The following is a 111,433-nucleotide window of genomic DNA, read 5'->3' as shown; positions in this document are numbered from 1 at the left end:
TGCCGTACGCGTTCTGTCGCCTCACGTGGCTGACGCCGTGGCCGCTGTTCGCGCCGCCGGCCGCCCTGACGCCCGATGTCCTGATGGTGGGCCTGCTGCTCGGCGGGGCGATGCTCGCGGCCGGGCTGCTCACGCTCGCCCTGTGCCTGCCGTGGGCGGACCGCTTCCCGCAGTGGCTGGGCGTCGTCGGCGGACGTCCGGTGCCCGCCGGACTCGCGGTGATCGCCGCATCGGTCGTGGCGGTGATGTTCACGGTCGGGGGCGTGGACCTGCTGCGCGTCGCCACGACGCGCGGATCCCTCGCCGTGGGCGTCGTCGAGCTGATGCTGGTGCTGCCGTTCTGGCTGTGGGGGCCGCTCCTCGGCGTCGCGACATGGGGTTACGCGATGCACCGCGGCCGGCCGGAGGAACGCCCCGTGGTGCCGCGGGCGATCGGCGACCGCGGGCTGTCGGACACGCTGCGGGCGCGCGCCACGGCCGAACTCGACGCGATCGAGGAGCGTGAAGTGCATCGCAGCCGGCGCTGACGACGACCGCGAGGCGCCGGGGATCCGCGCCGTTGCTGTGCGGATCCCGGGTGCTTCGTCGGATCCTGGCTCCTTTGGACGGGCGTTCCGTTCGTCAGACCTCGCTTCGTCAGACCTCGATCGAGAGCCAGCGTCCGGTGCGCACGCGCAGGCCGAGGGTCGCCAGCCTTGCGCACAGGTACATGCCGAAGAACGCGACGGCGAGCCAGATCAGTCCCGCGACGCCGGTCACCCCGGTCGCCGCGATGATCGCGAGCGCTGGCAGGAACGGCACGAGGTTCAGGCCGCCGGCGAGGGCGAGGTAGCGTGCGTCGCCGGCCCCCATGAGCACCCCGTCGAGCACGAACACGATGCCCGCGATCGGCTGGGCGACGGCGAGCACGATGAGTGCGGGCTGGATCAGCGCGGCGAGGGCCGGGTCGCCGGTGAAGGCGAGCCCGATGACGGTGGACAGCGCCGCGATGAGCACTCCGACGATCACGCCGAACCAGGCGCCCCATGCGACGGTGCGGGCGAGTACGTGCCTGGCGCCGTTCGGATCCGCCGCGCCCAGACTTTTGCCGATGAGCGCCTGCGCGGCGATCGCGAGGGCGTCGAGCGCGAAGGCCGCGGCGGAGAAGATGGTGAAGACGACCTGCCAGCCGGCGAGCTCGCGCGTGCCGATTGCGGTCGCGACTCCCACCGTCGCGAGCAGCGCCACCCGCAGGCTCACGGTGCGCAGGAACAGCCAGCCGCCGGAGCGCGCGGATCCGCGGATTCCGGCGAGCTCTGGTGCGACCGAGGCCTCGTGCCGGCGCGCCAGGCGCCCGATCACGAGCACGTACGCCCCGACCATGCCCCACTGGGCGACGACCGTGCCGAACGCGGATCCGGCGATGCCCCAGCCGAAGCCGTAGATGAAGAGCCAGTTCAGCAGTGCGTTCGCGGCGAAGCCGATGCCCGCGATCCACAGCGGGGTGACGGTGTCCTGCATGCCGCGCAGCAGGCCCGTCGCCGCGTAGACGACGAGCATCGCGGGCAGCCCCCACATGGACGGCGCGAGGTAGGCGGCCGCCTGCGCTGCGACTGCGGGAGTGGCGCCGAACAGCGGGATCACCGCGGGGGTGAGCAGGGACCCGATCACCGCGAGCACCGCACCGAGGCCGAGCGCCAGCCACATGCCGTCGATGCCGACCGACACGGCATCGCCATGCTCGCCGGCGCCGAACCGTCGTGCGACGGCCGGCGTGGTCGAGTAGGCCAGGAAGATCATCAGCCCGACGATGGTCTGCAGGACCGCCGACGCGATGCCGAGCCCCGCGAGAGGCGTCGTGCCGAGGTGCCCGACGAGCGCCGCGTCGACCATCAGGAACGCCGGCTCTGCCACGAGCGCGCCGAGGGCGGGTACGGCGAGGCGGATGATCTCGCGGTTCAGGGTCGGCGCCGCGTCCAGGTGCGGCACACCACGCGGGGTGTCGCCCGGCTGCGGGTTCGGCGTCGGGGAGGGCACTGTACGAGCCTAGGGGCGGGCGGGGACATGGGTCTGCGGCGGGCCGGCCGACATCGCCACGAAACGGCAATCGTCAGGATGGCGTGCTGTCTAGGCTCAGCGACTATGGGAAGCAATTGGATCGTAATCGCGGCTGCGGCAGTGACGGGCACCTTTGTTGTGATCTCTGGACTTCTTTCATTCATTTCCTCGCGAGGTGAACCACGCCAAGCCAAAGAACTACGTGCGCTATCGGAGATCCTCAAAGACATGCCACCCAGTCCGGGCCGCCAGGCGCTCGCCAAACGTCGAGAACTCATCGCCAAGAAATACGGCGAGTCGAGTACCGAGATCTTTTCGGATCTCGATCGGGCGATGCTGCTCGGGATGGGGCTCCTGGCACTAGGTGTGCTACTCGCTTCGATAGTGAGCGGAAATCTCACGCCGACTCTCGTTTCGCTTGCCGGCTTTGCCGCGATCATACTGTCAGTCATAGGCGTGGCTGTTCTCCTTGCCGCCTTGATCGCGGTTGTGTGGCGGACCCTTCGATTGGGGAGGGCGCGCTGGGCGGCCCGTCATTCGGCGGAGGCTGATCGACCGCTGGAGGAATAGCCCGCCGTCATGGGCGGCGTCGTATCGTCATCCGGGCGGGCCGACCGCGTCGGCGAGGACGCGGCGGACGTGCTGCGGGTCGCCGCCGCGGACGCGCGGTCGGTGCCAGATGCCGTGCGGGTTCCACCAGGCTGGTCCGCGGATTTCGGGGACACCCGCGTTCATGCGGATCTGCCATCCGGAGGTGTCGAGGGTGCGGTGGTGGTGCCAGCACAGGGCGACGCCGTTGCTGGTGTGGGTCGGGCCGCCGTGGGCGTGTTCTTGGACGTGGTGGATCTCGCACCAGGTCGCGGGGACGTGGCAGCCAGGGATGAGGCATTCCCGGTCCCGGAGCTGGATGGCGCGGCGCTGGATCGCGGTGAAGATACGGGCGGTCGTCCCGATCGACACGATCTGTCCGTGTTCGTCGAACAGGACCCGTTGGATCCCGCCGGTGCAGGCGGTGTGCCGGGCGACGGACAACGGCACGTCGGTGCCGGTGCCTTCGATGAACGCCCGCCCGCGCCCGGCGGCGTAATCCTGCGCGGTGACGGACACGACCAGGGTCGGTGCCGCCCCGCCCAGGTCGGGGGTGGCCCCGGAGGCGGCTGCGGCGCGCAGGATCGCGGCAAGGTTGTCGTGGTTGCGCTGTGCCGGGGTGCGCGTGTCGTTCGGGACGGGGAGACCGTCGAAGAGACCCGGATCCGGATCAACGGACAGCGGATCAGCGCCTGCCATCAGGTCCGCATCCGGATCCGACACAGGATCCGTCTCCGCGGCATCCGCAGGACCCGCCGGGTCCGTGTCGTCGGTCTCGAAGGTGACTGTCCCGGAGTCGAGGTTCGGGGAGCTGGGTGCGGCGGGGTTGTTGAAGGCGTCCATCAGCCGTTGCAGCAGCCCGGCGACCTCGGGCAGGGCGCGCCCGCCGAAGGGGTGCGTGCCGTCACGGAGCTTCCCGATCCAGAAACTGCGGGACCGGTCCGCTTTGGCGTCGTCGGGTTCGGCACCGTCCGGGTCCAGGGCGAGCATCAACGCCCGTGCGTAATCGGCGAGCTCATCCGTCGACGGTGCCGGCCCTGGCCGGCCGTGCTCGTCGGCCAGGTCCAACCCGCGCGTGGTGTTCGCGAGCAGGGCGTCCACCGCTTCCCGCTCGTCCGTGCTGATCCGGGTACCGGCACGTTCCACCGGGCTGATCGCGGCGAGCAGGCCCGTGACCGAGAGCTCACCGTCCCTGAGCGCCTGCCCGAGATGTTCGTAGCGGGCTGCGGTGTGCTCGCCCGAGGAGAGCAGGAAGTCTTTGCCCACGGCGTCGGCTGCTCGCACATACCCGCGCGCGGTGCCGGCGTCGACCCGCAGCACCCGCCGGATCAGCTCCGTGACATCCCGGCACCCAGCCAAGGTGGTGATCTTCTCCGAGGGCAACCCCGTGTCGCGGTGGCGCGCACGGGCCACCGCGCTGGTAATCGCCGCGTCCAGCAGGCGCTGCGCCTGCCCGCACTCGCGCAGGACCCGGATCGTCTCCGCATCCTCTGTTCCCTCGAACTGGGCGTCGAGCTCACCCTGCACCCTCGCCTGCTGGAGCAGGTGCTGAACCTGCTCCAGAGCCTCACGCAACGGGGATGTCATACCCTCATTCAACTCCGGGCCACCGACATTCGAATCCCAGATCAGGCGGCAGAACCAAACTTGTGGAGATCTCGTCAGGATCCGCACCTGTGGAGGACGAACCGGACGTGTTCGGTGGTCGCAGATTGCGGCTCTCCGACCCGAATAACCGCAATTCGCGACCACTGAGCGGAGGGATCGACGCGCGGAGCAGGCGGGCAAACGAGCAGAAGGGGGAACGAAGTATGAAGGAACGAGGGATGGAAGGAACGGGCGCAGAAGGAGGGGGCGAAACGAACCCGACGCCGCGTCACCCGCGTCCCGTAGCCTGGAAGGACCCGAGGTCCGACCAGAACCGGAGGAGCGTCATGACGGATGAAGCGCACCGGCGCCGCTCGCATGCCGAGCGCTTGCTAGGCCGCACACCCCCAGAGTCCAGCGCGGCCACCACGCCGCCCACCGCCCCGCCCGCGGTCCTGAACGCCGAGACGATGCCGGCGATCGTCGAGACCGCGATCCAGGTGGCCATCCGTCAGGGCCAGTTCGACGACCTCCCGGGAGCGGGCAAGCCCATCCCCGGGCTCGGCGACCATCACGATCCGGACTGGTGGATCCGGCGCAAGATCGAGCGGGAGAACCTCACCGGCCTCGGTCCGCCGGCGCTGATGCTGCGCGTCGAGGACCGTGAATTCGACTCGCAGCTCGACGGCCTGCGGAGCGAGAACGACGTGCGCGCCGTGGTGGAGGACTTCAATCGCCGCGTGATCGAGGCCAGGCGTCAGCTGCTCGGCGGGCCACCCGTCGTGACGAAGCCCCGCGACGTGGCGGCTGAGATCGAGGCCTGGCACGAGCGGCGCGACCGCCGGGAGGCAGCCAGGGTCGAGCCCGCCCCCGCCGCCGAGCGGAAGAAGCGCTGGTTCCGGAAAGCCTGACGGACCGGATCCGGATCCGTGTCACCGCACTCGGAACGCTGATTCCGGACCTCACTGGAACGAGGCGCTCACCTGACGCCAGAAGCCCTTTCGTCCCTCGCGAAAGGGCATCTGGCGACCAGCGAACGCCTCACCGCTCCGACTCGACCGTGTGCGGTTCCAGCCTCACCGCCCGGACCCAGCCGAACGCGGTTCCCAGCCCCACCTTCCCCTCAGCGGAATGCGGCTCCCCGCCTGGACGAAGCCGGCGTAGCCGAGCCCCGCCCGCGCCGCCGCTCCCACCACCACGCGACGCCGACGCGCCCCGACCACGGCAGCGCCAGCACGACGGCAGACAGCAGCACCATCGCCGGATACTGCGCGATGAGCTGGTCCGACGACCAGTACAGCATCAGCGTCGCGACGGATCCGAACGCCACGAGCGTCGTGAGCACCCGCCCGAGGCCGAGCACGAGCAGCACGCCCAGCCCCACCTCGAGTACGGGGATCGCGATCCCGAACAGCCCCGGCGCCGACTGCATGAGCGCCCCCAGCGGGCGGAAGAAGAACGGCACCCGCGTGTTGCCCGCGGTGCCCTGCGCCACGAGCAGGATGTCGGCGGATCCGAACCCGGCGCGGTACTTCAGGATCCCCTCGTTCAGCCACAGCACGCCCGCGGCGATCCGAGCCGCCGCACCGAGGAACGCCGAGGCGGTGAGCCAAGGCGCGGTGCGGGCCGGCGTCCCCGTGCCGGTCCGCACCGCCGTCGCGGTCATGACAGCGCAGCGGCCCCGAAGACCGCCTTGGCCTTGTCGCAGTGGATCACGACGTCGGTGTACATCGACGCGTCGACGCCGTTCAGCATGAACGTCTGCGAGTCCTTGTCGAAGGCGACCGGGTCGATCTGCTTGCCGGCGCTGACGGCGGCCTCGTCGGTGCCGTTGGTCAGGTAGACGTGCAGGTCGGGGCCCTCGTCGGAGGAGAAGCCGGAGAGGGTCAGCTCGGATCCGGAGATCGTCACGGTGCCCTTCACGTTCTTGCCGTTCAGGCCCATGAACGTGCCGGTCTTCGACATGTCATGCATGTCCGACGCCATCGGAGAGGAGGACGGCATCGGGGTGGACGACGACATGGTGTCGCCGGAGGTCGGGGAGGCCGCGGGGGTCGAGCTGCAGCCCGCGAGAGTCAGGCCCAGGGCGAGGACGGCGACGCCGAGCGCGGCGGGGACGAAAGCGGTCTTGCGCATGATTGCTCCATTCCGTGGCGGGATCCGCCACATGGTTTCGAGGACAGTGGCGACGCTAGAACGGCCGGAATCGCCGCGGGGGAGTTCTTTCGGGGCCGTAAGGACTCGGATCCGGCTCGGTCGCCGGGGCTAGCCTCTGAGCATGGAGATGCCCGGACCCGTTCTGCCTCGCGTGGTGGTCGTCGAGGACGACCCGACCGTGCGGTCCGCGGTCGAGCGCTATCTCGCAGCGAACGGCTACCGCGTCGACGGGTTCGGCGACGGCGTCTCGGCGCAGCGCGCGGTGCAGGCGGATCCGCCTGACGTGCTCATCGTCGACCGCATGCTGCCGGGCATCAGCGGAGACGAGCTGGCGCGCGATGCGAGGGCGCGCTCTGCGGTGCCGATCATCATGCTCACCGCGCTCGGCGAGGTGGAGCAGCGCATCGAGGGGCTGGAGACCGGCGCCGACGACTACCTCGTGAAGCCCTTCGCGCTGCGCGAGCTGCTGCTGCGGGTGGGCGCGCTGCTGCGCCGGTCCCTGGCGGCGTCCGCGCCGACGCGGGAGATCGTGCGCGGCGACTTCCGGCTGGATCCGGCCCGACGCCGGGTGCACGTGCGCGGCGAGGAGGTGCTGCTCGCCGCCCGCGAGTACGAACTGCTCGCGCACCTCGTGCAGCACGATGGCGAGGTGCTCTCGCGCGACGACATCCTGCGCGAGGTCTGGGGCTGGTCGTTCGGCGAGGCGAGCACGGTGACCGTGCACGTGCGCCGGCTGCGGGAGAAGATCGAGCACGATCCGCGCCACCCCCTGCACCTGCTCACGGAATGGGGCGCCGGCTACCGGTTCTCGGCGGACGGATCCGGCTCATGATGGCGCGCTTGCGCTCGGTTGCGGGGCGGACCCGGCGCGTGCCCGGGCGGGCTGTGCGCGTTCAGCAGCGGAGCGGATCCGGCTCATGATGCCCCTCGGCGTCGCGGATGTGTTGCTGATCCTGCTCACCGCACTCGTCTGCGCGGCGGTCGTGACGTGCGCGGCGGTGCTGGTGCTGCGCCGCGCGCGCCGGGCAGGGCTGACCCTGCGCCTCGTGGTCGTCGGCGTGGCATCGGTGCTCGCCCTCGCGACGGGTGTGCTCGCGATCTCGGCCGAGATGTACCTGTCGGCGCATGACTTCACGGTGCTGGTGTGGGTGCTCGGTGCGGCGCTGCTGTGCGCGCTCGCGACGGCGTGGATCACCGCCCGTGCGGCGCGGAGCTCGGTGCGGGGACTTTCGGCCGCGGTGCGCCGTGTCGGCGAGGGCGACGTCGTCGACCGCGGATCCAGCGGCTGGCGCGAGTTCGACGACCTGTCCGTCGAGCTCGCCGAGGTGTCGGCGAAGCTCAGCGACGCGCGGGCCGAGCTGGAACGGCTGGACTCCGACCGCCGGCGCTTCCTCGCCTGGATCTCGCACGATCTGCGCACCCCGCTGACCGCGATCCGCGCGCTCGCCGAGTCCGCGGAGGAGGGGCTCGCGGATCCGGAGGCGTTCCCCGGTCAGGTCCGCGCACAGGTCGAGACGATGGGCCGGATGGTCGACGACTTGTTCGAGCTGTCGCGGATCACCTCGGGCTCGCTGCGGCTGCGCACCGAGCAAGTCGAACTGCTCGACGTGGTCTCGGACGCGGTCGCCGACGTGCGCGCCGCCGCGGGGGAGCACCACGTGCGGATCGTGCAGCAGGGCATCGACGGCCAGGTGCTGTGGGCGGATCCGCATCAGCTCACGCGCGTGATCGTGAACCTGCTGACGAATGCGGTGCGGCATGCGCCCGAAGGATCCGAGATCCTCGTCTTCGCCGAGTCGCCGTCGCCGCACCGGCTCGTGCTGGCCGTGCTCGACCACGGCAGCGGCGTGGCGGTGGAGGACCTGGATCGCATGTTCGAGGTCGGATGGCGGTCGGATCCGTCCCGCACGAGCGGGACCGTCCCGGACGCGGTGGCATCGGGAGCCGGTCTCGGCCTCGCGATCGCGCGGGGGCTCGCCCGGGCGCACGGCGGCGACGTGTTCGCCGAGCACACCGACGCCGGCTTCTGCCTGAAGGTGCTGCTGCCGGTGGGCGAGCCCGGATCCTGAGGCCCGGGCAGGTCCGTCGTCACCGCGTCCCGCGAGGCAATGGCAGCGCGGTGATCCGCACCGAGGCATCCGCCGCGAGGCGGGTCTCGCAGCGCAGCGTCAGGACGTGCTCGCCCGGTTCGAGCCGCAGGGTGCCGATGCGACCGCGCCCGAATGCTTCGCCGTCGACCTCCCAGCTCAGCAGCTCGTCATCGATCGGATCCCCGGTCTGGTTCACGGCGCTGCCATGCACCTCCATCTCCACGCCGGCCGACACATCGCTGCCGTCGGGCGGGAACAGGATCGCCGGGTAGGGTGCGAGCTCGGGCACGTCGATCGACGCTGCGTCGGAGACGGCCGTGCTGAACCCATCGTGCGCGAGCAGGCGCACATGCGCCTCTCCGGCAGGCAGGCCGGTGAGGTCCAGATCCGCGAGCCCCTCACCGAACCCGCCTCCGAGCCCCACCGCCAGTCCGCGCCAGGTCTGCCCGCCGTCGGTGCTGACCTGTGCCCACACGTCCGTCGCGGGTTCACCCGCGATGTCCCAGCGCGGTCGCACGGCGCGCCCTTCGACGACCTCGGCCGTGACCCGGGTGAACCGCGCCGGATCCGCAGGAGCCTTCCTGACCCACACCTCCTCGCCACGTCCGTCGACGATGCGCAGCGCCGAGCCGAGCTCGGTGTCGGGCATGAGCGCGCGGAAACGGAGCGGAAGCCGGTCGGGGTCGTCGTCGCCATGCGAGGGAGCGCAGCCGCAGTCTTCGCCGTACTGCAGCTCCCGCGCCATGACCACGCGCGAAGCGATCTCTCCGGTTGCGCCGACGAGCTGGGCGGACCAGCTGATCGGCGGACCGATCAAGGCGGAGTTCGCCTCGACGCGGGCCACCGAGTCGACGGTCACGACACCGGCCTCGTCGATGACGCCGCTCATCACGATCATCCGGTGGGTGGCGTACTTCTCGATCTCGTCGCGGCTCCACGGCGGGTTGGGCCACCAGAGGTGCTTCGGATCGAACTCCACGGCGGTGCGGTCGAACGGGTTCGGTTCCGACATCCAACTGGGAGCGAGGCGGTCATGCTCGATGAGCTTCGCGTGGTGGTAGAGCGACATCCAGCGGTTGGCGCCGTAGCTCATGTAGTCGGTAGAGGTCGCCGGGCTGAAGACGGCGCCGGTCTGGATGTCGGTGCCGTACTCGCCGATGGATCCGGACATGTTCGGCTCGTAGACCGGGTAGTCGGGATCCGTGGTTCCCGCGTTGCCCGCAGGGGCGTGGGGGAAGCCGTAGCCGTGTCCGATCTCGTGCACGAACGTGGCGGTGTCACCCGCGGCTCCGGCTCCGAGCCCGTCGTTGCCGCAGCCGGGAACGTTGAGCGGGATCCCCGACGGCAGGATCCCGTAGTAGACGACATCGGCACGGTTGCCGTCGTTGGTGCGGATGTTGCCGAGCGCGGTGAGCAGGGCGCCCCAGTTCGTCGAGCAGGCTCCGGGGGAGCTGCGCACGTCGTCGAGCGGCTGCGTCCAGGCGAGGGTGCCGGCGGTCATGAACGATCCGGTCTGCTGCACGGGCATCATCCGGAACGCCAGCGCCGCGGTGGTCTGCACGTCGGCGAGCGTCGGGGCGGCGAGGGAGATGGTGGGCGCGATGGTTCCGGGCGCCGGGTTGGCCGTACTGGGGCCCTGGTAGCTGACGAGGATCGCTCGCACGCGCAGCGTCTGCACGAGACGTGCCGACACCGTGGTGCTGTACTGCTGTCCGTCGTCCAGCGTCGCCGTCAGTCGCATGTCGCCGAAGAACTGCTCCGCCGGGATCCGGAAGTTCAGCGTCCGATCGAAGCGGCTGCGCTCGTCGTCGTAGCCGTCGTCCATGGGCGTAACCGTGGACAGCAGCCAGGGCGAGATCGTCACGATCGAATGCCACGGTCCGAACAATCCCTGCCGGCGCTCGAGCAGCAGTGTGCCGCCGATCGGGTCGCCCGTCCTCACGAGGGCCGATGGCGCGACGTACACGCGTACCAGCGCGGGCTTGTAGGCGACCAGCAGCGCCGCATTGTCCTTCTTGCGATCGCCCGGATCCGTCAGATGCTCCGACGCGTGGTAGTACTGCACCGCCTGGGTCACCTCGAGGCCCGTGGGGCGCTGCGTGAGCAGGGGCGAGCGCATATCGATCACATCGCGCAGGCGCTCGAGGGTCTGGACGACATCGCTGAGATCCGGCATGACAGCCTCCATCGATCGGTGGTGTGACGGTGAGGAGGCAGGGATGGGCGTGGTGATACATGTGTCGGATCTGGCGCCGACGGCGGCCTCAGCCGGGAGTGCTCCGGCGTCAGCCCGGCGGCGCTCCGGCGTGTGCGTCGGCGAGGATCCGATGGATGTGCTGCGGGCCTCCGCTGCGGGTGCGGGGACGATGCCAGGTGCGCGTGGGGTCCCACCAGCGCGGTCCGCGAAGCTCCGGCGCTCCATGGCGCATGCGGATCTGCCATCCGGAGACCTCGAGGGTGCGGTGGTGGTGCCAGCAGAGGGCGACCCCGTTGCTGGTGTGCGTCGCGCCGCCCTCGGCCCATTCTTGGACGTGGTGGATCTCGCACCAGGTGGCGGGGACGTGGCAACCAGGGATGAGGCATTCCCGGTCCCGCAACTGGATGGCACGGCGTTGCAGGGCGGTGAAGATCCTCGCGGTCGTGCCGATGGACACGATCTGCCCGTGCTCGTCGAACAGGACCCGTTGAATCCCGCCGGCGCACGCGGTATGCCGTGCCGCGCTGAGGGGAACGTCGTCGCCGGTGCCTTCGATGAATGCCCGGCCCACCCCGGTCGCATACGCCTCGGCGGTGACCGACACCACGAGCGTCGGTGCGGCCCCGCCCAGGTCGGGGACGGAACCGGATCCGGCGGCGGCGTGCAGGATCGCGGCGAGATTGTCGTGATTGCGTTGCGACCGCGTGCGGGTGTCGACCGGGGCGGCCGGACCGCCGGGGAACACGGGCTCGGCTGCATCTTCGTCGTCTGCGGCGAAACGGACATTCCCGGCTGTCTCATCCTGACCGTCGCCTGCGGGCGACGTCTTCTTCGGATCGGTGTCGTCGAGACCGTCACGGGGATGCGCCTCGCTGGATCCCCGCTCTGGATCATGGTCGAGCCGCCCATCGAGGTCGGGTGCGTCCGTCGCAGCGGGATTGTTGAACGCGTCGAAGAGTCGCTGCAGCGCCCCGGCGACTTCGGGCAGCAACCCGCCGTGCACCGGATGGACGCCGTTCGCGTTGAGGCGTCCGATCGTGACGCCGCGGTTGCGTTCGGCCTTCCGATCCGCCGGTTCGGCACCATCGGGGTCGAGCGCAAGCATCAATGCCCTCGCGTAGTCGGCGAGCTCGTCCGTCGACGGGACGGGCCCCGGGTTGCCGTGCTCGTCGGGCAGATCCAGGCCCCGAGCGGTGGTCGCAAGGAGCGCGTCGACCGCCGCGCGGGCGTCGTCACCGATTCGGGCACGAGCCGCCTCCACGGGACCGATCGCGGCCAGCAGTCCGGTGACCGAGAGCACGCCTTCCCGCAGCGCCTGCCCGAGCTGCTCGTAGCGGGCTGGTCCGTGCGCGCCTGAGGAGAACAGGAACTCCCTGCCCACCCCTTCCGCAGCGCGCACATATCGGCGAGCCGTGCCGACGTCGACCCGCAGCGCCCGGCGCAGCAGTTCGGTCACATCCGCGCACCCCGCCGCCGTGCTGATCGTCTTCGACGCGGCACCCACGTCGCGCTGCCGGGCGTGCACGGTCATCGTGGTGATCTGGCCATCCAGCAGGCGCTGCACCCGGCCGAACGCCTGCAGCGTCTGGATGGTCTCGCCGTCCGTCACGCGGTCGAACTGAGCGCCCATCTCCTCGGACGCGGCGACCTCCTGGAGCAGGTACTCGACCTGCTCCAGGAGCTCTCGCGTCGTGGATGCCATACCCCTATTCAACTCAGGGGTACCGACATTTGAACCGCAGATCAGACAGGATTACTGAATCTGTGGAGAACTCGTCGGGATCGCTCCCTGTGGAGGACGGAATGCCCATCGAACGCCCTGGCGAGGACGGTCGCGGGCGCCCGGACGGCATCCGCGGATGCGAGCGCGCGGCCGAACCACTGCGCGCACGCCCGCAGGTCTGCAGGGGCTGCTACGGGCTGGCGAGACGGCGCGTGCTCATTGCCGCCACCACGCAAGTGATGAGGGATGTGCTCCTCCGTTGCCGCTTCGGCCGTGCTCACTCTCCTGTGCTCGGCGCGTACAACGTGGCCAACTTCTGTGCGGCGTCCGCCTGGTCCGGGCACAGATGACGCACGGCTGCACCGGCAACGAAACCCAGGTCCTTGGGATCCATGCGGGAGAACAAGAAAAGCCCGATGAAGTCCTCCCCGCCTGCGCCTGCCCTCAGTTTGTCGCAGACGGTCGAGCCCAGCGCGACGAGTTTCGCATCGCTGACGTCAGTCTGAACGGTCGGGCGAACCGTGGCCAGGAACTCGGCTTCGTTCCTCTGAATGAGAATGTTCGGGCTCACCAAACACGTGCCGGCAACGAGCACGCTCAGAACGAGTGCGACCACGGATGTCGCCTTCGGTTCACCCCAGCGAGTCAGCCCGATGATCGCGAGCACGAACGCGGCCAGCACGAACGCTCCCGCAAGGTAGAGGACGATCGACACCCCGTTGAGGTGTGCGACAGCGGGCAGGAAGAACGACGCCGCAACCGCGATCGCGCCGAGGATCACCAGCACGAGCGCGATGAATCCGACAAGATTCCCCCGCCGCGGCAGTCGATGCGACATCACAGACATGTTCTCTCCCCAGTGACATTTTCTAATCGTGCCTGCGAGCACGGTGGGCTCGCGAGGTTCTGTCGTGGTGGTGCCGGTCGTGTCGGGTGGCGGAAGCTCAGTGCCCGTCCGGGGCCCAATCGCGAGGACCCGGCTGCCGCGGTCCCGGATCCACGAAGCCAGTGCGATCCAGGCGGCCGACGTTGCCGACCCGACCGGAGAATGGCCGCGGTGTCTGCGGTGCCGGATGCGGCACGATGCCGTGGCGTGCGGCCGATCTCACGGCACGATCGAGGCGACGTTTCGCGCGCTCGGCGCGACGGATCCGACGCGCCGGGGAGTCGCGAACGATCGCGTTGACAATGACGAAGACGGCGAGCGTGACCAGCGCGCCGAGCACTGCCCCGGCGTACAGATACCCAGCTTCGGTCGTGCGGAGAACTCCCCAGAAGTCCATGGGGAGCACCTTAGCGGTAGTCCGGCGGGCGCACACCATGGAGGTCGGCTGTGCCTCGTGGGGCTCCGGAGCCCCGCTACGTCTCGGTATCCCGAAATAGCGGTTTCGACATTTTGCTTGCGCGAGGAGCGGGATGGGTCCATCCTGATCCCAGGATGTGAGCTATGGGACAGCTCTCGTCCGTATCTGGGGACCGGAACCATCCGGAGCTTGTTGGTTTGGCGCAGGGGACGCGCCGGTTCACAGAGTGCGTTTTACCTGAAAACGACTCTCTGAAATGGGGACATGCAATGCTCACTATTCGTCGCGCCATCGACGCGAAAATCGCGGCCCGCGAAAAGGGCGAAGAAGAGGCCGGATTCTCTCTCATCGAGTTGATCATCGTCGTGGTGATCATCGGAATCCTGGTCGCGATTGCAATTCCGCTGTTCGGCTTCATCCAGAAGACTTCGGTCGATGGTGCGACGCAGTCCAGCACAAAGAATGCGTCGACGACCGCGGTGGCTGACTTCGCATCTGCGGCGAGCGCTGCGGCGGGCGCTACGAAGGCGAACGCCGATCTGGGGACCATGCAGAGCGGCAACTTGACATTGAAGTTGGAGACGTCGGGAACCGCGGGTCTGGGCGACTCGAGTTCTGCGGCATCAATCTGTGTTTCGGGCTTTAACACCGATGGCCAGAAGTACATCCTGGCTAGTTCCGCCTTCTTCTCAGGTCCTGGAGCGAAATCCGACGGCACCGGTTGCCGGTGAAGCTCGGAACTTCACACGTCCGGGACCGGTGCCTGAATCGGTCCCGGGCGTGTGTTGCGCTCCGACCTAGATAGGGGAGGAAGGGCGATGCGTGATCAATCTGCTGCCCTTGACGACGGCTTCGGCCTCGTCGAACTCATCATCGCGATGTTCCTTCTCGCGATCATCACGATCGCGCTGGTTCCTGCCCTTTACAACGGGATCGTCTACTCCTCGCAACAGTCCACAACAGCGACCGCGACCAGGGCACTCAACGGTCTTGTCGAACAGGCGAGAAATTCGCCGAATTGTGCCGCCGTCACCACCACAGCGGCGACCCACAGCTACGCGGATGGCGTAGGCAAGACCATCTCGACTTCGGGTTCTTCGGCAGTTGCACCGCAGTCCCCCACCTTTAGCGATTCGACCGGTGCGAGCGTCGCGTGCGGGCCCGGGACTCTCGCCACGCTGATCCTGACGGCGAAAGACTCCAGTGGACGTCTTCTGGCCACGGTCACAGCAAAGGTCTACCTACCATGAACAGTCCGAACGGCCGCGATGACGACGGGTTCTCGCTGGTTGAGCTCATCTTCTTCGTGCTGATCCTCGGTTTGATCACCACCGGGATCGCGGTGCTGTTCTTCAACACGTGGAAGGCGCAGGCGAGCGTCAGTGACCAAGTCGATGCCACGGAACGTGGGCAACTCGTTGCCTCACAGATCGAGCGCGCGATGCGAGATGGCATTGCGTTTTCGGTCTCTTCTGGATCGACGCTCATGGTCGCGACGTCTTCAACCTCCAACGTGTGCGTGGGCTTCACTTTCGTCGACGGAAATGCGACGCCTCCGGGTGCCGCCAATCTCGCCATAACCTCTGGGGCATCGCTAAGCGCCGCTTCGTGGTCGACATGGCAATCCGGCATCGTTGCGCACCCTCTCGGCGGTGGCGGGTTTGATCCGTTCTTTTCACTGGTTGGTCCCAACAGGATCCGATACTCATTCGACGTCAAAAGCGTGAACGGGCCGACCGTGCATTTCGAGGGAACTGGTTACCTTCGCAGCGCCTCGGGCCCCACGGACCCGAACTGGGGGATCCGCCCGGGCGGGGGTGCGCAGACATGCTTCTGATTCATGACCTAGCCCAGCGCTGGAGGAGTCGTCGCGGAGATGACGAGGGCGTTGCACTCGTGCTCGTGGTGTTCGTGATGCTCGTGGGCGCCATCGCCACTGCAGTTATTGCGGCAGCCGTATTCTTCGTTATCAACGGAAACGCAGCGAACAAGAGCAGCACTCAGTCATACGTCGCCGCGGAGTCCGGGCGCGATGTGGCTCTGAGCACGATCGTCGCAGGTATCAAGGCCGGCAGTGGTACTTTGGCTTGCACCAGTGGTATTGCAGTCACGCCGGACAGCAGCACAGCGCACGGGTACACGGCGACGATCCGATGGGCCACGTCCACGAACCCGCCCCGCGCGTGGTCCTCCATCGCGAGTGGTGCCGATTCTTACTCGGTTTGCCCGAGCCCTTCGTCGACTGCCGTCGTGATTCATGCCGTCGGTACCGCGAACGGTCAGACGAGCACGATCGACTCCGCATATGCCTGGTCGATCTCACCAGACACCCGACCCGCGGGAACTTTGGCTTATTTCGACACCCAGTTCACAGCCACAAAATCTACCTATCAAGGCGACCTGGTGATTCGTGGTTCCGGCAACTACCAGTGCAACAACGGAGCAGGCAATGAGATCCAGGGAGATCTCTGGGTGACCAACGCAAGCGTCGATGTCACCGGTGACTGCTTTGTGACGGGTAGCATCTTCGCTGCCGGATACGTCAACGTCAGTAACAAGAATCTGCATGTCGGTGGAAGCATCATCACGCAGACAGGCGACATCAGCTTGACTGCCGGCAATGTCATTATCGGCGGGCAGATCTATGCGGGCCGTAATGTCGTTCTGACCAAGACGGGCAAGGTGGGACACGCCGGGACTGCCGCAGAATGCGGTGCGCTCTCGCCACCGTCACCAACAGGCTGTCTCATCGGCGGAACGATCAAAGCAGTTGGCAACGTGACTTCGCCCATACCGGCCGGATGGACCAAGTACGACGGCACGGCCGTGGCCGGCCAGGGTGGGCAGCCGACACCGACGATCACGCCGACGCTCCAAGCGGTGCATGACGCCACAGCCTGGCTTGAACTGGACGCGTCGAAGAACTTGGCGCAGAGCTCGGTGACCTATCCCAACGCAGCCGTGCCGAACGTCTGCAGCGGCTCGGCGTTGGCGGGCATCCTCGGCGCTGCGGGCACCCGGGCTTACATCGACATGAGCGGATGCGTTTCAGGCACGGCAGTCACCGTGCAGCCCAATACCGCGAGCGTCATGAGAGACGCGCTCATCTACGTGCCGCCGACGACCAAGATGAATCTCAACCTGAGCAACAACCTTTCCAATGGGAATCCCTCTCTTAACAGCGGCGCCGGACCCGAGTTGCTCATCATCCACGGCGACGCGAACATCGCTGACACTCAACCGACGTGCCGGGCCGACGGCAGCACCCCAGCCGACAGCATCAGCGTCGCAGGAACGATCTCGGTGCGGACCATGATGTACAGCGCCTGCGGCATCAACAACACCATCGCCCTGACGATGACGGGGCAGATCTACGCCGGCGTGAACGGTGTGCACCTCAATGGAGGAACGTTCACCTGTGCGCCGATGGGATGGGACCCCTCGTTCAAGAACCTGGCGTGTGGCGTCACTGGCAACGGCGGAATATTCGACCCCAGTAAGACGACTCAGGCGGTTGGCACTACTGTGTCCGCACAGAGCGAGCAGTGATCGTGATGACCGCCTTCCTGCTCACCACTGCCGGCGTGTTCGGTCTTCTCATCGGATCCTTCCTCAACGTCGTCGCCTACCGCGTGCCCGCGGGGATCTCGTTGATGAGGGAGAGCCGGTGTCCGGAATGCGATGCACCTATCCGGTGGTGGCAGAACGTGCCCGTGCTCTCGTGGGTGGTGCTGCGGGGCAAGTGCGCGAACTGCGCTGCTGCGATCAGCGGGCGGTATGCGATCGTCGAGGCGCTCACGGGTGTGGTGTTCGTTGCGGTGACATGGCGGGCCCTTCGTCTCGCTGCGCTCGCTCAGGGCTCGGGGGCGGGCGGGTCCAGGATGGGGGCTTTCACGGATCCGGTGTTCTGGATCGTGCTCGTCGCCTTTCTCTACTTCGCGGCCGTGTCGATCGCACTGACGCTGATCGATCTCGACACGAAGCGACTGCCGAATGCGATCGTGCTGCCGAGCATCGCCGTCGGGATCGCGTTGCTCGGCCTAGCTGCGGCGGTGGGCGCTTCGACAGGCTCAGCGACCAGCTGGGGGACGTTCCTCCGGGCGCTGGCCGGCGGGGCAATCCTCTACGCCTTCTACTTCATCGTGCGGGTGATCAGCCCGCGGGGAATGGGCGGCGGCGATGTGAAGCTCGCAGGCCTCGTCGGTCTCTATCTCGGGTGGGTCGGTTGGGTGACGCTCGCCGTCGGCGCCTTCGCGGCTTTCGTGTTCGGCGGACTCTTCGGCATCGGGTTGATCCTGCTCCGCCGAGCGAAACGCAAGACGGCGATCCCGTTCGGGCCGTGGATGATCGCGGGCGCCTGGGCTGGGATCGCAGTGGGTGAGCCGGTGGGGCGCTGGTATGTCGGAATGCTGGGACTGAGCTGAATCTGCCTTGGGGGCAGGCGCAGCACTGGGGACTTGGGGAGAGAACATGGCGAGATCGCATGTCGGTGTGGAGATCACCGAAGAGAGCGTGCGCGCGGTAGAGGTGTCGGTCGAGCGTCAACCGCAGGTGGTCGCATACGGCGAGGTCGCGTTGCCGCCCGACGCCGCACACGATTCCGAGGTGCTCGACCAGGGCGCCGTTGCCACCGCGATCCACGAGCTGTGGAGCATCGCGAGGATCCGAGCCAAGTCAGCGACGTTGGGCATAGCCAATCGACGTGTGCTCGTGCGTGAGCACACGACGACAGTGATGGCACCGGAACTGCTGCGGCAGGCGCTTCCGTTCCAGGTGCAGGATCTGCTGCCCGTGCCGGTGGCGCAGGCGGTACTCGACTACTACCCGATCTCGCAGCAGGGCGACCAGCTGCATGGCCTCCTCGTGGCTGCTGTCTCCTCGACGGTCGAAGACATGATCGCCGCGTTCTCCCGGGCCAAGATCCGCATCGACGGCGTCGACCTCGCTGCGTTCGGCCTGGCCCGCGCAGCCTCTCACGTTGCACCGGAAGGCACTGTTGCGGCGATTCATGTCGGCGACCACACCACGCAGATCGTGATCCTGCGAAACGGCATCCCTGACTTCGTGCGGATCACGCCCGTCGATCTGGATACGCTCGCGGTGCGCCGTCGCAACGCCCGGATCGCTCCCGAAGACGGCACATTCGTCGCAGCCCGAGTGGATCCCACCCGCATCGCCGCCGAGGAGCTGGTTGGCGCTGCGGGCATTGTCCCGATGGGGGCGCTGCGCTCCGACGCCGTCAACAGACCCGCCGCGGAGGTGATCGGACGCATCCGCAGCACGCTTGCCTTCTATCTGAACAGGGAAAGCGCCCCACAGATTGATCAGGTGCTGATGACCGGTGCCGGGATCGCCGTCGACGGTGTTGCTCAGGGGGTCGCCAGTGCGATCGACGCCCCAGTGCGCACCGTCGTATTGCACGATGTGCTGCCGCTTCAAGGGGCTGGCCCGACTGGCGATCTGGCACTGGACCTCGTTGGCACTGTCGGGATCGCCCTCGGAAAGGACCGCTGATGGCTCGTATCATCGCCGCGACCCCCGGGGGTCCGCCCCGGGTCGATCTCCTCCCGCGCTCGGAGGTCGAGCGCCGCGAACGCGACGCTCTCAGTCGCACGTGGGTGCGCGTGGGCGTACTCGCGATTCTGCTTGCCGTCGTACTCATCGCCGCGGCTTTCGCCGTGAATCTGCTCGCGCAACAGAGACTCGCCGCCGAGCAAGATCGATCGAATCAACTGGTCGGGCAGATTGCCGGCCTTTCCGACGTCAGCAATGCGCTGAAGACCGAGGCGGATCTCACCAAGTTCCGAGCTGATGCACTGGGCGCAGACCTGTCGTGGACCGCGATCTTGGACCGTATCCGGGGCACTTTGCCCGCGGATACGAACCTCGTCGGCTTCGAACTCACGGCCGGTGCCGCCCCGGCGGCAGGTGACGACGGGAAAGCCGATGAGAAGGCCGCGAAGACCGCGGTCGGACTTACCGGGACCCTCACGCTGGACAGCGGCACCGCGCTCGATCTCGGCGCCTATGTGCGGAGTCTGCGGAACGTCGAGGGCGTGCTCACCGCCGACGCCAACTCCACCACATCAGGTTCGACGGCGGCCGGCCGATTCACCTACAAGGTGGACATCACCTTCGATCAGACGGTCTACTCCGGCAGCTACACCAAGGCGGTGGAGAAGTGACCAAATCGCTCATCAACCTCATCGGTGCTCTCATCACTGCCGTGATCGTCGTGCTCGCGGTGGTCTTCGGGGTCCTACCGCTGCTCGGCCAGGCGTTCACCGCCTTTGGCGACGCTGCTCAGGCAGGCGCCACCAACACGGCCTACGAGGCACAGATCGCGGCCCTGCAGAAGCAGAAGGCGCGCAAGGGCGAGATCGACGCGGCGGTCCAAGATCTGCGCGCTCAGATTCCGGCGGTGCCCGATCTCGATCGCGCGTTCGACGTCATCGCCGGATCGGCGCAGACCTCCGGCGTCGTGATCACGACTATCGCTCGGGAGGACCTCGCGCCGTACACACCGCGCACCGCGCCGGTGCCCGCGGGGCCCGCCTCGGCTGCGGCGGCCAAGGCGCAGACGGCTCCGAAGCCAACGCCCCAGTCCACGAGCTCGTCGGATCCGGTGGCGCAAGCGAACAACACCGCCGCGCAAGCGGGGGGCGCCGCCGATCAGACGTCGCAAGCGGCAGGCGCGAACGGCGCCGGCTCCGCCGGTGCCAACGGCTCGGCGAGCGTCGCAGGTGATGTGCGGCAGCAGATACCGCTCACCGTCACGGCCACCGCTGCCGACATGACCGCCGTGCAGACGTTCCTGGACGGGCTGCGCGGATCCGGACGTCTTCTGGGCGTTGACAAGGTGACGGTTCAGGGCGGCAACGGCAATCTCACCGTCAATCTCGCCCTGCTCGCGTTCGTTGCGCCCGCCAGTGGTGGGACGGGAGTATCGAAGTGAGCGCCGCAGAGCTCACCGCCATCCTCGCGATCGGCGCCCGCGCCGGAGCCAGCGATGTGCACGTGACCGCCGGTCACCCACCGCTCATGCGCGTCGACGGCGACTTGATCGCCGTGCCGAGGCATGAAGGGGCCCTCGGCCACGACTGGGTCGAACAGGCCGCGTACGACCTGATGAACGACGCACAGCGCGAGGAGTTCGCCACCCGTCACGAAGTCGACCTTGCGCACGCCGCGGAATCCATCGGGCGCTTCCGCGTCAACGTGTTCCGCCAGTTGGGCGACATCGCGATGGCGCTGCGGTACATCCCCGACCGCGTATTCACCCTCGAGGAGCTGGGCGCCCCGGCGATCGCACGCGACCTTGCTCTGCGCCCTCGCGGCCTCGTGCTGCTCACCGGTCCGACAGGATCCGGAAAGTCCACGACCCTCACCGCGATGGTCGACATCGTCAACAACACCCGGCCTGTGCACGTCGTGACCATCGAGGACCCGATCGAGTTCCATCACACCAGCAACCGCGCGCTCATCCATCAGCGCGAAGTCGGATCCGACACGGCCTCGTTCGCCGAGGCGCTGCGCCGGGTGCTGCGGCAGGACCCCGATGTGATCCTGGTCGGCGAGCTGCGCGATCCGGAGTCGATCTCCACCGCCCTGTCCGCCGCCGAGACCGGCCACCTCGTGCTCTCCACCCTGCACACGCAGGGCGCGGCGAAGTCGGTGAACCGCATCGTCGACGTGTTCCCCGCCGATCAGCAGCATCAGATCCGCACCCAGCTCGGCGACACGCTGCAGGGCATCATCAGCCAGACGCTGCTGCCGCGTGCGCAGACCGCGGGCCGCACGATCGCGACCGAGGTGCTCATCAACACCCCGGCTGTCGCCAACCTGATCCGCGAGGGGCAGGTGTCGCAGCTGTATTCGACGATGCAGGCGGGGCAGGCGTTCGGCATGCACACCCTGGACCAGGATCTGCGTCGACTCGTCGCCGACGGACTCATCGCCCAGCACGTGGCGCGGTCCTTCGCGGTCGACCCACGTTCTCTCGACGGTGTCCACATCAAGCCCGCCGAGATCGATGCCGAATCGTGGTCCGCCTACGCAGGCGGTTCGCAGCTCGAGGAATGGGGATCCTGATGGCCGGCGCGCAGGAGTACGAGTATCAGGCAATCGATGTGGCAACCGCCCGCACCGTCAAGGGATCGATGGACGCGTCCAGCGACAGTGCGGTCGCCGCCAAGCTGCGGGCGCAGGGCCTCACCCCGCTGCATGTGGCACCGGTCGCGAAGACCGGGCTGCATCGCGAGATCGCGCTGCCATCACTGCGTAGAGGCGTCTCGGCGAAGACTCTCGCGATCTTCTCCCGGCAGATGGCGGCCCTGATCAACGCCGGCTTGCCGCTGTTGCGCACCCTCACCGTGCTCGCCGAACAGGCCGATGACAAGAAGCTGCAACAGGTGCTCACTGTTGTGCAGACCGACGTTGAGTCGGGATCCTCGCTCTCCGCGTCGATGGCCCGGCACCCGCAGGTGTTCCCGCCGCTCATGGTGTCGATCATCCGCGTGGGGGAGACGGGCGGTTTCTTGGGCAAGGCACTGACGTCGATCGCCGAGACGTACCAGAAGCAGGCCGACCTGCACTCGAAGATCCGGGCCGCCACGACGTATCCGCTCGTCGTGCTCATCATTGCGATTCTTGGTGTCACGGCGATGCTGATCTTCGTCGTGCCCGTGTTCAAGAACATGTTCGAGGGCCTCGGCAAGGGCCTGCCGCTGCCGACGCAGATCCTGGTCACCGTCTCCGAGAACATGAAGTGGATCGCGCCCGCAGTCGCGGTGCTCGCGATCATCGTGTGGATCTGGTGGGCCCGCAACCGCTACACGGACGCGTACCGCAAGGTCGTGGATCCGTTCCTGCTGAAGCTGCCGATCTTCGGCAAGCTGCTGACCAAGATGGCCGTGGCGCGCTTCACCCGCAATCTGTCGATGATGCTGGACGCCGGCGTACCGATCATCCAGGCGCTGTCGATCGTGGGCCAGGCGTCGAACAACTGGAAGATCGAGCAGACGGTGCGAGACATCCAGGAGTCGATCCGCGGCGGGCGCTCGTTCGCCGCGCCGCTGGCCGCGGCCGAGGTGTTCCCGCCCATGGTGTCCCAGATGGTCGCGGTCGGTGAGGAATCGGGCACGCTCGCCGAGATGCTCGCCAGCATCGCCGACTTCTACGAGGACGAGGTCGAGACCGCCACCGAGCAGCTGTCGTCGCTGATCGAACCCGTGCTGATCGTCGGCCTCGGCGTCGTCATCGGCGGCATGGTGATCTCGCTCTACCTGCCGATCTTCACGCTGTACGGTGACCTGGCCAAGCAGCACTGAACGGGCTCGGTGCGCGCCTCCGGCGTCACACCGAGACGCGCAGCACCTCTTCGATCGTGGTGATGCCCTGGGCGACCTTGGCCCAGCCATCGTCGCGCAGCGGGATCATGCCCTGCTCCAAGGCGATCTCGCGCAGCTCGCCGCCGGTCGCGCGGCCCACGAGCGCCTGCTCGATGCGGTCGGTGACCTCCATCGCCTCGTGCAGCGCGACCCGGCCGCGGTAGCCGGTGCTGGAGCACGCCGTGCACCCCACCGCGCGGAACACGGTGGCGTCGTCGATGAGCTCGACCGGCATGCCGACGGCCTCGAGCATCGCCCGGTCGTCGTCGATCGGCAGGCGGCACTTCGTGCACAGCCGCCGCGCGAGCCGCTGTGCGATCACCGCGCTCAGCGCCGTCGCCACGAGGAACGGCTCGGTGCCGATCTCCACCAGCCGGGTGAGCGCGCTCGGAGCGTCGTTGGTGTGCAGGGTCGACAGCACGAGGTGACCGGTCAGCGCCGCCTCGATCGAGATCGCCGCCGTCTCGCGGTCGCGGATCTCACCGACCAGCACCACATCCGGGTCGGCGCGCAGGATCGACCGCAGCGCGGTCGCGAACGTGAGGCCGGCCCGCGGGTTCACCTGGATCTGGTTGATGTCGGGGATCCGGTACTCGACGGGATCCTCGACCGTGATCACGTTCACGCGCGGGTTCGCGACCGCCCGCAGCGCCGTGTACAGCGTCGTGGACTTGCCGGATCCGGTCGGGCCCGTCACCAGCACCATGCCGTGCGGACGCGAGATCGCCTGCGTGAAGCGCTCGGCGTTGGTGTCGGAGAACAGCAGATCCGACATCAGCATCACCTGGCCGCTGTTGTCGAGGATGCGCATCACGATCTTCTCGCCCCACACCGTCGGCAGCGTCGCCACGCGCAGGTCGACGCTGCGGCCCTCGTGCAGCACCGAGATGCGCCCGTCCTGCGGCACCCGCTTCTCGGCGATGTCGATCGACGACATGATCTTCAGGCGCGAGATGACGCCGTCCTGGATGCTGCGGTCGGCGCGCTGCATCTCGTGCAGCACACCGTCGATGCGGAACCGCACCGTGAGCCGATGCTCGCCCGGCTCGATGTGGATGTCGCTCGCGCGGTCGTTGATCGCCTGCGTGATGAGCAGGTTCACGAACCGCACCACGGGCGCGTCCGCGTCCTGATCGTCGAGCTGCTCCGTGAAGACGATGTGCGAGGAGGATCCGGATGCCTCGCCGATCTGCTCGGACAGATCGGTGAGCTCCTCATCCGAGCGCAGGAACCGCTCGAACGCCTGGTTCAGCGCCTCGCCGGTGACCACGACCGGGCTCACCCGCAGATCCGTGATGCTGGCGACGTCGTCGAGGGCGATGATGTCGGTCGGATCCAGCATCGCCACCGTCAGCTGGTCGCGGTACTGCCGCAGCGGCAGCAGCCGGTAGCGCCGGCACATCACCCCGGGCACGAGCGAGATGACCTCCGGATCCAGCGGATACGAGCCGAGATCGACGTACGGCGTGCTCGTCGCCACCGAGACGGCCTCGGCCAGCTGCACCTCGTTCACCAGGCCGTGCCGCAGCAGATAGTCGGGCAGGGCGTCTCCGTCGCCCACCGCCGACATCGCGGAGTTCACGTCTTCGGCGCGCGCAGCGCCGGTCAGCACGAGCATCTGCCCCAGACCACGCATGGGATCCCCATCCCGCAGCGCCCCAAACGCCGCTCTTGTGCTCATCCTAGGGCCGCACGGGCTCGAGCGGGAGGGCGATATTCCGGTCGGCAGCCCGACGCGGCCTCCGCGTGCGATCGCGCGTCCGGAATCTCTCGCTCCGGTCCTGTACCGCCGGCCGACGGAGCACGATACTGGGCACATGCCTTCCGCATCGCGGACGATCGAGATCGCCGCTCCCATCGAGACCGTGTTCGGGTTCTTCGCCGATCCGAGCAACGACCCGACCTGGCGCCCAGCCGTCAAGGAGATGCGGGCCGAGGGCGCGCCCGGCGTGGGCGCGACCGTGCATCAGGTGATCGCGGGCCCGGGCGGACGATCGATCGACGCCGATCTCCGGATCACGGAGTACTCCGCGCCCAGCCGTTACGCGTTCGCCACGATCGCCGGCCCGGTGCGCCCCCTCGGCAGCTACACCTTCGCCGAGGTGCCGAGCGGCACCCTCGTCACGTTCGAGCTGTCGGTCGAGCTGAGCGGCCTCAAGAAGCTGCTCATGAGCGGGCCGGTGCAGAAGAGCATGGACGGCGAGATGGCCGCGTTCGACAAGGCGAAGGCGCTCCTGGAATCCTGACGGGGACACCGGATCCGGCAGCACTCCCCGCAGTCCGCGACCAGCGAACAGCCGGGGCACGGATCCGCTCTCCTCTTGTCGGGGCGTCCGCATAGGCTGGGCCTCATGACCGACGTTCTTCCCTCCGGGCTCGCCACCGGCGACTTCGACCCCGCGATCCGCCCTCAGGACGACCTCTACCGGCACGTGAACCACACGTTCCTCTCCACCACGGAGATCCCCGCCGACAAGGCGCGCTGGGGATCCTTCCACCTCCTCGCCGACCAGTCCGAGAAGGACGTGCGCGCGATCATCGAGGAGTCCCAGGGGGCCGAGCCCGGCACCGAGGCGCGCAAGATCGGCGACCTGTACGCGAGCTTCATGGACACCGAGCGCATCGCCGCGCTCGGCATCGCTCCGCTGACCGAGCCTCTCGCCGCCGTCGACGCGATCATCACGATCGACGAGTTCCTGGCGACGGTCGGATCCTTCGACCGCCAGGGCATCGCCGCACTGATCGGCGTGTTCGTGGAGCCGGATCCGGGCAACCCCGAGCGCTACGTGCCGTTCGTGGTGCAGGCCGGCATCTCGCTGCCCGACGAGAGCTACTACCGCCTGGACAGCTTCGAGGGCACCCGCGCCGCCTACCGCGCCCACCTGGAGCGGATCCTGGCCCTCGCCGGCGTCGCGGACGCCGCAGGGCAGGCCGACCGCGCCTTCGCGCTCGAGCACGACATCGCCGGGCACCACTGGGACAACGTGGAGAGCCGCGACGCGGTCAAGACGTACAACCTGAAGAGCTGGGACGAGTTCCAGACTCTCGTCGGCGTGGACCTCGCCTCGTGGCGCGACGCCGTCGCGGGCCCGGCCGGAGCCGACGCGTTCGCCGAGGCCGTCGTCTACCAGCCGAGCTTCTTCGAGGGACTCGGATCCCTGCTCACCGCAGAGCGCCTGGACGACTGGAAGGCCTGGCTGCGGGCCAAGGTCGTGCACGGTCTCGCCGCCTACCTCACCGACGACATCGTGCAGGAGAACTTCTCGTTCTACGGCACCGAGCTGACCGGCGTCCCCACGATCCGCGAGCGCTGGAAGCGCGGCGTCTCGCTCGTCGAGGGCGCGCTCGGCGACGCGGTCGGCAAGGTCTACGTCGAGCGGCACTATCCGCCGGCGGCCGAGGCGGCCATGAACGAGCTCATCGGCAACCTGCTCGAGGCGTACCGCCAGTCGATCACGACGCTCGAATGGATGAGCCCGGAGACCCGGGAGAAGGCGCTCGCGAAGCTCGACACGTTCACGCCCAAGATCGGGCACCCCAAGGTGTGGCGCGACTACTCGACCGTGACGGTCGATGCCGGCGACCTGATCGGCAACGCCGGTCGCGCCGCGCAGTTCGAGCACGATCGCACGATCGGCAAGGTGGGCAAGCCCATCGACCGCGACGAGTGGTTCATGCCGCCGCAGATGGTGAACGCGTACTACAACCCGCTGATGAACGAGATCGTGTTCCCGGCCGCGATCCTGCAGTACCCGTTCTTCGACGCCTCCCGCGATGCAGCGGCCAACTACGGCGGGATCGGATCCGTCATCGGCCACGAGATCGGGCACGGCTTCGACGACCAGGGCAGCCGCTACGACGGCGACGGCAAGCTGCAGGACTGGTGGACGGACGAGGACCGCGCCGCGTTCGAGGAGCGCACGAAGTCGCTCATCGCGCAGTACGACGCGCTCGTGCCGGAGGGGCTGAGCGCCGAGCACCACGTGAACGGCGCCCTCACGATCGGTGAGAACATCGGCGACCTGGGCGGGTTGGGCATCGCGCTGAAGGCGTACGAGATCGCGCTCGGCGGCGAGGAGGCGCCCGTCATCGACGGCCTGACCGGCGTGCAGCGCCTGCTGCTGTCGTGGGCCCAGGTGTGGCAGCAGAAGAGCCGCGAGGCCGAGACGATCCGCCTGCTGACCATCGACCCGCACTCGCCCAACGAGTTCCGCTGCAATCAGATCCTGCGGAACATCGACGCCTTCTACGAGGCGTTCGACGTGACCGAGTCGGACAAGCTCTGGCTCGCCCCCGAGGAGCGCGTCACGATCTGGTGACTCTCGGTCGTTGAGCGAGCCGAAGGCGAGACGAAACGCGGTGCCCTACGGGGTGCCGCGTTTCGTCTCGCTTCGCTCGCTCAACGACCCTGGTGGGAGCACCCGCCGGGTTAGGCTCGCCCAATGATCCCCGCAGACTGGACCCCGCATCGCCGCGAGGACGGCGAACTCCTGGGCTGGATCCGCCCCGAGGGCGCCGACTGGCTCGCCGTCGACGTGCTCGGGCGCGAGGTCACCGGCGAGATCGACTGGCTCGACGCCGAGGCGGCGCTCGAGGAGCACGGGATCCGCTGGCTCGCGGATCCGTGGATCCTGGAGGGCGAGGGACCGGAGCCGCTGCGGGTGCAGATCGTGGAGGTCGTGCCGGAGGGCGACGGCCGGATCACGGTCAAGGTCGACGACTTCGGCGACATGCAGCGTCCGCCCACGCAGCGTTACACGCTGGCGTGGCCGCTTCCGGCGCGCCTGCGCCCGCTCGGCCCCGACGATCCGGACGGGCGCACGATCACCCGCTGACCGGCACGCCATTCCGTACCGGAACGGATCCGACGCGCCGCGGACGGGAATACGCCCCTGCATGCGACGCGTTCGCGAAAGGCATGAAGGTTCTTCTCACCGGTGCGACCGGATACATCGGCACTTCCGTCCTCGACCGTCTGCTCGCGGAGGGGCACGCGGTCACCGCCCTGGTCCGCGATGCGGAGAAGGCACGCGCCGTAGAAGAGGCGGGCGCGACGGCCCTGGTCGGCGATGTCACCGACGCGACGCTCATCGCAGAGGCGGCAGATGAGGTCGACGGCGTCATCCACACGGCCTCCACGCCAGAGGGCGACGCGGCGTTCATCGACGCCGTGCTCGGTGCGTTCGAAGGCACCGGCAAGCCGGTCGTGCACACCGGCGGCATCTGGAGCTACGGCTCCTCGGACGACATCACCGAGGACACGGCCCTCGACCGGCCCGCCCTCACGGCCTGGCGTGGAGCGGGAGAGGCCCGCGTCCTGGGCGCGGCCGGCGTCCGCGGGACCGTCGTCGCGCCCGCGACGGTGTACGGCCGCGGTGGCGGACTGGTGCGGCTGCTCACCGACGAGACCGACGGCGGAGTGCTCCTGATCGGCGACGGCAGCCAGCACTGGACCACGGTCGACGTCGACGACCTGGCCGCGCTGTACGTGCTCGCGCTCGAGAAGGGCGGCCGGGGCGAGACGTACATCGGGGCGTCCGGGCAGAACCCGACCGTGCGCGAGCTCGGCGAGGCGATCGCCGCCGGTTACGGCGTGACGGAGGGCGTCCGCGCCGAGAGCGTCACGGAGACCCGTGAGCGTCTGGGCGAGGCCTTCGCCGATGCGCTCCTGCTCGACGAGCAGGCCACCGGAGCGAAGGCCCGGGCCGAGCTCGGATGGGCGCCGACCGCGCGCCCGCTCGTCGCGCAGCTCGCCGAGGGCGAGTATCTCGGCGAGAGCGTCTCCGCCCGCTGAGCACGAAGGCCGGGGCCGGGCGCGAAGCACGAAGGCGGGGCCGGGCGCTGATCGCCCGGCCCCGCCTTTCGTCTCCCTGCGCCCGCTCAGAGCCCATGCTTCCCGGTCAGCGCACGCCCTTCATGAGCGCGAGCACGGGCTTGACCGACACCAGCAGCCCGATCCCGACGATGATCGCGATCGCGCCGAGGATCGAGAAGTACGGCACCTCGTTGTGCGGGTCGTAGAACTGCACGAGCCAGCCCGAGATCGCGGTGCCCAGCGACACGGACAGGAAGAACAGCGCGACCATCTGCGTGTGGAACGCGGCCGGCGCCAGCTTCGTGGCCGCGGACAGGCCGATCGGCGACAGCAGCAGCTCGGCGACCGTGAAGACGAACAGGATCCCGATGATCGCCAGCAGCGGGGTCGAGTTCGCAGCGCCCCCGGCGAACGGCAGGAACAGCAGGAACGCGGCACCCATGACGATCGCACCCAGCGCGAACTTCACCGGCGTCGACGGCTGGCGGGCGCCGAGCTTCGTCCAGATCGCGGCGAACACGCCGGACAGCACGATGATGAAGACCGGGTTGATCGACTGCACCCACGACACCGGCATCTCCCAGCCGAACAGGTCGCGGTTCAGGCGCTCGTCCGAGTACACCGTCAGCACGGTGAACTGCTGCTGGTACAGCGACCAGAACGCCACGCTCGTGATGAACAGCGGCAGGAACCCCCACACGCGTGAGCGCTCGGTCGCATCGATGCGGCGGCTCGTGAGGATCACCGCGAAGTAGGCGATCGCGGCGACGGTGGCCGCGATGATCACCATGGTCGACAGGTTGTCCGCGCGGATCACGCCGACGAGCACGACCACGACGATGAGCAGGACCGCGGCGATCGCGACGATCACGGCCGTCAGATAGCGGTTGCGCGGCAGCGGGTTCGCGATGCGCCTGGCCTCGGCATGCAGCCCGCGGCGTCCGAACGAGTACTGCACCAGGCCGGCGGCCATGCCGATAGCGGCGAGGCCGAAGCCGAAGTGGAAGCCCAGCGTCGACTGCAGCAGACCGGTGAGGATCGGTCCGAAGAATCCGCCGAGGTTGATGCCCAGGTAGAAGAGCGAGAAGCCGGCGTCGCGCCGCGGGTCGTCGGCCGCGTAGAGGGTGCCGACCACGGAGGTGGCGTTGGCCTTGAGGCCTCCGGATCCGATCGCCACGAGCACCAGACCCATGCCCACGCCCACGACGCCCGGCAGCAGTGCCAGGGCGATGTGGCCTGCCATGATCACGATCGCGCTGAAGAACAGCGTGCGCTCGGATCCGAGGATGCGATCGGCGACCCAGGCGCCGAGGATCGTGGCCAGATAGACGGATCCACCGTAGGCGCCGACGATGCCGCCGGCGATGCCCTTGTCGAGGCCGAGCCCTCCGTCGGTGACGGAGTAGTACAGGTAGATGAGCAGGATCCCCTGCATGCCGTAGAAGCTGAACCGCTCCCACATCTCCACCCCGAACAGGTGGGCGAGGGCCCACGGCTGCCCGAAGAACCGGGTGTCGTGGTCGCCGTGCTTCTCGGTCTCCTGTGCGGTGCTCATCATTCCAGGGTAAGCCGCGACGACCGGGGGCCTCGAAAGACCAGGGTCAGCGCACCGCCCCGAGCATGAACCCCGCGTCGAGGAGAAGAGGTCCCGGATAGGATTGAGTCGCGCCTCTTCGTGCGCATTCCCCGCATCATCGCGACCATTGGAGCCACCGTGGCCGAACAGTCCCGTCTTGACAAGGTCATCGCCCTCGCCCGCCACCGCGGGTTCGTGTTCCAGGCGGGTGAGATCTACGGGGGCTCGCGCTCGGCCTGGGACTACGGCCCCCTCGGCACCGAGCTCAAGGAGAACATCCGCCGGCAGTGGTGGCAGACGTTCGTGCGCGGCCGCGGCGACATGGTGGGCCTGGACTCCTCGATCATCCTGCCCAAGCGGGTGTGGGAGGCCTCGGGCCACGTCGCGACGTTCACGGATCCGCTCGTCGAGTGCCTCCAGTGCCACAAGCGCTTCCGCGCCGACACCCTCATCGAGGACTTCGAGGCCCGCAAGGGGCGCACCGCCGAGAACGGCCTGGCCGACGTGCCCTGCCCCAACTGCGGTACCAAGGGCCAGTACACCGAGCCCAAGGCGTTCTCGGGTCTCGTGAAGACCTACCTCGGCGTGGTCGACGACGAGTCCGGCGTGTACTTCCTGCGCCCGGAGACCGCGCAGGGCATCTTCGTGAACTTCTCGAACGTGCTCACCGCCTCGCGCAAGAAGCCGCCGTTCGGCATCGGCCAGGTGGGCAAGGCGTTCCGCAACGAGATCACGCCCGGCAACTTCATCTTCCGCACGCGCGAGTTCGAGCAGATGGAGATCGAGTACTTCGTTCCGCCGGCCGAGGCGCAGGAGTGGTTCGAGCACTGGGTGAAGGAGTGCTGGGACTGGTTCATCGACCTCGGGATCAACCCCGAGAACATGCGCCAGTTCGACGTGCCGGAGGACGACCGCGCGCACTACTCCGCCGGCACCATCGACGTCGAGTACCGCTTCGGCTTCGCGGGCAAGGAGTGGGGCGAGCTCATGGGCGTCGCCAACCGCACCGACTTCGACCTGACCAACCACAGCGAGACCTCCGGATCCTCGCTCACCTACTTCGACCAGGCCTCGGGCGAGAAGTACACCCCCTACGTGATCGAGCCCTCGTTCGGCCTGACCCGCTCGATGATGGCGTTCCTCGTGGACGCCTATGTCGAGGAAGAGGTGCCGAACGCCAAGGGCGGAACCGACGTGCGCACCGTGCTGAAGCTCGACCCGCGCCTCGCGCCGGTCAAGGTCGCGGTGCTGCCGCTCAGCCGCAACGAGCGCCTCTCGCCGCTGGCCCGTGAGGTCGCCGACAAGCTCCGCGGGCACTGGGCGATCGACTTCGACGACGCCGGTGCGATCGGCCGCCGCTACCGCCGTCAGGACGAGATCGGCACCCCGTTCTGCGTCACGATCGACTTCGACTCCCTCGAGGACGACGCGGTGACCGTCCGCGACCGCGACACGATGGCGCAGGAGCGCGTGCCGCTCGCCGAGCTCGACACTTATCTGTCGGAGCGCCTCAAGGGCGCCTGACCGGGCATGACGAAGGGCCGCGATTCACCGGGTGAATCGCGGCCCTTTCGCCGTCTCAGCGTCGGGCGCTCAGAAGTCTTCGCCCTCGGCCTGTGAGGGGTGCTTCTCGAACCAGACGGGGCGGCCGATGTGCAGCAGCGCGTCGGAGTCGAACAGTTCGGGGTCGCGTTCCATGGAGGTGCTCCTTGTGGACAGGGGTGGCTTGGATCCAGTTTCCGGTGCATTCGGCCGCCCTTCTGGGCGATCTGCCGTGAAAGAACCACGGATCCTTCGCAATGTGCAAGGAACGAGGCGTGGCGGATGGCCGCAGGGCTCCGGCCTCGCGCTGTGGCAGGTCAGGGGGCTGCACCGGGATCAGCGGGCGAGCGGCGCCTCGGCGTCCAGCCCGGAGAGCTTGCCCGGGTTGGCGACCGAGAAGACCTGCGTGATGCGGCCCTCCTCGACCGTGAAGCTCACCGCCGCGAGTAGCTCGCCGCCGACCTGGATCCCCGCGGCGAGCATGCCGTTCACCCGCAGCGGGATCACCGTGAAGGCCGTGTCGAGCTTGGCGATGCTGCCCTGCAGGAACGCCACGACGCGGTCGGCGCCGTGCAGCGGTCGCCGTGCCGCGTGCCGCACGAGCCCGCCGCTGTCCGTGACCGACACCACGTCGGGCGCGAGCACATCCATGAGCCCCTGCACGTCGCCGGAGTTCATCACCGCGATGAAGCGCTGCACCGCGAGATCGTGCTCGGAGGCGTCGACCGCGACGCGCGGGCGCCGGGCGGCCACGTGGTCGCGGGCGCGGTGCGCGATCTGCCGCACCGCTGCCGGGGTCTTGCCCACTGCGTCGGCGATCTCGTCGAACGGCACGTCGAACACCTCGCGCAGCACGAACACCGCGCGCTCGGTCGGGCCCAGCGTCTCGAGCACCGTGAGCATCGCGACCGACACGCTCTCGGCGAGCACCACGTCCTCGGCCACGTCGGCGGTCGTCAGCAACGGCTCCGGCAGCCACGGGCCCACGTACTCCTCGCGCCGGCGGGACGCCGTCCGCAGCAGGTTCAGGGACTGCCGGGTCACGGTGCGCACCAGATAGGCGCGGGGATCGCGCACGTCGTCGCGATCGGCCGACGCCCAGCGCAGCCACGACTCCTGCAGGACGTCCTCGGCGTCAGCGGCGGATCCGAGGATCTCGTACGCGACCGTGAACAGCAGGCCGCGGTGCGTGACGAACGGATCCTCGGGCGCCGGCCGGCTCACGTCGCTCATGCGGGCGACGTTACGCGGGTCTCGGCCTGCGTCGCCAGCGGCGCGAGCCCGCAGGCGTCCGCGAAGCCGTCCGAGTGGATCCCGAGCGCGATGTTCGCGCGAGCGGTCGCGTTGAGGTAGCCGACCTTCGCGGCGAGCTCGAGCAGCGCCGGGGCGCCCAGCTCCGCGAGCAGCTCGTCGGAGAGCTCGTCGGTGACGGCGGGTGGCGTCAAGCTCATCGCCTCGGCGTACTCCATCACGAGCCGCTCCCTGTGCGTGAACCGGGTGGACTCGCGCCAGATCGGCACCTCGCGGGCCTTGTCCTCGTCGAGCCCGTGGTCGTGCGCCATGAAGTAGTGCAGGTCGAGGCAGAAGCTGCAGCCGACGGTCGCGGCCGCCGTCATGGTGGCCAGTGTCGACAGGCTCTTGTCGAGCTCGTGCCACTTCTCGGTCTTGCGTCCGAAGTTCATCATGTCGGTGAACACCGGGCGGTGATGCCAGAGCACCCCGATCGAGTCGGGCACCCGGCCGAACATCCTCTTCGTGGCGAACTTCACCACGGCGCCGTACAGTCCGGTCACCTCGGTCGCGGGGACGCGGGTCTGGGTCGTCATGATCTGCTCCTTCTGCGGCGCGCTTCTCGCGCCTTCGACATGGAGACACCGCCCGGGGCGGATGTGTGACATCCGGATCCGAATTGGTCCCATGGGACGATGGATCCGTGGACACGACGACCTTCGCAGCGACCGACGGCTTCTCGCATACCGCGCTGGTCGGCGTCACAGGCCCCGAGCGGACGCTCGCCGTTCAGGGGGATCCGCAGGCCGTCCTGCCGCTCGCCTCGGTGACCAAGCCGCTGACCGCTTGGGGCGTGTTCGTCGCGATCGAGCGCGGGCTGGTCGATCTGGACGAGCCGGCGGGGCCCGCAGGAGCGACGGTGCTGAACCTGCTCGACCACACCAGCGGACTGCCCATGGAGGGGGAGGCGCCGTTGAAGGCCCCCGGTGAGCGGCGCATCTACTCGAATGCCGGCTTCGACGCGCTCGCCGCGCACGTCGCCGACGCCGTCGGCATGGACTTCGCGGACTGGATGCTGCGGGAGGTCACGCTGCCGCTCGGCATGGGGCGCACGGATGTCACCGGACGGCCGTCGGCGGGGGCGTCGGCCTCGATCGAGGATCTGCTCATCTTCGGACGCGAGGTGCTCCGCCCGACGCTCATCCCGGCGGCGCTGCGCGACCTCGCCCTCACCGTCTCGCACCCCGGCCTGCGCGGGATCGTGCCCGGCTACGGGGCGTATCCCGACAACCAGTGGGGACTCGGCTTCGAGCTCAAGGACTCCAAGTCGCCGCATTGGATGAGCGACACCCTGCCGCCCGAGACGGCCGGCCACTTCGGCGCGCTCGGCAGCTTCCTGTTCATCGACCGCTCGCGGGACCTCGCTGCCGCGTTCCTCTCCGGCGTCCCGTTCGGCGAGGAGCACAAGCGGATCTGGCCCGCACTGACCGAGGAGATCGTCACGCGCTACGGACGCTGATCCGAGCTCGAGGTCGAGTCCTCAGGAACCCGCGACGGCGCGCGCATACCTCTCCGACAGCACCTGGAGTCGCGGGATCAGCTCCGGCGGGGACTCGACGGTGAAGTCCATCATCAGCATCCCGATGTACGCCGCCACGGTGTCGAGACTGTCGGCGCCGGTGACCAGCACGCAGTGGTCGGCGTCGATCGGCTCGACGACGCCGACCGTCGGATTGATCCGGTCGAGCACGGCCTGCGCCGGCGCATCGATCCGCAGCCGGGCGTGCACCGCCCATCCGCTCGCGGCGATCGTGCGCATCGCGAACGCCGTGTAGTCGCCGCCCGGCAACGGCTGCGGGTCGAACCTGCGGCGGGTCGGCATGCGGAGCGACATCCAGTCCACCCGGTAGGTGTGCCACTCATCGGTGACGGGATCACGCGCGACCAGGTGCCATCGCCGCTGCCAGCTGAGCAGGCGGTACGGCTCGACGAGCACGGGAGAGTCCTGGTAATCGAAGCGCAGCCACTCGACGTCGCGGATCGCGGCCGCGGCGGCGGCCAGCACGGAGGGATCCACTTCCGGATCGGGGGCGTCGGTGCCGACGTTCTCCTGGCCGCGGTCGATCGTCGAGCCGAGGGCGTCGACGAGCGGCCGCAGGCGGGACGGCAGCACCTGCTCGATCTTGGCGAGGGCCCTGGCGCCGGACTCCTCGACGCCGGTCACGCCCGCAGCCATCTGCAGGCCCACGGTCACTGCGACCGCCTCCTCGTCGTCCAGCAGCAGCGGCGGCAGTTGCCCGCCGGATCCGAGACGGTATCCGCCTACGGATCCGCGCACGGCGTCCACAGGGTAGCCGAGGTCTCGGAGGCGCTCGATGTCGGCGCGCACGGTCCGCGGACTCACGTCGAGCCGGGCGGCGAGCTCGGCCCCGGTGCGGCCGGAGCCCGTCTGCAGCAGCGAGAGCAGGGCGAGCAGGCGGGCAGACGGGCTTGTCATCGGATCCTCGAAGAAGTTCTTTCATTAGGAACGAATACAGCCTAATGGGCTTCTACCGTGGAACACATGAACACCACCGCATCCCTCGCCCTCCGCCCCTTCACCGTCTCCGTCACCGACGCCGAGGTCGCCGATCTGCAGGACCGGCTGGCCCGCACCCGCCTGCCGCAGCCGGCACCCTCCGACGACTGGACCACCGGCACCCCCAACGGCTACCTGCGCGAGGCGCTCGCCGCCTGGCGCGCCTTCGACTGGCGCGCCGCCGAGGCCCGCATCAACGCCTTTCCGCACTTCGTCGCCGAGATCGACGGCCAGGACATCCACTTCATCCACGTCCGCTCGTCCCACGAAGGTGCGACGCCGCTGCTGCTGGCGCACACCTATCCCGGATCCTCCGTCGATTACCTCGACGTGATCGACCGCCTCGTCGACCCCGTGGCATACGGCGGCCGCGCGGAGGACGCCTTCGACGTCGTCGTCCCCGATGCGCCGGGATACGGCTTCTCCCAGCCCGTGACCGACGCCGGATGGACGATGGCCCGCGTCGCCAGGGCCTACGACCAGCTCATGCGGGGACTCGGCTACGAGAACTACGGCGTGCACGGATCCGACAACGGCGCGATGGTCGCACGCGAGCTCGGACTGCTGAACCCGGAAGGCTTCCTCGGTCTGCACGTGCTGCAGCTGTTCTCGTTCCCCTCCGGCGACCCGAGCGAGTTCGAGCGCCTCGAGCCGGCCGACTACGCCGGGCTCGAGCACATGCAGTGGTTCCAGTCGGTCGGCGGCTACAACACGATGAACGCCTCACGCCCGCAGACGGTCGCGGTCGGCCTCAGCGACTCCCCGATCGGACTGCTGGCGTACAGCGAGCTGTTCAACAGCTTCGGCAACGGCACCTCGCTCGTACCGCTGGAGAAGATCCTGCTCGAGGTCAGCGTGAACTGGTTCGCGAACGCCGCGGCGGGCATGAGCCGCAGCTACTTCGAGAACGCGCAGGCCCAGGCCGAGCCGCAGGTCAACCACGCGCGCACCGGCGTCGCCGTCTTCAAGGACGACTTCCAGACGATCCGCGTCTTCGCCGAGCGCGACAACGACAACATCGTGCACTGGAGCCGCTTCGACGAGGGCGGCCACTTCGCCGCTCTGGAGCGCCCCGACCTGCTCGCCGGCGACGTCCGCGCCTTCTTCGCGGGGATCCGCGAGGCCTGAGCGGCTGGCTGAGTGCGGAGTCCGCGGTCCGGAATGCCGGGCGGCGGGCTCCGCTGCGGTCCGGGTCGGAGAAGGAAGACGCCGCTCGTCGCGTCCGGGCGGCGGCGTTTTCCTTCTTTGGGGGACGGCGCAGAGCGGCGCCACCCTGCCCGTCATCGTGTTGCGGGCGGCTGCCCCTCGTCCGAGGTGAGCGGAGTAGCCTCGGACCCGGGCCGGCTCCGACATCGGTATCCGTCCCTCATTCCACCCGCACTGCGAAGGAGATCCGCCATGGCCGAGGTCGAGAGCTTCACCCTGGACCACACCGCCGTCAAGGCGCCCTACATCCGCCTGATCGGGGTCGAGCAAGGCCCGCGCGGCGACGAGATCTCCAACTTCGACGTGCGCTTCGTGCAGCCGAACGAGGGCGAGATCCCGACCGCGGCGCTGCACACGATCGAGCACACCCTCGCCTCGCTGCTGCGCGACCGCGTGGACGGGGTCATCGACATCTCGCCGTTCGGCTGCCGCACCGGCTTCCACCTGATCACCTGGGGTCGCCCCGAGGTTCCGGCGCTCGTCGAGGCCATCACCGACAGCCTGCGCTTCATCGCGGAGAAGGCCGAGTGGAGCGACGTCCCCGGCGTCAGCGCGATCGAGTGCGGCAACTACCGCGACCACAGCCTGCACGGCGCGCGCGAATGGTCGGCCCGGATCCTGGAGCAGGGGATCAGCCGCGACGCGTTCACCCGCATCCTGGCCTGACAGGGGCCCCTTCGGGGTCGTTGAGCGAGGACGCCGAAGGCGACCGAGACGAAACGCGGCTCTTCCAGGTGCCGCGTTTCGTCTCGCTCCTCGCTGCGCTCGGTGCTCGCTCAACGACCCCGCGCGGGCTGCGCTCGCTCAGGAACCGGGGTTGCCGGTCGCTGAGCGAGCGCAGCGACGAGAAGAAGGGCGATGGCGCGTCAGGCCCGGGCGATGCGGAGCGTGCGCACCTCGAAGGGACGCAGTGACAGCGCCTCCCCGGTGCGCGGCGCATCCAGCTCGTCCTCGATGAGCGACACCTCGCGGATCCCGCCGTGGTCGAAGCCGACGGACAGCGTGCCGGTCGTGCGCCGGCCGAGCGACTCGTAGACGCGCACGATCACATCACCCGAGCGGTCGTCGGCAAGCTTCACGCTCGAGACGACGATGCCCTCGCCGGTCACGGCGACCAGCGGCTGGACCTCGTTCGCGCCGCGAACGATCGTCGACGGGGCGTTCAGCGCGATGCCCTCGGCCGTCGCGATCGCGGCGTCGGCGCCGATCACCAGGCCCACCTGGATCTCGTGCCGGCCGTGGTCGGTGTCGGGGTCGGGGAAGCGCGGGGCGCGCAGCAGCGACAGGCGCACGGTCGTGGTGACGTCGTCGCCGTCCACGTCGCGTGCGGTGTCGAAACCGTAGATCGAGTCGTTCACGAGCGCGGCGCCGAAGCCGCCGTCCTCCTGCACGAGCACGAAGCGGTGCATCGAGGTCTCGAACTTCGCCGCCTCCCAGCTCGTGTTCACGTGCGTGACCCGGCGCTGGAATCCGAACTGCGTCTCGGCCGCCGTCTCGCGGGCGAAGACATCGAGCGGGAAGGCCAGCTTGAGCAGCTTCTCGGTCTCATGCCAGTCGATCTCGTTGCGCAGCAGCACCGTGCGGGATCCGGGACGCAGCGTGATCGTCTGCCGCAGGGAGGACTCCGAGAACGGCCGCTCCACCACGATCGTCGCCGCGCCGTCCTCGACGGACGCGGAGATGGACGACACCGCGGTGAGGTCCTCCACGCGGTTGCGGTAGTACTTGTCGATGTCCCACGCGTCCCACATGTTCGGGAAGTCCTGGTGCAGCTGGAACAGGTTCGCGGGCTTGCCGGCCGGGATGGTCTCGCGGCCGGACGCCTTGTCCAGCGCGGAGACGATGAGGCCATCGGCCGAGATCACGACAGTGACGAGGTCGTTCTCGAGGCGGAAGCCCTCGACGGTCTCGGTGAGGGAGACGGATCCGGTCGCTGAGCTTGTCGAAGCGCCCGGATCCGTACGGGTCCCTTCGACGGGCTCAGGGACCGGGTGCAGCGCCGTTGCGCCGAGCGGGCGCCCGTCGGACCCGACGCCGACCGACGTCGGCGTGAAGACGAGCTCCACGTCGCCGGCACCCGCGAGCGCCGCGCGGGCAGCCTCGGACAGCGCGCGAGCCTCGTCGAGCACGCCGGAGAGCACGGACACCGCCTCGCGGTGCACCCATGCGATCGAGGTGCCCGGCAGGATGTCGTGGAACTCGTGCAGCAGCACCGTCTCCCACAGTCGGTCCAGCACGTCGTGCGGGTAGGCCGCACCGAGGCGGACGGCGGCGGTCGATGCCCACAGCTCAGCCTCGATCAGTGCCTGCTCCGCCCAGCGGTGCAGCGCCTTGGTGGCGTGCTGGCTGGTGAGCGTGCCGCGGTGCAGCTCGAGGTACAGCTCGCCGACCCACACGGCCGGATCCGGCAGCTCGGCCTTGGCGGCGTCGAAGAACTCGTCGGGGTGGATCCACTCCACTCGCGCGCTGCCCTCGAGGTCGGCCAGGCGGGACGCCTTGCCGGTCATCTCGCGGGTGGTGCCGCCGCCGCCGTCGCCCCAGCCCACCGGGGCGATCGAGCGCGTCGCGACGCGGTTCTCCTTGAACTGGCGCGAGGCCTTGGCGACCTCCATGCCCGAGAGCTGCGAGTTGTAGGTGTCCATCGGCGGGAAATGCGTGAAGATCCGCGACCCGTCGATGCCCTCCCAGTCGAAGCTGTGGTGCGGGAACACGTTGCGCTGGTTCCACGAGATCTTCTGCGTGAAGAACCATTCGAAACCGGCGCGGCGCATGAGCTGCGGCAGGGCGGGGGAGTAGCCGAAGCTGTCCGGCAGCCACACGCCCTTCGAGCGGATCCCGAACTCGCGCTCGAAGAAGCGCTGCCCGTGCGAGAACTGCCGCACGAGCGACTCGCCCGTCGGCATCACCGTGTCGGACTCGACCCACATGCCGCCGAGCGGCAGGAAGCGGCCCTCGGCGACGGCGGCCTTGATACGGGCGTAGACCTCGGGGCGGTGCTCTTTCATCCAGGCGTACTGCTGCGCGCTGGACATGCCGTAGCGGAACTGCGGCTGCTCCTCGAGCAGCGTCGTCATCGACGAGGTGGTGCGCGCGACCTTGCGCACGGTCTCGCGCAGCGGCCACAGCCAGGCGGAGTCGATGTGCGCGTGCCCGATCGCGGCGATGCGATGCGCGCTCGCGTCGGCGGGGGCGGCCAGCACGTCAGCCAGCTGCGCCCTGGCGGCGCCCGCGGTCTCTACGATGCGCTGCAGGTCGAGCACGTCGAGCGCGTCGTCGAGCGCCTGGAGGATCCGCATCCGGCGCGGGCTGGTCTCGGGCAGCTCGGCCTGCAGTTCGAGCAGCACTTCGAGGTCGAGGGACAGCTCGAACACCTCGGGCTCGAACACGGCGAGATCCATGTGGCGGACGCGGTAGAGCGGATCCGGGGACGAGGTGAGGATGTCGCCCTCCTGCGTCGGCAGGAAGGGGTGGTAGTCCAGCAGCACGGGGTTGGAGGCGCCCTCGAGGAACAGCTCGATCGCCTCCTCGCCCTCGGCCCGCTCCATGATGGGCAGCCACTGATTGCGGGGGTTCAGGCTCTTCACCGGGACCGGTTCGCCGTCGGCGCCGACGCGGTAGGCGAGCGCCTCGCACTGGAAGCCGGTCATGTTGATGTCGAAGCCGAGGTCGACGAGCGCCTCGACGCGCTTGCCGGCCCACTCGGCGGGCACGGTGCCGCGCACGCGGAACCACGTGGTTCCCCACGCGGGACCCCACTGCTGGCCGGCGGCGAACGGCGCGTACTCGAGCGCCAGACCGTCGGCGGCGGGGATCGGCTCGCCGGGCAGCGCGTGCGCGGCGATCTCCAGCGGGATGCGGGCGGAGTGGACGGCAGGGCGCACACGCTCGCCGAGCACGCGGGTGACGCGGCCGACGGTGAGCGAGGTCTCTTCGTGCACGGGGTGCTCCTTCGCGGTGCGAGAATGTGAGGACGCCTGGGGAATCCCGTTCCGCAGGGTCTACTAAAACGATCTAGTACGGTGAGTCTATGTCACAGGCGAAGCGCATCACCATCGCCGATATCGCCCGGCTCGCGGGAGTGTCCCCCGGCGCGGTCTCCTTTGCGCTGAACGGGCGCCCGGGCGTCAGCGAGCAGACCCGCCAGCGCATCCTCGCCGTCGCCGAGGAGCACCAGTGGCAGCCGAGTTCGGCCGCCCGAGCCCTGGTCGGATCCCGGGCGGGGGTGGTCGGCTTCGCCGTGAACCGTCCGGCGCGCACCCTGGGCACGGAGGCGTTCTTCACCGACCTCATCGCCGGGGTGCAGTCGGCACTGGCGCAGCACGGCGTCGCGCTGCAGCTGGTCGTGGTCTCCTCGATCGAGGAGGAGATGGCAACCTATCGGCGCTGGCGCAGCGCCAACCAGGTCGACGGCGTGATCGTGATCGATCCCCGCGACGACGACCCGCGTCTCACGCTGCTGCCCACCCTGCCGCTGCCGGCCGTGGTGATCGGCAGCAGTGACAGCGCCGGGGATCCGCCCGCCATCTGGCTGGACGACGAGGCCGCGGCGCACGCGCTGTTCGACTACCTCGCGGCACTCGGCCACCGCGAGATCGCCTACGTGTCGGGACCGGCCGAGTTCCAGCACACGCGTATTCGCGCCGACGTGCTCTCGGCGCTCGCTGCCCGGGGCGCGGCGGGCGAGACGCTCGTGACCGACTTCTCCCCGGCGGCCGCGACCGCGGCCACGCGCACGCTGCTCAGCCGCGCGGCCCGGCCTACGGCGATCGTCTATGACAACGACGTGATGGCGATCGCAGGGCTCCGCGTCGCGCAGGAGATGGGCGTGGCCGTCCCGCAAGCGCTGTCGGTGGCGTCGTTCGACGACTCCGTGGTGACCGGGCTCGTACATCCCTCGATCACCTGCCTCACCCGCGACACCTTCGCTCTCGGCGAGCAGGCCGCGGCCTTCCTGCTGGAGCGGATCGGATCCGCGGAGCCGCTGCCGTCCCGCCGCGGAACGCCCCCGGCGCTCACGATCCGGGAGAGCACGGCCGCGCCGTCGCGCTGAATGCGGTCGCAGAGGCCGTGTCCGGGTGCGTTCGATAGAGTGCTCTGGGCCGACGAGAGGATTCGCAGATGACGCCGGAGACCGTGAAGAAGCACCAAGACTACAACCCGGGGCCTCGCGTGGGGATCACCTTCTCCACCTTCGACCTGCTGCACGCGGGGCACATCATGATGCTCGCCGAGGCCAAGCGGCAGTGCGACTACCTCATCTGCGGCCTGCAGATGGATCCCACCCTGGACCGCCCGGAGAAGAACGCTCCCACCCAGACCGTGGTCGAGCGCTACATCCAGCTGCGCGGGTGCGAGTACGTCGACGAGATCGTGCCGTACTCGACCGAGCAGGACCTCGAGGACATCCTCCGCTCGTTCAAGCTCGACGTGCGCATCGTCGGCGACGAGTACGAGAACCGCGACTTCACCGGCCGCGCCTACTGCGAAGAGGCCGGGATCGAGCTGTACTTCAACAGCCGCGACCACCGCTTCTCGAGCTCCGGCCTGCGCAAGATCGTGGCGGCCAAGGAAGCCGAGCGCGAGGCGCGCGCCTGACGTGACCCGGTCGCGAGCGTGACCCGACCCGGTCGCGTGCGTGACCGCGGGGCTAGAGCCAGGGGGACGGATCCCAGTCGAACGTCCGCGCCCACGCCTCCAGCTCTGCGCGCAGCGCGGCCGCGATCTCGGGGTGCTGCGCGGACAGGTCGACGGCCTCGGCCGGATCCTCGTCCAGGTTCGCCAGCACACTGGTGCTGAGGATGAACGGTCCGCCCAGGTGCTCCCGCGGCGACGTCGTGAGCTTCCACGGGCCGCGGCGCGCGGCGAGCTGCGGCCCGTACTCCCAGAACAGGGTGCGCTCGACCGGCAGCGGCTCAAGCCCGCGCAGTGCCGCGAGTACGCTGGTGCCGTCCGCCTCGTGCGCGGCCGGAGCGCCGACCGCCTCGAGCACGGTCGGCAGGATGTCCATCATCGCGCCGGGCTCTGCCCACTCCGCCCCCTGCGGCAGGTTGCCGGGCCAGGAGATGATCGCCGGCACACGGATCCCGCCGTCGAACAGCGAGCCCTTGTTGCCGCGCAGGCCGCCCGTGGATCCGCCCTGGTAGTCGATCTCCTCGCCGTTCAGCCAGTTGCGGCTCTCGGTCGAGGGGCCGTTGTCGGAGGAGAAGAACACGATCGTGTGGTCCGCGATCCCGGCCTCGTCCAGCGCATCCAGGATCCGGCCCACGCCGTCATCCATGGCGGCGATCATGGCCGCCATGATGCGGCGATCGTCGGGAAGATCGGGGAAGCGGTCGACGTACTCCTTCGGCGCGTGCATCGGGTAGTGCGGAGCGTTGAACGGCACGTAGCAGAGGAACGGCTCCGCAGCGCTGTCCGCGATGAACGAGACGGCCTTCTCGGCGATCACCTCCGTGAGGTAGCGGCCGTTGTCGTAGACCTCGCGCTCGTCGTCCCACAGATCGTGCACGGGGTTCTGGTTCTGGCCCCAGTAGAAGATGTGCGAGTAATAGTCCACGCAGCCGGCGAGGAACCCGAAATGCTGCGCGAAGCCGCGGTCAAGCGGGCGATATCCGGATCCGGTCCCGAGGTGCCACTTGCCGAAGATCCCGGTGCGGTAGCCCTCATCCTGCAGACGGGAGGCGAGCGTCGGTTGTGCCGGCAGGCCCGCAGTGCCGCGCTTGCCGCCGAGGATCTCCTGAACCCCGGCGTGCACCGGGTGGCGCCCCGTCAGCAGCGCCGCGCGTGACGGCGAGCACACGAGCGAGTTCGAGTACCAGTTCGTCAGCCGAACGCCGCGCGCCGCCAGCCGGTCCAGATGCGGGGTGCGCACGTCGTCACCGCCGAAGCAGCCGACATCGCCGTAGCCGAGGTCGTCGGCATAGATCACGACGACGTTGAGGCGGGTCATACGGGCACCCCCGTGGCGTCTTCGGCGCCGTCGACGACGGTGTTGTTCGAGGAGTAGATCCCGGATCCGGTGCTGAGGTCGGGGTGGATCAGATCGGTGATGCCGCGGGCAGCGAGGGCGGCCGGATCCGCCGCGGTGAGCGAGGTGACGAACGTCACGTCGAGGCCGGCCACGCACGCGTCGACCCAGGCCTGGAAGATGGCGCCCCCCGGGCTCATCGCCGCGCGGCTGACCGGGATCTCGTGGTCGTCGACCTCGATCACGATCGCCGTCGTGCGGGCGGGTGCCGGCCGCCGTTCACGCAGTTCGGGGATGATCTCGGCGAACCGGCGCCCGATGGGCTTCGCCTCACCCGTCTGGTCGATCAAGCCCAGGGAGTACTCCAGCTCGGGGTAGTCGGCGAGCTCGCGCCCCACGTCGTGGGAGCACCACCAAGTGACGCCCCAGAGGTTCTCGGTGCGCACCGCGGCGCGCACCGTCGCCTCGAGGAAGTCAGGGGTCTGCTCGGGGGTCAGGCAGTTCGACGGGGCGCCGACCTCCTGCAGCCAGATCGGACGCTGCGGATCCGTCGCGAACGCACGGGACAGCTCGATCATGTACTCGGCGTGCCGGTCGCTCGCAGCGCTGCGTCCGCCGTAGCGCTGGGCGGTGCCGTTGAAGATCCAGGAATGCACGGTGGTCATCGCGCCGATCCTGCTGGCGTGCGTCGGTACGAAGCCGTGCCCGTCCATGTACCAGGCCGCGTCGTACTCGCTGTGCACGTGCGGCAGCCCCGGGGCGGAGCGCTCCGCCGCCTCCAGCAGCGTGCGCAGCCACCCCGCGGCCTCGTCGGGCGAGACCGGCCAGGGGTGCGGGTGCACGGTCGCGGAGAACTGGTTCACCTCATTGCCGAGCGTGAAGCCGAGGAAGTTCGGGGCGTCGCGCAGTGCGGCACCGAGGCGCTCCACGAGTGCGACCTGACCGCTCAGAGCCTGCGGGTGGGTGAACATGTTCTTGTCGTGCCAGGTGAACAGCCACGAGGGGATGAAGTCGAAGCTCGACAGGTGTCCCTGGATCACGTCGACGCTCGCGTCCATCCCGAACTCGGCGGCGACGTCGACCACGGCCCGCACATCGGCGATCGCCTTCTCCCGGATCAGGGTGCGGTTGGGCTGCAGCACCGTCCAGAGCGGGAAGATCCGCACGTGGTCGAGGCCGAGTGCGGCGAGTCCGGCGAAGTCGCGGCGCACGGCGTCGAGGTCGAGATCGAGCCAGGCGTGCATCCACTCCTTCGACGGGGTGTAGTTCGCGCCGAACCGCAGCGGGGCGGTCCCGTGCTGGGCCGGGGAGAGTGCGGCGTCGGTGCCGAGGGTCATCGAGTACGTCCTTCCGGGACGGGCTGGCGCGGGTGGGGCGAGTCGCCGAGGTCCTGCTGGAGATCCCACAGCTTCAGGGTCAGTTCGCGCCGGATGTCGGCGTACGCGGGATCGAGGTGCACGCTGGTGAGCTCATACGGATCCTTCTCCAGATCGAAGAGCTCCCACTCCGGAGGATAGGACGTGTCGCCCGCGTTGGGCAGGCCCATTCCGTCGGCGTAGAAGTAGATGAGCTTGTAGCGGTCGGTGCGCACGCCGTAGTGCGCCCACACGTGATGCATGTGATCGTCGTGCTCGTAGAACCGGTAGTAGTGCGCGTCGCGCACCGGAGCCGGGTCCTCCGCGGTCACCAGGTCGACCAGACTGCGCCCCTGCATGCCCTCGGGGGCGGCGACTCCCGCGAAGTCGAGCAGGGTCTGTGCGATGTCGACGTTCGAGACGAGGGCCGAGGCTGCCCCGCCCGCGGCGACCCGGGCGGGGTAGCTGAGCACGAGGGGCATCCGCAGCGACTCCTCGTACATGAACCGCTTGTCGAACCAACCGTGCTCGCCGAGGTAGAAGCCCTGATCCGAGGCATAGATCGTGACGGTGTCGTCGAACTGACCCTTCGTCCGCAGGAAGCCGGTGAGCGCCTGCACGCCCTCGTCGACCGCCGCCACGCAGCGCAGGTAGTCCTGCATGTAGCGCTGGTACTTCCACACCGCTCGCTCCGAATAGCCGAGCTCGGCGGGCGGATCCTCCTTGAGGTCGATGTCCGTGAGGTAGTCGGCGATCCGCATGGTGGCGTGGTGGGCGGGCGTGCCGCGGCCGTCGTAGTCGTCGTCGAAGGTGGGCGGCAGCGGGATCGGATCCGTGAACAGGTCCGCGTGCCGGGGGTGCGGCAGCCACGGGCGGTGCGGCGCCTTGTGCCAGACCAGCACGCAGTACGGCTCGTCGCCCTGCGCGTCCATCCACGCGAGGGCGTGCTCGGTGATGATGTCGGTCACGTAGCCCTCATAGCGCACCGGGCCTTCGGGGGTGTAGAACTCCGGGTCGAAGTACTCGCCCTGATCGGGCAGCACCTCCCAGTGGTCGAAACCCACCGGGTCGTGGTCGGGGCCGTGGCCGAGGTGCCATTTGCCGAACATCGCGGTGCGGTAGCCGGCCGCCCGGAGTGCGGTGATGAAGGTCTCGTGGTCGTTCGTGAGATGCGTGGCGAGCGTGGTGACCGTGCTCGTGTGGCTGTAGGTGCCGGTGAGGAACGCGGCTCGGCTCGGCGTGCACAACGCGTTCTCCACCAGGGCGCGGTCGAACCGCATTCCGGCCTCGGCGATCGCGTCGATGCCGGGGGTCGTGTTCACCACTGAGCCGTAGCAGCCGATCGCATTCGAGGCGTGGTCGTCGGTCAGCACGAACACGATGTTCGGGCGACGGGGGCTGCTCATCGCGTTCCTCCTTGTGGCGCTGAAGGGATTTGGTTCACCAGGTCGGCGATCTGCGGTGCTGTTGGACGGCGCCGCGTCCTTGTGGCATGCTAGGCACACTATATCGTTTTAGTGATGGGATGCCAGCGCCGGCCGGCGATGCATCCGGGACACTTCGAAGGAGAACACGTCCATGAAGATCCGATCGACTATCGCCGTCGGCATCGCCGCGGTCGCGGTGCTCGCTCTCACCTCGTGCACCGGGGGAGGGGCGGCCTCCGGCGGAGGATCCGCCGACGGCGAGATCAAGGGCACGGTCACGTTCCAGACCTGGTCGCTGAAGAACGACAAGTTCTCGCCGTACTTCCAGAACATCGCGAAGAGCTTCGAGAAGGAGCACCCCGGGGTCACGGTCAAGTGGATCGACCAGCCCGCCGACGGCTACGAGGACAAGATCCTGCAGCAGGCCGAGTCGAACGAGCTCCCCGACGTCGTGAACCTCCCGCCGGAGTTCGCGCAGGAGCTCGCCAAGGCCGGCCAGCTCGCCGACCTGAAGAAGGACTCGAAGGTCATCGGCGACTACGTCGACGGCGGCGTCGCGGCCTACACCTATGAGGGACTCGATGGCACCTATGCCTTCCCGTGGTACCTGGGCACCGAGCTGAACTACTGGAACAAGGACCTGCTCGCCAAAGCGGGCCTCAGCGCACCGCCGAAGACCTTCGACGAGACGCTCGATGCCGCGTCGAAGCTCGCCAAGGTCGGCGTGCAGTCGCTCTCCGACGTGCCGAGCCCCAAGTCGCTGCAGATCGACATCAGCGACGGAGGCGGCACGTACGACTTCGTGAAGAACGGGAAGTTCGTCTTCGACACCCCCGAGGCCGAGAAGATCATCGAGCGCTACGCGGAGCTGTACAAGGAGGGCGCGGTCAGCCCCGAGGCGCTGCAGAACGCCGGCACGGCGAACGCGAACGTGAACAACTTCAACAAGGGCACCGTCGCCTGGACGACCGCCGGTCCGAACTACATCGACAAGGACATCGCGGTCAACGCGCCGACGCTGCTTCCCTCCGTGGTCCCGACGGCCGGCTTCGGACAGCCGCCGCTGTTCGTGCAGGGCATCAGCGTCTCGAAGAACGCGAAGAGCCCTGCCGCGGCGATGGCGTTCGCGGAGTACGTCACGAACGACGCCAACCAGATCGAGTTCATGAAACTCGCCGCCGGATTCTTCCCCGGGACGAAGAAGGCCAACGAGGACCCGTCCAAGTTCTCCGGCACCGCGCAGAACCCCGCTCAGGCCGAGGCGACGACCTTCGCGGCCGCGCAGATGGACAAGGCGCGCGTGCCGGGGGCTCCTGGCAGCGGCTACGTCGACTCCATGGAGAACTACGCCAAGCAGCAGATCGCGCTCGCCGTCAAGGGCGACATCTCGGCGAAGGACGCGCTGGTCAAGGCGCAGGACTACGCCAACCAGAACGTGTCCAAGTGACCCGATGAGTGAGAGGAGGGGGTGAGCAGATGAGAAGACAGCGTTGGTACACGCCGTACCTGCTGGTGCTGCCAGGAGTGGTCTGGGTGCTCGTCTTCGCCCTGTGGCCGTTCCTGAACACGGTGGTGCTCGCCTTCACGGACGCCCGCCCCCTCCGCCCCGTCACGTTCGTCGGGCTGGAGAACTTCGCGCGGCTCGGGAGCGACGAGCGGTTCGGCTACGCACTCACCACCTCGCTCGTGTACGTGGTCGTGTGCGTGCCGCTGCTCACCTTCCTCCCGCTCCTGCTGGCACTGCTGGTGCGCGCGAAGATCCCCGCGATCGGGTTCTTCCGCACGACCTTCTACTTCCCGGTGATCGCCTCGGCGGTGGTCGTCGCGATCGTGTGGGAGTTCCTGTTCTCCAGCACCGGGACGATCAACTCGGCGCTGACCTTCTTCGGCCTCGCGGACCGGCCGATCGAGTTCCTCTCCGACCGCTGGCTGCTGATCTTCTGCGCGATCGGCCTGACGGTGTGGAAGGGCCTCGGCTACTACATGGTCGTCTACCTCGCGGCCCTCGGGAACGTCGGGCGCGAACTGCACGAGGCGGCCGCCATGGACGGCGCCGGAGCCTGGCGTCGGTTCTGGTCGGTGACCGTGCCGGGCGTGCGCGGTCCGATGATGCTCGTCTCGGTGCTGATCTGCGTCGCCGCGATGCGCGTGTTCACCGAGCTCTTCATCCTGTCCTCGGGATCCGGCGGACCCGGAGGACGTTCGATGAGCATGGTGATGCTGATCCAATCCATGGGCAAGGGCCTGAACGGGCAGATCGGCTACGCCTCCGCGATCTCTCTCGTGCTGTTCCTGCTGACCCTCATCCCGCTGACCGTCGTGGGCATCGCCAACAACGGCGAGATGATCCGCGACGCCCTGGCGAGCCGGCGCACGCGCCGCGACCTGCGCGCGCAGCAGCGCGCCGAGCGCCACGATGCCCGGAGCCGGGCGGAGGTGACGGCATGACCTCCTTCCAGAACCCCGGCGGAAGCGGCGTGATCGAGGAGCAGGCGACCGCACTTCGACAGGGTCAGGGACCGCTGCGCGATCGCGGATCCCGCCCGCCGCGGCAGCGCGAGCGCGCCTACCGCACCCGCGGATCCGCCGACATCATGAAGCCCTCCCTGGGCGGGCTGATCGGCAAGTACGTACTGCTCGTCGTCGTGCTCGGGATCATGGTGTTCCCGTTCCTGTGGCAGCTGTCCACCTCGTTCAAGGGGTCCGGCGAGGACATCTACGGGTTCCCGCCGAACCTCATCCCGAGCGCGCCGACCCTGGATCACTACGCCGAGGTGTTCCGTACGATCCCGGTGCTCGACTACGCCCGCAACTCCCTGCTGGTCGGCGTCGGCACGGTGATCACGAACGTGGTCTTCGCCACTCTCGGCGGCTACGCGCTGGGGTGCCTGAAGTTCCGCGGCAAGGGGATCGTCATGGCGATCTTCTTCTCCACGCTGCTGCTGCCCGGCGAGGTCACGCTGACGAGCCAGTACCTCACGGTCAAGTCGCTGGGACTCGCCAACAGCCTGTGGGGCGTGTTCCTGCCCGGGGCGATCGCCGCGATCAACGTGCTGCTGATGGCCGCGGCGTGCCGCATGATCCCGGCCGACACGCTCGACGCCGCCACGATCGACGGTGCAAACACGATGCAGCGGCTGCGCCACATCGTGTGGCCGAACATCCGCGGCATGGTCTCGGTGGTCGCGCTGTTCGCGTTCATCGGCGCCTGGGACGAGTTCCTCTGGCCGCTCGTGGTGCTGTCGGATCCGGCGAACTACACGCTCACCGTCGGCATGAACTACCTGAACTCGAACTTCGGATCCAACCCGCGCGTGATCGCGGCGGGAACGATGATCGCGCTCGTTCCGATCATCATCCTCTTCGCCGTCCTGCAGAAGCAGTTCTTCAAGGGCGTCGAGGAAGGGAGCGTCAAGGGATGACGGATCCGGCCGGCCCGCCGGGTCCGTTCGCCGAGGACGCGACCGGCTCGCCGGGTTCGCCGCCTGCCACCGTCGAGGCGAGGTGGATGGCGATCCCGCAGCCCACGGCCTTCGAGGCGGCGGGCGGGATGTGGAGGCCGGCCCAGGTGCGGGTGATCGCGGCGAGCCGGGGGCTGCGCCGGGAAGCGGAGCGGCTCGAGGCGGAGCTGCGGATCTTCGGGATCGCGACGGCCGTCGACGTCTCGGATCCGGTGATCCGGCTGAGGCTGAGCGCGCTGGCGCATCGGGACCCCGCCGAGCCCCTGGGGTCGTTGAGCGAGGACGCGCGCAGCGCGACCGAGACGAAACGCGGCACCCTCCCGGACGAGTCGTTCGCGGTCGACGTGGAGGACGACGTCGTGGTGACAGCGGCCTCCGCAGCGGGGGCCTTCCGCGCCACCCGGCAACTGCTGCACAACCTGCGTGCGCAGGGGGCTGTGCCGCGGGGGCGGGTGCGCTCCGCGCCGGCCGTCGCCGAGCGCGGGCTGCACCTGGACGCAGGGCGCAAGCACTATCCGGCCGCGTGGATCCTCGAACAGCTGCGCGCGGCGGCTGACATCGGCGTCAACGTCTTCCAGTGGCACTTCTCCGAGAATGAGGGATTCCGGCTGGAGTCGAGGGCCTTCCCCGAGATCGTCTCCGCCGAGCGGATCACCCGCGCCGAGGCCGCGGAGATCGTCGCGACGGCCCGCGACCTGCACATCGACATGGTCCCGTCGCTCGACATGCCGGGTCACCTGCGGCACGCGCTCTACGCGCACCCCGAGCTGCGGCTGCCGGATGCGCCGGGGCTCGCGACCGATCACGCCCTCGACATCACGCGTGAGGATCCGGTCCGCTTCGCACTCGCCCTCATCGACGACATGGCCCCGGTGTTCCCGCACAGCACGCGCTGGAACCTCGGCGGCGACGAGTTCGTCGACTTCGATCGCATCGCGGAGTACCCCGCGCTCGCCGCGGCGGCCGTCGAACGCTACGGCGCGGACGGCACCGGATTCGACCTGCTCACGGCGTTCGTCAACCGCGTCGCCGCGCATCTGCGGGAGTGCGGGTTCGTGGCGCGCGCGTGGAACGACGGCCTGCTGCGCAGCACCGCGGAATGGCTGGATGCCGAGGTCGTGCTGACGTGGTGGACGAACTGGAACGCGCACATGCGCCCGGTCGCCGATGCGGTCGCCGCCGAGCATCGGCTGGTCAATGTCAACGATGCGCTGCTCTACTACGTGCTCGGCGAGAACGCGGGCTACCGCTACCCGACGGCGGCGCGGATCTGGCAGGCGGACTGGCATCCCGGATTGTTCCCGGCCCTGTGGGGGCCCGAGGGGCAGAGCACCGTGCGGCAGGAGCTGACGCGTCCGTACCCCGCGCTGCTGCTCGGCACCCTGTTCGCCGTGTGGTCGGACCGGCCGGACGCGCAGACGCCTGCCGAGGTCGCCGAAGGGATCCGCGGCCCGCTGCGTGCGATGGCGGAGCGGGCGTGGAATGCCGGATCCGCCCTGTCGCTGGAAGAGTTCGCAGCGCTCGACGCCGCGATCGGCGAGCCCCCGGTCGTTGAGCGAGCATCGGCGCAGCCGAAGCGAGACGAAACGTGGTGATCTCGCGAGGTGGCGGCGTTTCGTCTCGGCCTCGCTCCGCTCATCCTCGCTCAACGACCTGGAGGGGTCGGATCCGGGTCAGCCCTTGGCGGCGGCCTTCATCGCGCGCTTGTGCTCGCGGACCTTCGTGAGCGACTCGGGCGAGACGATGTCGGCGACCGAGCGGAAGGATCCGTCCTCACCATACGGTGCGGAGGCCTCGCGCCAGCCGGCGCCGGTGAAACCGTACTGCTTGCCGAGCAGGGCGAGGAAGATCTTGGCCTTCTGCTCGCCGAACCCCGGCAGCGTCTTCAGACGGCGCAGCACCTCGGCCCCGTCGGGAGCGTTCCCTGCCGCGTCGGGCGCGGTCCACAGGTTCGCGGCTTCCCCGCCCCAGTCATCGACGAGCACCTGGCACAGCGTCTGCACGCGCGCGGCCATGGACCCCGGGAAACGGTGCACCGACGGCGTCTGCTTGAACGCGGCGAGGAACTCGTCAGGGTCGTAGCCGGCGATCGTCGCCGCGTCGGTCGCGCCGGTGCGCTGCTCGATCTTGAGCGGTCCGGCGAACGCGGTCTCCATGGCGACCTGCTGATCAAGCAGCATGCCCACGAGCAGCGCGAGAGGGTTGTCCGACAGCAGAGCGTCGGCGGCGGTGTCTCCGGTGATGTGAAGGGCCATGGATCCAGTCTCGCATCGCCCGAGGATTCTCCTGAGAAAGTGATTGACATATTCGTCTAGACGAATGCATTATGGATCCATGAACGAGATCATCGAACGCAGCGTCTCCGCCTCTCCGCAGCGTGTCTGGGAGCTCTGGACCACCCCCGAGGGGATCTCGCGCTGGTGGGCGCCGGACGGCTTCCGCACCGACGTGACCGCCCTCGACCTGCGCCCCGGCGGCGCGCTCGAGTACACGATGACGGCCGTCGCGCCGGAGCAGGTGGCCTTCATGGAGCAGAACGGGATGCCGTTGTCCACGCCGTCGCGCAAGCGCTTCACCGAGATCGCGGCGCCGACGCGTCTCGCGTACGCGTCGATCATCGACTTCGTGCCCGGCCACGACGAGTACGAGCAGCTCACCGAGGTCGAGCTGCACCCGACCGAAGACGGCGGAACCCGGGTCGTCATGCACGTGGAGCCGCTGCACGACGAGGTGTGGACGCAGCGCCTGCTGGCCGGCCGCGCGAACGAGCTGGACAACCTCGCCGCGCTCGTCGCCGAATGACCTCCCCGAGTGCGGGCGGCGCGGCCGGATCCTCGGCTGAGCCGGAGGCCTCCGCGGACGCCGGCCCTGGAGCGGGATCACCCGATCCGCAGCGCGCCTTCGCAGCGATGGGGGAGCCGACCCGGTACCGCATCCTGGAAGTCCTCGCCGCGAGCCCCGCCACGGTGGGGGGCGTGGCGGAGGCCATCGGCGCGCTGCAGCCGCAGACCACGAAGCACCTCCAGGCGCTCGAGGCAGCCGGGCTGATCACGATCCACCGGCTCGGTCGCCGACGTGTGGCCAGCCTGAACCGGAGTTCGTTCGCGATGCTCGCCGCACATCTCGGGGGATGGGCGCAGACCGGCCTCGACGATGACGCGCTGCAGACCTATGAGCAGGCGATCGTGCACGCGCAGGCGGATCCCGGACGGGACCGGAGCGTGTCGTTGCGCGCCGCGATCCCCGGGCCTGTCGACGAGGTGTGGCGCGCATGGACCGACCCGCAGATCGCCGGCCGGTGGTGGGCGCCGCCGCACTTCGAGGTGCGTGAGCTCGCGATCGCTCCGGAGCAGGGTACGCCGATCCGTTTCACGCTCGGCGAGCCGGGCGGCGCGACCTATCGTTCGGAAGGAAGCGTGATCGAATCCGATCCGGGGCGATCGCTCGTCTTCTCGCTCGCGCCGGTCGACGAGACGGGTGCGCCGATGTTCGACGCCATGCACACGGTCTCCTTCAGCGGCGACGACGCCACGACGACGGTCGAGCTGCGCATCGAGGCGACCGGGGTCAAGCCCAACGCGGTCGAGGCGATCGCGGGGCTCGAGCCCGGCTGGACCCAGCTGCTCGCAGCGCTCGCCGCGCTCTTCACCGACGGATCCGCGGACTGAGGCGCGATCGCGTTCACCAGGGCACCGGACCCGCATCGTCGAAGAAGCCGCCTCGCGGGCCATCGTCAGGCACGGTGGCGAGGTGCACGGCGATCGCCGCGCCCTGCTGCGCGGTCCGGACGCCGCTGAAGCCGTTGAGGTCCGTCGCGGTGAACCCGGGGCAGCCGGCATTGACCAGGACACTGGTGTCGCTCAGCTCCTTGGCGTACTGGATCGTGAGCGCATTGAGGAACGTCTTGGATGCCAGGTATGCCGCCGGGACCTGACCCATGTCGATGCCGGGCGAGGTCTGCAATGAGAGCGAGCCGACGCTGCTGGACATGTTCACGATCCGCGGCGATGACGAGGCGCGCAGCATCGGCAGCATCGCGTTGGTGACACGGATGACGCCGATCACGTTGGTCTCCACGACATCTCGCAGGGTCGAGGGATCGACGGAGGACGGGGTCTGCGGCATGCGGCCCACGATCGCGGCATTGTTGACCAGGACATCGAGACCTCCGGCGTGCTCCGCGATGAACTCGGCCGCCGCGGTCGCGCTCGCGTCTTCGGTCACGTCGAGGGGGACGCCGAACGCGTCAGCGCCGCTCGCGCGGAGCCTGTCCACGGCGGCGTGGCGACGTCGCGGATCGCGTGCGCCCACACCGATGCGCCACCCCAGGGCGCCCAGGCCCGCGGCGATCTCGTATCCGATTCCCTTGTTCGCTCCGGTCACGAGCGCGATCTTCTGTGCATTCACGTCGACGATCCTCTCGTCGGGCCGGGCGCCGCGTCCAAGATCGATCGGGTGCGCGGCGATACCTCACGGGTATCGATCCGCCCGACCGCTGAATACGATGATCGCGTGGAGACCCGCGAGCTGCGCTACTTCGTCGCCGTTGCCGAGGAGCTGCATTTCGGACGCGCCGCGCAAAGACTCTCGATGGCGCAGCCACCGCTTTCACGCGCCATCCAGCAGCTCGAACGCCGGCTCGGCGTCGTTCTCCTGCACCGCGGCGCCCGCGCGATCACACTGACCGAGGCCGGGACAGTGCTCCTGCGAGAAGCCCGGATCGTGCTCGACGCGGTCGACGCTGCCGAGCGTCGCACCCGTCGGGCCGCCGGCGGCAGGCCGGGTCTGGTCCTGGCCACGAAGTCGGGCGCATCCCCCGAACTGCTGTCGGATCTGCTCGACGCCTACGCCGCGCTGCCGGATGCCGTGCCGGTCGAGGTGGCTCTGTGCGGACCCGGTGAGGCGGAGCGCATGCTGCGCACCGGTCAGGCGGATGTCGCGCTGCTCCAGCGGCCCTACGACTCCACGTCGGGTCTCGATACGGACGAGCTGCGCGCCGAGCGGCAAGTCCTCGTACTCCCCGCAGATCATGCGTGGGCCGGCCGCGCTCAGGTGTCCATGGCCGAGATCGATGCCCGGGTGGATCCGCCCCTGCCGCGTTGGCCACAGAGAGACGGAACCCACGCGGATGGCCCCGGTCCGCGGGTCCGCGACCACACTCAGCTCACCCAGCTGATCGCGCTGGGACGTGCGTGCGCCCTCATGCCCGAGTCCGTCGGCACGCACCTGCCTGGCGATCTCGGGGTCGTGCCCGTGCCGGATGCGCCGGTGGTCACGACGGTCATCGCGTGGCCGCCTGACAGCAGGTCCCGCGCCCTCGCCGGCTTCGTTCGCGCGGCGCTGTCCGGCGCTAGTTGATGATCTCGCCGCGCTCGTCGGCGAGAAGCGATGCCAGGCGGTCGCGCCAGTCCTGCAGCGCCTCGGGCGTCAGGCGGGTCCAGTCGTCGACCTCGGCGACCACGCGGAGCGGATCCGTGCTGCGGTAGGAGCGCGTCGGGTTGCCTGGGAACTTCTTGTCGGTGACGTTCGGGTCGTCCTCGAACTCCCCGGTCGGCTCGACCTGGTACACCCGGGGTGCGCCGTCGCCGGCGGCGAGCTCTGCGGCGAGGCCTGCCCCGTCGCGCAGCGCGGTGAAGTAGATGTGGTTCATCACGATCTCGGGCCGGTAGTTCGACCGGAACCCCGCCGTGAGGAGCTCGCCGGGCTGCAGATCCGCCTTGGTGCCGTGGAAGAAGGGACCCTCGTCTGTCACGTTGCTCACCGTCTCAGGCTAGCCACGCCGGCCCGTTTCGTCGTGGGCCTACGTCGCGTCGAAGAAGGAACACGCCGCTCCGAAGGGGCCGGGAGCAACGGATTCCTTCTTTGACGACCGGGGCGATCGCCGCGGTCGGGTGTTCGCCCGGGCCCGGCGGTCACGAGAGACAACATCTCGGTCGGTTCAGGCAGTGGCGGCGTCGTCCTGCCGCGCCTCAACCTCGGCGCTCAGCCCGTACAGCGTCTCGACCGCGGCGATGAACTCGGATCCGCGTCCCTGCGCGGCGAGCTCGTGCGCGCGGCTGGTGGGGGTGTGCAGCAGCACCCCGGCGAGGTGGCGCATGGCCTGCTCGACCTGGCCGCCGTCGTCGCCGCGACGCCGGGCGCGCTCGATCTCCGCCTCGAGCAGCTCGAAGATGTGTCCGCGCAGGGCCACGACGGCCGGGGTGACGCTCTCGCGGGCGCCCACCTCGTGGAACGTCGCCGCGGCCGCGCGCACGATCGAGCGCGCGGCGTCGGTGGCCTGCAACTCCTCGAGCGGTGCGTGCAGGCGGATGGTCTCGAGGTCCAGCAGCGCGACGCCCTCGACGTCGGCGACGTCGGGAGCGACGTTGCGCGGCATGCCCAGATCGACGATCAGCTGCGTCGGTGCGGAACCGGCCGAGGGCCCGTGTCCCGGGATGGGGCAGTCGACCGTGGCGTCGTCGGGCGAGGGCAGCACCGTCAGCGCCGGACCCCGCCCCGCGCGCAGGATCGCGGCATCGAGCACCGGAAGCTCGGCGCTGGTGCAGGTGATCACGATCGTGGCGTGCGCGGCGGCGCGGGCGTACTCGGCCTTGGGCAGGGCGCGGATGCTGTGCTTCACGGCGAACGCGGCCCCGCGGCCGGACGGCGAGTGCACGCTGATGTCCTGAGCGCCGCGTTCGCGCAGCGTCGCCAGGGTCACGGCGGCGTACGCCCCGGTGCCCACGAGCAGCACGCGGGCGGCGCTCCAGTCGGCGATGCGGCTGTCGGCCAGCTCGAGGGCGAGGCGCACGAGCGAGCGGCCGGCGCGTCCCAGGGCGGTGTCGTTCTTGACCTTGCGCTGCGCCTCGCTGGCGCGCTGGAACAGCCGCTCCAGCTCGGGGGACGTGGTGCCGTGCTTGCGCGCCGAGGTCAGCGCACGACGCACCTGGCCGGCGATCTCGCCCTCGCCCGAGACCACGGACTCCAGCCCCGAGGCGACGGAGAAGAGGTGCTCCACGACGCGAGCGCCGGAATGCACCGACGATGACGCGGTGAGCGTGTCGGCGGGGATCCCGCTGCGCTCCGAGACGGTGCTCAGGATCCGCGCGACGTCGGTCTCGTCCGCCGTGCCGTCGACGTCGACATAGGCCTCGAAGCGGTTGCAGGTCGCGAGCACGACGGCGCCCTTGGATCCTTCGGAGAGGGATCCAGCCAGGTCATCCGGGGTGCGACTGAGTCGTTCGAGGAGGTCGAAGGGGGCCGTCTTGTGATTGGCCGTGACGCAGAGCAGCACCCTGAGAGTTTACGCTCCCGGTGCTTTGCAGATCCTGGAAGGCGCCGCAGGGCGACACAGACTCGGAGACGGACCTGTCGCCATGACCGCCGCCGCGTTCGCCGCGAGGCGGGGATCCGCGCGGGCGACGTCCGGATCCTCATGAGCCGCAAAGCAGCGGCGGGGGAGAATGGATCCATGCCCCTCAACGACGCACCGCTGCTGCGCGCCCTCGCCGGAGACCGTCCCGAGACCACCCCGGTGTGGTTCATGCGCCAGGCAGGCCGTTCGCTGCCCGAGTACCGCGATCTGCGGGTCGGCACCCGGATGCTCGACGCCTGCCTCACGCCGGACCTCGCAGCGGAGATCACGCTGCAGCCGGTGCGCCGGCACAACGTGGACGCGGGCATCTTCTTCAGCGACATCGTGGTGCCCCTGCGGCTCGCCGGCGTCGAGGTCGAGATCGAGCCGGGCCGCGGGCCGGTTTTCGCGGCGCCGGTGCGCACCGCGGCTGACGTCGACCGGATCACGGCGATCGACCCCGCGTCGCTCGACACGACGCAGATCGCCGAGGCGGTGCGGCTCGTGGTGGCCGAACTCGGCGACACCACGCCGCTGATCGGGTTCGCCGGAGCGCCCTTCACCCTCGCCGCCTACCTCGTCGAGGGCGGGCCGTCGAAGGAGCACCTGCGCGCACGGGCGATGATGCACACGGATCCTGACTCGTGGAACCGGCTCGCGGGCTGGCTCGCACAGATCTCGCGGACCTTCCTCGACGCGCAGCACGCGGCCGGAGCGAGCGCCGTGCAGCTCTTCGATTCCTGGGCCGGCTCCCTCAGCCCCGCCGACTACCGCGCCTTCGTCGCGCCGCACTCGGCCGCCGCGGTCGACGGCATCGACGCTCCGGTCATCCACTTCGGCGTCGGCACGGGGCCGTTCCTCGCCGACATGCGCCTCGACGGCCGCGCCGACGCGGTCGGGGTCGACTGGCGCGTGCCGCTGGACGAGGCCGTGGCCGTGCTCGGCGACGACGTGACCGTGCAGGGCAACATCGACCCGGCGTTGCTCACCGCGCCCTGGCCCGTGCTCGAGGCGCACGTCCGCGACGTGCTGCGCCGCGGCACCGCCGCCCGCGCGCACATCCTGAACCTCGGCCACGGGGTGCCGCCCGAGACGGATCCCTCCGTGCTCACCCGGATCGTCGAGCTGGTGCACGAGGTGCGGGTCGAGTCGGCGGTCGCCGGGCGATGACCGCACCGGATCCGGGGTCTTCGCCCGCCGTCGAACCGCACGCTCCTGAGCTCGCCGAGAAGGCCGCGCGCCTGCGGGTCGCCGTGATCGGCGGCGGAGTGGCGGGCCTTGTCGCGGCGGAGTCGATCGCCGCGATCGGCGCGCACGCGACGGTGTTCGAAGCGCAGGATCGGGCCGGCGGCGCCGTGCGGGCCGGCGAGGCCGACGGGATCGTGTTCGACGCCGGCGCCGAGAGCTTCGCCGTGCGCGGCGGTCACGTGCGTGCACTGCTCGCCGAACTCGGACTCGACGATCGGGTGGTGTCGCCGGAGCCCGGCGGCGCCTGGGTCGCGGGCATCCCCGGCGGCGCCGCGCCGCTGCCCCGAGGCGGGCTGCTCGGGATCCCCGCGAATCCCTTCGCCGAGGACGTGCGCCGGGTGATCGGGTGGAGCGGCACCTGGCGAGCCTGGCTCGACCGTCTGCTGCCGCCGCTCACGATCGGCCACGACCACAGTCTGGGTCGTCTCGTGCGCAAGCGCATGGGCGCCAGGGTGCTCGACCGCCTCGTGGCCCCGGTCAGCACCGGCGTGTACTCCGCGCATCCCGACGACATCGACGTCGACGTGGCAGCCCCGTCTCTGAACGCGGCCCTCACCCGCGCCGGCTCGCTCTCCGGCGCGGTCGCTGAGATCACCGGCGGATCGGGCAAGGCACCCGGTGCGGCGGTGCAGGGTCTCACAGGCGGCATGTCGGGCATCGTCGACGCGCTGATCGCGCGTATCGAACTGCTCGGATCCGAGGTGCGCACGGGCGCTCAGGTCGAGGCGCTCGAGCGCGATGACCTCGGCTGGACCGTGCGCCTCGCCGAGCAGGAGCAGGAGCAGGAGCAGGAGCAGGAGCAGGAGCAGGACGGTGTCGTCGTGGACGGCCTCGGCACCGAGCCCGCCGACGGCCTTGCCCGCTTCGACGCGGTGATCGTCGCCGCCGACGAGCCCACGGCACGCCGGCTCCTCGCGCCACACGTGCCGGAGCTGGCCGCGGTCGCCGGCGGAGCATCCCCGCGCATCGAGATCGTCACGCTGGTCCTCGACGCCCCCGAACTCGCCGTCGCCCCGCGCGGATCCGGAGTGCTCACCGTTCCCGGGTCGCATACGGCGAAGGCCCTGACGCACAGCACCGCGAAATGGGCCTGGTTGCGCGAGCGGGCCGGCAACAGGCAGGTCGTCCGGGTGTCGTTCGGCTCCGCGGGCGAAGAGCCGGCGACCGCCGCCCTCGACGACGAGGCCGCCGCGTCCCTCGCGCTCGCCGAGGCCTCGGCCCTGCTCGGCGTCGAGCTGAGCGCCGCGCAGCTGCGGGGCAGCCACCGCGCGCGTTTCGTGCAGGCGCAGCCCTCGGCCGTGCGGGGAGCGGCCGAGCGCCGCACCGAGGCGGCGGCCGCGATCTCCGCGGTGCCGGGCGTCGGCGCGACCGGGGCGTGGCTCAGCGGCACCGGTCTCGCGCAGGTCGTCCCGCACGCGAAGGAGGAGGCGGAGCGGATCCGTCACGCCCTCCTCTGGGGCTGACCCCGGCGGAAGCGGCCGTGGTCCGCAGGTCGGCTACGGGAGGACGCCGCACGTGGACCGAGCGAAGTCAACCCCCTCCGCCCGATAGATGCCGAAAACGGAATACAGGGTTACGCTGGAGATCCGCAGAGACCGCAATCGTGAGGAGACCCCATGAAGGGGAAGATCGGACTTGTCGTCGGACTCGGCGTCGGATACGTGTTGGGCACTCGCGCGGGGCGCGAGCGCTACGAGCAGATCAAGAAGCAGTGGCTCAAGGTCTGGCACCTCGACCCCGTGCAGGCGCAGGTGCACAAGGTGCAGGACTTCGCGAAGACGCAGGCGGCCGCCGTGCCGCAGGCTCTGTGGACCGGCGCCGTGAAGATCGTCAAGGCCGCCACGTCCGACGGAACGCCGGGTCAGCGCGTGGACTCGACCATCGCGAGCGGCAAGACCGTCGCTGCGGAGGTCAAGCAGGCGGCGGAGGAGACCGTGGCAGCTGCGGAACAGAGCGCCGCCGCGGCGGAGAGCAAGACGAAGCCCCGCACGTCTTCGGGCGCGAAGGCTGCGCCGAAGAAGCCGACCACGGACGCCTGACATGGCCGGCAACTTCCGGGATCGCGCCGACGACAGCCTGCTGACGCTGCTCGGCGACCTTCCCGACCTCGTCAGCAATCTCGTCAAGGCCGAGATCGACGCGGCCAAGACCTGGATCTCCCGCACCGCCAAGGACGCAGGGATCGGCAGCGTCTGGTTCCTGGTCGCACTGTTCTTCCTGTTCTGGACCGTGCCGGTCATCCTCGTGTTCGCGATCGCCGGCCTCTCGTCGTGGTTCCCGGTCTGGCTCTCCGCGATCATCACGTTCGGGATCCTGCTGCTCGCCGTGGTCGTGTTCGCGCTGCTCGGAATCGTGAAGTTCCGCAAGGTCCTGCGCCGGGAGAATCCCGCACAGGCCGTCGCCACCGACGTCCGCATCGTGAAGGAGGCCGGCAATGGCCGTTGACCCGGTGAACATCCCGCGCACGGCCGTGCCCGCAGGGATCGTCGATCCCGTCGCCTCGGCCCGTGCCGAGCTGAAGGCGGCGCTGCTCGCGATCGAGGAGAAGGGCAACGTGCCCCGTCGTCTCGAGAAGGCGACCGTCGAGGGCAAGGTGAAGCTGCGCGCGTTCGCGCGGCGCAACCCGGTCGGCGCCATGGCCGCGGCTGTCGGCGTGGCTGCGGTCGTCGGCGGCATCGTCTGGGCCGTCGCCCGCAGCATCGCACGCTGACTGTCTCCGAGTCGTCCCCCTGAGCGCGGTCTATAGGTCGCCCTCAGGGGGACGACTCGGATTCTCCGCCACATAGCTGGAGGGGGCAGACTGGATCCATGGCTGAAGCTGCAGAAACGCCCGTGCTCGCCGCCGACTCCGACGCCTCGCCCCAGGGTTTCACCCTGTGGGCCGTGTGGCGCCGCGACCCCTCCGCTCCCGTGGTCGAGTCCGACGCCACCGAGCTGGAGGACATCGTCCGGCACATCGAGGACGGCGGGATCTCCGTCCGCGGCTTCTACGACGTCTCCGGCCTGAAGGCCGACGCCGACCTCATGGTGTGGCTGCACGGACCGAACCCCGAGGAACTGCAGAAGGCCCTCCGGCGCCTCCGGCGCACCGAACTGCTGCGCACCCTGCTGCCGACCTGGAACGTGATGGGCGTGCACCGCGACGCCGAGTTCAACCGCGCGCACGTCCCCGGCTTCCTCCGTGGCGTCGAGGCGAAGGGCTGGCTCTGCCTGTACCCGTTCGTGCGCACGCCCGAGTGGTATCTGATCGAGGAGGACGAGCGCCGCCGCATGCTCGCTGAGCACGGGCGCAAGGGCGCCGCCTTCCGCGGGGTCATCGCCAACACCGTCGCGGCCTTCGCGCTCGGCGACTACGAGTGGCTGCTGCCGCTCGAGGCCGACGACCCGACGGAGCTCGTCGACCTCATGCGCGACCTGCGCTACACCGATGCGCGCCGCTACGTGAAGGAGGAGGTGCCCTTCTACACCGGGCGCCGCCTGCGCCTCGACGAGATCCCCGAGGTGCTGCAGTGACCCCTTCGACGGGTTCAGGGAGCGCGGGCGTCATCCGCCTCGGCACGCGCCGCAGCGCCCTCGCGCAGGCCCAGTCGGGGCACGTCGCCAAGGCGCTCGAGGCGGTCTCGGGCCGTCGGGTCGAACTCGTCCCGATTACGAGCGAGGGCGACACCAACCGGGCGTCCCTCAGCGAGATCGGCGGGCAGGGCGTGTTCGCCACGGCCCTGCGCGATGCGCTGCTGCGCGGCGAGTGCGACATCCTCGTGCACTCCCTGAAGGACCTGCCCACGCAGGTGCCGGACGGACTCGTCATCGCCGCGATCCCGGCTCGCGCCGACGCCCGCGACGTGGCCGTCACCCGCGACGGCACGCCCCTTCACGAGCTGAAGGGCGGATCCACGATCGGCACCGGATCCCCGCGCCGAATCGCGCAGGTGCACGTGCGCAACCCGCGCCTGCACACGGCCGATCTGCGCGGCAACGTCGACTCCCGGCTGCAGCGCGTGGCGTCGGGCGAGCTCGACGCCGTGATCCTCGCCTCCGCGGGACTCAGCAGGCTCGACGGGGATCCCCTCGGCGAGCTGAAGGCCGAGCCGCTCGGTCTCGCCGAGTGGCCGACGGCGCCCGGCCAGGGAGCGCTCGCCGTGGAGACCACCGTCGACGCTCCGGCAGAGCTTCTGGCCGCGCTCGCCGCCCTCGACGACGAGGCCACCCGCATCGCCGTCACCGCGGAACGAGCAGTGCTGGAGGGGCTGGATTCCGGCTGCCAGGCGCCGATGGCCGCGCACGCGGAGATCGTGGACGGCGACCTGCGCGTGCGAGCCGTGGTCTACGCGCCGCACGACGGCTGGCGGATCGGGATCGACGTCACGGAGCCGCTGCATCCAGACTCCGTGAAGGCTGCGGCACCGGGCGAGGAGTATATTCGTCCCAACGGCAGTGGCAACGGTGCGGACTCTGCCGATGGTGCGGACCCGATCAGCGCATCGCGCGCGATCGGGTTGTCTGTTGCCCGTCGGCTGCTCGAACGTGGGGCGGCTGACCTCATTCCGCGCCCCTGAATCCGATGATGATGACTGAATCGAAGCAAGAGGCCAAGCCGTTGACGGGTTGGCGTGTGCTCGTGCCGCGCGGAGGCCCCTGGGGCGACGGCGTCGCCGCCACTCTGCGCGCGCAGGGAGCGGTCCCCGTCGTGGCGCCCCTGATCAACTTCGCGCCGACGAACGACCAGGCCGCTCTCGATGACGCGCTCGCGAAGCTCGCGAACGGCGAGTTCGACTGGCTCACCATCACGAGCGCGACCACGGTCGACGTGCTCTTCGCGCACCGCGCCGAGATCCCCGTCTCCACGAAGATCGCCGCCGTGGGTGAGACCACGGCCACGGCGCTCGCCGCCGTCGGCTATCACGTCGACCTCGTGCCGGAGGACGACAACTCCGCCGAGGGAATGGCGGCCCAGCTCATCGCGCTCGAGCCGGAACCGAAGCGGATCCTGACGCTGCGCAGTGAGATCGCCAAGCCCCTGCTCACCAAATCGCTGATCAAGGCGGGCCATCACGTGTCCAGCGTCGTCGCCTACCGCACCGTCGGCGTTCCGGTCACGGAGCGCATCATGCGCGACGTGCAGAACGGCCGGATCAACGCGATCCTGGTCACGAGCGGATCCGTCGCCGAGCAGGTGCGCGAGCAGTTCCCGGACATCCCGGATTCCACGTTGCTCGCCGCGATCGGGCCCCGTACCGCGAAGGACGCCAAGAGGGCGGGCCTGCCGATCACGGTGGTCGCCGACACGCAGACGGTCGACGCGCTCATCGACGCGGTCGCCCAGTTCACCCTCCCGCACGCGGCCGACGAGTTCGCCCCGTGACCGGCGGACTTCGCTCTGATGCCGCCGCCGCCGGGCTGGGCGCATCGGCCGGCTTCCCCGACGTCCGCCCGCGCCGGCTGCGGCAGTCCGCCCCGGTGCGTTCCCTGGCGCGCGAGACGGATCTGCTGCCGCGGCACCTGGTGCTCCCGGCCTTCGTGCGCGAGGGGCTGACGGATCCGTCCCCGATCGGGTCCATGCCCGGCGTCGTGCAGCACTCGCTCGACTCCCTCCGTCGCGCCGCTGTCGAAGCGGCCGAGGCGGGCGTGACCGGGATCATGTTGTTCGGCGTGCCCGCCGTGCGCGACGCCACAGGATCCGGTGCCGATGATCCGGACGGGATCCTCAATGTCGCCACCGCCGCGCTCGCCGCGGAGGTCGGCGACGCCCTCGTCGTGCAGACCGACCTGTGCCTGGACGAGTTCACCGACCACGGTCACTGCGGCGTGCTCGCCACCGACGGCTCCGTCGACAACGACGCGACCCTCGAGCGGTACGTGTCGATGGCGCTCGCCCAGGCGCGCGCCGGATCGCAGCTGCTCGGGCTGAGCGGCATGATGGACGGCCAGACCGCCGCGGTGCGCCACGCGCTGGACGCCGAGGGCTTCCAGAACGTGCTGCTGCTCGGCTACGCCGCGAAGTACGCGAGCGCGTTCTACGGCCCGTTCCGTGAGGCCGTCGACTCCCAGCTGCAGGGCGACCGCCGCACTTATCAGCTCGACCCGGGCAACCGGCGCGAGGGCGTGCGCGAGGCGCTGCTGGACGAGGCCGAGGGTGCGGACATCGTCATGGTGAAGCCGGCGATGGCGTTCCTCGACGTGATGCGCGAAGTGCGCGACGCCGTGCGCGTGCCCGTGTGGGCGTACCAGGTGTCGGGCGAGTACGCGATGATCGAGGCCGCGGCGCAGAACGGCTGGCTCGATCGCGAGCGCACGATCCTGGAGTCGCTGCTGTCGATCCGCCGTGCCGGCGCCGACGTCGTGCTGACGTATTGGGCGACCGAGGCCGCCCGCTGGCTCGCCCGCGGCTGAACCGGGCCCAGGTGCTTTCGAAGCGCGCAAATGGCTCCATTCAGGCCTCGGATGGAGCCATTTGCGCGCCTTGAAACGAGGAGGACCCGCCGACACCCGGGCACAGGATCCTCCGGGAGAATGGATCCATGACCGACCGCAATGACGTCCTGTTCGATGCCGCCCGTGCCGTGATCCCCGGAGGGGTGAACTCCCCGGTGCGCGCCTACGGGTCGGTCGGCGGCACGCCGCGGTTCCTGGCGAGCGCGTCCGGCGCGACCGTCACGGATGCGGCCGGCACGAAGTATCTCGACCTCGTCGCGTCCTGGGGCCCGGCGCTGCTGGGGCACGCGCACCCCGAGATCGTCGCGGCCGTGCAGGAGTCGGCCACCCGCGGGCTGTCGTTCGGCGCCCCGACCGAGGGCGAGGTCGAGCTCGCCGCGCTCATCGCCGACCGCGTGCGGCACGGGGACGTGCGCCCCGTCGAGCGGGTGCGGCTGGTCTCCACGGGCACCGAGGCGACCATGACCGCGATCCGGCTGGCCCGCGGCGTGACCGGCCGCGACCTGCTGGTGAAGTTCGCCGGACACTACCACGGGCACTCGGACGGGCTGCTGGCCGCGGCTGGATCCGGCGTCGCGACCCTCGCCCTGCCCGGATCCGCGGGTGTCCCCGCCCCGATCGCCGCGCAGACGCTCGTCATCGACTACAACTCCCCGGAGGCGCTCGCCGCCGTGTTCGCCGAGCACGGCGACCGGATCGCGGCTGTGATCGTGGAGGCCTCCGCGGCGAACATGGGCGTGGTGGCGCCGCAGGCCGGATTCAACCGGCTCATCGCCGAGACCGCGCATGCGCACGGCGCCCTGATGATCCTGGACGAGGTGCTCACCGGCTTCCGCGTGCACGCGGCCGGCTTCTGGGGCCTGCAGCAGGCGGCGGGTGAGGAGTACCTGCCCGACATCATCACGTTCGGCAAGGTCGTGGGCGGGGGCATGCCGCTCGCGGCGCTCGGCGGGCGTGCCGAGGTCATGGACCGGCTGGCGCCGACCGGGCCGGTGTATCAGGCGGGCACGCTGAGCGGGAACCCGCTCTCGGTCGCCGCGGGCCTGGCCACGCTGCGCCTCGCGACCCCGGACGTGTACGCGCGGATCGACGCCGCCGCAGCCCGGCTGTCCGCCGCGCTCGACAGCGCGCTCACCGACGCGGGCGTGCAGCACGCCGTGCCGCGTGCAGGCAACCTGTTCGGCGTGGCCTTCGCGGCCGAGGCCCCGCGCGACTACACCGAAGCGCAGGCGCAGCAGGTGTTCCGGTACGCCCCGTTCTTCCACGCCATGCGCGAGCAGGGCGTGGCGCTGCCGCCGAGCGTGTTCGAGGCCTGGTTCCTCACGGCCGCACACGGCGAGGTGGAACTCGCAGCGATCGAGGCTGCGCTTCCCGCGGCCGCTCAGGCCGCGGCCCGCGCCACGGCCTGACCCCACGGACGCGGATCCCGTCCGGCATCTCCGCTCACTGGTCGCGAATTGCGACTTTGAGCCAGTGAATGCCGCAATTCGCGACCACTGAGCAGGACCGAGTGGACGAGAGCGCCGTCATCGCCGGACCGCGGATTGTGGATCCCCGCCAGTGGGATCGTTGCCGTCCTGTGAGGTGCCTCGCGGGCGGATCCGGGTCGGCGCTGGCAGACTGGGGGAATGGTGACGCTGCTGCTGGATCGGACCCGCCTCGAGGTGGAGCTCTCTCCGCTCGAGCGCGCTGTCTCGTTCCGCCGCGACAACCTGCACATCGCCCGCGAGTCGATCGTCAAGGTGCAGCTCACGGATGACGCCTGGACATGGTTGCGCGGCGTCGGCAGCCCCGGCACGCATGTGCCGCTGGTGCTCGCCGCCGGCACCTGGAAGTCGGCGAACGGCGATGACTTCGTGCTCATCCGGCGGCACAAGCCCAGCGTCGTGATCGACCTCGAGGGCGCCGAGTTCCAGCGGCTCGTCCTCACGACCCGGCACGGTCTGGCGCTCGCGCAGGCGCTGCGGCTCGATGCGACCTCCGAGCTCGCGGAGGTCACCGACATCGCCGCGACCGGGGCGATCCCGGTCGTGGAGCCCGCGGGCAAGCCCAGGCGCAAGCGCAAGCCTGCGATCCGCCCCGCCTAATCCGCCCGACTCGCAGGTAGGGGAACGACGGAGCGGCGACCGTCCTCTCAGACGATCGCCGCTCCGTTCCTGCTTCGGCCCCGGTCAGTGCCCGTGGTGGTCGCCGTCGTGGCGCTCCCCATCGTGGTTCTGCTCGTCGTGGTTCTGCTCGTCCTGGCTCTGCTCGTGCTGTGACCCGTCGCGCTGCTGGTCGTCCTGCGGCGCCGACTCGTCATGCGCAGCGGACTGCTCAGCGGACTCCTCGTCGCCGGCCGGACCGGGCGTGTAGGAGGGAGCGTCGTCCGTGAAGAACGCGCGGGCCGCGGCGGCGAGGGACGCGCTGACGGCGGCGGCGCGCGGATCCTCATGCTGGTCGATCTCGCCCTGCGTCACGTCCTCGAGGTCGTCGTCATCGTCGGGCGACTCGTCGAGGATGACCTGGATCTCCTGTGTGCGCCCCTCGGCGAGCGCCGCGAAGATCTCGATCCCGGCGATCTCGGTGGTCTCCGTGCTGGGCTCCGGCGTGGCGAACTCGTCGTCGGCGGAGGGTGTCGTGATCACGGTCGTCGCCGCCGTGGGGGCGTCGTCGATGCGGTCGTCGCGGTCGTCCGCGTCCGGCTCCTGGCTCTCGGAGTGGTCCTCGCCCTCGGCGGTCTCGACGTCGGAGGTCTGCGGGGCCGACGGCACGCCGGTGATCAGGTCGTCGAAGGACACCGGCGCGGCGTCCGGGATGGTCAGCGCGGCGGTCTCGAAGGATCCGAGTGCTGCGGATCCTTCCTCGCCGGCGTCGGCGGCGTGGGTGAGAGGGGCTTCGTGCTCGTCGGAGTCCTCGTCCTGCCGCGCCTCGTCCGCGCTGTCCTGGGCCGCGTCGCCCGGCGTGTAGTCGGCGTCGATCGGGGCGGTCAGCGCGACGCCCGCCGCGATGGCGGTGTCGTCGTGGGCGTCCTCGGACGACGCGGAATCCTCGTCGGTGCGCTCTGTCTGGTCCTCGACGCCGGTCTCCGCTTCCGCATCCTCGGTCGACTCCGACTCGGACTGGTCCTGCTCGCCCTCGTCCGCCTGGACATCCGTGTCGGTGTCGCCCTCGGCGGATCCGTTCTCGCCGGAGGCGTCGGTGCCGGAGGCGTCGGCCTCCTCCTCGCCCTGGTCGGATCCGTCCTGGTCCCATCCGTCCTGGGTGGAAACGCCTTCGTCGGAAGCGCCTTCGTCGGAACCGTCCTCCGGGGACCCGTTCTCCTCGGAGTCGGAGTCGGAAGCCTCGTCCGCGCTCTCCGCATCGTTCTCGTCGGTCGCGGGAGCCTCGTCCTCGGGCACACCCTCGCCGCCGTCGATCGCAGTCTCGGCGCTCTCGGACTCGGCGCCCTCGGTGTCCGTACCGGCCGTCTCGGATCCCTCGTCCTCGGATCCTTCGTCCTCGGATCCTCCGGCGTTCTCGTTCTCGTCGGCTGCCGACTGCGCCGCGGCGAATTCGGCAGCCTCGCGGCGCGTGGTCGGAACCGCGGCAGCGCCTTCCGCCGGGGCGGCCGCGCCCGCGGCGTCGAACAGGCCGGCGACACCGGCGCTCGCAGCGGCCACGACCGGCACGGCCGCGGCGGCGCCGAACAGTCCTGCGGACGGGATGCCGTCGGCAGTCGCCGGCTCTTCGGCGCTCTCGTCGGAGGCATCCGCCGTGGAACCGGAATCGGCCGTGACGGGCGCCTCGGTCGCCGCCTCCGGTGCGCCGACGACCGGCATCGCGCCGGTTGCGGAGTCGCGACGGCCGTGCACGAGGTCGAGGAAGACCTCCTCGAGGCTCGGTCCGCGCTGCAGCAGCGTGGTGAGCGCGAGGCCGGCGGACGCGGCGACCGCGCCGACGGCGGCGGCGTCGGTGTTGTGCACGGTCAGGCCCGAACGCAGCACGTCGAAACTCAGCCCGGCGTTCTGCAGGGAGGCGGCGAGCGCCGCACGGTCGTCGGCGTCGACGACGACGGATCCCGTGGTCGGATCCGAGAGCTTGCCGATGCTGTCGGCGTAGACCAGACGGCCCTTGGACAGCACCAGCACGTTGTCGGCGATCTGCTCGATCTCGCTCAGCACGTGCGAGGAGACGAGAACCGTCCGGCCCTCGTCGGCGAGCTGGCGCATGAGCAGGCGCATCCAGCGGATGCCCTCGGGATCCAGGCCGTTCGCGGGCTCGTCGAGTACGAGGGCGCCGGGGTCGCCGAGAAGGGCCCCGGCCACGCTGAGCCGCTGACGCATGCCGAGCGAATAGGCGCCGATCCGGGTCTCGGTCTCGTTCTGCAGGCCCACCAGCTCGAGCACTTCCTGCACGCGGGAGAGGGGGATGCCGTTCGCCTTCGCCGCAATCGTCAGCTGGCGCGGCGCGGTGCGGCGGGGGCGGTAGACCGCCTCCTCGAGCACGGATCCGATCGTGCGCAGCGGGTGGCGCAGCTCGGAGTGGGCGACGCCGCCGATGGTGGCGGTGCCCGTGGTCGGACGGATCTGCCCGATCATCATCCGCAGTGAGGTCGTCTTGCCGGCGCCGTTGGGCCCGAGGAACGCGGTCACCGCGCCGGGCTCGATACGGGCGGAGAGGTCGTCGACAGCGGTGAGAACGCCGAAGCGCTTCGTCGCATGCGAGAACTCGAGCACTTGTCCGTCGGTCATCCGCGGCCTCTCATAGATACAGCAGTACCCCTCTATCCTGCCGGATGGGGAGGGAAAACGCAGGTTGATCCGGGGCATTCCGCCCAATGCGGGGGCCGCCGCGCCCGCGATGCGGAGGCATGCTCGTGCTCTGTCCACCCGGTCGTCGGCACTTCGGACGGAGCGCCGTGCGCGGTAACGTGGCATCCGTGAGCACCGTCGAAGACGCCCAGGGATCCGCCGCCGCAGACGCCGAGGTGCTCGTGCGCACCGAGGGAGCGCTGGGCTGGATCACGCTGAACCGGCCGCGCGCGCTCAACGCCCTCAACGTCGGGATGATCCGCGCGGTGCACGCAGCGCTCGATGCCTGGCGCGACGACAGCGACATCGAGATCGTCTACATCGACGGAGCAGGGGAGCGCGGCCTGTGCGCGGGCGGCGATGTGCGCGAGCTGCATCGCCAGATCACCGCGGGACGCAGCGCGGACACGGTGGAGTTCTTCCGCGAGGAGTACGCGATGAACGCCGCGATCGCCGAATACCCGAAGCCCGTCGTCGCGATCGCCGACGGCATCACGATGGGCGGCGGCATCGGCGTCGCAGGGCATGCGGCGATCCGCGTGGTCACCGAGCGCTCGCAGCTCGCGATGCCCGAGGTGAAGATCGGCTTCACGCCCGACGTCGGCGGCACCTGGCTGCTCGGCCGCGCCCCTGGCCGGCTCGGCGAGTTCCTGGCCCTCACGGCGGGGACGATGAACGGCTCCGAGGCGCTCTACGCGGGGTTCGCCGACTTCTGGGTCCCGTCCGAGCGGCTGGACGCGCTGCGCGACGCGCTCGCACACCGGGCGGATCCGACCGGGCCGAGCGAGATCGTGATGCTGTTCGACGAGACGCCGGATCCGTCACCGCTGTCCGCGCAGCAGGCGTGGATCGACGAGGCGTTCTCCGCCGAGACGGTGCCGGAGATCATCGCGCGCCTCCGGGCGCTCGCGGATGCCGGGCAGGGCGACGCGGCCGTCCCGGGCGAAGGCCCTACCCCCGCCGACACCGCAGACCTGCTCGAGTCCCTCGCGCCGACCGCGCTCGTCGTGACGCTGGACGCCGTGCGCGAGGCCCGCGTGATGGACTCCGTGCGCGACGCGCTGGCGGGGGAGTACCGACGGGTGCTGTGGTTCGTGCACCACCACCCCGACCTCGTCGAGGGGATCCGCGCTCAGCTGGTCGACAAGGACCGCAATCCGCACTGGGATCCGCAGACCCTCACCGACCTCGCCCCCGATGCCGGTGCCGAGGCGCGCGACTACGTTACCCCGGTCCCGCTCTGGAGCTGACGCGCGCTTCTCCGGGCGCCCGGGTTTCTTAACCGGATCCGAAAATCTCCACGCGAGCAGGGATTCGTTTCGCCCTCAGCGAAGATCTGAGTCGATCCTCCTCAAGGGGGATGTGAATGTCCGTGCCGCGTGGCAGGGTGTTTCGTGGTCGTTTCTCGACTCATTCCGCTTCCCCTGGGGAAGTCCGCTCCCACAAGGAAAGTCCGCCCGTGCTCGGAAAGATCCTCTTCCGCTATCTCAAGCGCTACAAGTGGCTGCTGCTTGGTGTGCTGGTGTTCCAGTTCGCGAGCGCGTATGCCTCGCTGTCCCTGCCGCGCCTCAACGCCGACATCATCGACAAGGGCGTCGCCAACGCCGACACCGCCTACATCTGGTCGCACGGCGGGTTCATGCTCGCCGTCTCGCTCGGGCAGATCATCGCCTCCGTGATCGCGACCTACTTCGCCGCGCGCGCGGCGATGAGCATGGGTCGCGACCTCCGCGCCGACGTGTTCGCCCGCGTCAGCGGCTTCTCCGAGCGCGAGGTCTCGCAGTTCGGCGCCGGATCGCTGATCACCCGCAATACGAACGACGTGCAGCAGGTGCAGATGCTGGCGATGATGGGCTCGACGATGTTCGTGACCGCGCCGCTGCTCGCGATCGGCGGCATCATCTACGCCCTGCAGACCAGCCTCCAGCTGAGCTGGGTCATCGCCATCTCCGTGCCCGCCCTGCTGATCGTGGCCGGCATCATCATCGGCCGCATGGTCCCGCTGTTCCGCAGCTACCAGGGCAAGCTCGACAACGTCAACCGGATCATGCGCGAGCAGCTCACCGGCGTGCGCGTCGTGCGCGCGTTCGTGCGCGAGCGCATCGAGGAGGAGCGCTTCCGCGGCGCCAACACCGACATCATGGTCGTCGGCCGCAACGTCGGCTCGCTGTTCGTGCTGCTCTTCCCGCTGTTCATGCTGATCATGAACGTGACGATCGTGGGCGTGATCTGGTTCGGCGGCGTCGAGGTGAACAACGGCACGGTCGAGGTCGGCACGTTGTTCGCCTTCATGCAGTACGTCGGCCAGATCATGTTCGGCATCATCATGTCCAGCTTCATGGCGATGATGATCCCGCGCGCCGCGGTGTCCGCAGAGCGCGTCGGCGAGGTGCTCGACGCCGAGCAGAGCATGACGCGACCGGAGAACGGCGTGACGTCGTTCCCGGTGCCGGGATCCGTTGCCTTCGACGACGTCTCCTTCACGTACCCGGGCGCCGAGTCGCCGGTGCTGCACGGGATCAGCTTCGCGGCGGAGCCCGGTGAGACCGTCGCGATCGTCGGATCCACCGGCGCGGGCAAGACCACGCTGATCTCGCTGATCCCTCGACTGTTCGACGTCACGGGGGGCGCCGTCGTCGTCGGCGGCACCGACGTGCGCAAGGCCGATGTCGACGCGTTGTGGAAGAGCATCGGACTCGTGCCGCAGCGCCCGTTCCTGTTCAGCGGGACGATCGCGTCCAACCTGCGCTACGGGCGTGAGGAGGCGACCGACGAGGAACTGTGGGCCGCGCTCGAGATCGCGCAGGCGAAGGACTTCGTCTCGGAGATGCCCGACGGGCTGGACTCGACCATCGCCCAGGGCGGAACGAACGTGTCCGGCGGTCAGCGCCAGCGGCTCGCGATCGCTCGCGCGATCGTCCACCAGCCCGAGATCCTCGTCTTCGACGACTCGTTCTCGGCGCTCGACCTGACCACCGACGCCCGGCTGCGCCAGGCGCTGTGGCGCGAGCTGCCGCACGTGACCAAGATCGTGGTCGCGCAGCGCGTCTCGACCATCACCGATGCCGACCGCATCGTCGTGCTGGAGGGCGGGACGATGGTGGCCGCGGGCACGCACGAGCAACTGCTCGAGACGAGCGACACCTATAGAGAGATCGTCGAGTCGCAGCTGGGGGTGGACGCATGAGCCCTTCGACAAGCTCAGGGACCGAGGGCGTGGACAAGAAGGCCGCACGCGCCGAGCGCATGGCGCAACGCCGGGCGAAGTACGCCGGCGGATCGACGGCGACCGTCGAGATGACCGACGCCGAGAAGCTGGAGGCCGAGCAGGCCGAGAAGGCGCGCCAGCAGGGCGGCGGGATGTTCGACGGGCCCGCCCCGGGCAAGGCGAACCAGTTCGGCCCGAGCTTCAAGCGGATGATCGGGCTGCTCAAGCCCAGCGCTGTATGGTTCGTGCTGGTCTCGATCTTCGGAGCGCTCGGCGTCGTGCTCGCCGTGGCCGCACCGAAGGTGCTCGGCAACGCGACCAACATCATCTACGAGGGCTTCACCTCTCTGCAGCTCGCCAAACCGCAGAACGGCTTCCCCGGCTTCCCGGAGGGCATGTCCCAGGCGCAGGTGGTCGAGCAGCTGCGCGCCGCGAAGCAGAACCAGTTCGCGGACATGGTGGCCGCGTTCGGGCCGTTCAGGGTCGGCGACGGGATCGACTTCGAGCAGTTGCGCTGGGTGATCACCGCGGTGCTCGCGATCTACGTCGGATCCGCTCTGCTGAGCTGGATCCAGGGGTACGTCATCAACGTCATCATGGTGCGCACGATGTGGCGCCTGCGTGAGGATGTCGAGGCGAAGATCAACCGCCTGCCGCTGTCGTACTTCGACAAGGTGCAGCGCGGAGAGCTGATCTCCCGCGTCACGAACGACATCGACAACATCACGCAGACCATGCAGCAATCGCTGTCCGGCGCGCTCACGTCGGTGCTCACCGTGGTCGGCGTCCTGATCATGATGTTCTCGATCTCCTGGCAGCTGGCCCTCGTCGCCCTCGTGGCGCTGCCGCTCATGGCCGTGATCTTCGGCGTCATCGGACCGCGTTCGCAGAAGGCGTTCGGGATCCAGTGGAAGAAGGTCGGCCGCCTGAACGCGCGCGTCGAGGAGGCCTTCTCCGGTCACGCGCTGGTCAAGGTGTTCGGCCGCGAGAAGGACGCGCTGGACAAGTTCCAGGTCGAGAACGAGGAGCTCTACCAGGCCGCGTTCAAGGCCCAGTTCCTGTCCGGGCTGATGATGCCGGCCATGACCTTCATCGGCAGCCTGACCTACGTCGGCCTCGCCGTGCTCGGCGGCCTCATGGTCGCCAGCGGTCAGCTGCGGCTCGGCGACGTGCAGGCGTTCATCCAGTACTCGCAGCAGTTCACCCAGCCGCTCAGCGAGCTGGGCGGCATGGCGGCGGTCGTGCAGTCCGGCACGGCCTCGGCTGAGCGCGTCTTCGAGCTGCTGGATGCGGAGGAGCAGGATCCCGACACCGAGGACGCACCGACCGTCACCGACGGCAAGGGCGTCATCGAGTTCGAGCACGTCGCGTTCTCGTACACCGAGGACCGCCCGCTCATCACGGATCTGTCGTTCCAGGTGGAGCCGGGTCAGACGGTCGCGATCGTCGGCCCGACCGGCGCGGGCAAGACCACACTGGTGAACCTCATCATGCGGTTCTACGAGCTCAGCGGCGGTCGGATCCTGCTCGACGGGCAGGACATCGCCCAGATGGAGCGTTCCGACCTGCGCTCCCGCACCGGCATGGTGCTGCAGGATCCGTGGCTGTTCGCGGGCACGATCCGGGAGAACATCCGCTACGGACGCTCGACCGCGACCGACGACGAGGTCATCGACGCCGCCAAGGCGACCTACGTCGACCGCTTCGTGCACGCCCTCCCCGAGGGCTACGAGACGAAGCTCGACGAGGACGCCTCGAACGTCTCGGCCGGTGAGCGTCAGCTGATCACGATCGCGCGCGCGTTCGTCGCACAGCCGTCGATCCTCATCCTGGACGAGGCCACGTCGGCCGTCGACACCCGCACCGAGCTGCTGCTGCAGCACGCGATGGCGGCGCTGCGGCATGGGCGCACGTCGTTCGTGATCGCGCACCGTCTGTCCACGATCCGCGACGCCGACCTCATCCTGGTGATGGAGCACGGCGACATCGTGGAGAAGGGCACGCACGAGGAGCTCATCGCGGCCGAGGGCGCGTACTGGCGGCTGTACCAGTCGCAGTTCGAGCAGGCCGCGAGCGATACCGATGCCGACCAGGCTCTCGTCACCGGAACCGTCACGGTGCCGACCGACGGATCCGTCGCGTCGGTCCCTGAGCTTGTCGAAGGGGCCGAGGCCGGCGGGGCCGCCGTCGCCGGGGCGGGGACCGCTCCTGTCGCTGTGGCCGAGCGGGTCATCGAATCGGCCGAGCGGCCGGACGGCCCGTCGATCGAGTTCGGCGACGACCGGGTCTGAACCGTCCCCCTCGATGAGAGCGCCGTCGTCCTGTTCGCAGGGCGGCGGCGCTTTCGCGTTGCCGGATTGCGCCGTACATTGTGCGCCGTGCACCGGGGTTGGCGTCGGGGCCGGGGTCAGCGGCAGGGACGGGTGCTGCCGAAGTCTCAGTCGAAGTCTCAGTCGAGGGCGGATTCGGGGTCGCGGCGGGGCGCGGCCGTAGTCTCAGCCGTCGCAGCGGCGGGCCCGCGCCCGTGTGTTCAGGTCGCACTTTCTGCTCTGCCGAGGCCGGTTTCAGAGCAGAAAGTGCGACCTGAGCGGATCCAGTGCGACCTGAGCGGATCCAGTGCGACCTGAGCGGATCCAACGCGACCCGGACCGACCGGCTGCGACAGGGTCATACTCGCCCAACGACCGTTGCCGGTCGGATCCGGGATCCCTACTTCGTGAGTCCGAACAGCTCGAGTGGATGGGTGAGGCGCCACCAGAGGCTGGGGCCGTGCAGGGCGGTGCGCAGTTCCAGCGGCACCGAGGCGGAATCCAGCGGACCCTTCAGGCTGAGCGTTCCCGCCTTCTCGCCGGCCTTCCACTGGTCACCGAGCGAGAACTTGGTGGTCGCGGTGGCCGAGGCGCCGTTCCACAGCACGACCCGGCCGTCTTCGGCCGCGACGACCTGGGTGGTCTCGCCCCACGCCGTGTCGACGGTGCCCAGCGTCGCACCCTTGCCGACGGTCTGCGGCTGGTCCTTCAGCGCCGCCTCGATGCCGGCGTACAGGGCTCGTGAGGCATCGACCCGGCCCTGATCGCTGTCCTGCCCGAGGGCGGCGACGTAGATTCGCACGATGGTGTCGCTGTCGGAGACGTCCTTTGCCGAGAGCAGGTTGTAGCGAGTGTCGTCCCCATCGCCGATCGTGCCGGTCTTGATGCCGACGATGCCGGCGTCGTCGATGAGGCCGTTGGTGTTCTTCACGACGCCCGCGCCGGGTAGTTCGACGCTCTTCTGCTTCACGATCCCGGCGATCACCGGGTTCTTCTCGGCGATCTGGCCGAGCTGGATGAGCGCGCGCGGGGTTGCGACGTTGCCGAAGTCGAAACCGGAGGGCGTGACGACCGTGATGTCGCCGAGGTCGTGCTGGCTCAGCCATTGGTTGGCGGCGGCGGCGTAGTTCTCCTCCGTACCCCAGACCTCGCGGGCGAGCCGGTCGGCGTAGTTGTTCGCGGAGCCGAGCAGGATCCCCTCGTAGAGCTGGTACTGGGTGAGGGATCCGTCCACAGGCACGTCGAGCGCGGACTGATCCTGCCTCAGGTAACTCAGGTAGTCGTCGCTGTCGGCCTGGGTGAATGCGAACGAAGGACCCTGCTCGCCGGGCTTGAGCGGAAGCTTGTCGAGCGAGACGAGCACGGTCACCAGCTTCGTGATGCTGGCCATCGGTACCTGCTGCTCGGCCGAGGCGATCGCGCCGATGCCCTCGACGCCCACGGCGGCGCTGCCCGTGGCAGGCCAGGCCGCAGCCGCCGCAGGGGCGGCGGCCGGCTGGAACTCGACCGCGGAGGCGACGGGCTGCACGGCGTTCAGCGGCCAGAGCGCGGTCGTGGCGCCGTACGCCACGATCACGGCGAGCACTCCGACGAACGGCAGCAGCACGCCGGGCCGGACGAGGGTTCGGTGCGGGGCGTCGTCGAGCAATGACCGGGAGGGAGCCGTCGCGGCGGCCGTACCGGCGCCCACCCGGGCCACGTCCACCCAGGTGAGAGCGGCGGTCGGGGTACGGTCGGGGCCGCGGACCAGCCCTGCGGAGGGCAGCGGTCGCACGGGGGCGACGGGGGTCCGGTCGGCATCGGTGCCGGCGGCTGCCTGCGGCACGGAGGCTGGTTCGGTAACGGCGGTCCGACCTGCGCCGATGGCGGGGACGAGGGGCGTCGGCTCGACGATCGGATCCTCCGGCAGCGCGGGCGGCGTCGACTCCGACGTTACGGCCGGCGCCGACGTTACGGCCGGTGCCGACAGGGCGGGCGGTGCGATCTCGATGGCCGGATCCTTCTCGGCGACCGCCGACTCAGAGGTCGCAGCCGACCCGGAGGGAACCGCATCCGTCGCTCCTCCGAACAGCGATGCGGAGGGGGTCGACTCGGGTGCGGGGAACAGCGGTGCGGCGGGAGGGACGTCCTGCGCGGGGAACAGCGACGCGGATCCGCTCCGCTCCGGCGTCGTCGAGAACAGTCCAGCCGGCTCGACCGCGGTCTCGTCGATCTCCGTTTCGGTGCCCTCTGCATCGAGTGCGTCGGTGTCGACGATCTCCGGATCGACCTGGGCGGCCCCCGGACCGTCGTCATTGTTCACCCCCCTACCGTATCGGGCGCCCCTGTCAACAGCGGGTATCCTGCGCGTTCGGGCGGTCCGGGAGGCCGGGGCGATCGTGACGCGGTCAGGGCGATCCGCCCGCTCTCCACCGCCGCAGGATGACCCTCCGCGCGGACCGAGGGCATCCGGCGACAGCGCAGGGGATGGGCTGCGTCGCACCACGACGAGGCGGTCGCCGCCGCTTCCTCACGGCGCTAGAATGGGCGGATCACCACGGGAGTCCGGCGAGCCGGGCTGAGAGGGAGCGAATCGCGCTTCGACCGTCGAACCTGATCCGGATCATGCCGGCGCAGGGAGGAGTTTCCATGATGCACACATCCGTCCGCGCGTCCGAGACGAACGCAGACAGCACGCAGAGCCGGGGCCTCGGCCGTCCGGGACTCTGGCGCTGGCGCGTCGTCGACATCGTCGTCGCCAGCGTGATCGCCGTCGCGTGCGCCGGCGTCTTCCTGCTGTGGGACATCGTCCACGTGGGGCCGAGCGCCCTGCTCACCCCGCTGCTTCCCGGTCTGCAGGAACTGCTCGCCGGCCCGTGGCTGCTCGCCGGAGTGCTCGGCGGTCTCATCATCCGCAAGCCCGGTGCGGCGCTGTACACCGAGCTCGTCGCCGCGGTGATCGAGTCGCTCGTCGGCAACCAGTGGGGCCCGCTGACGATCGTGTCGGGGCTCGTGCAGGGCCTCGGCGCCGAACTCGTGTTCCTGGTCTTCCTGTACGCCTCGTGGCGGCTGCCCGTCGCGCTGCTCGCGGGAGCCGCCGCCGGTCTCGCCTGCGGCATCAACGACCTGATCCTGTGGTACCCCGGATCCGGGACCCTGTTCATCACGGTCGCGCTGATCTCCGCCACGGTGTCGGGCCTGATCGTCGCGGGCCTCGGCGGGTGGCTCATCACGCGGGGCCTCGCCGCGACGGGCGCCCTCAGCCGCTTCGCCTCCGGGCGTTCCGCGGCTGCGCGGGTGTGAGCGCGGCACGGCCAGGAACGCCCGCGCGGCTCGAAGCGCACGGCTGGGGCTGGCGCTACGCCACTCGGCGTCGCTGGGCGATCCGTCACGCCTCCGTTCAGATCGAGCCGGGGGAGCGCGTGCTGCTGCTCGGCGCTTCCGGATCGGGCAAGTCGACCCTCCTGCAGGGCCTCGGCGGCGTGCTCGGCGGCGCCGACGAGGGCGAGGCCGAGGGAGCGCTGCTCGTCGACGGGGTCCCGGCGGACCGCGCCCGCGGCAGGGTGGGGATGGTGCTTCAGGATCCGGACACGCAGACGATCCTGGCTCGCGTGGGCGACGACGTCGCCTTCGCGTGCGAGAACCTCGGAGTTCCGCGGGCGGAGATCTGGCCGCGTGTGGACGCAGCCCTCGCCGCCGTCGGGCTGGACCTGCCCCTCGATCGGCCGACCTCGGCGCTGTCCGGCGGGCAGAAGCAGCGGCTCGCGCTCGCCGGCGTGCTCGCGATGCGTCCGGGGGCGATCCTGCTCGATGAGCCGACGGCGAACCTGGATCCCGCCGGCGTCGCCGAGGTGCGTCGCGCGGTCGGCTCGGCGCTGGACGCCACCGGGGCGACCCTGGTGGTGATCGAGCATCGCATCGACGTGTGGATCGACCTCGTCGATCGCGTGATCGTGCTCGGCACGACGGACGACACGACGGTCGTGATCGCGGATGGCGACCCGCGCGCCGTGCTGGAGCAGCGTGCCGACGAGCTCGCCGCGATGGGCGTGTGGGTGCCGGGCATCGACGTCGCGGCGCGGGCCAGAGCGCTGGTCCGCGCGCCGTCGCCGTCACCGGAGGCGCCCACCGGACCCGTCTCCGGACTGCCATGCCGTGGTCCGGGTGGCGCGGGCGGCGAGCGCGGCGCGGGCGGCGACGGCGGCGAGGAACTGCTCCGCGCCGACGGTCTCGTGGTCGGCCGCGCGAAGGGGATCCCGGTCGCCGGACCGTTCGACCTCGTGGTCCGCGCCGGCGAGGTGCTCGGGATCACGGGTCCGAACGGCGCAGGCAAGTCCACGCTCGGGCTCACCCTCGCCGGTCTCATCCCGCCCCAGCGCGGACGGGTGCGCGCCACTGCGGCCCTGCACGCGGACGCCTCGGGGACGGATCCGATCTCGTGGTCGTCGCGGGAATTGCTCACGCGCATCGGCACCGTGCTGCAGAGCCCCGAGCATCAGCTGCTGGCGAGCACGGTGCGCGACGAGCTCTCGATCGGGCCCCGCGCGCTGCGCCTGCCCGATGCCGAGATCGAGGCCCGCGTGACCGAGCTGCTGGGAAGGCTCCGCCTCGACGCGCTCGCGGCGGCGAACCCGTACACGCTCTCCGGCGGTGAGAAGCGCCGGCTGACGGTCGCTGCGGCCCTCGCCACCAGGCCCCGTGTGCTGGTGCTCGACGAGCCGACGTTCGGGCAGGACGCCCGCACCTGGGCGGAACTGGTCGCCATCATCGCCGAGGTGCGCGACGCGGGCACCGCGGTGATCGCGATCTCGCACGACGAGGACGTGCTGCGGGCTCTGGGTGCGCGGCGACTGGAGGTCGGCGCATGACCCTGGCCCTGCCCGACATCCGTGCGGTCCGCCCCGGACCGATCGCGCCGCGCAGCGCGCTGGCGAAGCTCGCCGCCGCGCTGCTGATCACGCTGCCGCTGATCCTCTCGGTCGACGCCCTCTCCGCGCTCACCGCTCTGGTGCTCTCGATCCCGCTGCTGCTCTGGTGCGGTCTCAGCGCGCGCGAGTTCTGGCTGCGCACCGCGGTGCTCTGGATCGCGGCGCCGCTCAGCGCCGTGACCATCGCGCTGTACGGCCAGGCGAGCGGAGCCGTGCTGTTCGACTGGTTCGTGGTGCACGTCACCGAGGGGTCGCTCACACTCGCCCTGGCGACGGGGCTGCGGGTGCTCGCGATCGGGCTCCCCGCGGTGGCCTTGTTCGCGACGGTGGATCCGACGGACCTGGCGGACGGCCTCGCGCAACGCCTGCGGCTGCCGGCCCGCTTCGTGATCGGCGCGCTGGCCGGCATGCGCATGCTCGGCCTGCTCGCCGAGGACTGGCGTTCGCTCGCGCTGGCCCGGCGGGCACGCGGCGTCGCGGATCAGGGCCGGATCCGACGGGGGATCGGCATGGCGTTCGCGCTTTTCGTGCTGGCGGTGCGGCGCGGATCCTCACTCGCCATGGCGATGGAGGCGCGGGGTTTCGGCGCGCACGATCTGCCGCCGCGCACGTGGGCGCGTGCGGCGCCGTGGACCCGCGCCGACACCGTGCTGGTCGCGCTGGGCGCCCTCATCCCGGCGATCGCGATCACGGTCGCCGTCGCCGGCGGGACGTGGCACCTGATCCTCGGACCGTCCTGAGTCAGGGCCTCCGCGGGCCTGCCTCGTCCCCGAGGGGCACCACGAGCAGCTCCTCGATGCGGCGGCGCAGGGCCTCGGCCATGTCGACCGAACCGGGGTCGAGCAGCCACTGCAGCTGCAGGCCGTCCATGAGGGCGGTGAGTTCCGCCGCGGCGCGGTCCTCGTCGACGTGCGGGGCGAGGTGGCCCGCCGCGCGGGCGTCGCGCAGGGCCTTGGCCGTGCCGGACCTGATCCGCTGGTAGCGCCGCACGAAGTAGTCGTGCGCGGGGTGCGCGGGGTCGGCGGCCTCGGCGGAGAGCACGGCGTACAGGGCGATGATCCCACCCACCTCGGTGTTGTGCCGGGCGAGGTCCACCATGCCGCGCAGGATCCCGATGCCGTCCTGGCCCTGCGAGCCATTGCGCCGGAACCGTTCGCGATCCTCCAGATCCCTGGTCTCCAGCACCGCCTCCATGAGCGATTCCTTGGTGGGGAAGTGATGGGCCAGACCCGCGCGGGAGATCTCGCAGACCTGCGCGATCTCGAGCATCGTGGCGCTGTTGAAGCCGACGCGTCCGAACAGCGCGGTCGCGGCCGCGATGATCCGCTCCCGCCGGGCGCGGCCCGTGGTGTATCCGCGTTCGGTCGTCATCGGTGTCCCATCGTATGCGTCGGCGGGCATCGGCGGGGGTTGCGCTGACACCGGATCCGCGGCTGGATCCGCAGCCGAAGGCGCCTGAGATGCCTGCGGAACAAAAACCTACACTTGTGCCGGTATTCATGCTAGCTTCGATCAACCGGCTCCGAGGACGCGTCGAGCGCCTTCGTCGGCCCGACCCGATCCCACCGCTCGCCCCCAAGGACTGACAATGACGTCGACAACATCCGACACGCCCGAAGAGCTGCGCCCGCCCATCACCGAGACCACGTTCGTGGCGACCGCCTCCGGCGAGGACGACCCTCCCGCGCCGATCAAGGGCGTGCGACGGCTGCTCGCCTGGATCATCCCCGCGAACTTCGCGATCTTCGTGATCTGGGGCGCGGTGCCGGGGATCCTGCTGCAGGCGCAGCTGATCGCGATGTTCCCCGACGAGAAGACCCAGGTCGCGAACATCGCGATCGTGTCGACGATCGGCGCCCTCGGCGCGATGATCGCTCAGCCGGCCGCCGGACAGCTCTCCGACCGCACCCGTTCCAGGTTCGGCCGCCGCGCGCCGTGGATCATCGCGGGCGCGATCGTGGGCGGTATCGCGCTCATCGCACTCGGGTTCATGAACAACCTCGTGGGCATCATCATCGCGTGGACGCTGATCCAGGTCGCCTACAACTTCGCGCAGGGCCCGCTCTCGGCGATCCTGCCGGACCGCGTCCCGGTCGCCCGCCGCGGCACGTTCGCCGCGCTCTCCGGCATCGGTCTCATGTTCGGCGCGCTCGGCGGTCAGATCATCGGATCCCAGCTCGCGCACTCGATCACGCTCGGCTACATCATCTTCGCCGTCTTCGCGGTCGTCGTGCTGCTCGGGTTCGTCGTCGCGAACCCGGACCACTCCAGCCTCAACTTCCGGAACGAGCCGTTCAGCTTCGGCGAGTTCCTGCGCACGTTCTGGGTCAGCCCGATCAAGCACCCGGACTTCTTCTGGGCGTTCACGGGCCGCCTGCTGCTGTACACCGGATACTTCGCCGTCACCGGGTTCCAGCTGCTGATCCTGAAGAACTACCTCGGCGTGAAGGATCCCTTCTCGGTGATCCCGCTGCTCGGCATCCTCAGTCTCGTCGGGATCCTCATCGCGACGGTGATCTCGGGACCGCTCTCCGACAGGGTCGGCCGGCGCAAGCCGTTCGTCTTCGGGTCCTCCCTGCTCATGGCGGTTGCGCTGGTGTTCCCGATGATCGCCCCGTCTTACACGTCGTGGATGATCATGACCGTGATCAGCGGCTTCGGATTCGGCATGTTCCAGGCCGTCGACACCGCCCTGATGAGCCAGGTCCTGCCGTCCGCCAAGAACTTCGCCAAGGACCTGGGCGTCGTGAACATCGCGGCGACTCTGCCGCAGACCTTCGCCCCCGGCGTCGCCGGCGCGATCGTGCTCGCATTCGGGTACGGAGCGCTCTTCCCGATCGCGATCGTGCTGAGCGTGCTCGGCGCGGTCAGCGTCTGGTTCATCAAGTCGGTCAAGTAGAGGAGAACATGAGATGACGGACACTGTGAACGAGGTCGTGCTGCCCTACCGCGACGCCTCCCTGCCGATCGACGAGCGCGTCGAGGATCTGCTGGGCCGGATGGAGCTCGCCGACAAGGTGGGCATGCTGTTCCACACCATGGCGGCCTTCGCCGAGCTCGACGAGAGTAACCCGACCTTCGGACTCCCCTCGATCTCGTCCATGGTGCGCAAGCGCCGGATGAGCCACTTCAACCTGCTCGGCGCCGCTCCCGGCGGCCGCGAGTTCGCCGCCTGGCACAACGCCCTGCAGCGGATGGCCCTGGACACCCCGCTGGGGATCCCGATCACGCTCTCCACGGATCCGAGGCACTCGTTCAGCGACAACCCGCTCACCTCGCTCATGGCGGGTCCGTTCTCGCAGTGGCCGGAGACGCTCGGCTTCGCGGCCCTCGCCTCCCCGGAGCGCCTCGAGCGCTTCGCCGACATCGCGCGGCAGGAGTACCTCGCGGTGGGCCTGCGCGTCGCGCTGCATCCGCAGATCGATCTGGCCACCGAGCCGCGCTGGTCGCGGATCGCGGGCACGTTCGGCGAGGACGCGGATCTCACCTCGCGCCTCGTGGTCGGCTACATCCGCGGCTTCCAGGGCTCCGAGCTCGGCCCGGACTCGGTCGCGACCATGGTCAAGCATTTCCCGGGCGGCGGTCCGCAGCTCGACGGCGAGGACCCGCACTTCGCGTGGGGCAAGGAGCAGGTCTACCCGGGCGACGCGCGGGACTACCACCTGCGCCCGTTCATCGCGGCGATCGGTGCCGGAGCGACCCAGATGATGCCATACTACGGCCAGCCCGTCGGCACCGACTGGGAAGAGGTCGGGTTCGGCTTCAACAAAGGCGTGCTCACCGATCTGCTGCGCGACGAGCTGGGCTTCGAGGGCATCGTCTGCACCGACTGGGGCCTGCTCACCGACGTCGTCGTGTTCGGCGCCGACATGCCCGCCCGCGCCTGGGGCGTCGAGCACCTCACCCGGCCGCAGCGCATGGTCAAGGCTCTCGACGCGGGCATCGACCAGTTCGGCGGCGAGCTGTGCACCGAAGAGCTGCTCGGGCTCGTCGAGCGCGGCGAGGTCTCCGAGGATCGTCTGGACGTCTCCGTGCGGCGACTGCTGCGCGAGAAGTTCCGGCTCGGCCTGTTCGAGAACCCTTTCGTCGATGAGCAGACGGCGGCCTCGATCGTCGGCCGGCCCGACTTCGTCGCCGAGGGTCTGGACGCGCAGAGCGACTCGCTCACGCTGCTCACGAACACGGCGGTCGACGGCGGATCCCCGATCCTCCCGCTCGCGCGCGGAGTGAAGGTCTACGCCGAGGGCGTGGCCGCCGAGGCGCTCGCCGCGTATGCGACCGTCGTCGCGAGCCCGGAGGAGGCCGACGTCGCGATGCTGCGCATCAAGGCTCCGTTCGAGGACCGCGACCGCGGCGGGTTCAGCGACCTGTTCCACTCCGGGTCCCTCGAGTTCCCGGCCGAGGAGCACGCACGGCTGACAGCGATCGCCGAGTCGGTGCCCACGGTGATCGACATCTACCTCGACCGTCCGGCCGTGCTCGGCGGCCTCGAGGAGTCTGCGCGTGCGGTGCTCGCGGACTACGGCGCCTCGGACGAGGCCGTGCTGCGGGTGCTGTTCGGCGAGCGCGGACCGCAGGGCGCGCTGCCCTTCGATCTGCCCCGCTCGGACGCCGCCGTCGCCGCCAGTCGCACGGATGTGGCATTCGACACGGAGAACCCGACCTTCCGGTTCGGGCACGGCCTGCGGTACTGACCGGCACCACGAACGCGGTCTCCTCCGGGAGGCCGCGTTCGGCGTCGCGAGTGACAGCGGGATTCCGATCCGGCGCGTGGGGTCGCTGAGCCAGCGGCGACGAAGGAGCCACCCCCGGGGTCGTTGAGCGAAGACGCCGAAGGCGACTGAGACGAAACGCGGTGCCCTGGCAGCGCAGTCCGTGAGCGCGCCGCGTTTCGTCTCGCTTCGCTCGCTCAGCGACCGTGGCGGATCCGGTCTCGTCCCTTCGATCGATCTTTCGATCAACCTTGTGCACGATGGCGTGCGGAGTCCGCGCCGGTGGACTGGAGGCATGGCAGATTCCGTCGCGCGCTCGCGCCTCTCCGATGCCCTGACTTCGCGCCGCGGCGCGTGGGTCTCGCTCGGACTCGTCCTTCTCCTCATGGTGCTGCTGTTCGGCGCCTTCGGCTCGGCCAAGGCGCCGGGCGGCAATGCACAGGCTCCGGCCGCATCAGAGTCGACCCGGGTCTCCGAGCTCTTGAAGGCCTTCCCTCACGCGGACCGGCAGTCGGTGCTCGTCGTGGCGTCGCGGGGTGACGGTGCGGCGCTGTCCGAGGCGGACCTGGCGGCGCTGAAGGATCTGGTCCCCGTGCTCGGTGCCCGCGCGGCGGCGGATCCGTCGGGGCCCGTGATCAGCGAGGACAGGAAGGCCGGGGTGATCATCACTCCGATCACGGCGTCGGAGGCGAACGCCGAGAATGCGAAGGCGATCTCCGCGCTGCGATCGGACGTCGCCGCGCACGCACCGGACGGGCTGACGCTGCAGGTCACCGGCGGTCCCGCGTTCGGCGCGGACATCGCCTCCGCGTTCGAGGGCGCGGACTTCACTCTGCTGATCGTCACGATCCTCATCGTCGCGATCCTGCTCATCGTGACCTACCGTTCGCCGATCCTGTGGCTGATCCCGCTGGTGGTCGTGGCGCTTGCGGACGGACTCGCGGGCCGGATGACCGCGGCGGCCGGATCCGCGTGGGGCTTGCAGTTCGACGCGGGCATCATCAGCGTGCTGGTCTTCGGCGCCGGCACGAACTACGCGCTGCTGCTGATCTCGCGCTATCGCGAGGAGCTGCAGGCCGAGCCCGATCATCGTCGTGCCCTCGGCACGGCCTGGCGGAAGACCATGCCCGCGATCGTCGCCTCGAACGTCACGGTGGTGCTCGCCCTGCTCACGCTCGTGCTGGCGGTCATCCCGGGCACGCACGGGCTCGGGATCTCCTCGGCGATCGGGCTGCTGATCGCGCTCGGGTCGGTGCTGTTCCTGCTGCCGCCTCTGCTCGCGGTGTGCGGGCCGAAGGTGTTCTGGCCGTTCATACCCCGCCCCGGCGAACAGCGACGGCAGGGACGGGTCTGGCGCGGAATCGCCGGCGGTGTCGTGAAGCGCCCGGTCGTCGCGCTGCTCGCGGGTGGCGCGCTGCTGGCGGTGATGGCGGCGGGCCTGTTCGGCACCTCGGTCGGGCTCGACCAGGTGGAGAAGTTCCGGGTGCCGTCGGAGTCGGCGGCGGGACTCGAAGTGTTCTCGGCGCACTTCCCGGCGGGTGAGGCGCAGCCGATCCTCGTCGTGACCGACACGGCGCAGGCTCAGGACGTCGTCGCCGCGGCGAAGGACGTCGAGGGGGTCGTGCGCGTGCAGCCGATCGGCACCACGGCGGACGGCGACCTCACGAAGATCATGGTGACCAGCGAGTACGCGCCGAGCACGGACAGGAGCCTGAGGCAGATCACCGCGCTGCGCGACGCCGTGCACGCCGTCCCGGATGCGCACGCCGTCGTCGGCGGGGCGGTCGCGACCGACCTCGACGCCCGCGCCGGCAACCAGCAGGATCTGCTGCTCATCGCGCCCCTCGTGCTCCTGGTCAGCTTCCTCGTGCTGCTGATCCTGCTGCGTTCGATCGTCGCACCGGTGCTGCTGCTGATCGTGAACCTCGCCAGCGCGCTCGCCGCGATCGGCGCCGGCGCGTGGCTGAGCCGGGCGCTGTTCGGCCAGCACGCGCTCGATCTGCAGGTGCCGCTGCTCGCGTTCCTGTTCCTGGTCGCCCTCGGCATCGATTACACGATCTTCCTCGTGCACCGCGCACGCGCCGAGGCCGCAGAGCGCGGCACCCGTCAGGGCATGGTCGAGGCGATCGCGCACACCGGCGGCGTGATCACCAGCGCGGGCATCGTGCTGGCGGCGGTGTTCGCCGCCCTCGGGGTGCTGCCGCTCGTGACCCTCGGCCAGCTCGGCCTGATCGTCGGCGTCGGCGTGATCGTGGACACGCTCGTGGTGCGCACGGTGATCGTGCCCGCGATCTTCGCGCTTATGGGCGACCGGATCTGGTGGCCGGGTCGGCTGCGCCGCGCGTCGGATACGGCGTCATCCGCGGCGGCTGAGGCTCCGGATCCGGACGTCTCGGATCCTGACCCGGATCAGGTTCCCGTTCTCCGGGGTCGTTGAGCGAAGACGCCGAAGGCGACTGAGACGAAACGCGGTGCGCCGACGGACGTGATCCGCGAGCGCACCACGTTTCGTCTCGCTTCGCTCGCTCAACGACCCCAGGGTGAGCGGGGCATGGCGGATGGCGTCAGAGCGCGGGCAGCCAGAGCGTCATCCGCATCCCGTCCTCGGGCAGATGCAGCACCTCATAGCGGCGCGCGGCGACGGTGCCGTCCGCGGAGCGGACATGCGTGACGGCCCCCCGCCGGCGCTGCACGAGATGGCCGCCCCACCAGGTCCGGAACAGCGGGCTCCGCGCACTCAGCTCTTCGACGAGAGCGACGAGCTGCGGATCCTGCAGGTCGTCGACGTTCGCGGCGCGCAGGTGCGCGACCGCGCCGCGAGCGAGCTCCTCCCACTCGACGAACGTCGACGTCGCGCGCGGGTCGAGCAGGAGCGAACGGCATGTGTTGCGCTGAGCGGGCGGGAGATCGGCGAGCCCCTCGTGCAGCGCGAGCCCCTCGGGATTGGCCGCGACGACCGTGCTGAGCCGGTCCAGCACGTACGCCGGGTTCGGGCGCACGGCGTCGACCAGCATCGTCATCCGGGCGACCAGGGCGTCGTCGAGGGCGGGCGTTTCCACAGGCTCGGGGCGAAGCGTGCCGGGGTGGGCGTCGCGCAGCCGGTGCAGGTGATCGGCGGCGTCCGGGTCCAGCCGCAGTGCCCGGGCGAGCGCGTCCAACACGGCGTCGCTGGGGTGGGTCTCGCGTCCCTGTTCGAGCCGCGTGTAGTAGTCGGCGCTGATACCCGCGGCGGTCGCGACCTCTTCGCGGCGCAGTCCCGTGGTGCGACGACGCGCCCCCGATCGCGAGGCCTCGGTCTGCAGCCGCGCGTCGGTGCGCCGGGCACGGAGGAAATCGCCGAGAGGGTTCGACATCCGCGGCCTCCGCACAGCTCAGAAAGACAGGATCCTCGGCGCCGCCGAGTGCTCCAGGGTGGCAGCGAGGGTGCGGCGCTCCTAGGAAGACTACGGTCTTCCGCGCCGTGCGCCGAACCGGAACCCTGGGTGATGAGTCGTCCCCCTGAGGGCGAGCCATAGACCGTGCTCAGGGGGACGACTCGGAACAGCGAGGAGACACGATGGCCGCCTATACACACGGACACCACGATTCGGTGCTGCGATCGCACCGCTGGCGCACGGCCGAGAACTCGGCCGCATACCTGCTGCCGCACCTGCGGCCGACCGACCGGCTGCTCGACGTCGGAGCGGGACCCGGGACGATCACCGCGGATCTCGCGGGCCGTGTCGCCGAGGTCGTGGCCACGGAGATCGGCGAGGAGGAACTCCAGCTCAGCCGCACCACGGCGGCCGAGCGTGGCGTGACGAACATCGACTACCGAGTGGCCGATGTGCACGCGCTCGACTTCCCTGACGACAGCTTCGACGTGACGCACGCGCACCAGGTGCTGCAGCACGTGGCGGATCCGGTGCAGGCCCTGCGGGAGCTCGCTCGGGTGACGAAGCCGGGCGGGATCATCGCCGTGCGCGACAGCGACTACGGCGGGTTCAACTGGTGGCCCGCCGTGCCGGCGCTGGATACCTGGCTCGATCTGTACCGGACTGCGGCGCACGCGAACGGGGGAGAGCCGGACGCCGGCCGCCGGCTGCTGGCGTGGGCGCACGCCGCAGGGCTCACCGACGTCGCGGCCACCTCGAGCACCTGGTGCTACGCGACGCCGGAGGACCGCGCCTGGTGGGGTGGAATGTGGGCCGACCGGATCCTCGACTCCGCGATCGCGCCCCAGCTCCTGGACGCGGGGGCGGCGACCCCCGACGACCTGCAGCGCGTCAGCGACGGGTGGCGGGAGTGGGCGGCGAGCGAGGACGGCTGGCTGTCGGTGCTGCACGGCGAGATCCTCTGCCGCGTGGGCTGAACCGCCGCCCATCTCGAGTCGTCCCCCTGAGCGCGGCCTATAGCCCGCGCTCAGGGGGACGACTCGAATGTGGCCGCCGTCTCCTGCGTCGCGGCCCAGGACGCGAGCAGGCGGAGCCGCTCCGCGGAGGGGGATCCGGGTTCCGCGGTGTAGACGAGAAGCACGTTGCCGGGCTCCGCCGTGATCGCGAGCTCCTCGTATGCGAGAGTCAGCTCGCCCACGATCGGGTGGTGGAAGCGCTTGGTGCCGGCACCGTGGCGCCGCACGTCGTGGGCGGCCCAGAGGCGGCGGAACACCTCGCTGCGCGTGGACAATTCGCCGACGAGCTCCTGCAGCGCGGTGTCGTGCGGATCCCGTCCGGCCTCCGCGCGCATCACACCGACGCACATGTGGGCGAACAGATCCCAGTCCGGGTAGAAGTCGCGGGAGGCCGGATCCAGGAACTGGAAACGGGCGAGGTTCGGCGTGCGCCCGCCGTCGCCGATCACGGGCGAGTAGAACGCCCGCCCGAGCTCGTTGGTGGCGAGCAGGTTCTGCCGGGGATCTCGGACGAACGCCACTCCGTCGGTGATCGAGGACAGTGCCCACTGCAGACTCGGGCGCAGCGGTCCGGGCCTGCTGCCGCGGCGGCGCGCCCGCCCGCTGGTCGGGATGCCGTCGGCGGCGCGGGCGAGATCGAGCAGATGCGCACGCTCGGCGTCGTCGAGCTGCAGCGCCTCGGCGAGTGCGCCGAGCACGGCCGCCGAAGCGCCGGCGATCGCACCGCGTTCGAGCTTGGCGTAGTACTCCACGCTCACGCCGGCGAGCGTGGCGACCTCGCTGCGGCGCAGACCCTCCACGCGGCGGTTCGCTCCCGCGGGAAGCCCCGCCGCGTCCGGGGAGACACGGGCGCGGCGCGTCATCAGGAACTCGCGCACCTCGGCTCTGTTGTCCATGCAGAGCAGGCTATTCCGATCCGGTCCGTCCTGGGGTGCCCTCTCGGTACACCTCCCGCCAGGGACTCCCGCGCCCGCGGGAGTCGGAGCACAGTAAAAACCATGAACTCTTCGGAAACCACCCGGACCGCGCACTGGAGCGGCGTGCTCGCCATGACCCTCTGCGTCTTCGCGTTGATCGCGGCGGAGTTCATGCCGGTGAGCCTGCTCACCCCGATCGCGGCCGGCCTGCAGGTCACGGAGGGAGCGGCCGGACAGGGGATCGCGATCTCGGGCCTGTTCGCCGTGATCACCAGTCTGTCGATCTCGCGAGTCGCCGGCCGGATGAACCGCAAGACGCTGCTCCTCCTGCTCACCGCCGTGATGACCGTGTCCAGCGCACTCATCGCCGTAGCGCCCACCTATCTCGTCTACATGGTCGGCCGGGGGCTGATCGGCGTCGTGATCGGCGGGTTCTGGTCGATGTCGATTTCCGCCGCGATGCGGCTCGTGCCCGACCACCACGTGCCGCGGGCGCTCGCGATCTTCAACGGCGGGAACGCCCTCGCGGCCGTCGTCGCCGCACCGATCGGCAGCTTCCTGGGCGCCGCGATCGGCTGGCAGGGGGCGTTCTGGTGCCTCGTCCCGGTCTCGCTGCTGGCGCTCGCCTGGCAGTGGATCAGTCTGCCCTCCATGCCGGCACCGCCGCGATCCGCCGCGCACGTGTTCGCTGCACTGCGCTCCCGTACCGTAGCGCGGGGCATGGCCGCCTGCGGCGCGTTCTTCGCCGGGCAGTTCCTGCTGTTCACATACGTCCGGCCGTTCCTCGAGCGCGTCACCCGCCTCGACGCGACCGCGGTCGCCATCGTCCTGCTCGCGGTCGGCATCGGCGGTCTGCTCGGCACCATCGCGATCGACCGGGTGCTCCGGCACGGGCTGCACGCCGCACTCGTCGTGATCCCGATGCTCATGGCGCTCATCGCGACCGCGCTCGTGCTGACCGGATCCTGGCTCGCCCCGGTGGCCGTGCTGCTGGCGCTGTGGGGGATGCTCGGCACCTCGGCTCCCGTGGGCTGGGCCAGTTGGGTCGCGCGCACCATGACCGAGGATCCCGAGGCCGGGGGTGGGCTCCAGGTGGCCGTGATCCAGCTGTCGATCGCGCTCGGATCCACCGTCGGCGGCGTGATCTTCGATCATCTCGGCCATGTCGCCACCTTCCTGACCAGCGCCGCTGTGCTTCTGCTTTCCGCGGCGCTCGCCGCATCCCTCCGTCCCCGTCGCGACGACACGACCGGTGTCTCCGCGGTCACCACCACCATCTGAAGGAGAACATCATGCGTGGAGTCGTCATGCACGCCCCGGGCGATGTCCGGACCGAAGAGCTCGAGATGCCCGTCATCCTCGAGCCGACCGACGCGATCATCCGCGTCACCGCGACCTGCATCTGCGGATCCGACCTGTGGCCGTACCGCGGCGCCGAGCCGATCCGCGCGGGCGGGCAGCGGATGGGCCACGAGTACATCGGGGTCGTCGAGTCCGTCGGCGGAGAAGTCACCCGCATCCGGCCCGGTGACCACGTCGTCGGATCCTTCGTCGCCAGCGACAACACCTGCGAGATCTGCGCGGCCGGCTACCAATCCCGCTGCGTGCACCAGGTGATGATGGGCTCGGTCGGTACCCAGGCCCAGTACGCCCGCATCCCGCTCGCCGACGGCACGCTGGTCGTGACGCCAGGGGAGCCCTCCGCCGACCTCATCCCGTCGCTGCTCGCCGCCTCGGACGTGCTCGGCACGGGCTGGTTCGCCGCGGTCGCCGCCGAGGCGGGACCGGGCAAGACGGTCGCCGTGGTCGGCGACGGCGCGGTCGGACTTCTCGGCGTACTCGCCGCGAAGCAGCTCGGCGCGGAACGGATCATCGCGATGTCCCGCCACGCCGATCGGCAGGCGCTCGCCCGCAGCTTCGGCGCGACGGACATCGTCGAAGAGCGCGGCGACGCGGGCGTCGCCCGGATCAAGGAGCTCACGAACGGCCTCGGCGCGCACTCCACGATCGAGGCCGTCGGCACCCAGGAGTCGATGGAGCAGGCGATCCGCGCCACGCGCCCCGGCGGGCACATCGGGTTCGTGGGGGTGTCCCACGACGTCGCACTGGACGGTGCAGAGCTCTTCTTCTCCAGCGTGCACCTGCACGGCGGGCCGGCGCCGGTGCGCCGCTTCCTGCCGGAGCTCGTGGATCTGATCTTCCAGCGGCGTATCGATCCCGGCGCGGTCTTCGATCTGACGCTGTCGATCGAAGACGTGGCCGAGGGCTACCGCGCGATGGACGCGCGCCGCGCGACCAAGGTGCTGCTGACAACCGACTGAGAGCCACAAGATCCGAGTCGTCCCCCTGAGCACGAGCTATAGGTCGTGCTCAGGGGGACGACTCGAAAAAGACAGCGAAGGAGACCGAGATGAACATCGAACCCGCCGCGGCGACGGTCAAGAACCCGCCCGAGCAGTTCCACGGCGACGTGTGGCTGGACCGCATCGCCGCGCCCCACGAAGCGGACCAGCGCATGACGGTCGCCCTGGTGCGCTTCGCCCCGGGTGCGCGCACCGCCTGGCACTCGCACGCCCGTGGGCAGTATCTCCGGGTGACCAGCGGCGTCGCCCTCGTGGGCGATCGCGAAGGGAACATCGTCGAGCTGCGTCCGGGGCAGACGCTCTACACGCCGCCCGACCAGGACCACTGGCATGGCGCCGCGGCGGACTGCTTCATGGAGCACCTTGCGATGCTCGAGGCCGGAGACGATCCCGCCACGACCACCGTCTGGAAGGAGCACGTCACCGAGGCGGAGTACGCGGGGCGCAGCGCGGGGTGATCTCCCGCGGGTCACCGCTTCGCCGGCACCTGCAGCAGGCGGTCGTCGCCGTCGCGGGGTGAGCCGCGTCCGTCGGTGTTGTTCGTGAGCACCAAGAGGGTGCCGTTCGGGGCCGCCACGACATCTCGAAGGCGGCCGAAGTCGCCGGCGTACAGGGCCTGCGGCTGCGGATCCGGCGATGTCGTGTCGAGCGTCCAGAGCCGCTCCCCGCGCAGACCCGCGACGTAGACGACATCGTCGACGATCGCGATGCCGCTCGGGCTCGCCTCCGACGGCCGCCAGGTCACGACCGGGTCGATCGCGTCGGCGGCGCCGGCGCGGCCCTCGTGGTCGGGCCAGCCGTAGTCACCGCCGGGCTTGATGCGGTTCAGCTCGTCCCAGGTGTCCTGGCCGAACTCGCTCGCCCACAGCGTGCCCGCGCTGTCCCACGCCAGCCCCTGCACGTTGCGATGCCCCAGGCTGTACACCGCGGTGCCGAAGGGGTTGCCGGGTGCCGGCCGGCCGTCGGGCGTGAGGCGCAGGATCTTGCCGCCGAGGTAGTCCCGGTCGCGGGCGCGATCGCGCTGCCCGGCGTCACCCGTTCCGACGTAGAGCATCCCGTCCGGACCGAACGCGATCCGCCCGCCGTCGTGGTTCCCGGCGCGGGGGATGCCGGCGAACACGACTTCCGCTGTCGCCGGATCGAACCGCAGCGTTCCCGCATCTCCGGTGAGCCGCAGCCGCACCACCCGGTTGTCCGCGGCTGTCGCGTGATACGCGTAGAGCCACCGCGTGCTGCCGTCCTCGTGGATCGCGAGCCCGTTCAGACCCGACTCGCCGCCGGAGACCACGTCAGGAACCGTGCCGACCTCGTGCAAGCCCGCGGCCGGGGTCCACTGCAGCACGCGTCCGTCGCCCCGCTGCGAGATGAGCGCCCCGGATCCGATCGGAACGATCGACCATGGCGCCGCCAGCCCAGTGACGAGAACGGACGGCCCGGGGGCCGAGGAGGACGTCGGTGCCGCGGCGACGGCGGGCTCGGTCGAGGCGGTCGTCGGCGCACAGGCCGTCAACGCGATCGCGAGCACGGCGAGGGTGCCGGCGGAGCGCATCCGGCCCCGCATCCTGGTCCCGCTCATGATGGCCTCCCCGATGTCGGTGCGTGCTCTCAGGATCCCGCCGTCCAGGACTCCCGCCAGGGCCTCCACTGCGGAGGCCTCAGGTCGCGTCCCACAGGTCGCGGTAGTACGCGAGCCTTTCGCGGTCCGGATCCACGCCGTACGCCTCGATGAGCACGTCCTCGTATCCCGGGCCGTAGTTCCACCCCGTGCTCATCGAGGCGACCGCGATGTCGGCCCAGCGGTCGGCGGTGCCGAGGGCCGCGAGGTCGACGTGCGCGATTCCCCGACCGGCGTCGTCGAGCAGCGTGTTCGGCACGCACGCGTCGCCGTGGCAGACGACGAGCCGGTCGATCGGCGGGCCCTCGTGCAGGTGCTCCGGCACGAGGATCCCGCGCTCTGCGGCGTTCGCGATGCGATCTTCGATGCTCCAGCTCCACGGGCATTCGGCGACGGGCAGTGCGTCGTGCAATTGCCGCAGCGCCGATCCGACCGCGCGCACGGCGATCTCGGGACGCTCGATCCAGTACGGATCCACGGCGCTGCGGCCGGGGATCGCCGAGGTCACGAGCCATTCATGCGTGCCGTCCTCGCCCTGGTCCCGGACGTGCGGCACGAGCGCCCATGCACTGGCCCAGCGCAACCGCTCCGCTTCGGCGCGCATCGATGCCTCCAGGTGTCGCGGGCCCCACTTGAGGAACCGTTCGTCGTCGGTGCGGAACGTGAGCCCGCCGATCCCGTTCTCCCATACCGGGGTGAGGGCGGCGGATCCGGCCAGTTCGCGCACCCGATCCGGAACTGCGACGTCGTCGACGGGGATGCTCATGCAACCATCCTGCCCGCCTGAAGAGGGGGAGAGCCGGTGTCGCGGCTCTCCCCCTCTTCAGTCCTTCTGCTCCGGATCCTCGTCGATCAGGCCGAGCAGGTGCTTCAGCGCTTTCTTGTCGAGTGTGGCGTCCATGGCGGCTTACCGCGCCTCCGCGTTCGACTGATCAGGGTGCCCGGCGGCCTGTGACGGACCGGAGCAGCCAGGCGATCACGGCGAGCACGAGCAGTACCAGACCGACCCAGAGCAGGAAGTTCAGGGACTGCACGAGACCACCCGTGATGGCCAGGATGATGGCCACGATGATGATGATGACGAAGAGGATGTTCATGACGGACTCCTTCCACGCGTGCCGCAGGTGCGACCGCTGAACCAACGTAGGCAGTGACGTGAGCTGCTGCACAGGGGCTTGACGGCGAGGGGTTCGGGGTGGCAGGAGCCCCGTCTCACACCGGCCCGCCGGTGAGCGGCCGTTGCGAGGGGGCACTCCGCACGGCATCCAGCACGTCGGCGACGGAGCCGTAACGGGTCCTCGTGGTCACGGGTCGCAGCCAGACCACTTCGACCTGGTCGACCGAGACGCGGCTGACACAGGCGATCGTGTGTCGCGCGTCGGTGCGGTCGAAGCTGTCGTCCAGGATCAGCCATTCGTTCTCCGTGAGTCGGCGCATCTCGAAGCGCGTCGGTGTCATCATCGACATCTCACTCCCCTTCGTCCACGGTCGAGGATGAGCCCTGCCTCGGTCGACGTCACTGCTCTTGACAGCCCGCGCGACGGAGGTCTATCAACGGGGCGCGCATCGCGCCCCCGGCAGACGTACAGGATCCGTCCGGAGGGTGGGGACGGGTGACCTGTAGACACCGCAGGCGCGAACGTCAACCCCCTCCGCGTATCCCGTCGCTCTGTCTACCGTTCCGGACATGAGCTACAGCATGAGGGACCCGCGCACGAAGTACCCTCCCCTGTCGGATCCGCCGGATCCGCGAAACGACCAGCCCGGTCTGCTGGGGGAGACGGAACCCCGCCCCGATCACGGCGAGGAGAGCTATCGCGGCTCCGGACGTCTGCCCGGCCGGCATGCTCTGATCACCGGCGGCGATTCCGGGATCGGCCGGGCCGTCGCCATCGCGTTCGCTCGCGAAGGCGCGGATGTCGCGCTCAGCTATCTGCCCGAGGAGCAGGCGGACGCTGAGGAGACCGCGGAGTGGATCCGCAAGGCCGGCCGAGAGGCGGCGCTCCTTCCCGGGGATCTGACCGACGAGCAGGTGTGCGCGGATCTGGTGGCGGATGCCGCCGAGAGCCTCGACGGCCTCGACATCCTCGTGCTCAATGCCGGATACCAGCGCAGCAGGGGGGAGCTCGACGAGATCCCGACGGAGGAGTTCGACAAGGTCATGCACACCAACCTGTACGCGCCGTTCTGGCTCGCGCAGGCGGCGCTGCCGCATCTCCGGCCGGGGTCTTCGATCATCGCGACCACCTCGATCCAGGGCTACGACCCGTCGCCGGGGCTGTTCGACTACGCGTTGACGAAGGCGGCACTGGTCGCCTTCGTGCAGATGCTCGCCGAGGAGCAGGGGCCGCACGGGATCAGGGTCAACGGCGTGGCGCCGGGACCGATCTGGACGCCGCTGATCCCCGCGACGGGCTGGCCGGACAAGCTGCCGACCTTCGGGGAGGACACCCCGCTCGGCCGGGCGGGCCAGCCGGCGGAACTCGCGGGTGCGTATGTCTTCCTCGCCTCCGAAGACGCGTCCTACGTCTCCGGCGGCATCATCCCCGTCACGGGCGGGCGTCACCTCTGAGCGCCGGCACCCTCGAGACGGAACCCACGAAAGGAGCGACGTCATGAACGAGACGGAAGAACACTCCGAGACCACGACCCACGCGAACTGGGGCGCCGGACGCCCCCGACTGCTGGTCGCCTCGGCGACGAACAGGTTCGTGTTCGACATCCCGGACGACGGGGTCACCATCGGCTCGGCTCAGGACGCCGGCCTGCGGCTTCCGGACACGGATCCCGTGCACGCCGTCATCCGGCACGACTCCCACGACGAGTACGCGCTGGAGATGCGCGGGCCGGGGGAGACGAGCGCGAACGTCGAGAAGTCGGCCGAGGAGGAACGCCGGGACGTCGAGGTCCTCCGCACCGGCGCGCGTTTCACCCTCGGCCCGTGGCGACTCGTGTTCACGCGCGATGAGTTCGCCGACCACGGGCGGCCGTTCGGCGGTCGCGAGGGAGGGGAGTTCTCCGATCAGCAGGAGCAGCCCGATCGGCCCGACTACCCGCGACGATCCTCGCAGGCGCGTGATGCCGCGCGGCACGAAGCCATGGCCGAGCAGCGCGACGTCGAGGAGCAACGCGACATCGAGCGCTAATCGACCATCTCCTGCTGCGTGCGGATGAACGTGCGGTCGCCGTCGCTGAGCCGAGCCGACGGATCCACGGTCTCGCCGACGATCCGCTCGATCTCCTCGCGGACGTCATCCGGGACGACACCGTCGTCCTGCTCCTCCAGCCTCTTCTTCGACCGTGCCGACAGGTGAGGCCACCACTGGTGCACCTCGGGCAGCAGATGGATCTCGGGAATCATGATCTCCTCCTTCTTCAGCAGCGGAAGTCGGAGACCACCGCGTCCGCGGCGCGGATCGTGCGACTCCGCATGCCGCCACGGTAAGCGCGGTGCGCGGTGGGCGCGCGGGGGTTCCGGTCGGGGCGCCGGCGACGTATCATCCTCGGCCGGCGCGTGTCGAGGGCCTCCCCGCCGCTCGCCGGACCGGCCATGATGGGATGTGCAGAGCGGAAACGCGCGGAAGAACCAAAAGGAGGCTGTGCACGAGATGGGCAGATTCAGTTACGAGGGTCAGACGCACGCGGACCTCGACGACCGCGCGCTCGCTCACGTGCAGATGGTGATCGCCAACAAGCTCCGCCGCGGAGAACCGTTCTACTTCACTTGGAAGGACGATCCGAGCATCGGACACGGTCGCACCTCCGTGTGGATCCACCCCTCCTGCAACATGGTCTTCACGTACCACGGCGGCCGCCGCCCGCCACTGAACAGGCTGTGGATCGAAGCGCTCAGCCAGCTGGCGAACACTCCCGGAGGACTCCGGATGATCCCCGAACCGACGCAGGTCGACGAGATGCAGGTCGACGACAGCGGTCAGATCCAGTGACGGTCGGCTGAACCGCTGCGCCGTCAATCCGGCGGTTCGCCGGTGCCGGCCTCGCCCGTGCCGTGACCACGCGGGGCGCCGGCTCCGACACCGTCGGCGTCCGTCTCGCCGTCGACCCGCCCAGGGTCGTCGGCCCCGTCGGGACGGTCCGTCATCGGGGCGGTGTCTTTTCCGTACGGATCCTCACCGGGCTTCGCATACGGATCGTCCGATTCCTCCGGCCCGCGACGCCTCGCGCTCGCCGCATGCGGGTGCCGCCTCGCGTCCTCGTTCGGATCCTCCTCGCGCCTGGTCCCGTCCTCCTCGGCACCTTCCGCGGCGCGCTCGCGGTCGGCGTCCTCGTCGGACTGCTCGGGCTTCTCGGGCCGCGCATGATGCACGTTGGGGGGCAACAGGCCCTCGTCGTCGATCTCGCTCATCGGTCTCTCCTCTGCTGAGGTCTGTCTCGGCCCAGAGTCGGTGATCACCGCGGTCACGGCGAGGGCCTTGACAACGGCGTCGGGACCTCGTCAGTCCCGGTCCGCCCGTGCCGATCACTTCCGGCACGCCGAGGCCCACCGCCTCGAGATGTCTTGTTGCGATGGCTCCGCGACCGGGGTCGTGCCTGAGCGACTCATGATCCCGTCACCACGGCGCAGATGCCGAACGCACCGGCGACGCACATGATGGCGGCGGTCGCCCAGCCCCGGATGCGGGGAGTCGGGCCGTTGCGATGCTCGTCCATCAGCCGCCGGCGGCCTGTCACGAGCATGAGCACGATGACGAGCGGGCCCGCGGCGATGGCGCCTGTATCGGTGCATTCGTCCATGACGGCAGGGTCGCTGCACGAGTACCGCTGCACCAGTGGCTTGACGGGGAGCGCGCAGCATGGCAACGCGCGGGCGCCGTTTGTCAACCCCGTGGTCCCGGCGTCGGGCCCGTTCGTAGCGTGGGCGCCACGACCGACCGCATCATGACCGAAGGAGGACGACATGCCCCGTCAACCCGAGCTCAAGGATCCGGAGCTCTACGAGAAGCTGCGCGACGAGGGGAACTCGAAGCAGAAGGCGGCCCGGATCTCGAACGCGGCTGCCAAGGAGGGACGCAGCGCCGTCGGCCGTCGCGGCGGCGAATCCGGCTCCTACGACGACTGGACTGTCGACGACCTGCGCCACCGCGCGAAGGAGCTCGGCCTGCACGGATACTCCGGCAAGAAGAAGCAGGAACTCATCCACATGCTGCGCGACCACTGACGACCGCATCGCCGGATCCTCCGAATCCGGCCACGCGGTTCGCTGAGCTCGTGGGACCCCGTCATTCAGACGGGGTCCCACGCTGTGACGGTGCCGGCGCGAGCCGTAGGCTCGCTTCGACGACGATCCCGCCCGTCGGCGCCGCCGGATCCCGGATCCGCACGTGCGTGCATGACGTGCAGGGTGAGACTCAGACTCACGTAAGCTGGCACTCAGTTGCAGGTTCGAAGGAGAACACTCATGCAGATCGCAGGATCCGGAGCCCTTGTCACCGGCGGCGCCTCGGGGCTCGGCCTCGCCACCGCGCGCCGTCTAGCCGCGGCCGGTGCGACCGTCACGATCATCGACTTGCCGAGCTCGAAGGGCGCCGAGGTCGCGCAGGAGCTGGGCGGCGTCTTCGCCTCGGCCGACGTGACGAACCCCGACGAGGTCGCCGCGGCCGTCGCCGCTGCACAGGCCGCCGCGCCGCTGCGCATCGTGGTGAACTGCGCCGGCATCGCCCCGCCCGCCAAGGTGCTCGACCGCGACGGCAACCCCGCCGACCTCGCCGCATTCGAGCGGATCATCCGGATCAACCTGGTCGGCACCTTCAACGTCATCTCCCAGGCTTCGGCCGTCATCGTGAAGAACGACCCCGCCGCCGACGGCGACCGCGGAGTCATCGTGAACACGGCGAGCGTCGCCGCATTCGACGGGCAGATCGGACAGCCCGCGTACTCGGCGTCGAAGGGCGGCGTGCATGCGATGACCCTTCCGATCGCGCGCGAGCTCGCCCGCTACGGGATCCGCGTGTGCACGATCGCGCCCGGGATCATGGAGACCCCGATGCTCGCCGGCCTGCCGCAGGCCGCGCAGGACTCGCTCGGCGAACAGGTGCCGTACCCCGCCCGTCTCGGCCGCCCCGACGAGTACGCCTCGCTCGTGCAGCAGATCGTCGAGAACGGCTACCTGAACGGCGAGACGATCCGCCTCGACGGCGCCATCCGGATGGCGCCGAAGTAAGCGGATCCGGATCCCACCGCGCGCTCAGGTCGCGATTTCGGCTCTTCCGGGAGGGTCTTTCGCGCAGATAGTGCGACCTGAATGACGACGTTCCATCGCCCCTACGAACCGAGGACCACATGACCGAGAACAAGCCCCTCGCCGGCAAGACCATCCTGATGTCCGGCGGCAGTCGCGGCATCGGCCTCGCGATCGCCCTGCGCGCGGCGGCCGACGGCGCCAACATCGCGCTGCTCGCGAAGACCGACACCCCGCACCCGAAGCTCGAGGGCACCGTGCACTCCGCGGCGGAGCAGATCCGTGCCGCCGGCGGGCAGGCGCTCCCGATCGTCGGCGACGTGCGCGACGACGAGAGCGTGATCGACGCGGTCATGAAGACCCAGGGCGAGTTCGGCGGCATCGACATCGTCGTCAACAACGCGAGCGTGATCGACCTGTCCGGATCCCTCGACCTCGCCGCGAAGAAGTACGACCTCATGCAGGACGTCAACGTGCGCGGCACGTTCATGCTGTCCCGCGCCGCCGTCCCCGTGCTGAAGGACGCCCCGAACCCGCACATCCTGTCGCTGTCGCCGCCTCTGAACATCACGCCGCGCTGGCTCGGTGCGCACACCGGCTACACCCTCGCGAAGTACGGCATGACGATGGCGACGCTCGGGCTCGCGGCCGAGTTCGCGAAGGACGGCATCGCCGCCAACACGCTCTGGCCCCGCACCACGATCGCCACGGCTGCGGTGCAGTTCGCGCTCGGCGGCGACCGCATGATGAAGGTCAGCCGCACGCCCGAGGTCTACGCCGACGCCGCCTACGCGGTGCTCACCCAGCCGGCGCGCGAGTACACCGGGCAGACGCTCATCGTCGAGGACGTGCTCGAGGCCGCCGGGGTCACCGACTTCTCCGGGTACGCGGCCGTGCCCGGCACGCCCGACGACCAGCTGTTCCCGGACATCTTCCTGGACTGATCCGGAGCGGATCCGGGTCCGATTTCCCGGGGCCCCGGCTGGGCCCGGGCCCGGCTGGGCCCGGGCCCGGCTGGGCCCGGCCCCTGAGCCCGTCGAAGGGCCGGATCCGGCGGGGCCGGGCTCAAGCCTTGTCGATCGCGGCCACGATGTCGCGATAGCCCCGCGTCACCGCGAGGTCACGGGGCAGCACGCCGTCTCCATCGCGGACGGTGACGTCGGCGCCGCCCGCGATGAGGGTGCGCACGATGTCGACGTAGGTCTTCGAGCCGTCGCCGAGCACGATCGCCTCATGCAGCGCGGTCCAGTGCAAGTTGTTGATGTGGTTCGGATCCACGCCCGCGGCGAGCAGGATCTTCACGGTGCTGAGGTGGCCGCGCTCGGACGCGGGGATCAGGGCCGTGCCGCCGTAGCGGTTGGTGCTGCGCAGGTCGGCGCCGTGCGCGAGCGTCGCCTGGAGGATCTCGTTCTGGCCGCGCGCTCCCGCGTAGAGGTAGGCCGAGTCGACGATGTCGTCCTTGGCGTTCACGTCGGCGCCGGCGTCGATGAGTGCGAGGGCCGCGTCGATCCGGTTGCCCTTCGTTGCGGCGATCAGTGCGGTCATGCCGCCGGATCCACGGGCCTCGAGGTCGGCGCCCTCGGTGATCGCGGCGCGCACGCCGTCGGCGTCGCCGGAGGTCGCGGCCTCGAGCAGGCGGGAGTTCAGAGCGGTCATCTCGGCCTCGGTTCTCGGTGCAGGGGAGGAGGGGGTGCCGGCGGTGGCTGGCGGGGTGGCGGTGACGGTCGGGATGCCGGCCGCATCCGTCGCGCTCGCTGTGCAACCGGCCAGCATTGCCGCCACCCCGAGCCCCGCGAGCGCGCCGGCGACGCGCGTGCGGCGTGGGGCTGCGCTCCATGAGCGAGCAGTGTCGGGAGGGCGAAGGGCTGAGGGCATAGAAATGGTATACCACGCGAGAGCGGGTGCCTCCTGAGACCTCCCTGCATGGAGCGGTGACCACGCGTCATCGCACGCGAAGAACGCTGAGCGGATGAGAGCCGTGTTGTGGTGGGATCGTGGCATGAGCACCATCGATCCCGACGCCGCGCGGCGAGAGCGACCCCTGCGACCGACCACCGCAGCGAGCCTTCTCGTGCCGGGACTGTTCCTGTTGGGTGCCGGCGGCGTCCTGGCGTGGGGGCTGACGCGTGGGGCGGCCACCGGCTTCTCCGATGACGCGGCGGATCAGGACGTTCCCGCGATCATCGCGGCGATCTGCTCGTCCTTCGTGCTCCTGATCGCGCTCGGAGCGTGGAGCATTGCGGCTTCGCGCAATCCGCGCCTCCCCGGCTGGCTGGCCGGGATCGGCGTCGCGGTGCTCGGCGCGACCGCGGGCCACGCCGTCGTCGCGCTGCCACCGAGGTGGCTGCAAGAGCCGGTCTTCGACCTCGTCGCCGTCAGTCTCGCCGCCACCGCCGGCGTGCTACTGGTGCTGGCGACGATGGCACGCGCGGGCAGGGCGCGTCGACTCGATGCCGCGGAGGAACTGATGCGCACCACGTCGCCCGTCACCGGCTCGGTGACGAATCAGGGTTACACGGACTTCGATGAGGCGAGCCAGGTCATCACCGCCGTGACCTATACGTTCCGCGATGGATCCGGTGTGCAGCGCTGGGTCACGAAACCCGCGACCATCCATGTGCGCGATCCGCTGGTGAACGGCGAGGAGGTCGACGTCTGGTTCGACCGTCAGGACCCGTCGGACCAGAACAAGATCGTGATCCGTCGGCGGGCCTGAGAACACCGGCCGCACCCGTCCGGCTCGCCGTGCAACCGGTCAGCAGTGGCCCAGCCGCGCCGAGGCTGGCGCACGACACGTGCGCTGCAGCCACGAGGCGCGGCGCGCAGGCGCGAGCCGACCGGCACGCGCGGCAGAAGTGTGGTTCGATGCATTCCGACAGCCCGCGCGAACCCGACGCGCACGGATCCGCGACGGTGCGCTTCCCCGGGCTGATGGGAGAAGGAGCAGCATGGCCGCCGTGGCCCCGCCGATCAACGGCAATGTCTCGCACTGGTGGCAGCAGCTCGGTACCCCGGCGCCGCGGCCCGAGCTGCCCGGCGACCTCAGCGTCGACGTGGCCATCGTCGGCGCCGGATACACGGGGCTGTGGACGGCCTACTACCTGAAGAGAGCGCAGCCCGCGCTGCGGATCGCGGTCATCGAGCAGCGACATGCGGGCTACGGTGCGTCCGGCCGAAACGGAGGTTGGCTCACCAACTCGGTGACCGGCGGGCGCGAGCAATACGTGCGCACGCACGGACGCGACGCCGCCACGCGCTTCCAGCGGGCGATGAACGACACCGTCGACGAGGTGATCACGGTCGCCGCGGCCGAGGGCATCGACGCCGACATCAAGAAGGGCGGCGAGTTCGGCGTCGCGTACACAGCCGCACAGGAGGGGCGCATCAGGGCCTTCGCCGCCGCCGAGCAGGCCTGGGCGCACACCGACCTCGCCCTGCTCGAAGAGGCCGAGGCGACCGCCAAGATCAATGTGCGCGGTACCAGGGCTGCGGTCTGGCATCCGCATGCGGCACGGATCCAGCCCGCCAAGCTTGTGGCGGGGCTGGCTGCGGCGGTCGAACGACTCGGCGTCGAGATCTACGAGCGCACTACGGTCGCCGAGATCGCCCCGCACCGACTGCGCACCGATCACGGCACGGTCTCCGCCGAATACATCGTGCGCGCGACCGAGGGGTTCACCGCGAACCTGAAGGGACTGCACCGGCTGTGGCTGCCGATGAATTCGTCGCTCATCGCCACGGAACCGCTGTCGCGGGAGGTGTGGGACCAACTGCACTGGAGCGAGGGTGAGGTGCTGGGCGATCTCGCGCACGTCTACATGTACGCGCAGCGCACGGCGGAGGATCGGATCGCGATCGGCGGACGCGGCGTGCCCTACAAGTACGGCTCGAGGACCGACACCGACGGGCGCACCCCGATGTCGACCGTGCGCACGCTCACCGAGATCCTGCACCGGTTCTTCCCCGCGACGGCTCACGCCAGGATCGATCATGCGTGGTCCGGCGTGCTGGGCGTCCCCCGTGACTGGTCGGCGACGGTCGGTCTCGACCGCAGCACCGGGATCGCCTGGGGTGGCGGCTATGTCGGCACCGGCGTGACCTCGACGAACCTCGCGGGGCGCACGATCACCGATCTCATCCTCGGGAACGAGACCGAGATCACCGGTCTGCCCTGGGTGAACCACCGGGTGCGGCGCTGGGAGCCCGAACCGCTGCGGTGGATCGCGACGAAGGGCCTCTACGCGGCGTACGGCATGGCCGATCGGGCCGAGCTTGCCGGGCGTGGAACCACCTCGCCCGTCGCGCACCTCGCGGACGTGATCACCGGGCGGCACTGACCCGCGTCCTGCCTCGAGGAGCGGCGCTCCCTTGTCAGCGCCAGGACTCGACGGCGTCCTTCGAGTCCTTGAGGCCGAGCCCGGTCGCCTCGCGAAGCAGCTTGATCGCTGCGATCTTCTGATCTGCGGTGATGAGACGGCCGACCTCCGCCCGTACCTCGGGGGAGAGGTGAGCGACGGCGTCGGCGACGGACAGCCCGCCGGCATAGGACGGCGCTCCAGCGGGACGTGGGCCGGAATGTGCGAGGGAGACAGGCGTCGCGTCCCTCGTGCCAGGAGTCGAGGGCACCCAGGCGTCGATCTGATCCTTCGCCTCGCGCAGCGAGAGGCCGGAGTGCTCGCGCAGCACCTTGATCGCCGAGATCTTCTGCTCGGCGGCGACCAGCCCGTCGATCTCGGCGATGACGTCGGGGGTCAGCGGATCCGATGTCGCCGGGCGCGGTCCGCGGGACGTCGGGACCGCGGCCGGTGCGGCGGATGACGGCGAGGCGAAGGCCGTGCCGATCGGCTCCGGGGCCTTCGGCCGGATCGCCCGCAGCGTCACGGCGATAGCGACGAACAGGATCACGATCGCGACGGCGAGGAGGATCCAGATCCAGAGGTCCATTCCGTCAGCGTACGGGCGGATCCGCCGGACCGCGCCCAGCGCCTTCGCACCTTGCAGGCCCTACCCTTGAAGTCATGTCCGAGACTCCTGCGTCCGCCCGCCCCGGCGCGCCCGCGAAGCGCACCGCCCAGGTGCGCCCCGCCACCGAAGGCTGGACGCAGAAGAAGGACGCCGAGGGGCGCCCGCTGCTGCAGTTCGCCAGCCCGAAGCGGGGCAAGCCGCCCGTGCACCTCGCCGACCTCACGCCCACCGAGCGCGTGGAGAAGGTGAAGGAGCTGGGCCTGCCCGGATTCCGCGCGAAGCAGCTCGCCACGCACTACTTCACGCACTACACCTCGGATCCGGCACACATGACAGATCTGCCCTCAGGCCAGCGCGACGCGCTCGTGGCCGGGATGCTGCCGCCGCTGCTCACCGAGGTGCGGCGCCTCGAGACCGACCGCGGGGACACCATCAAGTTCCTCTGGCGGCTGCACGACGGTGCGCTCGTCGAGTCGGTGCTCATGCGCTACCCGGGCCGCATCACGCTGTGCGTGTCTTCGCAGGCGGGCTGCGGAATGAACTGCCCGTTCTGCGCCACCGGCCAGGCGGGGCTCACGCGCAACATGTCGACGGCCGAGATCGTCGAGCAGATCGTGCGCGCCAACCGCCTCATCGCCGAGGGCGGCCTCGGCGGCAAGAAGGCCGACGACCACTCCATGGAGCGCGTCTCGAACATCGTGTTCATGGGGATGGGTGAGCCGCTCGCCAACTACAAGCGCGTGATGGATGCGGTGCGCGCCATGGTCGCCCCGCAGCCGGAGGGTCTCGGCATGAGCGCGCGCGGCATCACGGTGTCGACGGTCGGGCTGGTTCCCGCGATCAAGAAGCTCGCCGACGAGCACATCCCGGTCACGTTCGCGCTCTCGCTGCACGCGCCGGACGACAAGCTGCGCGACGAGCTGATCCCGGTCAACTCGCGGTGGAAGGTCGATGAGGCCCTCGACGCCGCATACGACTACTACGCGAAGACCGGTCGCCGCGTGTCGATCGAGTACGCGCTGATCAAGGACATGAACGATCACGCCTGGCGCGCCGACCTGCTCGCGGAGAAGCTCAACGCCCGCGGCCGCGGCTGGGTGCACGTCAACCCGATCCCGCTGAACCCGACCCCCGGATCCATCTGGACCGCGTCGGAGAAGGACGTGCAGGACGAGTTCGTGCGCCGCCTCAACGACGCGGGCATCCCCACGACCCTCCGCGACACCCGCGGCAAGGAGATCGACGGGGCCTGCGGCCAGCTCGTCGCCACGACCGAGGACGAGGCCGCCGCCGCCGCGATGGCCTGACGTCGCGCGATCTTCGCCTTCTTCCGAGTCGTCCCCCTCAGCACGGTCTATAGGTCCTGCTGAGGGGGACGACTCGGAAAATGGGTGCGTTGCGCAACGGGCCCGGTCAGTCGCGCGGGGTGCGCAGCCGGAGGAGCCGACCGGATCCCTCGATCAGCTCCGCCCAGGATCCGACCTCGATGGCGCACTCGGCGACGGCGCAGGTCGGGAGCTCCACGAAGGATCCGGTGAGCTCGGCCACCGCGTCCGCCATGCCCGGGTTGTGCCCCACCAGCATCGCCACATCGACGTCGTCGGCAAGGGCGGCCGCGACCCCCAGGATCGCACGGGCCGAAGCTGCGTAGAGGGCTGGCTCCTCGGACACGGAGAGCCCGAACGCCGCCGCGTACGCGTCGGCGGTGCTGCGCGCGCGGGTCGCCGTGCTCGACACGATCCGTTGCACGCCGACGCCCTCGTCGACGAGCCGCTGCGCCATCGCCGGAGCATCGCGGTGCCCGCGGGCGTTCAATGGCCGGTCATGATCGCGCAGGCCCGCCACGTCCCAGTCGGACTTCGCGTGGCGCGCCAGCAGCAGGGTCTTCATGATCACCAGCGTGCCACCGCGGAGGCGGCGGCGCACGCTCGCCGGCTGGATCCGGTGCTCGCCCTGCGGCTCGCCCGCAGGCGTCGCAGCTACCGCTCGCCGAGGAGCTGCGGACGCACCTCGGCGAGGCGTGCCTGCAGCATCTCCAGGAACGCCGCGATCGCGGGCTGGTTCAACGCCTCCGGACGGGCGATGAGCCAGTAGGGGAGACGTTCGTCGATCTCCTCGGGCAGCACGCGCACCAGATCCTCGTGCTGATCGGCGAGGAACGCCGGCAGCAGGCCGAATCCGGCACCACCACGGGTGGCGTCGACGTGCACGTACACGTTCGTGCTCGCGACGGCGTCGAGCATGCCCGGCACCGCCCGTCGCGCGTCGTCGAGGGAGTCGACGTGCAGCATCGACTCGATGAAGTAGACGAGTGGCTGTCCGACGAGCTCATCCGGATCCCTCGGTTCCGGATGCTCGCGCAGCCAGTCGCGGCTCGCGTACAGGCCGAGGGCGTAGTCGGCCAGGTGGATCGCGCGCGCCCGCCGCACCTGCGGGCGACCGACCACGACCTCCAGGTCGGCGCCGGTGCGCTGGTGCGAGGCCTGACGGGTGCCGGTGATGAGCTCCAGCTGCACGTCGGGGTGCGCCCGCCGCAGCGCGGCCATGGCGGGAGCGGCCACGAACCCGCTGAAACCGTCCGTCGCGGAGAGGCGGATCAGGCCGCCGATCCGTGTGCCGTCTCCGCCGTCCAGCCGGCCGAGAGCCCGCTCCACGCCCTCGGCCGCGGCCAGGGCGCGCGATCCGAGCGGAGTCAGCTCCCACCCGGCTCCCTCGCGCGAGAGCACGCGTCCGCCCAGCTGCGCCTCGAGCGCGGCGATTCGGCGCGCGACCGTGGTGTGGTTCAGCCCGAGCTGCTGGCCGGCGGCGGTGAACCGGCCGCTGCGCGCCACGGCGAGCAGCACCAGGAGGTCGTCCGCGCTGAGCGGCGGTGCGGGGAAATGCGCGTCCATCTGTGCAGTTTTGCATAGCCGGGTCACTTCCGCCGTGCGCGACAGTGAACTACCGTGCAAGCATGGCAGCGCAGCGATCCCCGGGCCCCGACACCGACCTCCGGGGGCGCACCGCCCTCGTCACCGGCGCGGGGAGCGGCATCGGTGCGGCGTGCGCCCGGGCGCTCGCACGCGACGGCGCGCACGTGCTCGTGCTCGACCGTGACGCCGAGGCGGCCGCCGCAGTGGCCGCCGAGATCGCCGGCGAGGCTCTTGGGATCGACCTCGGCGACCTCGATGCGCTCGCGGCGCGCAGCTTCGATGCGGACATCCTCGTGAACAACGCCGGGCTGCAGACCGTCGCGCCCATCGTCGACTTCGACCCGCTGATGTTCCGCCGGATGCTCGACATCATGGTCACCGCGCCGTTCCTGCTCATCCGGGCGGTGCTCCCGGGCATGTACGCCCGCGGGTGGGGGCGGATCGTCAACATCGGCTCCGTGCACGGGCTGCGGGCGAGCGAGTACAAGTCGGCCTACGTGACCGCCAAGCACGCGCTGGAGGGGCTCTCCAAGGTGACCGCGCTCGAGGGGGGCCCGCACGGTGTCACGAGCAACTGCATCAACCCCGGGTATGTGAACACGCCCCTCGTGCAGAAGCAGATCGTGGATCAGGCCCGCACGCACGGCATCCCCGAGGCCGACGTGATCGAGAAGGTCATGCTCGTCGAGTCGGCGATCAAGCGCCTGCTCGAGCCCGACGAGGTCGCGGATCTGGCTCGATGGCTGTGCGGTCCGATGGCGGGCTCGGTCACCGGCGCCTCGTACACGATGGACGGCGGCTGGAGCGCGCGCTGACGGTGACGGCTCGGTGTGCGGGGGGAGTCCTCTATAGCCGGCGCCAACGCTCTGCCCGGCGTGCGTACAGGCTTCGCCCATCGGTTGCCCAGGCGGGTTTTCGTACGGTTGAGGGATGTCCTATTCCGCCCACCGCCCTGGCCGCATGGATTCCCAGGGCCGGATCGCCTTCGACGTCGACGGACAGACCGACCCCTCGAACCCTTCCGACCCGACCGCGGAGGACCCGTTCATCTTCGTGCGGGACTACACGCCGACCGGATCCGATCCCGCCGCGGAGGCCGTGACCGCCCCGATCGAGCCCGTCGTGACCCCGCGCGCTGCCGGGCCGGAGACACTCCCCGAGCCCGCGCCGCGGATCGAGGACCTGTTCCCCACGGCCGCCGCGCCGGCTGCGGAGCCGGAGCCGGCGGCTGTCGTCGAGCCCGCCCCCGTCATCGCGGCGCCCGCACCGGCCGCCGTCAAGCCCCCGAAGCAGCCCAAGCCCCCGAAGCAGCCCCGTCCGCAGGGCTGGTTCTGGCGTCGCCTCGCGATCCTCGGGGGCGCCGACGGCACGATCCTCGACCGCGTGCCCAGCGAGCAGCCCCGCTTCGTGCAGATGTTCTTCGTGCTGGCGGGTACCGCGCTGGTCTCCGCACTGTCGATGCTGTTCGCCCTCACCACGGGCGTGCAGGTGCTGGTCTGGCTGGCGGTGCCGCTCGCAATCGTCTGGGCGCTGCTGATCTTCAATCTCGACCGCTTCCTCACCTCGACCATGCGCTCCACGCGCAACTTCTGGCGCCTGCTCGGGCTCGCGATCCCGCGTGTGCTGATGGCCGCGATCATCGGGTTCGTCGTCGCCGAACCGATCGTGCTGCAGGCGTTCCACAACGACATCGCCCGCGAGGTCACCGCGACCAACCTGGTGCAGGCGCAGTCCGACCAGAAGGCCGTGACCAGCGGTCCCGAGAAGAAGGCGCTCGACGCCGCCTCGACCCGCCTCGCCGACCTGCAGAACCAGGCCTCGACCGGCATCGTGAAGGGCACGTCCAGCGACTCCGCCTCGCAGAAGGCCGCCCAGGACACCGTCACCAAGATCACCGGCCAGATGACCGACCAGCAGAAGGTCATCGACCAGGCCCGTGCGCTGTACCAGTGCGAGCTGACCGGGCAGGGCGCCGGAACGGTGCCCGGCTGCACCGGCGTGCAGGGCGACGGCGCGAGTTCGGACGCGGCGAAGTCGCAGCTCGATCAGGCCCAGCAGACCTACGACGCGCTCGCCGCGCAGTTGCGCCAGGCCAACACCGACCTGGAGTCGGCGGACAGCTCGTCGAAGTCGGCGACCTCGGCCTCCGAGACGCAGAACCGTCAGCAGGCGAAGGATCAGATCCCCGCCGCCGAGCAGGCGTACAAGACCGCACTCGACGCGTACAACGCACGGGCGGCATCCGTGGCCGGCACGAACGCCGGTGCGGTGGGCCTGCTCAGCCAGATCTCGGCGCTGGACCGGCTCTCCGCGAAGGAGCCCGTGCTGGGCTTCGCGCACTGGCTGATCGCCGCCCTGTTCTTCATGATCGAGCTGCTGCCGGTCATCGTGAAGGTGCTGACCAGCTGGGGCGACCCGTCGCTCTACGAGAAGGCCGAAGCGATCGCGAAGCAGGTCGAGCTCGACCGCGTCACGTCGAGGGGCTACCGCGATCGCGCCGCCATCATCGCGGAGGAGGCGCAGCATCGCGCCTTCGCCGACACGCACGAGGCCGAGACGACCAACCCGGCCGACTCGGGTCGGACGTCCGCGAGCGAGACGGAGCCGGCACCCGCCGCGCCCACGGTCGCCGCGCCCACGGTCGCTGTGCCCGCTTTCGCGGGTGAGCCCGCGCCCACGGTCGCCGTCGAGACTGCTCCGCCGGCACACCCCGCGCCGATCCCGCCCGTTCCGTCCAGTGCGCCCTCGTGGCCGGTGCCCGCACACCCGGGCGTCGGATCCGCTCATCCCGCTCCGGCTTCCGCGCACCCGGCTCCGGCTTCCGCTCACCCCGCCTCGCCCGAGACGGCCAGAGTCTGAGCAGGCGCGAAAGAGGCCCCCCCCGCCTAACCGGAGGGGGGCACTTCTCGCCCGCTCCCCCCT

The 111,433-nt window shown here is 69.9% G+C and carries 104 protein-coding genes and 1 riboswitch (1 of these 105 only partly in view); of the genes, 67 read left to right on the top strand and 37 right to left on the bottom strand.

All coding sequences use genetic code 11. The annotated features are described in order from the left end of the window. Window positions 1-527 carry the 3' portion of a hypothetical protein gene (locus ACTJI8_RS15755; RefSeq protein WP_440734361.1) on the top strand. It extends 682 nt beyond the left edge of the window, so 527 of the gene's 1,209 nt are visible here — the last part of the coding sequence; its start codon lies off the left edge, out of view; its stop codon occupies window positions 525-527. A 109-nt stretch (window positions 528-636) separates the two neighbouring features. On the opposite strand, the gene ACTJI8_RS15750 is transcribed toward ACTJI8_RS15755, so the two are convergent. Next, complete coding sequence (locus ACTJI8_RS15750) at window positions 637-1,959, bottom strand: MATE family efflux transporter (RefSeq protein WP_440734438.1); 1,323 nt, start codon at window positions 1,957-1,959, stop codon at window positions 637-639. 162 nt (window positions 1,960-2,121) lie between these two features. Here ACTJI8_RS15750 and ACTJI8_RS15745 point away from each other — a divergent pair, with 162 nt between their 5' ends. Beyond that, a complete protein-coding gene (locus tag ACTJI8_RS15745; protein ID WP_440734360.1) occupies window positions 2,122-2,607 on the top strand; it encodes a hypothetical protein in 486 nt (161 codons plus the stop codon). A gap of 27 nt (window positions 2,608-2,634) precedes the next feature. On the opposite strand, the gene ACTJI8_RS15740 is transcribed toward ACTJI8_RS15745, so the two are convergent. Continuing rightward, complete coding sequence (locus ACTJI8_RS15740) at window positions 2,635-4,212, bottom strand: DUF222 domain-containing protein (protein ID WP_440734359.1); 1,578 nt, start codon at window positions 4,210-4,212, stop codon at window positions 2,635-2,637. 347 nt (window positions 4,213-4,559) lie between these two features. Between ACTJI8_RS15740 and ACTJI8_RS15735 the strand changes: the two genes are divergently transcribed. Beyond that, window positions 4,560-5,123 carry a DUF1992 domain-containing protein gene (locus ACTJI8_RS15735; protein ID WP_440734358.1) on the top strand — a complete coding sequence of 188 codons (564 nt, stop codon included), beginning with the start codon at window positions 4,560-4,562 and terminating at the stop codon, window positions 5,121-5,123. A 212-nt stretch (window positions 5,124-5,335) separates the two neighbouring features. Here the strand turns inward: ACTJI8_RS15735 and ACTJI8_RS15730 are convergent, their stop codons facing one another. Both ACTJI8_RS15730 and ACTJI8_RS15725 read right to left on the bottom strand, forming a co-directional pair. Further along, a complete protein-coding gene (locus ACTJI8_RS15730) occupies window positions 5,336-5,878 on the bottom strand; it encodes a hypothetical protein (protein WP_440734357.1) in 543 nt (180 codons plus the stop codon). Next, window positions 5,875-6,348 (bottom strand): DM13 domain-containing protein, encoded by a 474-nt coding sequence (locus tag ACTJI8_RS15725; protein WP_440734356.1) that lies wholly within the window; start codon window positions 6,346-6,348, stop codon window positions 5,875-5,877. The genes ACTJI8_RS15730 and ACTJI8_RS15725 overlap by 4 nt, the downstream gene beginning before the upstream one ends. 142 nt (window positions 6,349-6,490) lie before the next feature. Here ACTJI8_RS15725 and ACTJI8_RS15720 point away from each other — a divergent pair, with 142 nt between their 5' ends. After that, complete coding sequence (locus ACTJI8_RS15720) at window positions 6,491-7,201, top strand: response regulator transcription factor (protein WP_440734355.1); 711 nt, start codon at window positions 6,491-6,493, stop codon at window positions 7,199-7,201. A gap of 85 nt (window positions 7,202-7,286) precedes the next feature. Further along, window positions 7,287-8,438: a sensor histidine kinase gene (locus ACTJI8_RS15715; protein ID WP_440734354.1), complete on the top strand. Its 1,152-nt coding sequence runs from the start codon at window positions 7,287-7,289 to the stop codon at window positions 8,436-8,438. Between the two features lie 19 nt (window positions 8,439-8,457). Here ACTJI8_RS15715 and ACTJI8_RS15710 read toward each other — a convergent pair whose 3' ends face one another. The 4 genes from ACTJI8_RS15710 to ACTJI8_RS15695 all read right to left on the bottom strand — a co-directional run bounded on the left by ACTJI8_RS15710 (window position 8,458) and on the right by ACTJI8_RS15695 (window position 13,662). Further along, window positions 8,458-10,635, bottom strand: coding sequence for a M66 family metalloprotease (locus tag ACTJI8_RS15710; RefSeq protein ID WP_440734353.1), 2,178 nt, complete (start codon window positions 10,633-10,635; stop codon window positions 8,458-8,460). Window positions 10,636-10,744: 109 nt separating this feature from the next. After that, the gene (locus tag ACTJI8_RS15705) at window positions 10,745-12,358 is read right to left on the bottom strand and encodes a DUF222 domain-containing protein (RefSeq protein WP_440734352.1); all 1,614 of its coding nucleotides are present in this window, start codon (window positions 12,356-12,358) and stop codon (window positions 10,745-10,747) included. Between the two features lie 298 nt (window positions 12,359-12,656). Further along, on the bottom strand, window positions 12,657-13,226 hold the full coding sequence (locus tag ACTJI8_RS15700) for a DUF732 domain-containing protein (RefSeq protein ID WP_440734351.1): 570 nt from the start codon (window positions 13,224-13,226) through the stop codon (window positions 12,657-12,659). Window positions 13,227-13,323: 97 nt separating this feature from the next. Further along, window positions 13,324-13,662 carry a hypothetical protein gene (locus ACTJI8_RS15695; RefSeq protein ID WP_440734350.1) on the bottom strand — a complete coding sequence of 113 codons (339 nt, stop codon included), beginning with the start codon at window positions 13,660-13,662 and terminating at the stop codon, window positions 13,324-13,326. 164 nt (window positions 13,663-13,826) lie between these two features. Between ACTJI8_RS15695 and ACTJI8_RS15690 the strand changes: the two genes are divergently transcribed. The 10 genes from ACTJI8_RS15690 (at window position 13,827) to ACTJI8_RS15645 (ending at window position 23,012) form a co-directional block, all read left to right on the top strand. Further along, entirely contained in the window at window positions 13,827-14,414 is a 588-nt protein-coding gene (locus tag ACTJI8_RS15690; RefSeq protein WP_440734349.1) for a prepilin-type N-terminal cleavage/methylation domain-containing protein, read from the top strand. 87 nt (window positions 14,415-14,501) lie between these two features. Beyond that, the gene (locus ACTJI8_RS15685) at window positions 14,502-14,933 is read left to right on the top strand and encodes a type IV pilus modification PilV family protein (RefSeq protein ID WP_440734348.1); all 432 of its coding nucleotides are present in this window, start codon (window positions 14,502-14,504) and stop codon (window positions 14,931-14,933) included. Then, window positions 14,930-15,520: a PilW family protein gene (locus ACTJI8_RS15680; protein WP_440734347.1), complete on the top strand. Its 591-nt coding sequence runs from the start codon at window positions 14,930-14,932 to the stop codon at window positions 15,518-15,520. Before ACTJI8_RS15685 ends, ACTJI8_RS15680 begins: the two co-directional genes overlap by 4 nt. A 65-nt stretch (window positions 15,521-15,585) precedes the next feature. Next, window positions 15,586-17,232: a hypothetical protein gene (locus tag ACTJI8_RS15675; RefSeq protein WP_440734346.1), complete on the top strand. Its 1,647-nt coding sequence runs from the start codon at window positions 15,586-15,588 to the stop codon at window positions 17,230-17,232. Window positions 17,233-17,237: 5 nt separating this feature from the next. Beyond that, complete coding sequence (locus ACTJI8_RS15670; RefSeq protein WP_440734437.1) at window positions 17,238-18,107, top strand: prepilin peptidase; 870 nt, start codon at window positions 17,238-17,240, stop codon at window positions 18,105-18,107. Window positions 18,108-18,174: 67 nt separating this feature from the next. Next, window positions 18,175-19,197 carry a pilus assembly protein PilM gene (gene pilM / locus ACTJI8_RS15665; protein WP_440734345.1) on the top strand — a complete coding sequence of 341 codons (1,023 nt, stop codon included), beginning with the start codon at window positions 18,175-18,177 and terminating at the stop codon, window positions 19,195-19,197. A gap of 110 nt (window positions 19,198-19,307) precedes the next feature. After that, window positions 19,308-19,868 carry a hypothetical protein gene (locus tag ACTJI8_RS15660; RefSeq protein WP_440734344.1) on the top strand — a complete coding sequence of 187 codons (561 nt, stop codon included), beginning with the start codon at window positions 19,308-19,310 and terminating at the stop codon, window positions 19,866-19,868. A 41-nt stretch (window positions 19,869-19,909) separates the two neighbouring features. Next, a complete protein-coding gene (locus ACTJI8_RS15655) occupies window positions 19,910-20,638 on the top strand; it encodes a GspMb/PilO family protein (RefSeq protein ID WP_440734343.1) in 729 nt (242 codons plus the stop codon). Beyond that, the gene (locus tag ACTJI8_RS15650; RefSeq protein WP_440734342.1) at window positions 20,635-21,774 is read left to right on the top strand and encodes a type IV pilus twitching motility protein PilT; all 1,140 of its coding nucleotides are present in this window, start codon (window positions 20,635-20,637) and stop codon (window positions 21,772-21,774) included. Before ACTJI8_RS15655 ends, ACTJI8_RS15650 begins: the two co-directional genes overlap by 4 nt. Beyond that, window positions 21,774-23,012, top strand: coding sequence for a type II secretion system F family protein (locus ACTJI8_RS15645; RefSeq protein WP_440734341.1), 1,239 nt, complete (start codon window positions 21,774-21,776; stop codon window positions 23,010-23,012). Before ACTJI8_RS15650 ends, ACTJI8_RS15645 begins: the two co-directional genes overlap by 1 nt. A gap of 25 nt (window positions 23,013-23,037) precedes the next feature. Here the strand turns inward: ACTJI8_RS15645 and ACTJI8_RS15640 are convergent, their stop codons facing one another. Next, the gene (locus ACTJI8_RS15640) at window positions 23,038-24,708 is read right to left on the bottom strand and encodes a GspE/PulE family protein (protein WP_440734340.1); all 1,671 of its coding nucleotides are present in this window, start codon (window positions 24,706-24,708) and stop codon (window positions 23,038-23,040) included. Window positions 24,709-24,889: 181 nt separating this feature from the next. Here ACTJI8_RS15640 and ACTJI8_RS15635 point away from each other — a divergent pair, with 181 nt between their 5' ends. The 4 genes from ACTJI8_RS15635 (at window position 24,890) to ACTJI8_RS15620 (ending at window position 28,866) form a co-directional block, all read left to right on the top strand. Then, window positions 24,890-25,318 carry an SRPBCC family protein gene (locus ACTJI8_RS15635; protein WP_440734339.1) on the top strand — a complete coding sequence of 143 codons (429 nt, stop codon included), beginning with the start codon at window positions 24,890-24,892 and terminating at the stop codon, window positions 25,316-25,318. A 105-nt stretch (window positions 25,319-25,423) separates the two neighbouring features. Further along, window positions 25,424-27,391 (top strand): M13 family metallopeptidase, encoded by a 1,968-nt coding sequence (locus tag ACTJI8_RS15630; RefSeq protein ID WP_440734338.1) that lies wholly within the window; start codon window positions 25,424-25,426, stop codon window positions 27,389-27,391. Between the two features lie 123 nt (window positions 27,392-27,514). Beyond that, complete coding sequence (locus tag ACTJI8_RS15625) at window positions 27,515-27,907, top strand: hypothetical protein (protein WP_440734337.1); 393 nt, start codon at window positions 27,515-27,517, stop codon at window positions 27,905-27,907. Window positions 27,908-27,990: 83 nt separating this feature from the next. Beyond that, complete coding sequence (locus tag ACTJI8_RS15620; RefSeq protein ID WP_440734336.1) at window positions 27,991-28,866, top strand: NAD-dependent epimerase/dehydratase family protein; 876 nt, start codon at window positions 27,991-27,993, stop codon at window positions 28,864-28,866. A 106-nt stretch (window positions 28,867-28,972) separates the two neighbouring features. Here ACTJI8_RS15620 and ACTJI8_RS15615 read toward each other — a convergent pair whose 3' ends face one another. Further along, window positions 28,973-30,442: a peptide MFS transporter gene (locus ACTJI8_RS15615; RefSeq protein ID WP_440734335.1), complete on the bottom strand. Its 1,470-nt coding sequence runs from the start codon at window positions 30,440-30,442 to the stop codon at window positions 28,973-28,975. Window positions 30,443-30,601: 159 nt separating this feature from the next. Between ACTJI8_RS15615 and ACTJI8_RS15610 the strand changes: the two genes are divergently transcribed. Continuing rightward, window positions 30,602-31,987, top strand: coding sequence for a glycine--tRNA ligase (locus ACTJI8_RS15610; RefSeq protein WP_440734334.1), 1,386 nt, complete (start codon window positions 30,602-30,604; stop codon window positions 31,985-31,987). A 354-nt stretch (window positions 31,988-32,341) separates the two neighbouring features. Here the strand turns inward: ACTJI8_RS15610 and ACTJI8_RS15605 are convergent, their stop codons facing one another. After that, window positions 32,342-33,238 (bottom strand): RNA polymerase sigma-70 factor, encoded by an 897-nt coding sequence (locus ACTJI8_RS15605; RefSeq protein WP_440734333.1) that lies wholly within the window; start codon window positions 33,236-33,238, stop codon window positions 32,342-32,344. Beyond that, window positions 33,235-33,831, bottom strand: a complete 597-nt coding sequence (locus ACTJI8_RS15600) for a carboxymuconolactone decarboxylase family protein (RefSeq protein ID WP_440734332.1) — start codon at window positions 33,829-33,831, stop codon at window positions 33,235-33,237. Before ACTJI8_RS15600 ends, ACTJI8_RS15605 begins: the two co-directional genes overlap by 4 nt. 107 nt (window positions 33,832-33,938) lie before the next feature. Here ACTJI8_RS15600 and ACTJI8_RS15595 point away from each other — a divergent pair, with 107 nt between their 5' ends. Continuing rightward, window positions 33,939-34,754: a serine hydrolase domain-containing protein gene (locus ACTJI8_RS15595; RefSeq protein ID WP_440734331.1), complete on the top strand. Its 816-nt coding sequence runs from the start codon at window positions 33,939-33,941 to the stop codon at window positions 34,752-34,754. A 21-nt stretch (window positions 34,755-34,775) separates the two neighbouring features. Here the strand turns inward: ACTJI8_RS15595 and ACTJI8_RS15590 are convergent, their stop codons facing one another. After that, window positions 34,776-35,732 carry a helix-turn-helix transcriptional regulator gene (locus ACTJI8_RS15590; RefSeq protein WP_440734330.1) on the bottom strand — a complete coding sequence of 319 codons (957 nt, stop codon included), beginning with the start codon at window positions 35,730-35,732 and terminating at the stop codon, window positions 34,776-34,778. A 66-nt stretch (window positions 35,733-35,798) separates the two neighbouring features. Between ACTJI8_RS15590 and ACTJI8_RS15585 the strand changes: the two genes are divergently transcribed. Further along, a complete protein-coding gene (locus tag ACTJI8_RS15585) occupies window positions 35,799-36,941 on the top strand; it encodes an epoxide hydrolase family protein (protein WP_440734329.1) in 1,143 nt (380 codons plus the stop codon). A gap of 270 nt (window positions 36,942-37,211) precedes the next feature. Further along, window positions 37,212-37,685, top strand: a complete 474-nt coding sequence (locus ACTJI8_RS15580) for an S-ribosylhomocysteine lyase (protein ID WP_440734328.1) — start codon at window positions 37,212-37,214, stop codon at window positions 37,683-37,685. A 200-nt stretch (window positions 37,686-37,885) separates the two neighbouring features. Here the strand turns inward: ACTJI8_RS15580 and ACTJI8_RS15575 are convergent, their stop codons facing one another. After that, window positions 37,886-40,957 carry an alpha-mannosidase gene (locus tag ACTJI8_RS15575; RefSeq protein WP_440734327.1) on the bottom strand — a complete coding sequence of 1,024 codons (3,072 nt, stop codon included), beginning with the start codon at window positions 40,955-40,957 and terminating at the stop codon, window positions 37,886-37,888. A gap of 89 nt (window positions 40,958-41,046) precedes the next feature. Here ACTJI8_RS15575 and ACTJI8_RS15570 point away from each other — a divergent pair, with 89 nt between their 5' ends. Then, complete coding sequence (locus tag ACTJI8_RS15570; RefSeq protein WP_440734326.1) at window positions 41,047-42,069, top strand: LacI family DNA-binding transcriptional regulator; 1,023 nt, start codon at window positions 41,047-41,049, stop codon at window positions 42,067-42,069. Between the two features lie 68 nt (window positions 42,070-42,137). Next, window positions 42,138-42,614, top strand: coding sequence for an adenylyltransferase/cytidyltransferase family protein (locus tag ACTJI8_RS15565; protein ID WP_440734325.1), 477 nt, complete (start codon window positions 42,138-42,140; stop codon window positions 42,612-42,614). Between the two features lie 52 nt (window positions 42,615-42,666). Here ACTJI8_RS15565 and ACTJI8_RS15560 read toward each other — a convergent pair whose 3' ends face one another. From ACTJI8_RS15560 to ACTJI8_RS15550, 3 genes are read right to left on the bottom strand one after another with little or no spacing between them, the layout of a single operon-like run. Continuing rightward, window positions 42,667-43,968, bottom strand: coding sequence for a sulfatase-like hydrolase/transferase (locus ACTJI8_RS15560; RefSeq protein WP_440734324.1), 1,302 nt, complete (start codon window positions 43,966-43,968; stop codon window positions 42,667-42,669). Further along, window positions 43,965-45,323 carry a glycoside hydrolase 5 family protein gene (locus ACTJI8_RS15555; protein WP_440734323.1) on the bottom strand — a complete coding sequence of 453 codons (1,359 nt, stop codon included), beginning with the start codon at window positions 45,321-45,323 and terminating at the stop codon, window positions 43,965-43,967. Before ACTJI8_RS15555 ends, ACTJI8_RS15560 begins: the two co-directional genes overlap by 4 nt. Beyond that, window positions 45,320-46,747 (bottom strand): sulfatase family protein, encoded by a 1,428-nt coding sequence (locus tag ACTJI8_RS15550; protein ID WP_440734322.1) that lies wholly within the window; start codon window positions 46,745-46,747, stop codon window positions 45,320-45,322. The genes ACTJI8_RS15555 and ACTJI8_RS15550 overlap by 4 nt, the downstream gene beginning before the upstream one ends. A 172-nt stretch (window positions 46,748-46,919) precedes the next feature. Between ACTJI8_RS15550 and ACTJI8_RS15545 the strand changes: the two genes are divergently transcribed. From ACTJI8_RS15545 to ACTJI8_RS15530, 4 genes are read left to right on the top strand one after another with little or no spacing between them, the layout of a single operon-like run. Next, window positions 46,920-48,215 carry an ABC transporter substrate-binding protein gene (locus ACTJI8_RS15545; protein WP_440734321.1) on the top strand — a complete coding sequence of 432 codons (1,296 nt, stop codon included), beginning with the start codon at window positions 46,920-46,922 and terminating at the stop codon, window positions 48,213-48,215. Between the two features lie 29 nt (window positions 48,216-48,244). Further along, on the top strand, window positions 48,245-49,216 hold the full coding sequence (locus tag ACTJI8_RS15540; RefSeq protein ID WP_440734320.1) for a carbohydrate ABC transporter permease: 972 nt from the start codon (window positions 48,245-48,247) through the stop codon (window positions 49,214-49,216). After that, window positions 49,213-50,190, top strand: a complete 978-nt coding sequence (locus ACTJI8_RS15535) for a carbohydrate ABC transporter permease (protein WP_440734319.1) — start codon at window positions 49,213-49,215, stop codon at window positions 50,188-50,190. The genes ACTJI8_RS15540 and ACTJI8_RS15535 overlap by 4 nt, the downstream gene beginning before the upstream one ends. Beyond that, on the top strand, window positions 50,187-51,824 hold the full coding sequence (locus tag ACTJI8_RS15530) for a family 20 glycosylhydrolase (protein ID WP_440734318.1): 1,638 nt from the start codon (window positions 50,187-50,189) through the stop codon (window positions 51,822-51,824). The genes ACTJI8_RS15535 and ACTJI8_RS15530 overlap by 4 nt, the downstream gene beginning before the upstream one ends. 78 nt (window positions 51,825-51,902) lie before the next feature. Here the strand turns inward: ACTJI8_RS15530 and ACTJI8_RS15525 are convergent, their stop codons facing one another. Further along, complete coding sequence (locus ACTJI8_RS15525; RefSeq protein WP_440734317.1) at window positions 51,903-52,484, bottom strand: HhH-GPD-type base excision DNA repair protein; 582 nt, start codon at window positions 52,482-52,484, stop codon at window positions 51,903-51,905. A gap of 79 nt (window positions 52,485-52,563) precedes the next feature. Between ACTJI8_RS15525 and ACTJI8_RS15520 the strand changes: the two genes are divergently transcribed. Together ACTJI8_RS15520 and ACTJI8_RS15515 are read left to right on the top strand one after the other, a co-directional pair. Further along, window positions 52,564-53,031, top strand: a complete 468-nt coding sequence (locus ACTJI8_RS15520) for an SRPBCC family protein (RefSeq protein ID WP_440734316.1) — start codon at window positions 52,564-52,566, stop codon at window positions 53,029-53,031. After that, the gene (locus tag ACTJI8_RS15515; RefSeq protein ID WP_440734315.1) at window positions 53,028-53,897 is read left to right on the top strand and encodes a metalloregulator ArsR/SmtB family transcription factor; all 870 of its coding nucleotides are present in this window, start codon (window positions 53,028-53,030) and stop codon (window positions 53,895-53,897) included. Before ACTJI8_RS15520 ends, ACTJI8_RS15515 begins: the two co-directional genes overlap by 4 nt. Window positions 53,898-53,910: 13 nt before the next feature. Here the strand turns inward: ACTJI8_RS15515 and ACTJI8_RS15510 are convergent, their stop codons facing one another. After that, window positions 53,911-54,636: an SDR family oxidoreductase gene (locus tag ACTJI8_RS15510; RefSeq protein ID WP_440734314.1), complete on the bottom strand. Its 726-nt coding sequence runs from the start codon at window positions 54,634-54,636 to the stop codon at window positions 53,911-53,913. Between the two features lie 105 nt (window positions 54,637-54,741). Here ACTJI8_RS15510 and ACTJI8_RS15505 point away from each other — a divergent pair, with 105 nt between their 5' ends. Beyond that, complete coding sequence (locus ACTJI8_RS15505) at window positions 54,742-55,587, top strand: LysR family transcriptional regulator (protein ID WP_440734313.1); 846 nt, start codon at window positions 54,742-54,744, stop codon at window positions 55,585-55,587. On the opposite strand, the gene arr is transcribed toward ACTJI8_RS15505, so the two are convergent. Both arr and ACTJI8_RS15495 read right to left on the bottom strand, forming a co-directional pair. Then, a complete protein-coding gene (gene arr, locus ACTJI8_RS15500) occupies window positions 55,580-55,990 on the bottom strand; it encodes an NAD(+)--rifampin ADP-ribosyltransferase (protein WP_440734312.1) in 411 nt (136 codons plus the stop codon). The genes ACTJI8_RS15505 and arr overlap by 8 nt on opposite strands. Before the next feature lie 177 nt (window positions 55,991-56,167). Continuing rightward, window positions 56,168-57,502 (bottom strand): glutamyl-tRNA reductase, encoded by a 1,335-nt coding sequence (locus ACTJI8_RS15495; RefSeq protein ID WP_440734311.1) that lies wholly within the window; start codon window positions 57,500-57,502, stop codon window positions 56,168-56,170. Window positions 57,503-57,679: 177 nt separating this feature from the next. Between ACTJI8_RS15495 and hemE the strand changes: the two genes are divergently transcribed. The 11 genes from hemE to ACTJI8_RS15440 all read left to right on the top strand — a co-directional run bounded on the left by hemE (window position 57,680) and on the right by ACTJI8_RS15440 (window position 67,329). Then, window positions 57,680-58,732 carry a uroporphyrinogen decarboxylase gene (gene hemE, locus ACTJI8_RS15490; protein ID WP_440734310.1) on the top strand — a complete coding sequence of 351 codons (1,053 nt, stop codon included), beginning with the start codon at window positions 57,680-57,682 and terminating at the stop codon, window positions 58,730-58,732. Next, window positions 58,729-60,273 carry a protoporphyrinogen/coproporphyrinogen oxidase gene (locus tag ACTJI8_RS15485; RefSeq protein WP_440734309.1) on the top strand — a complete coding sequence of 515 codons (1,545 nt, stop codon included), beginning with the start codon at window positions 58,729-58,731 and terminating at the stop codon, window positions 60,271-60,273. The genes hemE and ACTJI8_RS15485 overlap by 4 nt, the downstream gene beginning before the upstream one ends. 153 nt (window positions 60,274-60,426) lie before the next feature. Beyond that, window positions 60,427-60,849, top strand: a complete 423-nt coding sequence (locus tag ACTJI8_RS15480; protein WP_440734308.1) for a hypothetical protein — start codon at window positions 60,427-60,429, stop codon at window positions 60,847-60,849. Window position 60,850: 1 nt separating this feature from the next. Beyond that, window positions 60,851-61,255 (top strand): phage holin family protein, encoded by a 405-nt coding sequence (locus ACTJI8_RS15475; protein ID WP_440734307.1) that lies wholly within the window; start codon window positions 60,851-60,853, stop codon window positions 61,253-61,255. Then, the gene (locus ACTJI8_RS15470; protein WP_440734306.1) at window positions 61,245-61,520 is read left to right on the top strand and encodes a hypothetical protein; all 276 of its coding nucleotides are present in this window, start codon (window positions 61,245-61,247) and stop codon (window positions 61,518-61,520) included. Before ACTJI8_RS15475 ends, ACTJI8_RS15470 begins: the two co-directional genes overlap by 11 nt. Window positions 61,521-61,618: 98 nt before the next feature. Further along, a complete protein-coding gene (gene hemQ, locus ACTJI8_RS15465; RefSeq protein ID WP_440734305.1) occupies window positions 61,619-62,323 on the top strand; it encodes a hydrogen peroxide-dependent heme synthase in 705 nt (234 codons plus the stop codon). Then, a complete protein-coding gene (gene hemC, locus ACTJI8_RS15460; RefSeq protein ID WP_440734304.1) occupies window positions 62,320-63,366 on the top strand; it encodes a hydroxymethylbilane synthase in 1,047 nt (348 codons plus the stop codon). The genes hemQ and hemC overlap by 4 nt, the downstream gene beginning before the upstream one ends. Window positions 63,367-63,377: 11 nt before the next feature. Further along, complete coding sequence (locus ACTJI8_RS15455; RefSeq protein ID WP_440734303.1) at window positions 63,378-64,172, top strand: uroporphyrinogen-III synthase; 795 nt, start codon at window positions 63,378-63,380, stop codon at window positions 64,170-64,172. 35 nt (window positions 64,173-64,207) lie between these two features. Continuing rightward, complete coding sequence (hemB, locus tag ACTJI8_RS15450) at window positions 64,208-65,200, top strand: porphobilinogen synthase (RefSeq protein ID WP_440734436.1); 993 nt, start codon at window positions 64,208-64,210, stop codon at window positions 65,198-65,200. A 128-nt stretch (window positions 65,201-65,328) separates the two neighbouring features. After that, complete coding sequence (gene hemL, locus ACTJI8_RS15445; RefSeq protein ID WP_440734302.1) at window positions 65,329-66,651, top strand: glutamate-1-semialdehyde 2,1-aminomutase; 1,323 nt, start codon at window positions 65,329-65,331, stop codon at window positions 66,649-66,651. Window positions 66,652-66,870: 219 nt separating this feature from the next. Beyond that, the gene (locus ACTJI8_RS15440) at window positions 66,871-67,329 is read left to right on the top strand and encodes a hypothetical protein (protein ID WP_440734301.1); all 459 of its coding nucleotides are present in this window, start codon (window positions 66,871-66,873) and stop codon (window positions 67,327-67,329) included. Window positions 67,330-67,413: 84 nt separating this feature from the next. Here the strand turns inward: ACTJI8_RS15440 and ACTJI8_RS15435 are convergent, their stop codons facing one another. Further along, the gene (locus ACTJI8_RS15435; protein ID WP_440734300.1) at window positions 67,414-69,954 is read right to left on the bottom strand and encodes an ATP-binding cassette domain-containing protein; all 2,541 of its coding nucleotides are present in this window, start codon (window positions 69,952-69,954) and stop codon (window positions 67,414-67,416) included. Window positions 69,955-70,142: 188 nt separating this feature from the next. On the opposite strand from ACTJI8_RS15435, the gene ACTJI8_RS15430 reads away from it, so the two are divergent. The 3 genes from ACTJI8_RS15430 to ACTJI8_RS15420 all read left to right on the top strand — a co-directional run bounded on the left by ACTJI8_RS15430 (window position 70,143) and on the right by ACTJI8_RS15420 (window position 75,513). Next, on the top strand, window positions 70,143-71,264 hold the full coding sequence (locus ACTJI8_RS15430) for an enoyl-CoA hydratase/isomerase family protein (RefSeq protein ID WP_440734299.1): 1,122 nt from the start codon (window positions 70,143-70,145) through the stop codon (window positions 71,262-71,264). 209 nt (window positions 71,265-71,473) lie between these two features. Then, window positions 71,474-73,201: an ABC transporter ATP-binding protein gene (locus tag ACTJI8_RS15425; RefSeq protein WP_440734298.1), complete on the top strand. Its 1,728-nt coding sequence runs from the start codon at window positions 71,474-71,476 to the stop codon at window positions 73,199-73,201. A 110-nt stretch (window positions 73,202-73,311) separates the two neighbouring features. Next, window positions 73,312-75,513, top strand: a complete 2,202-nt coding sequence (locus tag ACTJI8_RS15420; RefSeq protein ID WP_440734435.1) for an ABC transporter ATP-binding protein — start codon at window positions 73,312-73,314, stop codon at window positions 75,511-75,513. 418 nt (window positions 75,514-75,931) lie between these two features. Here the strand turns inward: ACTJI8_RS15420 and ACTJI8_RS15415 are convergent, their stop codons facing one another. After that, window positions 75,932-77,833 carry a D-alanyl-D-alanine carboxypeptidase gene (locus tag ACTJI8_RS15415; RefSeq protein ID WP_440734297.1) on the bottom strand — a complete coding sequence of 634 codons (1,902 nt, stop codon included), beginning with the start codon at window positions 77,831-77,833 and terminating at the stop codon, window positions 75,932-75,934. A gap of 224 nt (window positions 77,834-78,057) precedes the next feature. After that, window positions 78,058-78,167: riboswitch (TPP riboswitch) on the top strand. Here ACTJI8_RS15415 and ACTJI8_RS15410 point away from each other — a divergent pair. The 3 genes from ACTJI8_RS15410 to ACTJI8_RS15400 all read left to right on the top strand — a co-directional run bounded on the left by ACTJI8_RS15410 (window position 78,163) and on the right by ACTJI8_RS15400 (window position 81,178). Further along, on the top strand, window positions 78,163-78,813 hold the full coding sequence (locus ACTJI8_RS15410) for an ECF transporter S component (protein WP_440734434.1): 651 nt from the start codon (window positions 78,163-78,165) through the stop codon (window positions 78,811-78,813). It overlaps the preceding riboswitch by 5 nt. Next, window positions 78,810-80,378, top strand: coding sequence for an ABC transporter ATP-binding protein (locus ACTJI8_RS15405; RefSeq protein WP_440734296.1), 1,569 nt, complete (start codon window positions 78,810-78,812; stop codon window positions 80,376-80,378). The genes ACTJI8_RS15410 and ACTJI8_RS15405 overlap by 4 nt, the downstream gene beginning before the upstream one ends. Next, window positions 80,375-81,178, top strand: coding sequence for an energy-coupling factor transporter transmembrane component T family protein (locus ACTJI8_RS15400; protein WP_440734295.1), 804 nt, complete (start codon window positions 80,375-80,377; stop codon window positions 81,176-81,178). Before ACTJI8_RS15405 ends, ACTJI8_RS15400 begins: the two co-directional genes overlap by 4 nt. Before the next feature lies 1 nt (window position 81,179). On the opposite strand, the gene ACTJI8_RS15395 is transcribed toward ACTJI8_RS15400, so the two are convergent. Next, a complete protein-coding gene (locus tag ACTJI8_RS15395) occupies window positions 81,180-81,809 on the bottom strand; it encodes a TetR/AcrR family transcriptional regulator (RefSeq protein ID WP_440734294.1) in 630 nt (209 codons plus the stop codon). A gap of 217 nt (window positions 81,810-82,026) precedes the next feature. Here ACTJI8_RS15395 and ACTJI8_RS15390 point away from each other — a divergent pair, with 217 nt between their 5' ends. From ACTJI8_RS15390 to ACTJI8_RS15380, 3 genes are all read left to right on the top strand, one after another. Further along, complete coding sequence (locus ACTJI8_RS15390) at window positions 82,027-83,337, top strand: MFS transporter (protein WP_440734293.1); 1,311 nt, start codon at window positions 82,027-82,029, stop codon at window positions 83,335-83,337. Between the two features lie 13 nt (window positions 83,338-83,350). Then, window positions 83,351-85,132, top strand: coding sequence for a glycoside hydrolase family 3 protein (locus ACTJI8_RS15385; RefSeq protein ID WP_440734292.1), 1,782 nt, complete (start codon window positions 83,351-83,353; stop codon window positions 85,130-85,132). A gap of 313 nt (window positions 85,133-85,445) precedes the next feature. Continuing rightward, window positions 85,446-87,587: an MMPL family transporter gene (locus ACTJI8_RS15380; protein WP_440734291.1), complete on the top strand. Its 2,142-nt coding sequence runs from the start codon at window positions 85,446-85,448 to the stop codon at window positions 87,585-87,587. Window positions 87,588-87,714: 127 nt separating this feature from the next. Here the strand turns inward: ACTJI8_RS15380 and ACTJI8_RS15375 are convergent, their stop codons facing one another. Further along, on the bottom strand, window positions 87,715-88,503 hold the full coding sequence (locus ACTJI8_RS15375; protein WP_440734290.1) for a helix-turn-helix transcriptional regulator: 789 nt from the start codon (window positions 88,501-88,503) through the stop codon (window positions 87,715-87,717). 203 nt (window positions 88,504-88,706) lie between these two features. Between ACTJI8_RS15375 and ACTJI8_RS15370 the strand changes: the two genes are divergently transcribed. After that, window positions 88,707-89,501 (top strand): class I SAM-dependent methyltransferase, encoded by a 795-nt coding sequence (locus ACTJI8_RS15370; protein WP_440734289.1) that lies wholly within the window; start codon window positions 88,707-88,709, stop codon window positions 89,499-89,501. Between the two features lie 50 nt (window positions 89,502-89,551). Here the strand turns inward: ACTJI8_RS15370 and ACTJI8_RS15365 are convergent, their stop codons facing one another. Next, window positions 89,552-90,436, bottom strand: a complete 885-nt coding sequence (locus ACTJI8_RS15365) for a helix-turn-helix transcriptional regulator (protein WP_440734288.1) — start codon at window positions 90,434-90,436, stop codon at window positions 89,552-89,554. A gap of 102 nt (window positions 90,437-90,538) precedes the next feature. On the opposite strand from ACTJI8_RS15365, the gene ACTJI8_RS15360 reads away from it, so the two are divergent. The 3 genes from ACTJI8_RS15360 (at window position 90,539) to ACTJI8_RS15350 (ending at window position 93,278) form a co-directional block, all read left to right on the top strand. Further along, the gene (locus tag ACTJI8_RS15360) at window positions 90,539-91,738 is read left to right on the top strand and encodes an MFS transporter (protein WP_440734287.1); all 1,200 of its coding nucleotides are present in this window, start codon (window positions 90,539-90,541) and stop codon (window positions 91,736-91,738) included. Window positions 91,739-91,749: 11 nt separating this feature from the next. Continuing rightward, window positions 91,750-92,778: a zinc-dependent alcohol dehydrogenase family protein gene (locus ACTJI8_RS15355; protein ID WP_440734286.1), complete on the top strand. Its 1,029-nt coding sequence runs from the start codon at window positions 91,750-91,752 to the stop codon at window positions 92,776-92,778. A gap of 89 nt (window positions 92,779-92,867) precedes the next feature. Then, window positions 92,868-93,278, top strand: coding sequence for a (R)-mandelonitrile lyase (locus ACTJI8_RS15350; RefSeq protein WP_440734285.1), 411 nt, complete (start codon window positions 92,868-92,870; stop codon window positions 93,276-93,278). Between the two features lie 11 nt (window positions 93,279-93,289). On the opposite strand, the gene ACTJI8_RS15345 is transcribed toward ACTJI8_RS15350, so the two are convergent. The 4 genes from ACTJI8_RS15345 to ACTJI8_RS15330 form a co-directional block, all read right to left on the bottom strand. Continuing rightward, window positions 93,290-94,396 carry a PQQ-dependent sugar dehydrogenase gene (locus tag ACTJI8_RS15345; protein ID WP_440734284.1) on the bottom strand — a complete coding sequence of 369 codons (1,107 nt, stop codon included), beginning with the start codon at window positions 94,394-94,396 and terminating at the stop codon, window positions 93,290-93,292. A 79-nt stretch (window positions 94,397-94,475) separates the two neighbouring features. Further along, window positions 94,476-95,201, bottom strand: coding sequence for a phosphotransferase (locus tag ACTJI8_RS15340; RefSeq protein WP_440734283.1), 726 nt, complete (start codon window positions 95,199-95,201; stop codon window positions 94,476-94,478). A 166-nt stretch (window positions 95,202-95,367) separates the two neighbouring features. Then, window positions 95,368-95,532, bottom strand: a complete 165-nt coding sequence (locus ACTJI8_RS15335) for a hypothetical protein (protein WP_181158297.1) — start codon at window positions 95,530-95,532, stop codon at window positions 95,368-95,370. Window positions 95,533-95,647: 115 nt separating this feature from the next. Further along, window positions 95,648-95,902: a hypothetical protein gene (locus tag ACTJI8_RS15330; RefSeq protein WP_440734282.1), complete on the bottom strand. Its 255-nt coding sequence runs from the start codon at window positions 95,900-95,902 to the stop codon at window positions 95,648-95,650. A 220-nt stretch (window positions 95,903-96,122) separates the two neighbouring features. Here ACTJI8_RS15330 and ACTJI8_RS15325 point away from each other — a divergent pair, with 220 nt between their 5' ends. Further along, window positions 96,123-97,007, top strand: coding sequence for an SDR family oxidoreductase (locus ACTJI8_RS15325; protein WP_440734281.1), 885 nt, complete (start codon window positions 96,123-96,125; stop codon window positions 97,005-97,007). Window positions 97,008-97,050: 43 nt separating this feature from the next. Further along, window positions 97,051-97,581, top strand: a complete 531-nt coding sequence (locus ACTJI8_RS15320; RefSeq protein ID WP_440734280.1) for a hypothetical protein — start codon at window positions 97,051-97,053, stop codon at window positions 97,579-97,581. On the opposite strand, the gene ACTJI8_RS15315 is transcribed toward ACTJI8_RS15320, so the two are convergent. Continuing rightward, a complete protein-coding gene (locus ACTJI8_RS15315) occupies window positions 97,578-97,796 on the bottom strand; it encodes a hypothetical protein (RefSeq protein ID WP_440734279.1) in 219 nt (72 codons plus the stop codon). The genes ACTJI8_RS15320 and ACTJI8_RS15315 overlap by 4 nt on opposite strands. A 247-nt stretch (window positions 97,797-98,043) precedes the next feature. Here ACTJI8_RS15315 and ACTJI8_RS15310 point away from each other — a divergent pair, with 247 nt between their 5' ends. Continuing rightward, window positions 98,044-98,382, top strand: a complete 339-nt coding sequence (locus ACTJI8_RS15310; RefSeq protein ID WP_440734278.1) for a DUF7882 family protein — start codon at window positions 98,044-98,046, stop codon at window positions 98,380-98,382. A gap of 23 nt (window positions 98,383-98,405) precedes the next feature. On the opposite strand, the gene ACTJI8_RS15305 is transcribed toward ACTJI8_RS15310, so the two are convergent. Then, the gene (locus ACTJI8_RS15305) at window positions 98,406-98,801 is read right to left on the bottom strand and encodes a hypothetical protein (RefSeq protein WP_440734277.1); all 396 of its coding nucleotides are present in this window, start codon (window positions 98,799-98,801) and stop codon (window positions 98,406-98,408) included. 194 nt (window positions 98,802-98,995) lie between these two features. Beyond that, window positions 98,996-99,190 carry a hypothetical protein gene (locus ACTJI8_RS15300; protein ID WP_440734276.1) on the bottom strand — a complete coding sequence of 65 codons (195 nt, stop codon included), beginning with the start codon at window positions 99,188-99,190 and terminating at the stop codon, window positions 98,996-98,998. A 163-nt stretch (window positions 99,191-99,353) separates the two neighbouring features. Here ACTJI8_RS15300 and ACTJI8_RS15295 point away from each other — a divergent pair, with 163 nt between their 5' ends. From ACTJI8_RS15295 to ACTJI8_RS15285, 3 genes are all read left to right on the top strand, one after another. Continuing rightward, entirely contained in the window at window positions 99,354-99,614 is a 261-nt protein-coding gene (locus ACTJI8_RS15295) for a DUF7218 family protein (protein ID WP_440734275.1), read from the top strand. A gap of 240 nt (window positions 99,615-99,854) precedes the next feature. Next, window positions 99,855-100,616 carry an SDR family NAD(P)-dependent oxidoreductase gene (locus tag ACTJI8_RS15290; protein ID WP_440734274.1) on the top strand — a complete coding sequence of 254 codons (762 nt, stop codon included), beginning with the start codon at window positions 99,855-99,857 and terminating at the stop codon, window positions 100,614-100,616. A gap of 119 nt (window positions 100,617-100,735) precedes the next feature. Beyond that, window positions 100,736-101,578, top strand: a complete 843-nt coding sequence (locus tag ACTJI8_RS15285) for an SDR family oxidoreductase (RefSeq protein WP_440734273.1) — start codon at window positions 100,736-100,738, stop codon at window positions 101,576-101,578. 121 nt (window positions 101,579-101,699) lie between these two features. Here ACTJI8_RS15285 and ACTJI8_RS15280 read toward each other — a convergent pair whose 3' ends face one another. Then, window positions 101,700-102,290, bottom strand: a complete 591-nt coding sequence (locus ACTJI8_RS15280; RefSeq protein WP_440734272.1) for an ankyrin repeat domain-containing protein — start codon at window positions 102,288-102,290, stop codon at window positions 101,700-101,702. 343 nt (window positions 102,291-102,633) lie between these two features. On the opposite strand from ACTJI8_RS15280, the gene ACTJI8_RS15275 reads away from it, so the two are divergent. Both ACTJI8_RS15275 and ACTJI8_RS15270 read left to right on the top strand, forming a co-directional pair. Continuing rightward, a complete protein-coding gene (locus ACTJI8_RS15275) occupies window positions 102,634-103,350 on the top strand; it encodes a hypothetical protein (protein WP_440734271.1) in 717 nt (238 codons plus the stop codon). Between the two features lie 232 nt (window positions 103,351-103,582). Further along, entirely contained in the window at window positions 103,583-104,971 is a 1,389-nt protein-coding gene (locus ACTJI8_RS15270; RefSeq protein WP_440734270.1) for an NAD(P)/FAD-dependent oxidoreductase, read from the top strand. Window positions 104,972-105,005: 34 nt separating this feature from the next. Here ACTJI8_RS15270 and ACTJI8_RS15265 read toward each other — a convergent pair whose 3' ends face one another. Then, the gene (locus ACTJI8_RS15265; protein ID WP_440734269.1) at window positions 105,006-105,578 is read right to left on the bottom strand and encodes a ribosomal protein L7/L12; all 573 of its coding nucleotides are present in this window, start codon (window positions 105,576-105,578) and stop codon (window positions 105,006-105,008) included. Window positions 105,579-105,652: 74 nt separating this feature from the next. On the opposite strand from ACTJI8_RS15265, the gene rlmN reads away from it, so the two are divergent. Beyond that, window positions 105,653-106,906 (top strand): 23S rRNA (adenine(2503)-C(2))-methyltransferase RlmN, encoded by a 1,254-nt coding sequence (gene rlmN, locus ACTJI8_RS15260; protein ID WP_440734268.1) that lies wholly within the window; start codon window positions 105,653-105,655, stop codon window positions 106,904-106,906. Between the two features lie 106 nt (window positions 106,907-107,012). On the opposite strand, the gene ACTJI8_RS15255 is transcribed toward rlmN, so the two are convergent. Both ACTJI8_RS15255 and ACTJI8_RS15250 read right to left on the bottom strand, forming a co-directional pair. Beyond that, window positions 107,013-107,489: a SixA phosphatase family protein gene (locus ACTJI8_RS15255; RefSeq protein WP_440734267.1), complete on the bottom strand. Its 477-nt coding sequence runs from the start codon at window positions 107,487-107,489 to the stop codon at window positions 107,013-107,015. 89 nt (window positions 107,490-107,578) lie between these two features. Beyond that, window positions 107,579-108,490: a LysR family transcriptional regulator gene (locus ACTJI8_RS15250; RefSeq protein ID WP_440734266.1), complete on the bottom strand. Its 912-nt coding sequence runs from the start codon at window positions 108,488-108,490 to the stop codon at window positions 107,579-107,581. 62 nt (window positions 108,491-108,552) lie between these two features. Between ACTJI8_RS15250 and ACTJI8_RS15245 the strand changes: the two genes are divergently transcribed. Together ACTJI8_RS15245 and ACTJI8_RS15240 are read left to right on the top strand one after the other, a co-directional pair. Beyond that, window positions 108,553-109,326, top strand: coding sequence for a 3-hydroxybutyrate dehydrogenase (locus ACTJI8_RS15245; RefSeq protein WP_440734265.1), 774 nt, complete (start codon window positions 108,553-108,555; stop codon window positions 109,324-109,326). A gap of 115 nt (window positions 109,327-109,441) precedes the next feature. After that, window positions 109,442-111,370: a DUF4407 domain-containing protein gene (locus ACTJI8_RS15240; RefSeq protein ID WP_440734264.1), complete on the top strand. Its 1,929-nt coding sequence runs from the start codon at window positions 109,442-109,444 to the stop codon at window positions 111,368-111,370. Window positions 111,371-111,433: the final 63 nt, after the last annotated feature.

The sequence above is a fragment of the Microbacterium sp. 22303 genome, assembly GCF_052045265.1.
GTDB lineage: Bacteria > Actinomycetota > Actinomycetes > Actinomycetales > Microbacteriaceae > Microbacterium.
The sequence above is the reverse complement of the archived record's forward strand: the minus strand, read 5'-3'. Positions and strand labels throughout refer to the sequence as shown.

What these genes read in the sequence shown, in the direction of transcription:
- ACTJI8_RS15600 (WP_440734332.1), bottom strand. Translation starts at nt 33,831, where the DNA reads ATGACGACCCAGACCCGCGTCCCCGCGACCGAGGTGACCGGACTGTAC.
- ACTJI8_RS15435 (WP_440734300.1), bottom strand. Translation starts at nt 69,954, where the DNA reads ATGACCGACGGACAAGTGCTCGAGTTCTCGCATGCGACGAAGCGCTTC.
- ACTJI8_RS15315 (WP_440734279.1), bottom strand. Translation starts at nt 97,796, where the DNA reads ATGATTCCCGAGATCCATCTGCTGCCCGAGGTGCACCAGTGGTGGCCT.
- ACTJI8_RS15400 (WP_440734295.1), top strand. Translation starts at nt 80,375, where the DNA reads ATGACCCTGGCCCTGCCCGACATCCGTGCGGTCCGCCCCGGACCGATC.
- ACTJI8_RS15395 (WP_440734294.1), bottom strand. Translation starts at nt 81,809, where the DNA reads ATGACGACCGAACGCGGATACACCACGGGCCGCGCCCGGCGGGAGCGG.
- ACTJI8_RS15740 (WP_440734359.1), bottom strand. Translation starts at nt 4,212, where the DNA reads ATGACATCCCCGTTGCGTGAGGCTCTGGAGCAGGTTCAGCACCTGCTC.
- ACTJI8_RS15320 (WP_440734280.1), top strand. Translation starts at nt 97,051, where the DNA reads ATGAACGAGACGGAAGAACACTCCGAGACCACGACCCACGCGAACTGG.
- ACTJI8_RS15420 (WP_440734435.1), top strand. Translation starts at nt 73,312, where the DNA reads ATGACCGACGCCGAGAAGCTGGAGGCCGAGCAGGCCGAGAAGGCGCGC.
- ACTJI8_RS15340 (WP_440734283.1), bottom strand. Translation starts at nt 95,201, where the DNA reads ATGAGCATCCCCGTCGACGACGTCGCAGTTCCGGATCGGGTGCGCGAA.
- ACTJI8_RS15615 (WP_440734335.1), bottom strand. Translation starts at nt 30,442, where the DNA reads ATGAGCACCGCACAGGAGACCGAGAAGCACGGCGACCACGACACCCGG.
- ACTJI8_RS15275 (WP_440734271.1), top strand. Translation starts at nt 102,634, where the DNA reads ATGAGCACCATCGATCCCGACGCCGCGCGGCGAGAGCGACCCCTGCGA.
- ACTJI8_RS15630 (WP_440734338.1), top strand. Translation starts at nt 25,424, where the DNA reads ATGACCGACGTTCTTCCCTCCGGGCTCGCCACCGGCGACTTCGACCCC.
- ACTJI8_RS15360 (WP_440734287.1), top strand. Translation starts at nt 90,539, where the DNA reads ATGAACTCTTCGGAAACCACCCGGACCGCGCACTGGAGCGGCGTGCTC.
- ACTJI8_RS15720 (WP_440734355.1), top strand. Translation starts at nt 6,491, where the DNA reads ATGGAGATGCCCGGACCCGTTCTGCCTCGCGTGGTGGTCGTCGAGGAC.
- ACTJI8_RS15370 (WP_440734289.1), top strand. Translation starts at nt 88,707, where the DNA reads ATGGCCGCCTATACACACGGACACCACGATTCGGTGCTGCGATCGCAC.
- ACTJI8_RS15365 (WP_440734288.1), bottom strand. Translation starts at nt 90,436, where the DNA reads ATGGACAACAGAGCCGAGGTGCGCGAGTTCCTGATGACGCGCCGCGCC.
- ACTJI8_RS15545 (WP_440734321.1), top strand. Translation starts at nt 46,920, where the DNA reads ATGAAGATCCGATCGACTATCGCCGTCGGCATCGCCGCGGTCGCGGTG.
- ACTJI8_RS15605 (WP_440734333.1), bottom strand. Translation starts at nt 33,238, where the DNA reads ATGAGCGACGTGAGCCGGCCGGCGCCCGAGGATCCGTTCGTCACGCAC.
- ACTJI8_RS15330 (WP_440734282.1), bottom strand. Translation starts at nt 95,902, where the DNA reads ATGTCGATGATGACACCGACGCGCTTCGAGATGCGCCGACTCACGGAG.
- ACTJI8_RS15585 (WP_440734329.1), top strand. Translation starts at nt 35,799, where the DNA reads ATGAACACCACCGCATCCCTCGCCCTCCGCCCCTTCACCGTCTCCGTC.
- ACTJI8_RS15325 (WP_440734281.1), top strand. Translation starts at nt 96,123, where the DNA reads ATGAGCTACAGCATGAGGGACCCGCGCACGAAGTACCCTCCCCTGTCG.
- ACTJI8_RS15350 (WP_440734285.1), top strand. Translation starts at nt 92,868, where the DNA reads ATGAACATCGAACCCGCCGCGGCGACGGTCAAGAACCCGCCCGAGCAG.
- ACTJI8_RS15355 (WP_440734286.1), top strand. Translation starts at nt 91,750, where the DNA reads ATGCGTGGAGTCGTCATGCACGCCCCGGGCGATGTCCGGACCGAAGAG.
- ACTJI8_RS15745 (WP_440734360.1), top strand. Translation starts at nt 2,122, where the DNA reads ATGGGAAGCAATTGGATCGTAATCGCGGCTGCGGCAGTGACGGGCACC.
- ACTJI8_RS15705 (WP_440734352.1), bottom strand. Translation starts at nt 12,358, where the DNA reads ATGGCATCCACGACGCGAGAGCTCCTGGAGCAGGTCGAGTACCTGCTC.
- ACTJI8_RS15690 (WP_440734349.1), top strand. Translation starts at nt 13,827, where the DNA reads ATGGGACAGCTCTCGTCCGTATCTGGGGACCGGAACCATCCGGAGCTT.
- ACTJI8_RS15515 (WP_440734315.1), top strand. Translation starts at nt 53,028, where the DNA reads ATGACCTCCCCGAGTGCGGGCGGCGCGGCCGGATCCTCGGCTGAGCCG.
- ACTJI8_RS15535 (WP_440734319.1), top strand. Translation starts at nt 49,213, where the DNA reads ATGACCTCCTTCCAGAACCCCGGCGGAAGCGGCGTGATCGAGGAGCAG.
- ACTJI8_RS15285 (WP_440734273.1), top strand. Translation starts at nt 100,736, where the DNA reads ATGACCGAGAACAAGCCCCTCGCCGGCAAGACCATCCTGATGTCCGGC.
- ACTJI8_RS15560 (WP_440734324.1), bottom strand. Translation starts at nt 43,968, where the DNA reads ATGACCCGCCTCAACGTCGTCGTGATCTATGCCGACGACCTCGGCTAC.
- ACTJI8_RS15530 (WP_440734318.1), top strand. Translation starts at nt 50,187, where the DNA reads ATGACGGATCCGGCCGGCCCGCCGGGTCCGTTCGCCGAGGACGCGACC.
- ACTJI8_RS15455 (WP_440734303.1), top strand. Translation starts at nt 63,378, where the DNA reads ATGACTGAATCGAAGCAAGAGGCCAAGCCGTTGACGGGTTGGCGTGTG.
- ACTJI8_RS15540 (WP_440734320.1), top strand. Translation starts at nt 48,245, where the DNA reads ATGAGAAGACAGCGTTGGTACACGCCGTACCTGCTGGTGCTGCCAGGA.
- ACTJI8_RS15245 (WP_440734265.1), top strand. Translation starts at nt 108,553, where the DNA reads ATGGCAGCGCAGCGATCCCCGGGCCCCGACACCGACCTCCGGGGGCGC.
- ACTJI8_RS15440 (WP_440734301.1), top strand. Translation starts at nt 66,871, where the DNA reads ATGGTGACGCTGCTGCTGGATCGGACCCGCCTCGAGGTGGAGCTCTCT.
- ACTJI8_RS15525 (WP_440734317.1), bottom strand. Translation starts at nt 52,484, where the DNA reads ATGGCCCTTCACATCACCGGAGACACCGCCGCCGACGCTCTGCTGTCG.
- ACTJI8_RS15695 (WP_440734350.1), bottom strand. Translation starts at nt 13,662, where the DNA reads ATGGACTTCTGGGGAGTTCTCCGCACGACCGAAGCTGGGTATCTGTAC.
- ACTJI8_RS15380 (WP_440734291.1), top strand. Translation starts at nt 85,446, where the DNA reads ATGGCAGATTCCGTCGCGCGCTCGCGCCTCTCCGATGCCCTGACTTCG.
- hemQ (WP_440734305.1), top strand. Translation starts at nt 61,619, where the DNA reads ATGGCTGAAGCTGCAGAAACGCCCGTGCTCGCCGCCGACTCCGACGCC.
- ACTJI8_RS15620 (WP_440734336.1), top strand. Translation starts at nt 27,991, where the DNA reads ATGAAGGTTCTTCTCACCGGTGCGACCGGATACATCGGCACTTCCGTC.
- ACTJI8_RS15240 (WP_440734264.1), top strand. Translation starts at nt 109,442, where the DNA reads ATGTCCTATTCCGCCCACCGCCCTGGCCGCATGGATTCCCAGGGCCGG.
- ACTJI8_RS15255 (WP_440734267.1), bottom strand. Translation starts at nt 107,489, where the DNA reads ATGAAGACCCTGCTGCTGGCGCGCCACGCGAAGTCCGACTGGGACGTG.
- ACTJI8_RS15715 (WP_440734354.1), top strand. Translation starts at nt 7,287, where the DNA reads ATGATGCCCCTCGGCGTCGCGGATGTGTTGCTGATCCTGCTCACCGCA.
- ACTJI8_RS15265 (WP_440734269.1), bottom strand. Translation starts at nt 105,578, where the DNA reads ATGGACCTCTGGATCTGGATCCTCCTCGCCGTCGCGATCGTGATCCTG.
- ACTJI8_RS15555 (WP_440734323.1), bottom strand. Translation starts at nt 45,323, where the DNA reads ATGACCCTCGGCACCGACGCCGCACTCTCCCCGGCCCAGCACGGGACC.
- ACTJI8_RS15565 (WP_440734325.1), top strand. Translation starts at nt 42,138, where the DNA reads ATGACGCCGGAGACCGTGAAGAAGCACCAAGACTACAACCCGGGGCCT.
- ACTJI8_RS15270 (WP_440734270.1), top strand. Translation starts at nt 103,583, where the DNA reads ATGGCCGCCGTGGCCCCGCCGATCAACGGCAATGTCTCGCACTGGTGG.
- ACTJI8_RS15685 (WP_440734348.1), top strand. Translation starts at nt 14,502, where the DNA reads ATGCGTGATCAATCTGCTGCCCTTGACGACGGCTTCGGCCTCGTCGAA.
- ACTJI8_RS15305 (WP_440734277.1), bottom strand. Translation starts at nt 98,801, where the DNA reads ATGAGCGAGATCGACGACGAGGGCCTGTTGCCCCCCAACGTGCATCAT.
- ACTJI8_RS15290 (WP_440734274.1), top strand. Translation starts at nt 99,855, where the DNA reads ATGCAGATCGCAGGATCCGGAGCCCTTGTCACCGGCGGCGCCTCGGGG.
- ACTJI8_RS15730 (WP_440734357.1), bottom strand. Translation starts at nt 5,878, where the DNA reads ATGACCGCGACGGCGGTGCGGACCGGCACGGGGACGCCGGCCCGCACC.
- ACTJI8_RS15710 (WP_440734353.1), bottom strand. Translation starts at nt 10,635, where the DNA reads ATGCCGGATCTCAGCGATGTCGTCCAGACCCTCGAGCGCCTGCGCGAT.
- ACTJI8_RS15670 (WP_440734437.1), top strand. Translation starts at nt 17,238, where the DNA reads ATGACCGCCTTCCTGCTCACCACTGCCGGCGTGTTCGGTCTTCTCATC.
- ACTJI8_RS15645 (WP_440734341.1), top strand. Translation starts at nt 21,774, where the DNA reads ATGGCCGGCGCGCAGGAGTACGAGTATCAGGCAATCGATGTGGCAACC.
- ACTJI8_RS15470 (WP_440734306.1), top strand. Translation starts at nt 61,245, where the DNA reads ATGGCCGTTGACCCGGTGAACATCCCGCGCACGGCCGTGCCCGCAGGG.
- ACTJI8_RS15700 (WP_440734351.1), bottom strand. Translation starts at nt 13,226, where the DNA reads ATGTCTGTGATGTCGCATCGACTGCCGCGGCGGGGGAATCTTGTCGGA.
- ACTJI8_RS15335 (WP_181158297.1), bottom strand. Translation starts at nt 95,532, where the DNA reads ATGAACATCCTCTTCGTCATCATCATCATCGTGGCCATCATCCTGGCC.
- ACTJI8_RS15475 (WP_440734307.1), top strand. Translation starts at nt 60,851, where the DNA reads ATGGCCGGCAACTTCCGGGATCGCGCCGACGACAGCCTGCTGACGCTG.
- ACTJI8_RS15280 (WP_440734272.1), bottom strand. Translation starts at nt 102,290, where the DNA reads ATGACCGCTCTGAACTCCCGCCTGCTCGAGGCCGCGACCTCCGGCGAC.
- ACTJI8_RS15300 (WP_440734276.1), bottom strand. Translation starts at nt 99,190, where the DNA reads ATGGACGAATGCACCGATACAGGCGCCATCGCCGCGGGCCCGCTCGTC.
- ACTJI8_RS15635 (WP_440734339.1), top strand. Translation starts at nt 24,890, where the DNA reads ATGCCTTCCGCATCGCGGACGATCGAGATCGCCGCTCCCATCGAGACC.
- ACTJI8_RS15570 (WP_440734326.1), top strand. Translation starts at nt 41,047, where the DNA reads ATGTCACAGGCGAAGCGCATCACCATCGCCGATATCGCCCGGCTCGCG.
- ACTJI8_RS15550 (WP_440734322.1), bottom strand. Translation starts at nt 46,747, where the DNA reads ATGAGCAGCCCCCGTCGCCCGAACATCGTGTTCGTGCTGACCGACGAC.
- ACTJI8_RS15310 (WP_440734278.1), top strand. Translation starts at nt 98,044, where the DNA reads ATGGGCAGATTCAGTTACGAGGGTCAGACGCACGCGGACCTCGACGAC.
- ACTJI8_RS15480 (WP_440734308.1), top strand. Translation starts at nt 60,427, where the DNA reads ATGAAGGGGAAGATCGGACTTGTCGTCGGACTCGGCGTCGGATACGTG.
- ACTJI8_RS15680 (WP_440734347.1), top strand. Translation starts at nt 14,930, where the DNA reads ATGAACAGTCCGAACGGCCGCGATGACGACGGGTTCTCGCTGGTTGAG.
- ACTJI8_RS15725 (WP_440734356.1), bottom strand. Translation starts at nt 6,348, where the DNA reads ATGCGCAAGACCGCTTTCGTCCCCGCCGCGCTCGGCGTCGCCGTCCTC.
- ACTJI8_RS15375 (WP_440734290.1), bottom strand. Translation starts at nt 88,503, where the DNA reads ATGTCGAACCCTCTCGGCGATTTCCTCCGTGCCCGGCGCACCGACGCG.
- ACTJI8_RS15295 (WP_440734275.1), top strand. Translation starts at nt 99,354, where the DNA reads ATGCCCCGTCAACCCGAGCTCAAGGATCCGGAGCTCTACGAGAAGCTG.
- ACTJI8_RS15580 (WP_440734328.1), top strand. Translation starts at nt 37,212, where the DNA reads ATGGCCGAGGTCGAGAGCTTCACCCTGGACCACACCGCCGTCAAGGCG.
- ACTJI8_RS15410 (WP_440734434.1), top strand. Translation starts at nt 78,163, where the DNA reads ATGCACACATCCGTCCGCGCGTCCGAGACGAACGCAGACAGCACGCAG.
- ACTJI8_RS15520 (WP_440734316.1), top strand. Translation starts at nt 52,564, where the DNA reads ATGAACGAGATCATCGAACGCAGCGTCTCCGCCTCTCCGCAGCGTGTC.
- ACTJI8_RS15385 (WP_440734292.1), top strand. Translation starts at nt 83,351, where the DNA reads ATGACGGACACTGTGAACGAGGTCGTGCTGCCCTACCGCGACGCCTCC.
- rlmN (WP_440734268.1), top strand. Translation starts at nt 105,653, where the DNA reads ATGTCCGAGACTCCTGCGTCCGCCCGCCCCGGCGCGCCCGCGAAGCGC.
- ACTJI8_RS15250 (WP_440734266.1), bottom strand. Translation starts at nt 108,490, where the DNA reads ATGGACGCGCATTTCCCCGCACCGCCGCTCAGCGCGGACGACCTCCTG.
- ACTJI8_RS15345 (WP_440734284.1), bottom strand. Translation starts at nt 94,396, where the DNA reads ATGAGCGGGACCAGGATGCGGGGCCGGATGCGCTCCGCCGGCACCCTC.
- hemE (WP_440734310.1), top strand. Translation starts at nt 57,680, where the DNA reads ATGCCCCTCAACGACGCACCGCTGCTGCGCGCCCTCGCCGGAGACCGT.
- ACTJI8_RS15625 (WP_440734337.1), top strand. Translation starts at nt 27,515, where the DNA reads ATGATCCCCGCAGACTGGACCCCGCATCGCCGCGAGGACGGCGAACTC.
- hemL (WP_440734302.1), top strand. Translation starts at nt 65,329, where the DNA reads ATGACCGACCGCAATGACGTCCTGTTCGATGCCGCCCGTGCCGTGATC.
- ACTJI8_RS15590 (WP_440734330.1), bottom strand. Translation starts at nt 35,732, where the DNA reads ATGACAAGCCCGTCTGCCCGCCTGCTCGCCCTGCTCTCGCTGCTGCAG.
- ACTJI8_RS15390 (WP_440734293.1), top strand. Translation starts at nt 82,027, where the DNA reads ATGACGTCGACAACATCCGACACGCCCGAAGAGCTGCGCCCGCCCATC.
- ACTJI8_RS15640 (WP_440734340.1), bottom strand. Translation starts at nt 24,708, where the DNA reads ATGCGTGGTCTGGGGCAGATGCTCGTGCTGACCGGCGCTGCGCGCGCC.
- ACTJI8_RS15485 (WP_440734309.1), top strand. Translation starts at nt 58,729, where the DNA reads ATGACCGCACCGGATCCGGGGTCTTCGCCCGCCGTCGAACCGCACGCT.
- ACTJI8_RS15735 (WP_440734358.1), top strand. Translation starts at nt 4,560, where the DNA reads ATGACGGATGAAGCGCACCGGCGCCGCTCGCATGCCGAGCGCTTGCTA.